The sequence below is a fragment of the Enterococcus sp. C53 genome, assembly GCF_040887425.1.
Lineage (GTDB): Bacteria > Bacillota > Bacilli > Lactobacillales > Enterococcaceae > Enterococcus_B > Enterococcus_B hirae.
In genome coordinates this window covers 1-89,882 of record NZ_JBFOFT010000011.1, presented here as the reverse complement: position 1 = coordinate 89,882, position 89,882 = coordinate 1, and the positions used below count along the sequence as shown (strand labels likewise).

Genomic DNA, 89,882 nt, shown 5'->3' with positions numbered 1-89,882 from the left:
AAGCTCCTTCGTAAATTTAAAAATAGTTTTGTTGTGACCAACGAGGAATACTTTACCACGGGGATATATTTCATAGGTAATAGCTTTATGACAAATCTACCTTTTTTGTAATATTTGAAGTAACATATGTAATCGAAAGCGATTTCTTTGTCGTAAAATCAAGCATAATGTCTCTGAAAAGAGTAGCTGTCTAGTTATTAAGAAAAGGTTAATCTCACGTTTTTTTGTAGAAAAAATCTCTCTTTCGTCTCGGATAACGCTTACATGAATATAAATAAAAACAGTCATGAGCATACAAACTAACGCTCATGACTGCTTTATTTATATTAGGAACAGAGGATAATTAAAAAATTATCGTTCTACTCTATTTGTAATAAGTGGAAAGAATTTCAAACAATAAATAGCACAAATTCCTACAATAATATAGATCGCTTTAGCTAGAATTGTCGTAGATCCACCTGCAATAGTAGCAACTAAATCAAATTCTAATAAACCAACCAATAACCAATTTAATCCACCAACGATCAACAATGTTAAAGCAATAATGTCTAAAGTTTTCATTTGTTATTTCTCCTCTCCATATTTGACATACTCTAATTATAAACTAATTTTTATATTAGTACTAAAATACTGCTTAAGCTTATAAAATAAGGTTATAAGCTGGTAATGTCATCTTTATTTATAAGAATACGAGTTTGATGATGAGAAAAAAATGAAATATATAAGTTAAGAAAGAGAAATGTCCAATGGAAAGCAAAAGGATTCAAGAACTGTAAACAAGCGTTACACTATTTAAAAGAATCGATTGAATAAGAGTTCAATTATGGTTCCTAATATTCATCGTTCTCATAATTCTTTTACAGTATAGGTCATAGGTTGTAAATATAAAAAATGATCAAGATGGGCAAAATAGAAGGCATGCAGATAAAACAATACTGATCTCATTGCTTAATCGTAATAAGGAGAAATAATCAAAAAAGCTATCTTATGAAACATAAGAAGGAACTGTCCATAGTAATCATTAGCAGTAAATTAACAGGAAGAGTAAAATAGAAAGAAGAATTTATGCGTAAAATTATCAGAAGTCAGGTCGTTTAGTATAACGAACAGTAAGTTTATTAATAAGACGTGAATAAGAAAACAAAAAAACGTAGAGCACGGAATGCTCTACGACTAGTCATTGATGCAGACGATGGGATTTGAACCCACACGAGCGTACGCTCACAAGACCCTCAATCTTGCATGTCTGCCGTTCCATCACGTCTGCGTATAATAACAATAAATTAATGATAGCGAGTATTTCCGCAGATGTCAAGATGAAAAGGGAGAGAAAAAGTGGAAAAATATGATGGGGAGTTTTCTATCTTAGGAATGAGTGTTGGGCTAATTCTTGGTATTGTATTGAAAGATTTGTCTGCCGGAATTTTTTTGGGCGTTATTTGCGGAATTGCTATGGACTGGGGTGCGAATTTATTCAATGAATATCGACGGAAATGAGTTTGAAAACTAACTAAAATTTCTTATGGTTTTACTTAAAATTGTGGTAAATTTTAGAGGGATAGAGTATGATATTGAAAATAAGTAAAAAATAAAAAATCAGAAATTTCTGTTTATTTTGAAATGAGGGATTGGATAGCGTTATGAGAGAATTTGAAAAATCCAATAAACTAGAAGGCGTAAGCTACGACGTACGTGGACCTGTGTTAGAAGAAGCCGAACGTATGCAAGAAGAAGGGATCAGTATTTTGAAGTTAAATACTGGAAATCCTGCCCCCTTTGGATTTGAAGCGCCAAATGAAGTGATACGTGATTTGATTATGAATGCACGAGATTCAGAAGGCTATTCTGATTCTAAAGGCATTTTTTCAGCAAGAAAAGCGATTGAACAATATTGTCAAATCAAAAAGTTCCCCAATGTGACGATCAACGACATTTATACAGGGAATGGAGTCAGCGAACTGATCACAATGTGTATGCAAGGTCTACTTGATAATGGGGATGAGGTTTTAGTTCCGATGCCTGATTATCCATTATGGACGGCTTCAGTATCACTGGCTGGTGGAAAACCTGTTCATTATATATGTGACGAACAAGCAGAATGGTATCCTGATATTGATGACATTAAATCAAAAATAACGAGTAGAACAAAAGCAATCGTGATCATCAACCCAAATAATCCAACTGGAGCATTGTATCCAAAAGAGATTTTAGAGCAAATCGTGGAGATTGCTCGTCAAAATCAATTGATTATTTATTCTGATGAAATTTATGATCGTTTAGTCATGGATGGTTTAGAACATATTCCAATCGCTACCTTGGCACCAGATTTATTTGTCGTGACGTTGAATGGTTTATCTAAATCCCATCGTGTTGCAGGATTTCGTGTTGGCTGGATGGTGTTGAGTGGAGATAAATCACATGTTAAAGGCTATATTGAAGGATTGAACATGCTTTCTTCGATGCGTCTTTGTTCCAATGTATTGTCTCAGCAAATCATTCAGACGGCATTAGGTGGTTATCAAAGTGTGGATGAATTATTATTACCTGGTGGGCGTATTTATGAGCAACGAGAATTTATTTACAATGCCATTAATGACATTCCCGGTCTTTCTGCAGTAAAACCTAAAGCAGCGTTTTACATTTTTCCTAAGATTGATACGAAGCGTTTCAATATTTTAGATGACGAAAAGTTTGTTTTAGATTTCCTACATGAACATCATATCTTGCTGGTTCATGGTGGGGGATTTAATTGGCATCAACCGGATCATTTTAGAATCGTTTATTTACCAAAGATGGATGATCTGAAAACGACTGCTGTCAAAATGCGTGAATTTTTATCGACTTACCGACAAAAATAGCCTGTCATGGATGTTTTTACTCAAAAGAGCCGAACTCAAGTTTTGGCTCTTTTTGGTGTGAGAGATGAAATAATCACTAGCTAAATCAAAAATAAGGAAGGAAAAAAGTCGGACAAGTTTTTGATAGGACTTTTCTTGATGTTTCTTCTTCCGTAAAGTAAAATATTGGTATAATGCGAATACGCATATTTTGAAGGAGGATGCTTATGGAAACGTTGGTCGCTTCCTTTGGTACAATCATAAAAGAAATTCGAAAAGAACAGAAGATGACACAAAAAATGCTTTCGCAAGATATTTGTTCACAGAGTGTTTTAAGCAGAATTGAAAATAATGAAGAGCTACCAAATGTTGTTGTAATGGCACAAATTTGCCAACGTTTAGGCGTAACGATCGATCATGTCATGCGTTTATCTCATGGGAAAATTCGAGAGGTCTTAAAGAATTTTGAGTTAACAGACTTGTATTTTCAGCAACGAGATTATCGCAAGCTGGAACAAGTGTTAAAATCGCCAGAGGTTACAGAAAATTTGTACGAAGCTTCGGATTTTCAAAAATATTATTATTATTTAGGCGTCTGTGAATTTACATTACGAAAAAATATTACTCAAGCACTTAGTTATTTAAAAGAAGCGCTCTCCTATTCGACGTTAAAAGATCGAACACAAGTGACGGATGTTGAGATCCAGCTAGTCAGTTGCATTGGCAAAATCTATGGCGTAGCTGGCAAAACTGCGGAAGCGAGGTACTATTTAAGTCGTAGTATCCAACTCTTCCAAGAGACGATCCAAGATCGAACCAAAAGTGAGTTTACTCAAATTTTTTATAACTATGGAAGCTTTTTGTTGCACCAAGGAGAAATTGAACTATCTTTAGAACAAGTAAATCAAGGAATACGGTGGGCGCAAGATAAAAATAGTTATTATTACCTTAACGATTTATTTATTTTAAAGAGTTTGATTTATAAAAAGAAAGGTGAAATCAATAAAGCTCTCTTTTATGAAGAATTGGCACAATCAGTTAAAAAAATAGCAAAAAGTCTCTAAATGGTGTAGACCATTCTTGACTTATCTCCAAAATAAGAGTACCTTTAGGATAGAAAATCAAAGGAGAGAGAAGAATGAGAACTTTTATCTACGCAGACAAATTCTTTTTGTCATCCGGTGTCAAAAATGCAGGTTATCTTGAAATCACTGATGGTCTTTTTGGGGAGTATACCCAAAACACACCTGAAGGAGAAGTCAATATCATTGATCAAAGCGGAAAATGGATCGCTCCTGGTCTAGTTGATACGCATATTCATGGCTATATGAACCATGATGTGATGGATAATGATGCAGAAGGTGTGAAAGCAATGTCAGAAGGATTGCTTTCTTGTGGAGTAACATCGTTTTTACCAACTACTTTAACATCAAGTAAAGAACGTTTAAAAGATGTAGCTGAAACAATTGGAAAAATGTACCAAGAAGCTCCTGGAGCAAAAATTAAAGGAATCTATTTTGAAGGACCATTCTTTACGGAAGAACATAAAGGGGCGCAAAATCCAAGTTATTTTGGAGACCCTGATCTTGATACTTTCCATGAATGGCAAGAAGCTTCTGGCGGACTGATCAAAAAAATTGCCCTAGCCCCAGAACGAAAAGGCGTTGAAGAGTTTGTCAAACAAGTGACAGATGAAGGCGTGGTTGTTTCATTGGGTCATAGTAATGCGACGATCGATGAAGCACAAAAGGCAGTAGAAGCAGGTGCCAGTGTCTTTGTCCATGCGTATAATGGCATGCGTGGATTAAATCATCGTGAACCTGGAATGGTTGGTGCGCTACTATCGCTAGAACATGTTTTTTCAGAATTGATTTGTGATGGGCATCATGTTCATCCAAATGCTGCTCAAATTTTAATGGAAAAAGCAGGTCACGACCATGTGGCATTGATCACTGATTGCATGATGGCTGGTGGAATGCCTGATGGCAATTATAATTTAGGAGAATTTCCAGTGGTCGTGAAAGATGGAACTGCTCGCTTAGAATCAGGTAATTTAGCAGGAAGTATCTTGAAATTAAAAGAAGCAATCAAAAATGTAGTAGACTGGGGATTAGCTACACCTGAACAAGCTGTGATGATGGGAAGCTTAGTACCAGCAATCAGCTGTAAGATCGATGATACTTGTGGCAAGATCGCAAAAGGACGGGACGCTGATTTTATCGTATTGAATCCAGATATGACTTTAGAAGCAACATACCTAGATGGTGTAGAACGTTATCACGCTTAATAAAAAGACTGTTATTAAGTAAGTAAGAGCGAACCATCGCTGAAAGGCTGATTTGAAGAGCTTTGACTTAATGGATCAGGTCATTTTATTTGAACATCATTCGTAAATAAGCAAAAGCCGATGTGGTTGGGACAGAACCTTGTTCCATTCACACCGGCTTTTTTTTAACTGATTTGGATGACTTTCACCCCAACATTTTTGATTTCAGCAATTACTTTTTCAGAACAAAACTTGTCAGTAATCAAATAATCAAAAACAGAAATATCTGCAATTTTAAATTTTGATGTTAAACCAATTTTACGATGATCAGCAACTAGAATTTTACATTTAAACGTTTGACGAATCATCATTTCATTGATCGTTGATTCATTGAGAATTTTAGTTGTTACGCCATTATCGATCGACACACCACTGCAACCAATGATACAGACATCAGCATTCATTGAAGAAATGGTATTTAATGCGATATCACCCACTAATGCTTCTTTTGGAAAGCGCATCTCACCTCCAGTCAAGATATAATTGCAGTTTTCTTTATGAGGGGAGTAAGTGATTTTTACGTTATTTGTGACAATTGTCAGGTGATTGGCACGTACATATTCAACCACTTTAAGTGCAGTAGAACTAGAATTAATGAATACGGTATCATAATCATTGATGTATTTACAAGCTTCACGAGCGATTGATTGTTTTAGTCGTTCTGGTCCAGATTGATCAAAGTCTGTACGATTATCATAATTATAAGAACAGAACCCGTAATGACGAATGATCTCATTTTTTTCTTCTAATAAATTTAGGTCTCTGCGTATTGTACTAATAGAGACTTTTAAAGATTCAGCTAACTCATATGTTGTCATTTGCTCTTTTTGTTGTAATCGCTCCAAAATATCCTTTTGACGCTTCTCAATATTGACAATGGAATTTTTCATTATTTACCCTCCTATTTGTTGCCTATGTATATGATTTTTATCGCTTCAAAGATTCATATAAAGTTTATTAACTATATATATCATACTAAAAAAATCAATTAACTTACAAAAACGATCATATAAATAACAAACAGTCATATAAAAGAGTTTTCATGTTTGTCGTTGCATATTATGATTTAGATATCAACAAAAGAAAGTTCTTGAGAGGAGAATTACAATGAGCAAACATGTCAATGATGTCACAAAAGAAAATTGGGTTTTAGAAACATTTCCTGAATGGGGTACCTACTTGAATGAAGAGATCGAAACAGAAGAAGTAAAAGAAGGAACGGTTGCGATGTGGTGGTTAGGTTGTACCGGGATTTGGTTAAAGACGCATAAAGGGACAAATATTTTGTGTGATTTATGGTGTGGGACAGGTAAACGTAGTCATGGAAATGGGATGATGAAAAAAGGGCATCAGATGATGCGAATGAGTGGGGTTCAAAAAATGCAACCGAACTTGCGGACGCAACCTTTTGTGATTGACCCTTTTGAAATGAAAAGTGTAAACGCTTTAGTTGTAACGCATATCCATTCGGATCATTTGGATATCAATACAGCAGCTGCTGTTCATCAAAATTGTCCGAATGCAAAATTCATTGGTCCTCAAGAAGTAGTAAATACTTGGTTGAACTGGGGAATTCCAAAAGAGAAAACGATAATCGTCAAACCAGGAGATGAAGTCAAAATTGAGGATGTAACTATCGTTGCTTTAGAAGCATTTGACCGTACAGCATTAGTCACTTGTGAAGATCCAGAGGAAACTTTAAAAGGGAAAATACCTCAAGAAATGGATGAGATCGCTGTGAATTATCTATTTGAAACATCGGGTGGAAATATTTATCATGCTGGAGACTCTCATTATTCTAATATGTTTGCGAAACATGGGAACGAACATACTATTGATGTTTGCCTAGGTGCATATGGTGAAAATCCACGAGGTATCACGGATAAAGTGACTTCTGTCGATATGTTGCGAATGGCTGAGTCATTGAAGGCTAAAGTAGTCATCCCTGTTCATTATGATATCTGGGCAAATTTTATGGCTGATCCAAAAGAAATTACCGAAATATGGAAATTTAAAAAGGATCGCTTGAAGTACGATTTTAAACCATATATCTGGCAGGTAGGAGGCAAGTTTACCTATCCAACGAACAAAGACGACCTGGAATTTAATTTCTACCGTGGTTTTGAGGATGTATTTTCTGTAGAAAACGATACACCATTCCCGTCATTCTTATAGAAAAGAGGCTAACAACATGTTGAAATATTTTTTGGATCAAGGCTTGGTGAAATATTCCGATAAAGAAATTACTGATTGGAAGGAAGCTGTTGCTGAAAGCTGTCAACTATTATTAGATAAAAAGTTGATTGATCAAAGTTACGTAGATGAAATCATCCAATGTGTAGAAGAACATGGTCCTTATATCGTGATTGTTCCCAAAGTGGCAATGCCACATTCTTCAGCAGATAGTGAAGGAGTTTATGGAACAGCTATATCATTCACTAAAATGAAAAGGCCCATTCAATTCGACCAAGAAGAAAAATCAGCAAGTTTATTCTTTACTTTAGCAGCCAAAAATGTAGATCAGCATATGGAAAATATTCAAAAATTGTCTGAGTTGTTGATGATAGATGGGCTAATTGATCGTTTGGCAGATACCGATTCGATTGAAGACTATCGAGTGGTGATGCAAGAGTATAACTTATAGGAGGAAAAAAGAATGGCTGATTTTTTATTGAGCATTTGGACTTATTTCGCTACAAACATCTTAACTCAACCAGCTTATCTGATTGGTTTTATTGTACTGCTAGGGTACATTCTCTTGAAACGTCCATTTTATGAGTGTATTGCTGGTTTCTTGAAAGCAACAGTCGGTTACTTCATTTTGACGGTTGGTTCAGGAGGATTAGTAAACAACTTCCGCCCCATTTTAGTAGGTTTAAAAGAACGGTTTAATCTGGATGCGATGGTCACCGATCCATATTTTGGACAAAATGCCGTTGACTCTGGATTAGAGGAAACATTTGGTCGTACATTTGGGGATGTCATGATTTTACTTTTGATTGCTTTTGTTATGAATATCTTACTCGTTCGTTTTCAAAAATATACAAAATTACGTTCGGTTTTTACAACTGGAAATGTTCAGATTCAACAATCTGCAACTGCTTTTTGGATATTATTATTTTGTTTTCCCTCTTTAGGAAGAATTCAAGTTCTGATTTTTATGGGACTGATTTTAGGCTGTTATTGGGCAGTAGCTTCTAATTTAACAGTTGGTATCACCCAGGAGTTAACCGAGGGCGCGGGTTTTTCTGTGGCACATCAGCAAATGTTTGGTATCTATATATTTGCGAAGTTAGCCGAGTTTTTAAAGAAACGTGATCAAAAAAAGAACACTCTAAAAAAGTGGATAAAAAATTGGAAGATATTGAATTACCAGGTTTTTTATCTATATTTAATGAAAATATGGTAGCAACTTCTTTATTAATGCTTTTATTTTTTGGAATTATTTTGTTAGTGCTAGGAAAAGATTATTTGATTCAAGCACAGTTTATGCAAGAAGGACAAAGTTTCTTGTTCTATATTATGACAACATCATTGAATTTTGCTGTCTACCTAGCCATTTTACAATTAGGAGTCCGTACTTTCGTGGATGAGCTAACACAATCTTTTCAAGGGATCTCCAATACAATCCTACCAGGTGCGGTTCCTGGGATTGACGTAGCTGCTACTTTTGGTTTTGGTTCACCTAACGCCGTAACCATTGGCTTCTTGTTTGGTGCCTTAGGTCAATTTTTGATGATTGCCTTACTCATTTTGTTCAAATCACCAACCATCGTGATTGCTGGTTTTATTCCATTGTTCTTTGACAATGCAGTTATCGCAGTTTTTGCCAACAATCGAGGTGGTTTCAAAGCCGCCTGTCTGTTCCCATTTCTTTCTGGAATCATTCAAGTTGGTGGATCGGCCGTTTTTGCAACTTGGATCGGCATGTCAAAATATGGTGGCTATCTCGGTATGTTTGACTGGGCCACTGCTTGGCCATTATTTACTGTGATGATGAAGTTTTTGGGGTATGTTGGTATCGCATTAGTCGTGGTTGGGCTATTGATTATTCCACAATTACAATACCGTAAAAATCCAGACGGGTACTTTTTGATCGTCGATGATTATGAGCAATATGCAGAAAAATATCACAACGAGAATTAAATACAACAATAAAATTAAAATGAACACATAGGAGGAAAACATAATGAGAATTTTAGTATCTTGCGCAAACGGGTCGGGAACAAGTTTGATGATGATGAGAAGCGTCGAAAAGGCAATGAAAGAACTAGGTGTGTCAATTACCAAAATCCATCATTGTGCAATTTCTGAAGGAAAAAGTTCTGCGACTCAGTATGATGTCGTTTTTACACCAGTCAATTTTTTGAATATGTTTATCCAAGCTGAGAAAAAAGGAATTACAGTGATTGGCATTAAAAATGTCATGTCAGCCAAAGAAATTGGTGAAAAATTTGCTAAATCAGCGTTGTATCAAAAATCTAAATAAAAGAGGAAGATAAAATGAGCAGACCAAAATTACAGATTGCTTTGGATCATAATGATTTAGAACAAGCATTAGCAGATGTATTTCAAGTAGGGGATATTGTCGATATTATTGAAATTGGAACCATTTTATGTCTGCAAGAGGGGCGCAAAGCCATCAGCTGTATTCGTAGCATGTTTCCAAGGAAAACAATTGTTGCTGATACAAAATGTGCGGATGCCGGGGGAACGGTAGCCAAAAATGTAACTGATGCCGGTGCGGATTTTATGACTGTTATCTGCTGTGCTACTCTGCCAACCATGGAAGCAGCTCAAAAAGAAGTGAAGGCATTGCAAGTCGAACTGTATGGGGATTGGACCTATGAACAAGCAGCTGAATGGCGGAGGATCGGTATCCAACAGGTGATCTATCATCAAAGTCGAGATGCATTACTTTCTGGTGAAACTTGGGGAGAACGGGATCTGACAAAAGTAAAGAAATTGATAGAAATGGGCTTTGCAGTTTCTGTGACAGGTGGATTAAACGTGGAAACATTGAAATTATTCGCAGGGATTGAAGTGGAAACTTTTATAGCTGGAAGAGGGATTTCTAGTGCGGACGATCCTGCAAAAGCAGCCAATGATTTTAAACAAGAAATGATTCGCATTTGGGGGGAATAGACTTGGCTCAAATCGGAATTTATGAGAAGGCACTACCAAAAGATATCTCTTGGAAAGAGCGCTTTTTATTAGCAAAGGAACTTGGTTTTTCCTTTATTGAGATGTCGATTGACGAGACAGATGAACGCCTAGCTCGACTCAATTGGTCTGACGAGATGATCAATCAAATACGCAAAGACATGAAAGAGACGGGCATTCGGATCAATTCCATTTGTCTGAGTGGTCATCGCAGGTTTCCTTTTGGCTCTTCAAATGAAGCGTATCGGATAAAAGCCAAAGAATTGATGGTCAAAGCGATCCGACTTGCTCAGCGCTTAAGTATCAAAATTATCCAAGTAGCCGGATACGATGTCTATTATGAAAAAAAAACAAGGCTATCACGAAAATTATTTATTGAAGGACTTGAAGAAAGCGTCAAAATAGCTTCTGAATATGGAATCATCTTGTCAATTGAAATTATGGATGATCCATTTATGAATTCAATCACTAAATTTTTAGAAATCAAACGCCAGATTGATTCACCATATCTTCAAGTTTATCCAGATCTTGGTAACCTTTCGGCTTGGCAAGAAAACGATCCAGAACGTGAACTAGAAAAAGGGATCAATTGGATTTCTTCCATCCACTTAAAGGATACCTATCCAGTAACAACTGAATCATCAGGTCAATTTCGTGATGTTCCTTTTGGCGCAGGCTGTGTTGACTTTGAGGGTTTGTTAAAGAAACTCAAACAGATGAATTATAATGGGTCATTTTTAATTGAAATGTGGAGTGAAAAAAATCCGGATTTTAAAAAAGAAATCGTAGCAGCAAAAAGCTATCTTTATCCGAAGCTAAAGGAGGCAGGTTATGAGTTTGCGTAATCCAATCATTAAAGAAATGAAACAACGTGTTTATGAAGCAAATTTGGCACTACCTCAATATGGACTAGTTAAGTTGACTTGGGGCAATGTCAGTGAATTGATCGAGCGCTTGGGGTGATCGTGATCAAGCCAAGTGGTGTAAAGTATGAACAGATGGCTCCCGAACAAATGGTAGTGACTGATCTAGCTGGAAATCCGCTAGAAGAAGATGGGATGAAGCCCTCTTCTGATTTATCGACTCATGTGATTTTGTATCAAGCTTTTGAAAAAATCAATGCTATCGTCCACACGCACTCCACTCATTCAGTCATGCGGGCGCAGGCTGGTCGAGACTTGCCTGCCTATGGAACAACTCATGCGGATGCTTTTTATGGAACGATTCCTTGCACACGGCAATTAACTGAAGAAGAAGTTAAAAGTGCTTATGAAAGAAACACTGGTCATGTGATTGTTGAAACGTTTCAAGAGAGACAATTAGCTCCCACTGAAGTTCCTGGTGTATTCGTTTATGGACATGGCCCATTTACTTGGGGTGAAACCCCTGCAAAGGCGGTAGAGAATAGCTTGATCTTAGACGAAATATGCTTAATGGCTAAAGAAAATGAAAAAATTAATCCTGCTATGCAATCTATTCCACAATATCTTTTAGATAAGCACTACTATCGAAAACATGGGATGCATGCATATTACGGTCAAAAGTGACGAAGCTTGCGGGGGCTTACTTGAAGTCTTCACATTTATTGATTCGTAGCACTTAGTAGCAAATTTTTATTCTTGATTTATAAAAGAGTTACTATGTCTGAGTTTGATGTCTGATGTCAAACTCAGACGTAGTTTTTTCTTGTATAAATATTTAGTTATTCCAAGCTACGATTCAACTAAAATTTCTAAACGCGTCACATATTCTTCTGGCTTATTCGTTTCGTGAAAATCAATTAGATAAGATTCATAAAATGGACTGGCTCTATGAAGCGAATGGGTAGTCAGGTAGTTCATGATGGTAGCAATTCCTTTCTTCCTTTGTTCATAGTCACCTTTAAAACTATAACTAAGATAATTTCCAGCAGGGAGTATCTCAGCATCCTCATTTTTAATCGTAAGGTCAGGACAAAAATAAAATACTTGATAGGTAAAAGGATCTTCCTCTAAATGGATGATACTACCAAAAAGATTTTGATTATTAGTGCTTAATAAAGGTTCGTATTTTTTATGAAGTTCTTTTAACGAAAAGTCGATTTGTTCATCCGTTGCAACCGTAGAAGCTTTAAGAATCAGTCTTTTCGGTTGCTGCACTAATAGCACTTCTTGATAGTCTATGCTTTCTGCTTCTTCAATTAACTGGACACGTTCGATTAATAGTTCGATTTTTTTTTGTGAGTCACTGATGAGTTGATGAAGTGCCTCGATTTCAAAAGCTAATAATTCTTTTGTCTTGCTGATTTCTTTTTGCTTCAAATAATCGGCGATCTCAGTAATGGAGACATCAAAATAACGTAGGTCACGGATGGTATTCAGTTGTTCAATGTGTTCGTAAGAATAATTTCGATAGCCATTTTCATCATAATCCGGTGTAATCAAACCTAATTTTTCATAATAGCGTAAAGTATGGGCTGTAATATCATAGAGCTTTGCTAATTCATTGATTTTCAAATCATCACTTCCATTGATCAGTCATTTTAAGTAAGGTTATTTTACTACGAAACGTGGGGGAAATGTGAATGGAATTGATTTTTTTATTCTACATAGATAGATTTGCTTAAATTTTTCTTGACCTTAGAGTCACTCTAACCTTTATGATTTGATCAGTAAGAATTATTGGAGGAAAAAAATGAAAGAATGGTACACCTTATCAATCATAGAAATCAAAGAAAAATTAATGGTAAAAAAAGCAATGAACGAACAAGAAAGGAACGAACGACAACTTAAGTATGGAAGAAACGTCTTAGAAAATGGTATTAAAGTTCCAGAATGGAAAAAATTTCTTTCTTACTTTCATGATGCACTGATGTACATTTTATTAGGAGCTGCGATCGTTAAGCTTTTTACAGGCGCATATATTGAAGGCAGTATGATTTTTTTAGTTGTTTTCTTAAATGCGCTGATCGGCTATTTACAAGAACGAAAGGCAGCTTCATCTTTAGACAGCATTGCGGAATTACTTAGTGAAAAAGCAGTCATCATCGAAAAGGGACAGCAAAAAGAGATTGCACCAGCTGATTTAGTGGTGGGGGATCAAATCGTATTAGCTGCTGGAGATATCGTTTCTGCAGATGTTCGTTTGAGTGAAACGTTCAACTTACAAATTGATGAAGCAATTCTTACTGGAGAAACCCATGCGATCCAAAAGACGACCGACCCGTTACCGCTAGAGACTCCTTTAGCGGAACAAACGAATATGGCTTTTTCTGGGACTAAAGTGGAATCAGGCAGAGGAATAGGGATCGTAGTCGCTGTCGGAACTGCTACAGAAATTGGAAAAATCAGCACTTCATTAGGGTCGATCACAGAACAAGAAACACCGTTATTGAAGAAAATCAAAGAAATGAATACTAGTATATTTAAAGGAATCGCTGCGTTGATTTTATTGTTAGCTACCGTATCCTACTTTTATTATGGCATGACTTGGGGCTATATAGCGACGGCTGTCATTGCCTTGATCGTGTCTTCTATCCCAGAAGGACTTCCTTCGATCTTAACGATTATTTTATCTTCGGGTGTCAATCGAATGGCAAAGAAACAAGCAATCGTCAAAAATCTACCCACAGTTGAAACGTTAGGGGCAATGACAGTAATTTGTTCAGATAAAACAGGAACACTGACTAAAAATGAAATGACATTGGTTAGCTTAGCGACTAGAGAAGCGAACCATGGGGTGGAAATGCTTGAAGAAAAAAACTGGACCAAAAATGAGACTTGGCTTGTTGAAGCGATGCATAATTGTCAAGAAACCCAACTAACTCAAGGAGTATGTCCAACTTCAGGTAATGCCACGGAATTAGCTTTATTAAAATGGACCAATCAACAACCGATCGAACTTTATCCAGTCGTTGATAAAATCCCTTTCGACTCAGCTTACAAATATATGGCGACCGTCCATGAGATTGCAGGAAAAAGGATCTTATTTGTGAAAGGTGCGCCAGATGTTTTACTGAATAAAGTGCAATATGAACTGGGATCAGATGGAAGACAACAACAGATAGATCATGCTATGTGGTTACAAAAAAACGAACAATTAGCGCAAACAGGCCAACGTGTCTTAGCGTTTGCAATGAAAGAGTTAAAGGATCGTGAATTGTCACATGAAGAATTAACGAATGAGCTGGTGATGATTGGACTTAGTGGCATCATTGATCCACCAAAGGAATCAGCTATTGCTTCAGTCAAGGAAATGCAACAAGCAGGGATCAGAGTAAAAATGATCACTGGCGATCATCAAGCAACAGCAAAAGCGATCGCTGAGGAATTAGGTTTAAAAAATGCTAAATCGGCGATTACGGGAACGGAACTAGTTCAATTGACAGAAGAAGAATGGAAGATCGCTGTCCGTGAGAATGATGTTTTTGCCAGGACGACACCTGAACATAAATTGGCTATTGTGACCTATCTCCAAGAACAAGATGAAATTGTTGGAATGACTGGGGACGGCGTTAATGATGCGCCAGCTTTGAAAAAAGCCGATGTCGGGATCGCTATGGGAATCAAAGGGAGCGATGTTAGCAAACAGGCAGCAGACATGGTGTTGGTAGATGATAATTTTGAGACCATTGCAAAAGCCGTGAAAGAAGGACGACGTATTTTTGATAATTTGAAAAAGACGATTCTCTTTTATTTGCCAACTTGTTTAGCCCAAGGATTACTATTGCTCTTTTCATTGGTAGGAAATTTCCCATTACCTTTAACTACTGTACAAATCTTGTGGTTAAATCTAGTCGCTTCGATCACCCTTTCATACGCATTGGGTTTTGAAAAAGCAGATCAAGATGTTATGAATCGTCCACCGAGACCAATTGACGAAAAAATCCTATCAAAATATGCACTTTTGCGTATTTTATATGTTGGGATCATCATGACTATTTTAGGGTTTGTTGCAATGGATTTTGTTCCTGCTGAAGCGAAACAAACCGTTCTGATCAATGCGATGGTTTTTGGACAAGCCTTCTACATGGTTAATTGTCGAAGAGTGACTGAATTTAGTCTGACAAAAGATCTTTTTGAAAATCGGGCATTACTCTATTCGATTGGAGCGATGATCCTCTTACAAGGATTGATGTTAGTGTTCCCACCATTAAAAATTGCGATTGGGACAGTTTCGTTGACTGTCCAAGAAGCAAGCATCAGTTTACTACCTGGATTGGTTTTATTCCTTCTTGTTGAATTAGAGAAAGCTTTTGTAGGGATGACGGTAAAATCAACTCAAAAACTAGATGCATGAGCCATTTTCTTTTTAAAGAAAAGAAGCGAACAAAAATAATAAACGATCGCATCAAAGTTCTTTTGTTGCCGGTGGGGTGTCCGCCCCACTGGCTAAATCGTCATTGGGAAATTGGTAAAACAAAATTATCGATCAAACTATACAGAAAGTTATTCTATTGGTATGATAGAACAAAACAGAGGAGGAGGCGATTACATGATTGGAGGGGTGGCATTAGAGACGATTTATTGGTATACACTTTTAACTTGTGCGGGGATTGCAGTTTTTCTGCTAGTCTTTGGAGATATTTTTGATTTCGATGGTCCAATTGACCCGATACTCATTGTCCCTTGGCTAACTTTTACCAGCCTGTTTGGGTATTTAGGAGAACGCTTAACAGAATTAGATTCGCTGTTTCTATTGATTTCAAGTGGGGCGATTGCAACTGTTTTAGTGTTTTTGCTCAATTTTTATGTCCGAATGCCGATGAAAAATGCTGAAAGTACGTTGTCGGCATCAGAAAAAACTCTTGAAGGACAGATGGCGATCGTAGTTACACCCATACCATTAAAAGGGATGGGGGAGATCCAATTAAAAAGTGTGACTGGTTCGATTACGCGACCTGCATGCTTTTATGCCCCACAAAGTTCACCAGCTAAGCAAGGAGAACAGGTCTTGATCATTGAAGTAAAAGAAAGAGTTTGTTATGTAACGCCTTATGAAGGCATGCTAAAAATATGAAGGAGTGTATAAGAAATGGAAATATCAGGAGTTTATTTCGCAATTGCTATTGCAGTCTTGATCATTTTAATGTTACTGATCGTCTTTGTAGCAAAATATCAAACTGCCAAACCAGATGAAGCATTAATTATTAGCGGGAGTTATTTAGGCAGTAAAAATGTCCACGCAGATGAAAGTAATAATAAAATCAAAATCGTTCGTGGTGGCGGGGCATTTGTTTTACCAGTTTTCCAACGCTCGAATCGGATCAGTCTCTTGTCAAGCAAGTTAGATGTTTCGACGCCAGAAGTCTATACTGAACAAGGGGTACCAGTGATGTGTGATGGCACCTCGATCATCAAGATTGGTTCTTCAGTGGAAGAAATTGCGACTGCTGCAGAACAGTTTCTAGGTAAAACACGTGAGGAACTTGAAAATGAAGCAAGAGAAGTTTTGGAAGGGCATCTTCGTTCCATTTTGGGTTCCATGACTGTAGAAGAAATTTATCAAAACCGCGACAAATTTAGTCAAAGCGTTCAAGAAGTGGCATCTGTTGATTTAGCGAAAATGGGATTGATCATTGTTTCGTTTACGATCAAAGAAGTTCGTGATAAAAACGGTTACTTAGATTCTTTAGGGAAACCACGGATCGCCCAAGTGAAACGTGACGCAGATATTGCGGAAGCAGAAGCGTTAAAAGAAACACGTATTAAAAAAGCAGAAGCTGAAAAAGATTCTCAAGCAGCGGAACTACAAAGACAGACGGAAATTGCAGAATCAATCAAAGAAAAAGAATTAAAACTAGCTTCTTACAAGCAAGAACAAGATATTGCAAAAGCCAAAGCAGACCAAGCCTATAACTTGGAAAGCGCTCGGGCGCAACAACATGTTGTTGAACAAGAAATGGAAGTAAAAGTCATTGAACGACAAAAACAAATTGAATTAGAAGAAAAAGAAATCATTCGTCGTGAGAAACAATACGATTCAGAAGTGAAGAAAAAAGCCGATGCGGATCGTTATGCCAAAGAACAAGAAGCACAAGCTCAAAAGGTAAAAGAAGTAACTGAAGCCGAAGCTGAACAATTCCGCGTTGAAGCACTGGCACAAGCCGAAGCCAATAAAACCCGGTTAGCTGGTCAAGCGGAAGCGGAAGCGACTTTAGCCAAAGGAGCGGCCGAAGCTGAAGCCAAAGCCAAAATCGCAGATGCGTTCAAAGAATATGGTGAAGCAGCGGTCTTGAGTATGGTAATCGAGATGTTACCACAATTAATGAAAGAAGCAGCACAACCATTAGGAAACATTGAGAAAATCTCAGTGGTTGATACCAGTAACGGGTCAAGCGAAAATGGCGGAGCGAACCGGGTGACTAACTATGCTACCAATCTCTTAGCTTCCACTCAAGAAACGTTGAAAGAAACAACAGGATTAGATATCAAAGACATTATCGAAAATCTCTCTAATCGTGGAACGATGAAACAAGTTAATCTCTATGAAAACGGGGAACAACCCGATCAAGCAGAATAATTATCGCTAAAATTAGTTAGAAAAATAAACAAACCAGTTTCTTTCATGTTGAAGAGACTGGTTTGTTTATTTATGTATTAGCTATTTTTGTGTTTTTTGATCTGTTCTTCGACTTCTGCCAAATTTTCTCTAAGCAACGCTTCTTTTTTTTGCAGCTCAACTAAGTCTTCTACAAGCTCTTCTTTCTTTTCTGTCTCAGGTGGACGGAGAAAGAAATTGATTCCGATGGCGATAAAGGTTCCAATGAATGTGTCTAAGACTCGTTGGATCGCATATAAAGAGGATTCGCCTTGGGGAACGCTCAGGGCAATCAACAACAAAGTGGCGATTGCTGAGATGATCCCAGAATTATTATTGATTCCGTCAGATACCACGATGACGATGACCACTAGAACCGGCAGCAGAAATAATTCCACTAAAAAATCATTGTGAAAATAGTTCTTTACTAAAAAATAGATGATTCCGAGAAAGCCGCCGATTGAATTGCCAATGATTCTTGAACGACCAAAGGAAACAGTAGTGGTTAAATCTTGGCGCAAGGAAAAAACAGCTGACAATGCAGCAATCATCGGTAGTCCTCGATCAGTGACGTGGAAAAATAAAATACATAAAAAAACTGCTAATGCGCTTTTTATTGTTCGCATTCCTAAACGAAAACGGCCAAATTCCATCGCTTATTCTCCTTTTAGTCCTTTTTAATAGGATAACGAACTTTTAAAGAGATTGCTAGTTTTTAGCTAAGTCTTTTAGTATAATTCTAAGAAAAGAGAGGGGTTGCTTATGCGTATCGGAATGAGGACCGTGAAAACAGTGGTTAGTAGTATGTTGTCCATGGTTACCGCTCAAATGTTTTCATTATTGTTTTGGCCTTCAGCAGGAATCATTGCTTTGTTAAGTGTGGGCAACACGAAACGTTCAACTTTAAGAACTGGGATGTTAAGGATTACGGCATTTATTTTAGCAACTGTGATTGCTTTTATTAGTTTTTTTATTTTTGATTATACGATCTTGGGGTTTGGCTTGTTCCTACTACTGTTTATTCCTCTGACTGTTGGGTTAAAATTGACGGATGGAATTGTCGTAAATTCTGTGCTAGTCACACACTATTTAAGTGAAAAAAATATGAGTTGGTCGTTGATCGGTAATGCAGCAAGTTTAATGGCTATCGGTGTCTTTTTTGCATTAGTAGCGAATATCTATATGCCGGATATCAAAAAACAGCTACAAAAAAATCAACAATTGATCGAAGAAGAGTTTCGTATCATTTTAAACAACATGGCTGATTTCCTACTGACTGGAAGAAATACCAACAATCAACTGCTTTGTGATAAATTGTTGGCTTTCGTAAGAGAAAGTCAGAGCGATGCTAGGAAGTACCAAGAGAATTACTGGGTGAAACAAACGCAATACTATGAAACGTATTTTTCCATGCGTCGAACCCAAATCAACGTGATCAAAGATATGCAGGGGAATCTGGATCGAATCCAAGACCCGGTTCCTTATGGCAAGCATATTTACGGCTTGTTGGTTTATACTGCAGAAACTTTTTCCGAAAAAAATGATGGAAAAGAATTATTGAAGCGGATTGAAGAAGTCTACGAACTATATCGGGACATGGCTATGCCCAAAGAACGTTTAGAATTTGAAGATCGAGCAGAATTGTTTCAATTTTTGCAATCCTTTAAGAGCTTTATTGAAATCAAAGCGGAATTTTCGCAACAATCGATTGGTTAAATTATTCAGTTCAATGAATGAAATAAAGAGAAGCTGTTTAAGCATTGGGGATGTCTCCGTTGCTTAAACAGCTTTTCATGTTTTTGAAAAATTCCAGCTTATTTCAAGGAGCTTATTTTTGCCAAAGTTTTTGCATCCCATCAAGGATTTCGATGACATCGTGGGTCAGAAACAACGAACGGTTAGGGAGTTCGCCTTTAATAGTTTTGACCATATTTTCGATTTCATAATTCATGGCTTGCGCGGTGCTGCCGCTTTCGATCCATTCTTTTGTCCCGTCATTGAAGATGATCTCCGCACGATCCGCGCGAGGGTAATCGGTGATGGTGATATAGCCTTCTTTAAAGGCAACGATTCCCACTTTAGGCATTTTGGCTTGGAAAGTCAGACTGATCGTTGCTAACTCATTTTCTTTATTCCTTAAAATAGTCACTGACTGTTCATCCACACCTGTTTCAAATGGTACCATTGTTGATGCAATAACTTCTGGTTGAGAGCTCAAAAAGAAACGAGCAAACGAGACGGCATATGTCCCAATATCTAATAAAGCACCACCAGCTAATTCAGGATTGAAAAAGCGATTGGTTGGGTCGGGATCTTTATAGCTGCCAAATGGTGCTTGAATCATTTTTAATGCCCCAAGCTTGTTTGTATCGATCAAAGAACGTAACTGTTGATACAATGGCATATTGAAAATCGTCATCGCTTCTGCTAACACTAGATTCTTTTCTTCTGCTAATTTCATTGCTTCGGTCAGTTCTTTTTTATTCATGGTGATCGCTTTTTCACATAAAACATGCTTATTCGCTGCTAATGCTTCCATGATATGTTGACTATGTTGACGATTGGGAACGGCAATATAAATAATATCGATTTCTTGGTCATTAAGCATTTCTTGATAACTACCATATGCTTTAGGAATATGATAGCGTTGTGCAAATGCTTCTGCTTTATCTATTGTTCGTGAAGCAACTGCTGCCAACTCGCTTGTTTCTTGGTCAAAATGTTCCGCAAACTCATGTGCAATATTTCCTAAGCCAATGATTCCCCATTGATACTTTTTCATACTTCAAAACTCCTTCTCGTGTTATATTTAATATAGTGAATGAAATGAAAAAATGCCATTGTCCTTGTTTAATTATACCAAATGAATCGTTAAAATTTGTGTTAGAGTACTTTAATAAGAAAAAGTAAAGCCGTAGTGAATTTTTTTGAAATTTAAGTAAAATGAGTAGAGGGGGAAACTTTTATGCATCAAGTTTATGTTGATTTGATTCTTAGTGTATTACTGGAACAGTACGCAACAGAAAAGAATTTTTTAGAGGACTATTTAGTAATTGACGAAGCGCAGTGGGAAGGCTGGAAACGAGGAGAGAAGAACCTTCCATCTGAAACCATGCAGAAAATCAAAAACCTGTTTACTGATTATGAATGGATGCTTACGCAAAAGATTTTACGACAAACGATCATTTTCCCTGAAAAAAGGACGACTGCAGTGGCAGAGTATAAACAAATCAAAACGAGAATCGCTCAAAAATGGTTAACGGATGGTCCTGCCAAAGTCGAATTGATTCCATTAAAAAACGATCAATATCTTACAGGGTTCCTTGACTTGAAGGTAAGTATTAATTATGATGAATGGGGTTATGACGACATCTTGAACTTTCGATTACCTGCAGACGTTCAAAGACAGATCGAAGGCGAGAAATTGGAACTGTTGGATTGGGTAAACGAGAATTTGGAAGAAACCTATGTTCATGAAAAAAATGAACATAAAAAGGAATGAGAGGATTTTTAAGAGTGAATAAAGTTTTAGGGTTTGGAGCAGTTGTGATCATGGTTGCCGCAATGGGGTACATCTTTGTAAGCGAGCAACACATGAAATCTGACGTCCAAGCAGAAAATCAAACAACTGAACAAGTAACCAAACAGACAACAAAGAGTTCCAAAGAAACTAAAGTGAAGGATTCAACCAAAAAAAGTGAAGATCTACCAAAGGTTCAATCGACCGATTGGGATCTTGTCTTGGTAGGACCTGATCATAAAATCGAAAAAGAAATCAATGAAGACACGCAACTGGCATCACTGCCCAATGGTTATTTGATCGATAAACGTATCGAATCCCATTATGAAGATTTTGCGAAAGCAGCACAATCTGCAGGGTTTCCTTTAGTGATGGTCTCCGCATATCGTTCGGTTGCAGCACAGCAACAGGTGTTTACACAAAATGTCCAAGAAGTGATGAGTAGTCAACATGTTTCAGAAGAAGAGGCGACAGCAATCACGAAACAAACAATCACCGTCCCTGGACATAGCGAACATCATACAGGCTTAGCGGTCGATGTAGTGGATGAAAATTGGTATAATAATTATCCTTCACAGCTTTTAGAGGCAAGTTATGGAGATCAACCAGGGGCAAAATGGATTGCTGAAAATGCGCCTAAATATGGATTTATCATACGTTATCCTAAAGATCGTCAAGATATTACAAAAATCACGTATGAACCATGGCACCTACGTTATGTTGGAGAAGAAAGTGCGGCCTATATTTCGAAACATGATATCACATTAGAAGAATACTTAGAACAATTACAAAAGAAATAGGAGTAGTGAATGGCCAAAAAAAAATGGAAGAAACAAAAACGTAATTCATTACGCTTGATTGCTGTGATTTTTGGTGGAATATTGTTGATGATAGCTTTTGTTCTCTCTTTACGAGGCTTGTCAGCGCCTATTGTTGGGCAAGAACAGAATAACAATGAGGCACAAACACATCAACAATTTATTGATCGATTAGCTCCTCATGCGAAAGAATTACAAACCGGCTATGGCGTTCTCCCAAGTATCATTTTAGGTCAGGCAATTCTTGAATCAAACTGGGGCGAGAGTACGTTAGCCAGTCAATACAATAATCTTTTTGGAATTAAAGCATATGGTGATCAAAAAAAGGTCAATTTAGAAACAAAGGAATTTGTGAATGAAGAATGGGTCACGATCCAAGGAGATTTTCGCGTGTATGATTCATGGGAACAATCGATGGACTCTCACACACAACTTTTTGTGAATGGGGTAGATTGGAATCCAGCATTATATGAAAAAGTGATCACGGCTACGAACTATCGTGAAGCTGCCCAAGCACTGCAAGACGCAGGCTACGCAACTGACCCTTCCTACGCACAAAAAATTATCCAAGTCATTGAAACCTATCACTTGGATCAATATGATCAATAACTATGAAAAAGGGAGTGGCAAGATGGCAGAGCAATTTACCCCTGAAATTATGACCGAGTTACGAAAAGATATCGTTAGAGTACCGGAGGTCATTATGGAGGCAAGTGGTATTAAGATTTTTGGAAAACTGATCCGATCGATTATTTTTACTACTGATATAGCAATTGTCCGGAATACAAATGCAAATGCCGTGATTGCTGTGTACCCATTTACTCCGCATCCTGCAATCACTAAAAGTATTATCGAAGCAGCAGACATTCCAGTATTTTCAGGTGTTGGCGGAGGTCTAACGCAAGGCACGCGCTCTTCTTACATGAGCTTATTCGCTGAAGCGCAAGGATCGTTAGGAGTCGTTTTAAATGCACCCACACCACTTGAAACAGTTCAAGAAGTTTGTCGTGCAGTGGATATCCCAGTGATTAGTACAGTGACATCGAAATATACAGAAATCGATGAAAAATTGGCAGCAGGTATTACGATCATCAATATCAGTGCAGGGAAAGAAACAACTGAAACGGTAAAATTTTTCCGAGAAAAGTATCCGGAACTACCGATTATTGCTACTGGTGGTCCAACAGATCAAAGCATCTTGGATACGATCAAAGCTGGAGCGAACGCTATTACCTATACTCCTCCAAGTAACGGGGAATTATTTAGTCGTAAAATGGAAAAGTATCGACAACTTGAAAAGCAAGAGGAATCATAATAATCAAAAACAAGTCAAAAAAGAGAAAAAATCGTGGCACTCACGTAAATTCTCTTTTTTCTCTTTATTTCTGTCATAAATACCGAACAACCTTGCTGAGTGAGATCAAAAATATTAGATTTTAGAAAAAAATAGTGAAAGTTGGTTGTCACTTTCTGAAACAGATGTTAAACTGTTTTCATCGTTTGGAACAAAAGCTAACATTAAAAGTGCCAAACAACGATTATGAATGCTTGAACCAATCAACATATTTTATTAAAGCTACTTCTAGACTACTTGAGCAAAATAGATCACTATTTTGTTTCTTAAGAGGATCGAAGGAACGTAGTGATATAGCCCACTTATATATCGTCATGATAAGGATGACAGTTTCTAGCCAGCACCGTAAATGCTGGACTATAAGTGAAAGAGTGTCTTGCACCCTTTTTACTTATTTAGTAAAAGGGTTTTTTTGTTTAAAAAGCAGGCATTTTTGCGTATTTCGCACGAGCTTGAAACCTTGAAAGGGTGATCCATGAGGTCGAATAGTGGTTAGCTTTGATATCAATAAATGAAAAAGGGGAAAATAAAGTGAAAGAATTAGTGGAACGTATTCAAAAAGATGGCCGTGTGCTAGGTGAAGGCGTCTTAAAAGTAGATAGCTTTGTGACGCATCAAGTGGATCCGGTATTAATGGAACAAATAGGCCAACGATTTGCGGAAGTTTTCAAAGATCAAGGAATCACTAAAGTGGTAACGATTGAAGCTTCTGGAATTGCACCAGCTTTATTTGTGGCACAGACATTAAATGTACCAATGATTTTTGCCAGAAAAGCCAAAAGCTTGACGATGGATGAAGAATTGCTGACTACTTCTGTTTATTCCTTTACAAAACAAGTGACTAGTACGATTTCTATCTCTCGTAAATTTTTATCTGCAGAGGACAAGGTTTTAATCATTGATGATTTCTTAGCGAACGGTCAAGCGGCGAAAGGGTTGGTTGAATTGTGCCGCCAAGCAGGTGCAGGAGTCGAAGGGATCGGCATCCTGATTGAAAAATCGTTCCAAGATGGCCGTCAGCTATTAGAAGAAATGGGCTTGAAAGTTGTTTCATTGGCACGAATTGCGGCATTATCCAACGGACAAGTTGAATTTCTTGAGGAGGATGCATAAAGGTGGAGAAAGAAACAAAAAATGGCCAAGCCGCAGTATTAGGTTTACAACATCTCTTAGCAATGTATGCTGGGGCAGTTGCTGTTCCTTTGCTGATCGGTACGGGACTAGGGTTTAATCAAGAGCAAATGACGTACTTGATCTCGATTGATATTTTTATGTGTGGCTTAGCAACATTATTACAATTGACGGTTAATCGTTTTTTTGGTATTGGGTTGCCAGTTGTTTTAGGTTGTGCCATTCAAGCAGTTGCACCACTGATCCTAATTGGGAGCGACCAAGGTGTTGGGGCAATTTATGGTTCGATTATCGCTTCTGGTATTTTTGTTGTTTTAGTGTCTGGATTTTTCTCAAAGATCAAACGATTATTTCCGCCGATCGTGACTGGGACGGTCATTACCGTGATTGGGTTGACGTTGATTCCAGTTGCAATCGAAAAAATGGGCGGTGGCGATTCATCTGCGACTAATTTTGGAAATCAAACCAATTTATTGCTAGCTTTCGTTACAATTGCACTGATCGTCGGAGTACAAATGTTAGCTAAAGGGTTTGTTCGCTCAATTGCTGTACTGATCGGTTTAGTTGGCGGGAGTATTTTAGCTGCTGTACTGGGAATGGTGGATTTAAGTGCGATTGGTCAAGCACCTGTTTTTCACGTGCCTCAACCTTTTTATTTTGGAAAACCAACTTTTGATGTCTGGTCGATCTTGTTGATGATCATTATTTCTATTGTGAGTATGGTAGAGTCAACAGGTGTTTACTTTGCGCTAGGGGATATCACTGGACAAAAAGTGGGCGAAGAAGAATTGAAAAAAGGCTATCGTGCCGAAGGTCTGGCGGTTATTTTAGGTGGGATTTTCAATACTTTCCCTTACACTGGTTTTTCTCAAAATGTTGGGCTAGTCCAACTTTCTGGTATCAAGACAAGAAAACCAATTTATTTCTCTGCAATTTTTTTGATTATTCTTGGATTATTTCCTAAAATAGGTGCTTTAGCACAAATCATTCCAGAGCCAGTTCTAGGTGGCGGTATGTTAGTCATGTTTGGGATGGTTGCTGTTCAAGGTATTCGGATGTTGATGGAAGTTGATTTTACGAATGACAAAAATCTCTTGATTACTGCTGTTTCGATTGGTTTTGGCTTAGGATTCAATATTATGCCGACTTTATTTAGCCAATTACCCCCAACAGTTCAAATGTTTACGGGGAATGGGATCGTCATGAGTAGCGTGACAGCGATCGTTTTGAATCTTGTTTTTAACGGGTTGAAAAAAGATGAAGAGATTATTGAAGAAGCATTAGCAAAAAAATAACTTGAATCGTCCTAAAAATGAGACTGAGACAAAAGTAATATCTTCGAAAAATAAGCAGGGATTGACCAAAAAGTTGAAAAGCAAATTTTGGAAATTCCTGCTTATTTCTTGACGCTAAATACCTTTGTCTCAACCTCGTTCTAGTTTATTTCTTTATGTATACGCTAAAATCAATATTCTATACTTATTATATGCTATTTATGCTATGCAAAAGAGGAACCCCGCTCTGATTTATCTGGTTGTTTACTTTTTTCAGGTTGTTTCCCTTGACTTACAATTTCACTTTGTTTTTCCTTCGCATTTTCTTTTAGATCAATAAATGTACTTTGACCCCTCATTGTTGCAAATTCCTTTTTTTGGTCAGCTAAATTTTGAACTATTTTTATTGAATTCTTAATTTTTTCCGAAAGTATTTTATTCGAATTTTCTAAGTTTGTCAAATCATCCTTGAATTTGGGATCAATTTGTTGGGTTACTTGTGTATTTTTAGATAAATGATTCACCTCATTCATCAAAGTTTTGAGATTCGTTTTTAAAGCATTAAGCTCAGCCTGTTTTTCTTGACTTATGGGTAACATTTTATCTATTGCTGCTTCACTCTCCATTATATATGCTGCTTTATCTACAGATATCGTACTCAATTCTTTATTATAAGTTACTATATTTTGATCTTTTGTGTCTAATTTTTTCGTTAAATCTCTCTTCTCTCCTGTAAAATACACTATAATTTTATTGAAAAATGACGAATTATCTATTTCATTTATTTGATTTTTTATGTTCTTTCGGCTCTCTTTTTCATTACTTAATTTATCTTGGATTCTAGACTCTTTTTTATCTAGCAGGGACATTTTATGTTTATTATCTTTAACATACTGCACAGTGTTTGTGATTTCCTCAAATTGGTTTTCTTTGAGTTTTCCATTTTTATCAGGACTGTTAGTCGTTAAGTTATTGTATTTTGCTTCTAACTGGTTGTTTGACTTTTTAAAATTGTCCATATACACCTTAATTTTTTTATCATCAGGTTCTTCTCTTTGTTCTCTCAGTGCTTGTAACGTGCCCAAATTAGCCGCTGCTTGTTCTGTCTCTTTCGCTTTTTGCTGTCGTTGTACTTTGGGTTTATTTATGTTTTCCATATGATTGTATCTGTTTTTGGCATATTTAAGTTTTTCTGATATTTTTAATGCTTCATTGCCAAAAGGATCGGATATCCGAGCATGCTGCATTTCCAATTTATACACTTGTACTTTTGCTTCATCTATTTCTTTTGCGCTAAATGCTGATTGATCCTTTTCTTCTTGATGATGACTTTTCATATATTCCAAGCATTTATTTTCTTTTTCGTAGTTTTCTTTCGCCACTTTGCTCGCTGATGAATATTCATGTTTCACATTAAGGGCTTGTTTTGCTTTTTCAGTTATTTTTCTTTGACTGTTAATCTCATCTTTTGTAAAGTGAAACCCTTCATACCATTCTTTCATCTCTTCACTCCTCTATTTTTATTCATAGTTCAATCTTAACACGTTAAGATTATAGTTATATTCTAATAATTTCTTTTGTTAGGAAAAGATGAAAAACTACTCTTTTCTTCTACTTGTATAATGGATAATTACATAAATCTATACAAAGGATATGATAGTTCCCACGAAATTTATTGTTTCCATTTACAAAAACATACTAAGATTAGAGAGTGGGACAATAGTCAGAAAAAATCTGATTATTGTCCCATTTTTTTTTGATTTTAAGGCACACAAAAAGCACACAACCTTGTATGATTCAAGTGCTTAAACAAAAATCAAAGGAGTGTGCTTTATGTTTAAAAATAATACCATCAACCAAACAACTTTACCACTAGATGTAGAACATTTACTGATGCCGCCTTTATGCGGATGAAAGACGATTATATGCGAAATGGACAGCTCAAACCAGGTTATCATTTACAAATCACCACCGAAAATCAGTATGTTTTGAGCTATGAATTATTTCCGAATCCCACAGACACCAAAATATTGAAGCCATTTTTAGATAGTTTTTTAGACCAACATAAGGAGTTGCCGGAGTACATTGTGGCAGATGCAGGGTATGGTAGCGAAGAAATTTACATGTATATCAACGATGTTCTACATATAACTCCCTTGATTACCTATGGCAGTTATTACAAAGAAAATAAAAAGAAGGACAAGGAGAATCCGTTTAACGTGGAGAATTGGCGTTATCTTGAAGAACAAGACCCCGGCGAATCGTCCGGTACCGTTCAAAAATTATAGTCGCAGAAAAGAGAAAGGCGGCTTTATTCGAGATTTCAAAATCTATGAATGTGAGGATTGTCGGAACTGTCCAGTTCGTCGTCAATGTACGCGTGTGAAAAGTGAACAAAAGCGAAAAATTCAAGTAAATAATAATTGGCGCTATTTCAAAGCAGAATGCAGAAAAAAGCTTCTAGAGGAGAAAACTGGTTCGATTTATCGGAAACGAAAAATGGATGTCGAACCCGCATTCGGATATCTGAAGGCTCACTTGGCGTTCCATCGTTTCCATTTGCGTGGGAAACAAGGAGCAACGATAGATATTGGTTTGGCACTGATGGCATTAAATTTAAGGAAATAAGGAAAATATATGGAGAGGAAAGTGCGCATAACAGAAAAAATAAGTTCGATTTTGACAATAAACATCAAAATCGAACTTATTTTCTTTTTGAGAAAGAACGATTGTCTCACTCTCGTTTTTTTGCTGATATAAATACCGAACATTAAAGCTGAAAATCTTTATAATATTCGAAAATTCTTTGACATCAAAAAAATCGATTGCTAAAATATGAATGTGAAAGTAGAGAAAGGAGAAATGTATGACAATCAAGGTTGCGGTAATTATGGGGAGTACATCTGATTGGGAAACGATGAAAAATACTTGCGAGATTCTAGAAGAGTTTGAGGTGGCTTATGAAAAGAAAGTCGTCTCTGCGCATCGTACACCTGATCTGATGTTTCAGTATGCCAAAGAAGCACGAGCAAGGGGAATCAAAGTAATCATTGCTGGAGCAGGTGGAGCCGCTCATCTGCCAGGAATGATGGCTTCTCAAACAACCTTACCAGTAATTGGCGTTCCGGTACAAACACGAACATTGAACGGATTAGATTCGCTATTATCTATTGTCCAGATGCCTGGTGGTGTTCCTGTGGCAACGACGGCGATTGGAAAAGCGGGGGCAATTAACGCTGGACTACTTGCGGTTGAGATGCTTTCAATGTATGATTTAAAGTTGGAGGCTAAGTTAGCGAAAAGACGGTTAATGTTAGCTGAAACTGTGATAGAAAGTAGTGATCAACTTGGTTAAACCTTTGTTGCCTGGATCAACGATCGGAATTGTCGGTGGCGGACAATTAGGACTGATGATGGCGATCAGTGCAAAAGAAATGGGCTTTAAAGTCGGGGTTCTTGATCCTGTAACGAATTGTCCAGCAGCTCAAGTAGCTGATTGGTATATTCAAGGAACATACGATGATACTTTTGCATTGGAAGAACTTGCTAGACGAACAGATGTTATCACGTATGAATTTGAAAACGTCAGTGTGGAAGCATTAAATGCCATTTCCTCTATGTCGTTTATTCCTCAAGGAACTGATTTATTAGCGATCACCCAAGATCGTCTTTTAGAAAAATCTTTTTTAGAAACGAATAATATCGTTATTGCCCCTTATGCGACAATTGTAAGTCCAACCGATATTCAAGATGCCATTGATGGTATTGGTTATCCTTGTGTGTTGAAAACGACACGAGGTGGATATGACGGCAAGGGACAATACGTCTTGAAAAGTCGGGCAGACCTTGCGCCAGCAATGGATTTACTAAGGGAAGGGACCTGTGTATTGGAAGCATGGATTCCCTTTGAAAAAGAAATCTCGATCTTAGTTGCTGGAAACGGACAAGGGGATTATAGTACATTTCCAGTGGTCGAAAATATCCACCGTAACAACATTTTACATGAAACGATTGCACCAGCAGCAATCGCTGATGAGGTTGTTGAAGAAGCAGAGCGGATTGCTCGAGTCATCGCTGAAGGAATGAGCTTATCTGGCGTACTTTGCATTGAAATGTTTTTAACAAAAACTGGTGGTTTATATGTGAATGAATTAGCACCACGACCTCACAACTCGGGACATTACTCCATTGAAGCATGCTCGATGAGTCAATTTGATGCCCATATTCGGGGAATATGTGGTTGGCCATTAAGTAAAAAAGTCCGTTTATTGAGTGAGGCAGTGATGGTCAATGTATTGGGCGAGCAGTTATTAGAAAGCTATCATTTGATCGATAAAAAACCAGATTGGCAATTTCATTTTTATGGGAAAGCACAAGCGAAAAAGGGTCGTAAAATGGGGCATATTACTATCGTAACTGAAGACATTCAACAAACTTTGGATGAAATAAAGAAAACCAATATTTGGGATTAAAGGAGAAAAATTGATGTTAGAACGTTATACACGACCTGAAATGGGCAATATCTGGACAGAACAAAACAAATACCAAGCTTGGCTGGAGGTAGAAATTTTAGCTGACGAAGCATGGGCAGAATTAGGAGAAATTCCTAAAGAAGATGTCAAAAAAATTCGTGAACATGCATCTTTTGATATTGAACGTATTTTGGAAATTGAAAAGGAAACACGTCACGACGTTGTTGCCTTTACTCGAGCAGTTTCTGAAACATTAGGCGAAGAACGTAAGTGGGTCCACTACGGCTTAACGAGTACTGATGTCGTGGATACAGCTTATGGCTATCAAATCAAACAAGCAAATGATCTTTTACGAGATGATTTGAAACGTTTTACGGCAATTATTGGTGAAAAAGCTAAAGAACATAAGTACACAGTGATGATGGGAAGAACGCATGGCGTTCATGCTGAACCAACGACATTTGGCTTGAAATTAGCTACTTGGTATTCAGAAATGAAACGAAATATTGAACGTTTTGAGCATGCAGCCAAAGGTGTTGAAGCAGGTAAGATATCAGGAGCGGTAGGAACATTTGCGAACATTCCGCCATTTATTGAAGAATATGTGTGTGAAAAATTAGGGATTCGTCCGCAAGAGATATCTACGCAAGTGCTCCCACGTGATCTCCACGCAGAGTACTTTGCGACTATGGCATTGATTGCTACCAGCATCGAACGTTTTGCAACAGAAATCCGTGGTTTGCAAAAATCAGAAACGAGAGAAGTAGAAGAGTTCTTCGCTAAAGGACAAAAAGGGTCTTCAGCAATGCCTCATAAACGAAACCCAATCGGTTCAGAAAACATGGCTGGACTTGCTCGAGTGATTCGTGGTCATATGGTCACAGCCTATGAAAATGTTTCGTTGTGGCATGAAAGAGATATCTCTCATTCGTCAGCAGAACGAATCATTTTACCTGATACAACAATTTTATTGGACTATATGTTGAATCGTTTTGGAAATATCGTAAAAAATCTGACGGTCTTTCCTGAGAATATGAAACGTAACATGGAAGCTACTTTTGGCTTGATCTATAGTCAACGTGTGATGTTGAAACTGATTGACAAAGGTATGACAAGAGAAGAAGCTTACGACTTGGTTCAACCTAAAACAGCTTATGCATGGGATCATCAAGTTCAATTTAGACCTTTACTTGAAGAGGATCCAACGGTTACTTCTGTTTTAACAAAAGAAGAGATCGATGACGCATTTGACTACCATCATCACTTGAAAAATGTGGATGTGATCTTTGACCGTGTTGGTTTAGGAGAAAAAGACAAATAATCAAAATGAGTGGCTTGCTTCGGATTGCTAGAAGCAGCCACTCTTTTACTGAAATGTAATAAAAAAGAACCTTGACACAAATAACTCAACTGGTCGGGGTTCTTTTTAGCTATTTTGATTCATTTCATGATGTTGCTTGATAATAGCATGAGAAAACTATCCGTAAAGGGCTTGAGCGGAATAGTTAAAATGTTTAGTATGAAGCAAACTCAATAATTCTTCGATAAAAGTATAATCGAATTCTTGCTGATCATAAGTGACTTGGATACGATAATGATTTTTGAATAATTTTTGTTCGTGTATCTGACTGATCACGAGTTGATGTTCAGAAAATGTTTGATATTCAAATGTGCGCTTTCGACACTCAGTATGGCGCTTTGCCGCACGACGGATTTTTCTGAAGGTATAAAAACTCGTATCTTTATTACATAAGTAGACATCTTTGATAGACAACAGGTCATTATATAAACGTGACGTTTCCTCGGGCGATAAATCCATTAAAAAACATTGGGCACAAACTGCGGCCTCTTCCATTTCGCTACCTCCTTGAATTCCTTGAATAAATATCCAGAATCATTCTAATCCTACTATAGCATCAATTATTATAGGTGTAAACGCTTATTATTTTTCCAGGGAAGAATTTTTTGATTAAACACGAACATTAGACAATTTTAATGCTATAAATGTACATGTTTTTATTGAACAGGATAAAAACACTTGTTAAAATTTAAAGTGAAAAGACGAACGAAAAAATAATATTTGTTGTGATCGTCAAGAATTTAAGGAGATGCCGAAATGGAACAGAAAGATTTGCTGTATGAAGGAAAAGCCAAAAAAATGTACCATACTTCAGATGAACAGGTGATTTGGGTGGAATACTTGGACCAAGCTACCGCTTTAAATGGCTTGATGAAAGACCAAGTAAATGGAAAAGGGGAACTGAACAATCAAATCACAAGTAAAGTCTTCCATTATTTATCCGAACAAGGGATTGCCAATCACTTTATTCAACAAATCGGAAAAAACGAACAATTAGTGAAAAAATTAAATATTCTTCCCTTAGAAGTGGTAGTCAGAAATAGTGCAGCTGGTAGTTTTTCAAAACGGTTGGCGATTCCTGAAGGACAAAAATTACCCACACCAATTGTCGAATTTTATTACAAAGACGATCAATTAGATGATCCATTTATCAATGATGAACATGTGCTGTTTTTACAAATTGCAGATGAAGCTGAAATTACTGAATTAAAGACACAGGCTAGAAAAATCAATCATTTGTTAATCCAACTATTTGAGAAAATCGATTTACAGTTAATTGATTTCAAACTGGAATTTGGGAAAACAGCTACGGGCGAAATCGTATTAGGAGATGAAATTTCGCCTGACACTTGTCGATTATGGGATCTGAAAACAAACGAACACATGGACAAAGATGTTTATCGACGAAAAATTGGGGAGATTGTCCCAGTATATCAAGAAGTTTTGACACGTTTAACACAAGTTGGTTTATGAGAGGGGAAAATGAAATGTATTTTGTAAAAGTTTATGTCACCTATAAAGATTCTGTATTAGATCCTCAAGGAGAAGCAGTGAAAAATGCGGTCCATCGTTTGGGATATGAAACTGTTGAAGATATCCGAATCGGTAAATATTTTGAGATCCAAGTTTCAGCAGAAGCTAGCGCAGTAGAGGAAACGATTGAAGGAATTTGTGACAAACTATTAGCTAACGTCAACATGGAAACGTATCGTTATGAAATCGAACAATTGGAGGGAATCTAGCATGAAATTTGCCGTGATTGTCTTTCCTGGTTCGAACTGTGATGCGGATATGCTGTGGGCAATTCGTGACATTGTGGGAGTAGAAGCTGAGTATGTTCGTTACGATGAAACCTCTCTACAAGGCTATGACGGCGTATTGCTCCCTGGTGGTTTTTCTTATGGCGATTACTTACGCTGTGGAGCTATTGCGCGTTTTTCAGCTATCATGAAAGAAGTTGTTCGTTTTGCGGAGGAAGGAAAACCAGTCTTTGGTACATGTAATGGGTTTCAAATCCTTACAGAAGCGGGTCTTCTTCCAGGCGTGTTAAAAAAAAATGATTCTTTGCGCTTCATTTGCAAAACTGTTCCTTTGAAAGTTAACAACCAGACAGCCTTTACTTCGGAGTATGAAACCGATGAGATCATTCAGCTGCCTGTCGCTCATGGCGAAGGAAATTATTTTTGCGATGATCAAACGTTGCAAGAGTTAAAAGCCAATAATCAAATCGTTTTTACTTACGCTGAGAATATCAATGGTAGTGTCGCAAATATTGCAGGGATCACCAATAAAGCAGGAAATGTGTTGGGAATGATGCCTCATCCAGAACGGGCAATGGAGGCGTTACTAGGATCAGAAGACGGAAAACGATTTTTTGCATCGATGTTAAAAAATTTTGGAAAGGTGACTGTCTAAGATGAAAACACGTAATGAACCAAGTCCCTTAGAGATCAAAGAAAAGAAAATTTATGCTGAATGGGGATTGACAGATGAAGAATATCGAATGATCGAAGAAGATATATTGGGGAGAATGCCTAACTACACCGAAACAGGTTTGTTTTCAGTCATGTGGAGTGAACATTGTTCTTACAAAAATTCTAAACCGATTTTACGAAAATTCCCAACAAGTGGACCGCATGTTCTTCAAGGTCCAGGAGAAGGAGCTGGTATCGTGGATATCGGTGATGGTCAAGCAGTTGTGTTTAAAGCGGAAAGTCATAATCACCCTTCAGCAGTAGAACCTTATGAAGGAGCGGCAACCGGTGTTGGTGGGATCATCCGTGATATTTTCAGTATGGGTGCACGTCCGATTGCTTTACTTGACTCCTTACGTTTTGGCGAGTTAGACCAACCACGAACCAAGTACTTATTGGAAGAAGTAGTCGCAGGGATTTCTGGGTATGGTAATTGTATCGGAATACCGACGGTTGGAGGAGAAGTAGCGTTTGATCCTTGTTATGAAGGGAATCCGTTAGTTAATGCCATGTGTGTAGGATTGATCGATCACAAAGACATTCAAAAAGGGCAAGCTTCTGGTGTGGGTAATTCGATCATGTATGTCGGTGCGAAAACAGGACGCGACGGCATTCACGGTGCGACTTTTGCTTCAGAAGAGTTCAGTCAAGAAGAAGAACAGCAACGTTCCGCAGTTCAAGTAGGCGATCCTTTTATGGAAAAACTATTACTTGAAGCTTGCTTAGAATTGATCCTGGAACATGCGGACATTTTAGTAGGGATCCAAGACATGGGCGCTGCTGGATTGGTTTCTTCAAGTTCGGAAATGGCATCAAAAGCTGGATCTGGTTTGATTTTGACATTAGACGATGTGCCACAACGAGAAACAAATATGACTCCTTACGAAATGATGCTTTCAGAATCACAGGAACGAATGTTGATTTGTGTAAAAGCTGGGGCAGAGGAAAGAGTCAAAGAATTGTTTAAAAAATATGATTTGGATGCTGTTACGATTGGAGAAGTCACCGATGATGGCTTGTATCGCTTGTACCATCATGGGGAAGAAGTGGCTAACTTACCAGTTGATGCCTTAGCCGAAGATGCACCTGTTTATGAAAAGGCAGTGCAAGAACCCGCTCGAATCGAAAAATTTAAACAGTTAGGGCAATATCAACCAGTCATTGAAGATGCGAATCAATTATTGCTAGATTTATTGAAACAACCGACAATAGCTTCAAAACATGCGATTTATGAAACCTATGATTCTCAAGTACAAACCAATACAGTAGTTTCCCCTGGAAGTGATGCTGCCGTATTGCGTATTCGTGGAACTGAAAAAGCAATTGCTATGACGACTGACTGTAATGCCCGCTACCTTTACTTAAACCCCGAGATAGGTGGCCAAATTGCTGTTGCAGAGGCTGCCAGAAACATTGTAGCTAGTGGCGGACGTCCATTGGCGATCACAGACTGCTTGAATTATGGTTCTCCTGATAAGCCAGAAGTATTTTGGGAACTGGTCAAATCAGCAGACGGGATTGCCAAAGCATGTGAAGTCTTTGCGACACCTGTGATCTCCGGGAATGTTTCTTTATACAATGAAACGGATGGCAAAGCGATTTATCCTACCCCGATGATCGGCATGGTCGGGTTGATCAAAGACCACCAACACATCACCACTCAATCTTTCAAAATGGCGGATGATTTGATTTATCTTGTTGGTGAAACTTATGACGATTTCAATGGTAGTGAATTGCAAAAAATGCAATTAGGAAAAATTGAAGGGGACATCGAGCATTTTGATCTATTGACGGAACAACAAAACCAAGAAAGTCTACTGGCGGCTATTCAAGCAGGAGTGGTAACCAGTGCGCATGATTGTTCGGAAGGCGGTTTGGCTGTGGCGTTGGCTGAAGCAGCTTTTGGTACCCAATTGGGATTAGATGTCACAGTAAATCTGACGACAGCACAACTTTTTTCAGAGACACAATCAAGATTTGTGGTCACCATCCTTCCAGAAGATCGTGAGGAATTTGAACGTTTGATGGGCGAAAAAGCAAGTTGTATCGGTAAAGTGACTGAGTCAAGTAATATCGTGATCCAAGCAATTGATGGGGAAATCCATCTAGCTGTTACAACAGCTAAAAAATGCTGGGAGGACGCAATCGAATGTCTTATGAAGTAAAAAGTTTAAATGAAGAATGTGGGGTGTTTGGTGTCTGGGGACATCAAGAAGCATCTAGCGTAACGTATTTTGGGCTTCATAGTCTTCAGCACCGTGGTCAAGAAGGTGCTGGGATCGTTTCAAATGATCAAGGGAAACTAGTAGGACACCGGGATCTAGGTTTACTCTCAGAAGTTTTCAAAGATCAAAGAAAGCTAGCTGCACTCTCTGGACAAGCAGCGATTGGACATGTGCGTTATGCTACAGCAGGTAATGGTAGTGTGGACAATATCCAACCCTTTTTATTTAAATTTTATGACCAGTCAATCGGTCTAGCTCACAATGGTAATCTTACGAATGCCCGTTCGTTGAGAACGTCGTTAGAAAAAGACGGTGCGATTTTCCATTCCAATTCAGATACAGAGATTTTGATGCATTTGATTCGTCGAAGTAAAAAAACAACATTGCTCGATCGTTTAAAAGAAGCATTAAATGAAGTGAAAGGCGGATTTGCCTATTTGCTTTTAACAGAAGATGCCATGATCGCCGCTCTTGATCCGAATGGTTTTCGACCTTTGGCAATCGGTCAAATGAAAAATGGTGCATATGTGATTGCTTCTGAAACTTGTGCACTGGAAGTCATCGGTGCGCGGTTTATTCGAGATGTTCGTCCAGGGGAAGTAGTGATCATTGATGACTCAGGCTACACGATCGATACTTATACGACCGAAACCCAGTTAGCGATTTGTTCCATGGAATATATCTACTTTGCACGACCAGATTCAAATATCGCTGGTGTCAATGTACACACTGCTCGTAAAAATATGGGGAGAAATTTAGCACAGGAAGCGCCAATTGATGCTGACATGGTTGTAGGTGTTCCAAATTCTTCGCTATCAGCAGCCAGTGGCTATGCCGAAGCTAGTGGCATCCCTTATGAGATTGGACTAGTAAAAAATCAATACATTGCCAGAACCTTTATTCAACCTACACCAGCGTTAAGGGAACAGGGTGTCAGGATGAAACTTTCGGCTGTCAGTGGAGTTGTTAAAGGCAAACGAATCGTGATGGTGGATGATTCGATCGTTAGAGGAACAACGAGCCGGCGAATCGTACGTCTATTAAAAGAAGCAGGAGCAAAAGAGGTTCATGTACGAATTGCTTCACCACCGTTAAAATATCCTTGTTTTTACGGCATCGATATTCAAACGAGAAAAGAACTAATTGCAGCGAATCATAGTATCGAAGAAATCAGACAATGTATCGAAGCAGATTCATTGGAATTTTTGAGTGAGGATGGATTGATCCAAGCAATCGGATTAAAAGAAGCAGCTCCTTATTCTGGGTTATGTATGGCTTATTTTAATGGTGATTATCCGACGCCTTTATACGACTATGAAGAAAAATACCGTGAATCATTGAAAGAAAAAGTATCTTTTTTTTAAATAAAGGAGGAAGTAACATGAGCAATGCCTATGCGAATGCTGGTGTGGATGTAGAAGCTGGCTATGAAGTAGTAGAACGAATCAAGAAACACGTGAAAAAAACAGAGCGACTAGGGGTAATGGGTGCTTTAGGCGGTTTTGGTGGCTGTTTTGATTTAAGTTCTTACCAATTAAAAGAACCAGTTTTGGTATCAGGGACAGATGGGGTAGGAACAAAATTGTTAGTAGCCATCGAAGCGGATCAACATGAAACGATCGGAATCGATTGTGTGGCGATGTGTGTCAATGATATTTTAGCTCAAGGTGCGGAACCTTTATATTTCTTAGACTATTTAGCTACTGGAAAAAATGATCCACGAAAATTAGAAAAAGTCGTCGCTGGCGTGGCGGATGGTTGTGTAGCAGGTAATCTTGCGTTGATCGGTGGCGAAACCGCAGAGATGCCAGGGATGTACGCGGAAAATGAGTATGATCTTGCTGGTTTTGCAGTTGGGGTTGCAGAAAAGTCGCAATTGATCACAGGAAGTGAAATCGAAGTTGGTGATGTTCTGTTAGGCTTACCTTCTAGCGGGATTCATTCAAACGGCTATTCATTGGTTCGGAAAGTGTTTTTTGAACAAAATAGTTACACATTAACCGATCAGATAGAGGGTCTGTCTGAAACACTGGACCGAGAATTGTTAAAGCCGACAAAAATCTATGTATCAGCTTTGCTGCCAATCATAAAAGAACAAAAGATCAAAGGTGCGGCACATATCACTGGTGGTGGATTCGTAGAAAATATTCCTCGGATGTTGCCGGAAGGGACGGCCGCGCAAATTCAATTAGGTTCATGGCCTAGCTTGCCGATTTTTGATTGTCTCCAACGTTTAGGTGAAATCCCTGAACAAGAGATGTTTGAGATTTTTAATATGGGTATTGGAATGGTTGTAGCAGTAGAAGCTTCTCAAGTCGATGAAGTCATTGAAAAAATCAATGAGCAAGGAGAAGCAGCTTATCGAATCGGTGAAGTAATTCCCTTAAAAAATAAAACAGTGTTGTTTGATGAGGAAGAAAAATGAAGATTGCCGTATTTGCTTCAGGAAATGGCAGCAACTTTCAAGCTTTAGTTGACTATTTTCGGGAAAATAAGTTGCCAGATACCTTTGAATGGCTTTTTTGTGACCAGCCGAATGCTTTTGTCTTAGAACGGGCAGAAAAGTTACATGTACCATTTCATTTTTTTTCACCAAAAGAATTTTCATCTAAAAGAGAATATGAAGAAAAAATTTTAGAGATCCTAGTGGAAAAAGAAATTGAACTCATTGTATTAGCAGGATACATGCGGATTATTGGTCCGACTTTATTGAATGCTTATGAGTCAAGGATCATTAATATCCACCCCTCTCTTTTACCTGATTTTCCTGGCTTACATGGGATTCGTGATGCGTTTGCTGCGGAAGTCAAAGAAACAGGTATAACGATTCATTACATTGATAAAGGGATAGATACAGGACCCATCATTCACCAAGAAACCATAGAGATCACGAAAGAAGACACATTGGATAGCTTAGAAGCAAAGATTCATCAAATCGAACATCAGACCTATCCTAAAATAATCGAAGCAGTCATCAAAGAAATGCAAAAAGTGGAGGAAGAAAAAAATGACTAGAGCATTGTTAAGTGTATCGGATAAAAAAGGAATTGTTGAATTTGCCAAGGGATTACAAGCTTTGGAAATTGAGATCATTTCAACTGGGGGCACCAAAAAAACACTTGATGAAGCGGGAATCTTAACCATCGCAATCGAAGATGTCACTGGCTTTCCTGAGATGATGGACGGACGTGTCAAAACTTTGCATCCTAAGATTCATGGGGGATTATTAGCACGTCGTGATCTTGCTAGTCACAGAGATGCAATGGCAGCTTCTGAGATTTTGCCGATTGATTTTGTTTGCGTCAATTTGTATCCTTTCAAAGAAACAATCATGAAACCGGATGTTAGTGAAAAAGAAGCCATTGAAAATATTGATATTGGTGGACCAAGTATGTTGCGTAGTGCTGCCAAAAACCATGAATTTGTTACGGCGATCGTTGATCCGAACGATTATCCAATTGTTTTAGATGAACTGAGAAATCAAGGGACTACTTCTCTAGCGACACGTCAGAAACTGGCAGCGAAAGTATTTCGTCACACAGCAGCCTATGATGCATTGATTGCTCAATATTTAACGGAGCAAGTGAAGGAAGAAAAGACGGAAAAATTGACTCTTACTTTTGAACGCAAGCAAGACCTCCGCTATGGCGAGAATAGTCATCAGCAAGCTGTCTTTTATCAATCTGCTCTACCAGAACGTTATTCGATTGCTCAAGCAAAACAGCTTCATGGAAAAGAACTATCTTTTAATAATATTCGTGATGCAGATGCTGCTTTGCGGATCATGAGTGAATACCAAGAACCAACAGTCGTAGCACTCAAACACATGAATCCTTGTGGTATTGGCTCAGCTCACACGATTTTCGATGCTTGGCTAGCAGCTTATGAAGCAGATCCTGTTTCGATTTTTGGTGGGATTGTGGTATTGAATCGGGAAGTCGATTTAGCAACAGCTCAAGAAATGTATAAACTCTTTTTAGAAATTATCATTGCACCGTCTTATACACCAGAAAGTTTAGAAGTTTTAAAAGCCAAGAAGAATTTACGATTATTAACGGTTGACTTTAACTCGCAATTAACAAAAGCATCTAATGAAATTGTTTCAGTCCTTGGAGGGTTACTCGTCCAAGAAAAAGATACAGCAATGGAAAAACCAACTACGTGGCAAGTAGTAACCGATCGTCAGCCAACATCTGATGAAATGGCTGCATTAGCATTTGCTTGGAAAGCTGTTAAGCACGTCAAATCAAATGCGATCGTTGTAAGTAATCGGTATCAGACGCTAGGGATTGGTGCAGGACAAATGAATCGTGTCGGTTCTGTCAAACTTGCGATTGAACAAGCTGGAGAAAAAGCACAAGCAGCTGTTTTGGCAAGCGATGCTTATTTCCCAATGGATGATTCGGTGGAATATGCAGCTAAACACGGAATCAATGCGATCATTCAGCCTGGTGGAAGTATCAAGGACCAAGCGTCGATTGATATGGCTAATAAACATGGAATTGCCATGGTCTTTACGAACGTCCGTCACTTTAGACATTAAGATAGAAGGAGTAAGAAATGAATGTATTGATCATAGGAACTGGTGGGCGTGAACATGCGATTGCGAGTAAAATCTTACAAAGTCCGCTAGTCGAAAACGTTTATTGTGCACCGGGGAATCCTGGCATGACACGTGATGGGGTCAAAATCGTTGATATTAAAGAAACTGATCATCAAGGATTGATTGAGTTTGCTAAGAAAGCGTCAATTACTTGGAGTTTTGTTGGCCCAGAAATTCCATTACTAAATGGGATCGTAGATGATTTTAAAAAAGCAGAATTAAAAATATTTGGCCCAACGAAAGCTGCCGCATTGATCGAAGGATCTAAGAGTTTCGCCAAAGAATTGATGGAGCGTTGTCAGATTCCAACTGCTGAATCTAAAACTTTTACCAGCTATCTTGAAGCCAAACGATATATCGAAGAGAAGGGCACCCCAATTGTGATCAAAGCGGACGGTTTAGCTGCTGGCAAAGGCGTGGTCGTAGCGATGACAAAAGCCGAAGCGTTACAGGCAGCCAGCGATATGCTGGAAAAACATCGCTTTGGACAAAGTGGACATCAAATCGTTGTGGAAGAATTTTTAGAAGGAGAAGAGTTCTCTTTATTAGCGTTTGTGGATGGCGAAGCAGTTTATCCAATGGAAATCTCACAAGATCATAAACGAACGTATGATGGAGATCAAGGGCCGAATACTGGGGGGATGGGTGCCTATTCTCCAGTACCTCATATTTCTGAAGCGATCATTGAAGCGGGAATCGAAAAAGTAATAAAACCTGCAGCTAAAGGGATGAGCGAAATTGGTCGTCCGTTTATCGGTGTATTGTATGCAGGATTGATCGCCACTTCAGATGGACCGAAAGTGATTGAATTTAATGCGAGATTTGGCGATCCTGAGACACAAGTCATTTTACCTCGATTGAAGAGTGACTTGGCGCAAGTGATCACCGATTTGTTAGACCATAAGCCGGTTCATTTAATTTGGGAGGAAACTGGATATCGTTTAGGGGTTGTAGTTGCAGCAGAAGGTTATCCTAATCAGTATTTAACTGCTATGGATTTGCCCGATTTTCCTGAAGAGGAGGCAACTGTCTATTATGCGGGTGTTCAAGAGGAAAAAGGAATTTTAAAAGGTTCAGGTGGTCGAATCTACTTAGTGGAGTCCTATGGGGAAACAATTGAAGAAGCGAGGGAAAAAATATACAACGTGTTAGAATCAAAAGATACAAAGGGGACATTTTATCGGAAAGATATTGGAATGAAAGCAATCAACGTTTTTTCTAAGAATCACTAGCACAACAAAAAGGGGGATAACATTTTTTTCTTTTTTGAGAAAAAAGTGGCATGCCTCTTTTTGCCCCCTTTTTGAAGTAAATGTGTTAAAATCTAATGGGAAAGAAAGGAATGATTTTAATGAAACAGATTCAATTGGGAACTTCAAATCAAAAGGTGTCGTCGGTCATTCTCGGATGTATGAGGATTAATGGCGCTGAGCATCCAGAACGTATTATTGAAACTGCTTTTGATAACGGTATCAATTTTTTTGACCATGCGGATATCTATGGTGGTGGAGAATGTGAAAACATCTTTGCTAGTGCGTTAGCAAAAACTTCAATAAAGAGAGAAGAGCTATTTATTCAAACAAAATGTGGGATTGTTCCCGGTGTGATGTTTGACTTTTCCAAAAAGCACATCACTGAATCAGTAGAAGGTAGCCTCAAACGGTTAAAAATGGATTATGTTGATGCGTTGCTATTACATCGTCCTGATACCTTAGTTGAACCTGAGGAAGTGGCAGAGGCATTCGATGAATTAGAAAAGTCAGGTAAAGTACGTTATTTCGGTGTAAGTAATCAGAAACCAATGCAAGTCGAATTGCTAAAGAAATACGTCAAACAACCTTTGTTGATCAACCAATTGCAATTTGGATTGAAACATTCTGGAATGATTGATCAAGGGATCCATGTGAATATGACAGATGAAGCTAGCGTTGACCACGATGGTAGTGTCTTGGATTATTCACGTTTGAATGAAATGACGATCCAAGCATGGTCGCCTTATCAATATGGTTTTTTTGAAGGGGTATTTATCGGTAACGAAAAGTTTCCTAAATTGAATCAAAAATTAGCAGAACTTGCTGAAAAATATCATACAACGCCAACAGGTTTAGCTTCAGCTTGGATTTTACGCCATCCTGCGAATATCCAAGTGATTGCAGGAACGATGAATGTAGGGCGAATCAAGGAAATTGCACAAGCATCAGACGTTGAACTGAGTCGTGAAGACTGGTATGCGCTGTATCGCGAAGCTGGCAATATCCTACCATAGACATGAAAAAACATTGAATGAAACAGTCATTAGTTGCTTGTTCGCTAATGACTTCTACATATATTGATGCGAGGAACGTCACTAAGAATCTACGAAAAGGGGAGTAAAATGGGATATCTAAATAAATGGGACAATAATTCGTCAATGCCAGAAAGTGAGCTAAACGCTCATAGAGCAGCGTATGAAAATGTCAGTGATGGTAAAGAAGCGAAAGGCAATCTAAAACTAGACCCCCAACGCTATAGTCTTGGAGTAATGACACACGCAATAAATAAAACGAAATCTGCAAAATCAAATAAACCTAATAGTGCTCTACTTGGAATGATCCAAGAAATAGCGCAAAGCTATTTTAGCCCTAAAGTACTTGCTGGTATGGAGAAATTCAAAAAGGATAGAGAAAAAGAGCTAGAAAAAAGTTCGAACATTTCGCAAACAAAGTTATCTAAAGATAAAGAAAACCCTAACGGTCAAAAACGGGTTTATAACAGATTGACTAATATTATTTCTGACGCTAAAAAAGCAATCGTTCAACCCGGAACTCTGAATGAAAACAATCAAGAGAAAACAAACCAATCAAAAGAAGCTGGAAATCAACAAAAGAATGAACCACCTGGTAGAGATTGAGTAGCTATAAGCGACAAACAGCTGATTGTTTATTTGTCGAAAAGTTTGATGGCTAGACAGTGTTATTTCAGATTAAGGAGTTTTTATTTTTTTGTTTATATTCCCCTTGATTTTTTAGTTTAAATACGGTAAATTACATAAGGTGCTAAAAATAAACACCCAAAAAGCAAATAATGTTCGTGTTTTACTGAATTCGAACATCAGGAGGATCATGTCCATGAAAGTGTTTGATTACGAAGATATACAACTCATTCCTAATAAATGTATTGTAAGTAGCCGTTCAGAATGTAACACGACAGTGACACTAGGAAAGCATACTTTTAAAATGCCTGTTGTCCCTGCGAATATGCAAACGATCATCGATGAGTCAATTGCACAATTTTTAGCAGAAAATGGTTACTTCTATATTATGCATCGATTTGATGAAGCAGCAAGAATCCCCTTTGTGCAAAAAATGAAGGAGCAACAATTGATTACTTCAATCAGTGTTGGCGTAAAACAAGAAGAATATTCATTTGTTGAAGAATTAGCACAGTTAAATTTAGTTCCTGATTATATCACGATTGATATTGCGCACGGTCATTCAAATGCGGTGATTGAAATGATCCAACATATCAAAAAACATTTACCAGAAACGTTCGTTATTGCAGGAAACGTTGGTACACCAGAAGCTGTTCGGGAATTAGAAAATGCCGGAGTTGATGCAACAAAGGTTGGAATTGGACCTGGTAAAGTTTGTATCACAAAAATCAAAACCGGTTTTGGTACCGGTGGTTGGCAACTTGCTGCCTTAAGATGGTGTGCGAAAGCTGCCAGAAAACCGATTATTGCTGATGGGGGTATTCGTACCCATGGTGATATTGCAAAATCCGTTCGTTTTGGCGCAACAATGGTTATGATCGGTTCGCTATTTGCCGGACATGAAGAATCGCCTGGTGAGACAATGGTGGAAAATGGCGTAGTGTACAAAGAATACTTCGGCTCTGCCTCCGAGTTTCAAAAAGGTGAAAAGAAAAATGTAGAAGGTAAGAAAATTTGGATCCAACATAAAGGGTCTTTGAAAGACACGTTGGTTGAAATGCAACAAGATTTACAATCTTCTATTTCTTACGCGGGTGGGAAAGATATTGAAGCTATTCGCAAAGTTGATTATGTGATTGTTAAAAACTCCATTTTTAACGGAGATACCATTTAATAAGCTATTAAAAAGCAAAGTAGATGCTCTCGCATCATACTTTGCTTTTTCTTTGCTTTTCGATCCCTTTTTTATAAGATAAAATAGGCAGTAGAAGAAAGAGGAATGGAGAAGAACATGTGGGAAGTCATAGATAAGAAACAAAGACCAATTTATCGACAAATTATGGATCAGGTGATGAAAAATATTGAAAATGGGAATTTAGATCCCAACGTACCCTTGCCCTCTGAAAGGAAATTGGCAGTTATTTTTCAAACAAATCGCACAACTGTGGTTCGAGCGTTGGATGAATTACGAGATCTTGGCGTTCTTATCAGTCGCCGAGGTAGTGGACGTTTTGTGAATCAAACCGAATGGGGGCGGTATTCTGTCCCGAGAGTGAATTGGCGCGAATTATTTTCCCAACGCTATGAACAAATCGATGATAGTTATGAAAAAATGATCGAAGTAGGAAAACTGAACCCTTATTTTCTCGATTTATTTTCGAGCGAGATGCCTACAGACTTATTACCAAACGTTCAATTTCCAGCATACTCAATGAATGAGATTATTGAAAAAGAGCAACAAATCACCTGTCTAGGTTATCTTCCATTAGTAGCAAAAATAAAAAATTACTTGATCGAAAAATTTTATTTTGATTTTACTAAAACGCAATTATTAGTTATGAGTGGGGGTCAACAGGCTATTTTTCTAATTTTACAGACGATTTTATCTAGTGGTGATGCTATTGCGGTAGAAGCGCCTTCGTTTTTTTATCGTTTGTCCTTATTTAAAGCGACAGGGATTCGTCTATTTGGTGTACCCATGGATAGAGAAGGTATTGAGCTGGATAAGCTAGAAGTGTTGATCAAGAAAAATAAATTGAAAGCTGTCTTAGTTAATCCAAACTTTCAAAATCCAACAGGGAAAGTGATGTCCCAAAAACGTCGCGAAGCATTAGTGACCCTTTGTCGCAACTATCAATTACCGATCATTGAAGACGACGTTTTTAGTGACTTATCCTTTCATGATAGTGAAAAGCATAAACCAACTGCGATTCATTCGATTGATCCGGAAAACGTCTTATATGTCGGATCATTATCTAGGGTATTAGGACAAACGACCAAGATAGGTTGGATCGTTGGGCTGCGTTCCTTTATCGACCGCTTAGCGAAAGCGCAGGAAATGATGGAATTTTCGATGAGCATCTTTCCCCAAAATGTGGCGATGACTGTATTTGAAGAAAGTTATAGCACAAAGATCGCCATTGTGAGGGAAGAATTATACAAAAGAAGTTTGACACTGGTTGAATGGGAAAAAACGCAAAACTTTTTTGAAGTCTGGCCCATTTATGGTGGGTACTATGCGTGGATTACGTGGAAAGGACAGCAATTGACAAGAGATATTGCGGAAGAATTGATCCGCTCAGGGTTAGGCATTGCACCAAGTTTTTTGTTTGGAGAAGAGACCAACGGGTTACGTATCAATTTTAGTCGTTTAACTGAAGAAAGGCTGCCATTTTTTCAAGCGGAAATGGCAAAATTAGCAAAACGTTTATCCGTTTAATTCATGATCAAAAGAACAGGTTCATGTGCAACAGTTAAGGAGATTCCTTGCTGTTGCTTTTTAATTGAAAAAAATACACATATAGTAGAAAATTAAAAGAGGGATGATTGTAAAGAAAATCACTAATTAATAAAAAATTTTTTCTGTTTGTTGGAATAAGGTATAACAATGTGCGGATTCAATGATAACAGTAGAGAGGAGTAGATAGAAAATAAGGACTAATTTTGTACAAATGATGTAAACCGCTTTCTTGATTGTGAGGTTGTTCACTATTTGCGTGGTTAAGCGGATTATTACAAATTTTTAAAAACGTGAATTTTTTTGCTTTTAGCTTGTATTTCTTAATGATCCATGATAATTTATAAAAGAAGACGGTTGGATATTGATACAGTTTATATATCTGTTTCAATCGCAGAAAGATGAGATTTTCTTATATGATGAGAGAGGAATGTGTACAAATGGCAAAAAAGAAATTACCACTAGACTTTAATGCGTTATTAGATGAAGTCAATTCAGATTTTCCAGTATACCAAGCGCTTGACCAAAATGGTAAAGTAGTAAACCCTGATCTTGTTCCTGATTTATCAGATGAACAATTAGTAGAATTAATGACTAGCATGGTTTGGTCTCGTGTATTAGACCAACGTTCAACAGCTTTAAACCGTCAAGGACGTTTAGGATTCTTTGCACCGACAGCTGGTCAAGAAGCTAGCCAACTTGCAAGTGCATTTGCTTTTGAAAAAGAAGACGTATTACTTCCTGGTTACCGTGATGTTCCCCAATTAGTAAAACATGGATTGCCTTTAGCACAAGCTTTCTTATGGTCACGAGGACATGCGGCAGGGAATTTTTATCCAGAAGAATTGAAAGCTCTACCACCACAAATCATTATTGGTGCGCAGTACATCCAAGCGGCTGGTGTGGCTTTAGGTTTGAAAAAACGAAACAAAAAAAATGTGGTCTTCACTTATACTGGTGACGGCGGCTCTTCTCAAGGTGATTTTTATGAAGCAATCAACTTTGCTGGAGCTTATCATGCAAATGCTGTATTTTATATCCAAAACAATGGCTTTGCGATCTCAACACCTCGTGAAAAACAAACAGCTGCTAAAACATTAGCGCAAAAAGCTGTGGCAGCCGGGATTCCAGGGATCCAAGTAGATGGTATGGATCCATTAGCAGTTTATACAGTATCTAAAATGGCACGTGATTGGGCAATCAACGGGAATGGTCCAGTCTTGATTGAGACATTGACTTACCGTTATGGTCCGCATACTTTATCAGGAGATGACCCAACTCGTTACCGTTCTAAAGAAACAGATGACGAATGGCAGAAAAAAGATCCATTGATCCGTTTCCGTAACTACCTAACAGAAAAAGGTCTATGGTCAGAAGAAAAAGAAGAACAAGTAATTGAACAAACAAAAGAGGAAATCAAAGCAGCGATTGCTGAAGCAGATAAGATTCCAAAACAAAAAGTTTCTGATTTCTTAAAAAATATGTTTGAAGTGGCACCACAATCAATTAAAGAACAAATTGCAATCTATGAAGCGAAGGAGTCGAAATAATCATGGCACAAAAAACAATGATTCAAGCAATCACAGATGCCCTAGCACTTGAACTTGAAAATGATGAGAACGTAATCGTTTTTGGTGAAGATGTTGGGAAAAACGGTGGAGTTTTCCGTGCAACGGAAGGATTGCAAGAAAAATTTGGCGAAGAACGCGTTTTCGATACCCCATTAGCTGAATCAGGGATTGCTGGTATGAGTTTTGGGTTAGCTTTAGAAGGTTTTCGTCCAGTACCTGAAATTCAGTTCTTTGGATTTATTTTTGAAGCCATGGATGAAGTAGTCGCACAAATGGCACGTACAAGATATCGAATGGGTGGGACTAGAAATCTACCGATCACGATTCGTTCACCATTTGGTGGTGGGGTTCACACACCAGAACTTCATTCAGATAACTTAGAAGGATTGATTGCTCAATCTCCAGGAATTCGCGTAGTCATTCCATCAAATCCTTATGATGCAAAAGGATTATTGATCTCTTCTATCCGCAGCAATGACCCAGTTGTATTTTTGGAACATATGAAACTTTATCGTTCATTCCGTGAAGAAGTTCCAGATGAAGCTTATGAAGTACCATTGGACAAAGCGGCAATTACTCGTGAAGGAACAGACGTTTCAATCATCACCTATGGCGCAATGGTTCGTGAAGCGATCAAAGCAGCTGACAATCTTGCGAAAGAGGATATTTCAGTAGAAGTCGTTGACCTAAGAACAGTCGCACCGCTAGATATTGACACAATCATTCAATCAGTTGAGAAAACTGGTCGTGTGGTAGTCGTTCAAGAAGCGCAACGACAAGCAGGTGTAAGTGCCCAAGTGATTGCTGAAATCTCAGAACGTGCGATCCTTTCATTAGAAGCACCAATTGGACGTGTAGCAGCACCAGATACTGTTTTTCCATTTGGACAAGCTGAAAACATCTGGTTACCAAATGCGGCTGATATTGAAGCAAAAGTCAAAGAAATTGCAGAATTCTAAGAAATAAGAAGGGACGTAAGTAAATCATGGCATACCAATTTAAATTACCTGACATTGGTGAAGGAATCGCAGAAGGCGAAATCGTCAAATGGTTTGTCAAGCCAGGCGATACCATCAATGAGGATGATACGTTATTAGAAGTTCAAAATGATAAATCAGTAGAAGAAATTCCATCCCCAGTTACTGGGACAGTGAAAAACGTCATCGTACCTGAAGGAACAGTCGCGAATGTTGGCGATGTACTGGTAGAAATCGATGCACCAGGACATGAAGACAATGAAACAAGTGGCGATGCTGGAGTAGCAGCGAAAGAGCAAACACCTGAACATCCAGCTGCTGAACCAACTGAAGCTAGTGCCGATGGTGGGGTCTTTGAATTTAAATTACCCGATATTGGTGAAGGAATCGCAGAAGGTGAAATCGTTAAATGGTTTGTGAAACCAGGCGATACCATCAATGAAGATGACACATTGTTAGAAGTACAAAACGATAAATCGGTAGAAGAAATCCCGTCACCAGTGACTGGAACGGTTAAAAACATCTTGGTATCAGAAGGAACAGTTGCAACTGTTGGTGATGTATTAGTAGAAATCGATGCACCAGGACATAATAGTGCGCCTTCTACTACATCAGAAAAAACAGCTGAATCAACTGATGCTAAAGTAGAAACTTTTGGTTCAGCATCAGTAGCTGAGGCAGCTGATCCTAACAAACGTGTTTTGGCTATGCCATCAGTTCGACAATTTGCTCGTGAAAAAGATGTGGATATCACACAAGTCACTGCAACTGGTAAAGGCGGACGTGTGACAAAAGAAGATATTGAAAGTTATCTATCAGGTGGGCATGCGAGTCAAACAGCATCAGCTGAACCAGCTGCACCTGCGTCAGAAAAAGCGGTTGAAGCGAAAGTTGAAAGCAAGCCAGCAGCACCAGCAAAAGCGTTCAAATCTAATTTAGGTGAATTGGAAGAACGTGTAGCGATGACACCGACACGTAAAGCGATTGCTAAAGCAATGGTCAATAGCAAGCAAACAGCGCCACATGTTACTTTACATGATGAAGTAGAGGTTTCTAAACTTTGGGATAATCGTAAGAGATTTAAAGAAGTGGCAGCTGCGAATGGGACAAAATTGACTTTCTTGCCATACGTGGTAAAAGCATTAACTGCTACTGTGAAGAAATTCCCTATTTTGAATGCGTCAATTGATGATGCGAACCAAGAAATCGTTTATAAAAATTACTATAACATCGGAATTGCAACTGATACAGATCATGGCTTGTATGTACCAAATGTAAAAGATGCAGACCGTAAAGGCATGTTTGCGATTGCGGATGAAATCAATGAAAAAGCAAAACTAGCTCATGAAGGTAAATTAGCAGCTGAAGATATGCGAAATGGCACTATTACGATCAGTAACATTGGTTCTGTAGGTGGCGGTTGGTTTACACCAGTAATCAACTACCCTGAAGTAGCAATTTTAGGTGTGGGAACAATTGCACAACAACCGATCGTTAATGGTGAAGGTGAAATCGTTGTTGGACGAGTGATGAAACTTTCCTTAAGCTTTGATCACCGTATCGTAGACGGAGCAACAGCTCAACAAGCAATGAACAATATCAAACGACTTTTAGCTGATCCTGAGTTATTGATGATGGAAGGATGATAAACAAATGGTAGTTGGAGATTTTGCTGTAGAATTAGACACAGTTGTAATCGGTGCGGGACCTGGTGGCTATGTTGCTGCCATCCGTGCTGCTGAAATGGGACAAAAAGTGGCAATCATTGAAAGAGAATACATCGGTGGTGTTTGTTTAAACGTTGGTTGTATTCCTTCAAAAGCGCTGATTGCTGCAGGACATCATTATCAAGAATCTCTTGATTCAACTTTATTCGGTGTCACGAGTGAAAATGTCACACTTGATTTTGCAAAAACACAAGACTGGAAAGAAAATAAAGTAGTGAAAACACTGACTTCTGGTGTTGGTTTCTTATTGAAAAAACACAAGGTAGAAACAATCGAAGGTGAAGCATTCTTCGTCGATGATCATACATTACGTGTGATCCATCCTGATTCTGCTCAAACGTATTCTTTCAATAATGCAATCATTGCTACTGGTTCCCGTCCGATCGAAATCCCAGGCTTCAAGTTTGGCGGACGTGTACTTGACTCAACAGGCGGCTTAGCTTTAAAAGAAGTACCAAAAAAATTCGTCATCATTGGTGGCGGAGTTATTGGAGCAGAATTAGGTGGAGCCTATGCTAACTTAGGTGCTGAGGTAATGATTCTTGAAGGTTCTCCTCAAATTTTACCTACCTATGAAAAAGATATGGTGAAATTAGTGGAAGACGACTTCAAGAAAAAAGGTGTGACAATCGTAACCAATGCAATGGCGAAAGAAGCTGTTGATAATGGGGACAGTGTGACAGTCAAATATACTGTTGACGGTAAAGAAGAAACAGTGACAGCAGATTATGTTATGGTAACAGTTGGCCGTCGTCCAAATACTGACGATATGGGATTAGAACAAGCGGGTGTCGAAGTCGGTGAACGTGGATTGATTCCAGTGGATCAACAAGGGCGTACGAATGTGCCAAACATTTTTGCAATTGGGGATATCGTACCAGGTGCTGCTTTAGCGCATAAAGCAAGTTATGAAGCAAAAATTGCTGCAGAAGCTATCTCAGGTAAGAAAGTAGCAGTTGACTATAAAGCAATGCCTGCGGTTGCCTTTACAGATCCAGAATTAGCTTCTGTTGGGATGACGATCAAAGAAGCAAAAGAAGCTGGTATTGAAGCTACTGCATATAAATTTCCGTTTTCAGGAAATGGACGGGCGTTATCGCTTGCAAAAACAGAAGGTTTTATCCGTTTAGTGACGACCAATGAAGACAACGTCATCATTGGAGCGCAAATCGGTGGTGTAGGTGCTAGTGATATGGTTTCTGAGCTTGCTTTAGCCATTGAATCAGGAATGAATGCCGAAGACATTGCATTAACGATCCATCCGCATCCATCGCTAGGTGAAATTACGATGGATGCTGCTGAACTCGCTTTAGGTTTACCAATCCATATTTAATTTAGCAATTGGGATATTTTATCCGAGCTGTTTCAAAAAAAGTATGGATGCTGGCGATAGTTACCAGGTTAAAAACATCTTTTTGACAAATTGAATTGATACATGATCGATCAAACATCAAAGTTAGCAAAAATGCTAGCTTTGATGTTTTTTTGTGGTCTTTTCAAAACCTCTTTTTCTGAAAAACAAAAAAGAAAGTCAAGCTTTTTGAAAGAGGGTGTTAGAATAAATGTGGTAAAAGCAATCAGATCAGCATATTTCTATATCAATGATTTGACTAGCGGAACTAGTTGTTTACTAACTAAATTTTAATCACTTTAAAGGAGATTCACTTTATGAGAAAAGAAACGATTAAAACACTTCAAGGAGACTGTCATGAGAATGAAAAGAATAATGAAATTGGCGGTCCTAATAATTCAATTAAAAAGAGAAATGAAAGGATTATAGAAGCATACCAAACAAAAAATACACCGATAGCAGGACTTGCTGAGCGATTTGGAGTATCAAAGAGAACCATTGGAAATGTAACACATAGTCTAAAAGAGCAAAATCTGCAACAGCAAAGCTTAACGAATGAGACAACTAAAGAAAAGGAAGACAGCAATAATCAAAATATCGAAGCATATTTAGCAGGAGAGTTGTGGTTAAGTAAACTTGTTAATAGATTTAACGGATCAGCGAGAACCATTTTGATGAAAATAAAGAAAGTAAGAGAACAGAAGGAAGAGATGCAATATAAAACATCGTCAGAAAATGAAATTTTACAGTTAGATAGAAATAGTTTTGAGGAAAGGGAAGAGTTAGTGAAGCAACAAGAGCTGGTTTCAAAAGTTCTTCTAAAAGATGAGCTGGAACAGGTACATCCTGCTCAGCCAAGGCCTTTAGAGGACAAAGTCACTTCATTAAGAAAACAAAAAAGTGTTGATCATGACAGCCAGTCAAAAAAATACAATCTCAATGACAGTTCAAGCAGAAAAAGAAAGATGCAAGAAAATAAGGACCCAGAAAAGTTTTCACTATCGGCGTTCCCAATTGATAAAGATAGATTGAAAACATCGAGTGTGAAACCTAAGAAGCCAAAGAAATCTCATGTACTTCATGAAGTAGAAGAATATTCACCCAAACTATCACAAATAAGCAAACAAATACATACAACAGAGAATGAGCATTTAATTGATGAGAACCAACAGGATATACTTCAAGGGATCGGTCCTCAACAAAATAAAAACTTTTCTTCATCACTTCCTTTACCAAATAAAGTAGAGGAAGCAACAAGTAGTGAGAACCATATCTTCAATAGCAAACAAGTGCAAGTAACTGGAAGTCATCTAAGAGAAAATCAAGAGGAACACCCAATTTTATCAGAGACAGAAGGTGAATTTGAAAATAGCTTGCTCGATAGTTTATCTGATTTTGACTATTCAAATGAGTCCAATGAAGAACGTTTGTTTTTTCAAAAGTCAGCAAATTTATCCGATGAATTGTCAAATCATAATCTCACGACAGACGAAATAGTGGAAGCATTAATGGAATTTGACGAGACGTTAGACTCAGCAAAAAATCTAGTGGACTATGTGAACGGATCGAATGAACTTCCAAAACAATCTAATAATGATTTATTCGAAGATTTATCAAATGATAGTCTCATGACAGAAGAAATACTGGAAATATTAATGAGATTTGATGAGACATTAAACTCAGGAAAAAAACCAATGAAGTATGTAATGGGATTAAGTGAACGTCAAGAATCGGACAATTTATCCGATGAATTGTCAAATCATAATTTCACGACAGAGAATGAAGCGTCTATGAGCTCGTTAAACATACCTGAACATGAAGGACGTTAGTTTCATATGAAATCCCTTAGGAAAAGTAAAAATGTTAGATCTTTTTCTCTTATCTTAATAAATAAACCTACGTCACCGACAGAATTTATTTTCTCTATTTTGTTAGTGACGGTTCTTTGTATGAACATGTGAATTTTTATAGACTATTACTTATTTTTCTTAGCTAGCGATAAAACATAGTTATTAAACTATAAATTAATTATGTAAACTAGAAAATCGAAACTATTTGGTTATGTACTTATTCTTATGATACACTGATTTTGACTATAGGAAATAGGAGAATGAAGTATGCAAGATTATCAATACCCGCTTGATTTAGATTGGACCACCGAAGAAATGGTCATTGTGATGAAGATGTGGGAGGATTTAGAGTTAGCGAATGAAAAGGGCATCGATAATGCTCGGTTTTTAAAATCATACCAACAATTCAAAACAGTCATTCCATCTATCGGGGAAGAAAAAAAATTAGGAAAAGAATTTGAAAAAGTATCAGGTTATTCATTGTATCGAACAGTTCAAGCAGCAAAAAAGAATCAGAAAAAAATCCTAAAAATGAATGGGTGAGAACATGAATAAACAAGAACTGATCCATCAGATCAAAATTTGGCTTAAAGAAGCAGCTGAGAAAATTCGTGCGGTACAAATCAAGACGCTTAAAGTTGATCAAAAAACCAATCGAAAAGATCTGGTTACCAATATGGATCGTGAAGTCCAAGCTTTTTTGATTGAAAAGATTCAGGCGTATAATCCAGAAGCAAAGATTCTCGCAGAAGAAGAAGGTTACAGTGAGTTAGAAAGCTTTGAAGGGCAAGTATTTGTTATTGATCCAATTGATGGAACCATGAACTTCGTACTTGAACAAGAGAATTTTTGTATTATGTTAGGCGTTTATCAAGATGGTGTTGGACAACTTGGTTTTATTTATGACGTGATGAAAGAAGCGCTGTATTGGGGTGGAAAAGATTTAGGTGTTTATATGAATGACCATCCGTTAACTAAGCCAGAAGACCTTCGTTTAAAAGATGGACTTATTGGTTTGAACGGTTATCTTTTTAGTCATAATCGGTGGAATGTCCGAACGATTGGTGAACAAAGTATGGGTGTTCGTATTTATGGATGTGCAGGACTAGAAATGATTGCACTTTTAAAAGGGAAACATATTGGTTATATTGCAAATTTGAGCCCGTGGGACTATGGCGCAGGGAATGTTTTACTCGCTGAATTTGGAATGAAATATAGCGGTATCTCAGGAGAAAAGCTAAAATTTCGAGGAAGAGAATATTATATTGCGGCTACACCTCAAGCCTATGATGAAATTCGGGCACTTATTGCTGCGGCTGATTCGCTAAATAAGTAAAAAAACCGCAAAATTAAGAAAAATATGGCTAAAATATTAATTTTCTCGAAAAAATGAAAACATTTTACTATATTTCATGAAAAAAGTTTGCTATAATAAACAGTCGAGTAAAATTGCACTGTCATAAAGAACCGAGAAGGAGTTAGTTACATTGAACTATAGAAATGATATCCGTAACGTAGCGATCATCGCCCACGTTGACCACGGAAAAACCACATTGGTTGATGAATTATTGAAACAATCAGATACATTAGACGCACACACACAATTACAAGAACGTGCGATGGATTCAAATGCTTTAGAAAAAGAACGTGGAATCACGATTTTAGCAAAAAATACCGCAGTTGATTATAAAGGGATTCGTGTCAATATCATGGATACACCTGGGCATGCGGACTTTGGTGGCGAAGTTGAACGAATCATGAAAATGGTTGACGGCGTTGTCTTAGTAGTTGATGCTTATGAAGGAACGATGCCACAAACTCGTTTTGTTTTGAAAAAAGCGCTAGAACAACATATTACACCGATCGTAGTTGTGAATAAAATTGATAAACCTTCTGCACGACCTGAGTTTGTTGTTGATGAAGTATTAGAATTATTTATTGAACTAGGTGCAGATGATGATCAATTAGATTTCCCAGTTATCTATGCTTCAGCATTAAACGGAACATCTAGCTTGTCTGATGATCCAGCTGATCAAGAACCAACAATGGCACCGATCTTTGATACAATTGTTGAAAAAATTCCTGCGCCAGTAGACAATAGCGATGAACCATTACAATTCCAAGTATCATTGCTTGATTATAACGACTATGTTGGACGTATCGGGATTGGTCGTGTCTTCCGTGGAACGATCAAAGTAGGGGACCAAGTTGCCTTACTAAAATTAGACGGTTCAGTTAAAAAATTCCGTGTAACTAAATTATTTGGTTTCTTCGGCTTGAAACGTTTAGAAATTGACGAAGCAAAAGCTGGAGATCTAATTGCCGTATCAGGAATGGAAGATATTTTCGTTGGGGAAACAGTGACACCTGTGGACCACCAAGATGCTCTGCCAATTCTACACATTGACGAACCAACACTGCAAATGACTTTCTTAGTGAATAATTCACCATTTGCTGGCCGTGAAGGGAAATATGTCACTGCTCGTAAAATTGAAGAACGCTTGATGGCTGAGTTGCAAACGGATGTTTCATTGCGTGTTGAACCAACAAATTCTCCAGATGCTTGGACTGTTTCTGGTCGTGGAGAACTTCATTTGTCAATCTTGATCGAAAACATGCGTCGTGAAGGTTATGAACTACAAGTATCGCGTCCTGAAGTTATCGAAAAAGAAATTGATGGCGTGAAATGTGAACCTTTTGAACGTGTTCAAATCGACACACCTGAAGAATATATGGGTAGCGTAATCGAATCATTAAGCTTACGTAAAGGTGAAATGCAAGACATGATCCATACTGGTAATGGACAAATCCGTCTAACATTTTTAACACCAGCTCGTGGCTTGATTGGTTATTCAACTGAATTCCTTTCAATGACTCGTGGCTACGGAATCATGAACCACACATTTGATCAATACCTACCAATGTTACCAGGTCAAATCGGTGGACGACACCAAGGTGCGTTAGTATCAATCGATACTGGAAAAGCAACGACTTATTCCATCATGAGTATCGAAGAACGTGGAACTGTTTTTGTTGAACCAGGTACAGAAGTTTATGAAGGTATGATCATTGGTGAAAATAGTCGTGACAATGACTTGACTGTTAACATTACGAAAGCAAAACAAATGACTAACGTTCGTTCTGCTACCAAGGACCAAACATCTGTTATCAAAAAACCAAAACAATTGACGTTAGAAGAATCGTTAGAATTCTTGAATGACGATGAATATTGTGAAGTAACACCGGAAAGTATCCGTTTAAGAAAACAAATCTTAAACAAAAATGCACGTGAAAAAGCTTCTAAAAAGAAAAAATAATCATCTGTTCAACTTGTTGATACAGTGATGTTTAGCTTTGAGAAATAAACCGAAGAAGTCCAAAAATAGGAGTAACTATTTTCGGGCATCTTCGGTTTATTTTTTGTTCAGATGACTGGTAAATCAGCATTAAAGTGGATGAAAAGAAAAATACTGTCGGCAAATTTTGCTTCTCAATTTTTTAGAACGTATTCAATTGTTTGAAATTAAAAGGAGAGAATTGTTTTTCCTTTTTCTAAAATTGTTATCTGTGGAGAAGTTAATAAAAATCAAAAGAAAAATTCAATAAGTACGCTAAAAGTTTATTAAAAGTCTTTTTAAAATCTTTAATCACCTCGGTTTTTGTTTCACGAAAAGCAAAAGTTTCACAAAAAGAATGTTGTACTTGATTGCTTGGAGAAGTAAAATATAATTGACGTATTATAGTTATAGAGGGGCGATAGAAGAGTCAATAATAAAAGATTGCTCTAGGCTTTTTATAAATAAAAAAAACTAAACCGTGGACGAGCGACAGTTTTTTGACATAAAGCTGAATTTCGTAAAACATGGGGAGCTGTTTCAAGATTATCATCCTTAATGCTCCTGCGATTACTCGTCGCAGTTTTTACTTGGTGAGCGCTCAGGTCAAAGCGCTCTTTTCACAACCTCTTATTCACGGTGTTCAAGCATCAGCTCCTTGAAATAAGCCTGAATTTTTCAAAACATGAGAAGCTGTTTTAAAAAATTCTTTCTTATTGTCATCGGAGCTTCCCGATGCTTTCACAACCTCTTATTCACGGTGTTCAAGAAGCAACTCCTTAGTAATAAGCGATGATTTTCTAAAATATGAGAAGCTATTTTAAAAAATCCTCTCTTATTCGCTCGGAGCTGATCGCTTCTTTCACAACCTCTTAAATCAACTAAAAAGTAGGGATAAAATGAATGATATATTAAAACAATACTTTGGTTATGAAGTATTTCGCCCTGGACAAAAAGAAATTATCCGAAAGGTACTTGGTCATGAAGACGTCCTAGGGATCATGCCTACAGGAAGTGGGAAGTCCATTTGTTATCAATTGCCAGCGTTGATGCTGGATGGCTTGACTGTGGTCATTTCTCCCTTGATCTCTCTGATGAAAGATCAAGTAGATGCTGCCAATCAGTTAGGCATTTCAGCGACATTTATCAATAGTTCATTGGATAGTTATGAGACTGCTTCTCGGTTTCGATTACTCGAACAGCAACAAATCCAATTATTATATGTTGCGCCAGAACGGTTTATCATGCCAGATTTTATCCAATCAATGAAACGTTGGCACGTGCAACTGATAGCGATTGATGAAGCGCATTGTATTTCACAATGGGGACATGATTTTCGTCCAAGCTATCTTCATATGGCAGAAACATTAAACACGTTTGATCAACGACCGGTCATTGTGGCATTGACTGCTACTGCAACAAAGCAAGTAGCAGAAGATATTAAAAGACTTTTAAAGATACCAATGGATAATCATATTCAAACGGGTTTTGCACGAGAAAATCTACGTTTACAAGTAGTAAAAGATCAAAAAAAAGAGCAGTACTTAATTGAGTATCTACGTATCAATAAAAAGCAATCAGGGATCATTTATGCCGCTACCCGCAAAGAAGTTGATCGAATCTATCATTTGTTAAAGAAATTTGATTTCAGTATTGGCAGATATCATGGTGGGATGAGTGAAAGCCAACGAACAGAAATCCAAGAAGACTTTTTATATGACCGTACAGAATTATTAGTTGCAACGAATGCTTTTGGCATGGGGATCAATAAGAGTAACATCCGCTTCGTCATTCACTATCAGATTCCTGGTTCTTTAGAAGCTTACTATCAGGAGGCGGGACGAGCAGGTCGTGATGGGCTCTTAAGTGAGGCTGTCTTGTTGTTTGCTCCCCAAGATATACAGGTCCAAAAATTTTTTATCCAACAATCTCAACGAGAAGAGTCACAAAAACAAAAAGAATACGAAAAATTAAAAGCAATGACGGAATACGTCTACATCGAATCCTGTCTGCAACAATATATTCTTACTTATTTTGGCGAAAAAAGTATCCCATGTGGAAGATGTGGTAACTGTTTAGATGAACGTGAACTAGTCGATGTAACGACTGAAACACAGATGGTGTTGTCTTGCTTGAAACGCATGGGTGAAAATTATGGGAAACAATTGTTGATGAAGGTATTAGCTGGTTCGAAAGAACAAAAAGTCAAGATGCTAGGTTTTCAAGCGTTATCAACTTACGGCTTATTAAAAAAATGGGCACAAAAAGATATTCTTCAGTTGATCGAGTATCTTATTTCTGGTGGTTATCTGTATTCAATGAACGGTGAATACCCCACGTTGAAAGTAACGGAACTAGGAATCGAAGTGTTAAAAGGGAAACAAAAAGTATTTAAAAAAGAAGCTGAAAAAGTCCAACAACTTTCTGATGAAGAAGCTGACACCTTATTTGAAACGCTAAGAGAGTTACGCACTGACTTAGCTTCTGAAGCAGGCGTGCCGCCTTATGTGGTTTTTTCAGATGCGACTTTAAAAGAAATGAGTCGACAACGTCCAAAAGATCGACTTTCTTTATTGCAGATAAAAGGGGTAGGACAAAGCAAGTTAGACAAATACGGGGACGCTTTTTTAGCACTGATACTTTCTAGTTAAGTAGTGTATCGTTTGTAAAATTAGTACATCTATTGTTTTTGCTCATGATAGGCTAGCAAATAGTAAAAAAAGAAGAAAATCCCTGAGCGAAAACTGGGATTTTTCCCCGTTAGAATTTTAAGTATGTTATAATAAATAAACTTAGAATGGGGGTAGGCTTAGATGGATTCTCTATCAAATGAATTTGCAGTTCAAGTGCTTAAAGATGAATCAGAACGAATCAAACGCTTGATCAAAAATCAAAAAAATAGCCTGTGTATCTCACAATGTAAGGCATTTGAAGAAGTAGTAGATACGCAAATGTATGGCTTCTCACAACAAGTCGGATTTGCCGTTCGTGTAGGCATCATCGATAAAACGGAAGGACAATTGTTGCTGAGTGAGCTAGAGCGTGAATTGAACCGATTATATAGTGAGGTTTACCAAGAAAATTACGATAAAAAAGAAATTGGCAAGGAGGAGTAAACTTGCCTAAGAAAGTAAAAAAAAGGCATTTATTAAACTATAGTATTTTGATTCCTTACTTGATTCTATGTATTTTAGGTTTAATCATGGTCTATAGTTCATCATCTTATTTATTGCTAGAAAATGGAAGCAGTCCTTCCGCCTCTTTTTTTAACCAAAGTTTGTTTTGGGGCGTTAGCTTAGTAGCTATTGGACTTTTATATAAAATGAAAACATCCGTATTAAAAAATCAACGACTGATTATGGCAGCTATTGCTGTACTGACGATCTTGCTATTGATCGTTTTATTCTTCGGGAAAGAGATCAATGGAGCGAAAGGATGGCTTCAAATCGCTGGATTCTCTCTCCAGCCAGCTGAATACTTAAAGATCATTGTAATTTGGTACTTAGCATTAACGTTATCTAAAAGACAAAGAAGCGTTCAAAAAGATTTTGTTTCTACTGTTAAAAGACCGTTACTGTTAGTGTTGGCGCTAACAGCGCTAGTTGCTATTTTACCCGATTTTGGTAATGCAACTGTCATTTTTTTAATTATCTTAGTCTTACTTTTGGCTAGTGGTATCAACTACGTTTATACGTTGATCGTTGGGGTCGGTGGAGTTGGCTTGAGTGCTTTAGCAATCTGGTTGATCAATATCACCCACGGGAAAATATTTCCCGGACGTTTACAATATATCTATAACCGATTTGCCATTTATCAAAATCCTTTTTCTGATGAGTTGAACAAAGGGCATCAATTAGCTAATGGTTATTATGCGATGTTCAATGGAGGGCTTTTTGGCCGAGGTCTTGGAAATAGTATCCAGAAAAAAGGTTTTTTAAATGAAGCGCAGACGGACTTTATTTATGCCATTGTGGTAGAAGAGTTAGGCGTGATCATGGGGATCTTGATTCTTGCTTTACTGTTTTTCATGATTGTTCGGATCTTTTTGGTGGGGATTCGCTCAAAAGATCCATTTAATTCTCTATTATGTATTGGGATTGGTGCCATGTTCATGATCCAAATATTTATCAATTTGGGAGGGATAACCGGCGTTATTCCATTAACTGGGATCACTTTCCCATTTTTGAGTCAGGGAGGATCTAGTTTATTGATGTTATCCATTTGTGTTGGCTTCGTCTTGAATATCAGTGCAGATGAAAAACGAAAAAGTTTAGGTTTATACTAAAAAGATGTAGGAGTGGTTTGATGGAAAAAGTTTTAGTTGCTAACAGAGGAGAAATTGCTGTACGAGTGTTTCGAGCATGTACAGAATTAGGAATTAAAACTGTAGGTATCTACGCAAAAGAAGATGAGTATTCCGTGCACCGGTTTAAAGCAGATGAAGCATATCTAGTTGGCGAAGGGAAAAAACCGATTGATGCTTACTTAGATATTGAAGGGATTATTGCCATTGCGAAAGCCTGTGGAGCGGATGCGATCCATCCAGGCTATGGGTTGTTATCTGAAAATCTAAGTTTTGCAAAACGATGCAAGGAAGAAGGCATCACTTTTGTAGGACCAGACTTACATCATTTGGATATCTTTGGTGACAAGATCAAAGCAAAAGCAGCAGCTATCGCAGCTGGAATTGCTTCGATTCCTGGGACTGATGGACCGATTGAAAAGGTCGAAGATGCTTTGTCTTTTGCTGAAACGTACGGTTATCCGATCATGATCAAAGCCGCTCTAGGTGGTGGGGGACGAGGAATGCGTGTCGCCCATGATGAAAAAAGCGCTCGAGAAGGCTATGATCGCGCGAAAAGTGAAGCAAAAGCGGCTTTTGGCAGCGATGAAGTGTATGTTGAAAAATATATTGCAAATCCTAAACACATCGAAGTCCAAATTTTGGGCGATAAACATGGAAATGTGATCCATTTATTTGAAAGAGACTGCTCTGTACAAAGACGTCACCAAAAGGTAGTAGAGGTAGCACCTTGTGTCTCCATGTCGACTGAACAACGAGAACGCATCTGTCAAGCAGCCGTTCAATTAATGAAACACGTTGGTTATGTCAATGCTGGGACGGTTGAATTTTTAGTTGAAGGAAATGACTTTTATTTTATCGAAGTCAACCCTCGAGTCCAAGTGGAACATACGATTACAGAGATGATTACCGATGTGGACATCGTGACTACTCAATTATTGATTGCCCAAGGGAAAGATTTACACAGTGAAATTGGTCTGCCGCAACAAGCAGATATCAAACTAAATGGTTCTGCGATTCAATGTCGGATCACTACAGAAGACCCGTTGAATCATTTTCTTCCTGATACAGGGAAAATCGATACTTACCGTTCACCTGGTGGTTTCGGAGTGCGTTTAGATGTCGGTAATGCTTATGCAGGATATGTGGTTACCCCATACTTTGATTCACTTTTAGTCAAAGTTTGTACACATGCAGCAGATTTTGATACGGCAATCCAAAAAATGGAACGTTGCTTAAAAGAATTTCGGATTCGTGGAGTCAAAACCAATATTCCATTTATGTTGAATGTGATTTCCCATCCTGAATTTCAATCAGGAAACGCTAAAACGACATTTATCGATAATACAAAAGAATTGTTTGAGTTCCCTCGTTTACGCGACCGTGGGAATAAAACAATGAAATACATCGGTGAAATTACCGTGAATGGCTTCCCGGGAATCAAAAATGGTGAAAAACCATTTTATGAATCTCCTCGGGTACCGAAAGATTTGATTAAACGCCCAGATTATCTGACAGCAAAAAATGTTTTAGATTCTGATGGTTCGGATGCGTTAGTCCAATGGATCAAATCGCAAGAAAACTTGTTATTGACTGATACGACATTTAGAGATGCTCATCAAAGTTTATTAGCAACTCGTGTTCGTACGAAAGACTTTAAAGAGATTGCTCAATTGACCGGTGAAGGATTACCTGAACTATTCTCAAGTGAGATGTGGGGAGGAGCAACCTTTGACGTCGCTTATCGCTTCTTGAATGAAGATCCTTGGCAAAGATTAAGAAAGATCCGAGCATTGATGCCAAATACGCTGTTACAAATGTTGTTCAGAGGTTCAAATGCAGTCGGTTATTCCAATTATCCGGATAACGTCTTAGTAGAATTTGTGAAAGAAGCAGCGGCTCAAGGAATTGATGTGTTTCGAATCTTTGACAGTTTGAACTGGGTACCGCAAATGGAAAAAAGTATCCAAGCGGTTCGAGACACAGGTAAGATTGCAGAAGCTGCGATCTGCTATACCGGAGATATCAATGATCCTAGTCGTGCAAAATATAATGTCCAATATTACAAGGACATGGCGAAAGAACTAGAACAACTTGGGGCGCATATCATTGCGATCAAAGATATGGCTGGCTTGCTGAAACCACAAGCTGCTTATCGCTTGATCAGTGAATTGAAAGAGACTACTGATCTGCCAATCCACCTTCATACACATGATACGAGTGGAAATGGAATCATTACCTATTCTGCAGCTTCAAAGGCTGGGGTAGATATCGTTGATGTGGCGATGAGTGCGATGAGTGGGAATACAAGTCAACCAAGTATGAGCAGTTTGTATTATGCTTTGGTCAACGGTCCACGGTTGCCAGAGATCAATATTCAAAATGCACAACAATTGAATCATTACTGGGAAGATGTCCGTATGTATTACAAACCATTTGAGAACGGTTTGAATGCACCAGAAACAGAAGTATATATGCATGAAATGCCTGGTGGACAATACTCTAATCTCCAACAACAAGCCAAAGCAGTTGGTTTAGGAAATAAATGGGATGACATCAAACAGATGTACCATACAGTGAACCTGATGTTTGGTGATATCGTGAAAGTTACCCCTTCATCAAAAGTTGTAGGAGACATGGCCTTGTTCATGGTTCAAAATGATTTAACGGAGGAAGATATCTATGAAAAAGGTGAAACACTGAGTTTCCCTGAATCTGTCATTACTTTCTTCCAAGGAGAGCTAGGACAACCGGTTGGAGGATTCCCGGAAAAATTACAAAAGATCATCCTTAAAGGACGAGAAGCGATTACTGAACGTCCTGGAGCTTTAGCTAAACCAGTTGATTTCCAACAAGTCAAAGCAGAATTAGCTGAAAAAATCGGCTATGAACCTAAACAAGAAGAAGTGCTGAGCTATTTGATGTATCCGCAAGTCTTTCTAGATTATCAAGCAGCCTATAATCAATTTGGTGATGTGACATTACTTGATACACCAACATTCTTCCAAGGGATTCGCTTAGGAGAAACGGTGAATGTTCAAATTGAAAAAGGCAAGATTTTGATTATTCGCTTGGATGAAATCGGCGAACCAGATATTGAAGGAAATCGTGTCTTATTCTTTAACTTGAATGGGCAACGTCGTGAAATCACAGTGAACGACCATTCGATCATCAGTACTGTACAAACACGTGTGAAAGCTGAACCAACAAATCGTGAACATATCGGTGCAACGATGTTTGGTTCTGTATTAGATGTATTAGTCAAAAAAGGAGATCATGTCAAAAAAGGCGATACATTGATGATCACGGAAGCAATGAAAATGGAAACGGCAATTGAAGCTCGTTTTGATGGTGAAATTGCGCATGTCTATGTAACAGATGGCGATGCGATCGCTTCTGGTGACTTATTGATTGAAGTAACTGAAAAATAAAGGTGGGAAAAAGATGAAACGGCTAGGGTTATTTGGTGCGATATTGTTATCAGTGATCATTGCATTTTACATGCAGCCGGTGTTGTTTCCTCCTAAACTTGAAGTAAAAAAAAGCTCAGAGCAAATCACTCAAAATCAAATGACTACGTGGAAATACCAGAAGTTGGAAACATCTGGCTTTTCCACGTATGTTGGTCAATCAGTTGATGAATTAGAGCAACGTTTTGGTGATCCCTATGAACGCTTGACGAGTGGGTTTGGTTTTGAAACAAGATATTACCATGATCAAATCAATCACTTATCCTTTGAAGCGAATATCACAAAAGATAAAGTTTCCACGATTAAAGTATTAAATACGGACAACTCAACGATTGCTCCTTTTTACTTAGGGATGACAATGCAAGATCTAACAGAGATCACCACGATCTATACGAATTTTAATTTTCAATACAATGGAACAGATGTCGGGATCGAATTGATGGAAGAAGATATGAATTATCGACCGTTGATTGCGTTTGATAATGATACGTTTGCTATTTTATTCTTCGACCAAAGTAGTAATGGACTGTTTTCGATCGTTTATTTGGATAAAGCTAGTTTGTTGAAACTTCATCCCTATCAAGTATTTGGTTCAGACTTACCGCAATATAAAATAGACGATCAAGTAGATTGGGCTGAAATCAATCAAGCAAAAGAAGGTCATAGTGTTCGATTGTTGAATCAGTTAAGGCAATTGGATCGCTTACCACTTTATAAGCAGACGACCGGTTTTTCTACTCAAACGAAATTGCTTTTAAGTGATTATCTTAATAGACCAGAAGATATTTTGACGAAAGAACGATTAGCAGAATGGCAACAAATAGCGGGTAGTACAAACGCAACTGCTAAGTTTTCATTGACTACTGATGAAATTGATTCGTTAGTCGCAAAAAGAAAGCTTCCCCATTCGACCGGTGTCTTTACACATCCAGTGATTGATCCAACGTTTACATTTTTATTTTTGTATAGTGATCCGTACTATCACGACCGCTTTTTAGTTAACACTTCCGATCTATTAGGAATTGCTTTTTCAAAAGAAAATATGTTAGTCTTAATGCAAGAAGAAGTTAAGGAGAGTACCGATAGCAGTGATAATCAATGAGGAATTATTTGCCTTAGAAGATCAATGTCAGAGCTTATCCGATTGTATCAAAAAAAGCGAGACGATGAAAAAATATTTAAAAGCTAAAAAAGTGATGGAACAATCAGCGGATGTCAATTTATTGATTAATGATTTCTCAATAAAAAAAGAACAGTTTGAAAAAGTTGTTCCTTATCAAAAATATGCACCAGAATTTCGAGAGAAGCAAAGAGCTGTTCGGTTAGCCAAACGTCAACTTGATTTGCATGAAAAAGTAGCGGATTTTCGTTGTATGGAAACACAATTGCAAGATCTATTGGATAAAATTAGCCAACAGTTAGCAGAAACGGTATCGTTGACGATTAAAATTGATGCGGGAAATCCTTTTTTTGAACAAAAGGGGCGTAGTGGATGTGGAGGTAACTGTCATGAATGATGAAAAAAATGAATTTCAACTAACGAAACGACGTGGGTTGATTGTCTGGGTATACAGTTTGAAACAATTAAAAAATTTGAAGAAATTTGGATTGCTTCATTACGTTTCGCGTAAAATGAAATATGTCGTATTGTATTTGAATGAAGACACTTTTGAGCAAACTGCAGAACGAATCAACAAACTTCATTTTGTTCGCAAAGTTGAACGCTCTTATCGTCCAGACGTCGAAATGAACTTTGCTGATAAGATTGGTACGAAGCAACCAGTCAAAGAAGAAGGTTTTGAGATTGAGGAGATCAATACTAAGATTCGTTTAGCAGACCATGTCTTTTAAACCTGTTTTGTGTAAATCATTCATCTCTTAAATAAAAAAGATAAAAATAACTTGAGAAAGCATGAAATTAATGGCGATCCAAGTTTTTTTATCTTTTTTTTTGGTATACTAGTAACAGCACGATTTTTAAAAGGAGTGAGTCAATGCGAGTCATATCAGGAACATATGGTGGACGACGCTTAAAGAGTTTAGCAGGGGCTAATACACGTCCCACCACAGATAAAGTGAAAGAATCGATCTTCAATATGATCGGTCCTTACTTCGACGGAGAAACAGTCTTAGACCTATTTTCTGGTAGTGGCGGGTTAGCTATCGAAGCAGTTTCTCGTGGCTGTGGGCATGCCTTTTGTGTAGACAAAAATTACCAAGCGCTAAAAATAATCCAAGAAAACATTAAAGTAACGAAAGAGCCAGAAAAATTCACCACATTAAAACTTGATGCGGACAAAGCCATCGAAAAGCTGGCAAATGATCAGCAAAAATTTGATTATTTATTTCTTGACCCACCATATGCCAAACAAAAAATTCTTGACCAAATAATCAAAATGACGGAGCTGGACCTTTTTAATGATTCGGCAGTTATTGTATGTGAAACTGATAAAACAGTGGAATTACCAGAAAAGATTGCTGATTTTACGCAAATCAGAAAACAAACGTATGGTATTTCAACTGTGACTATCTACAGAAAAGAGGAAGACCTATGAAAAAAGCCTTGTTTCCAGGCAGCTTTGATCCGTTCACGAATGGGCATTTAGATATGGTCGAACGAGCAGCAAAAATGTTTGATGAGGTCATCATTGGGGTATTTGTGAATACGTCAAAAAAACATCTATTTACCGTTGATGAAAAAGTTACATTGATTACTCAAGCTGTTCGTCATCTTCCGAATGTTAAAGTGTACCATCAGGAAAATCAATTAACAGTCGAGATTGCGAATGAATTAGCTGTTCAAACCATCATTCGTGGTATCCGTAGCGTAAAGGATTTTGAATATGAACGGGATATTGCTCAAATGAATCATCATTTAAATCAAGAAATCGAGACGGTCTTTTTATTGGCTAAACAAGAATATAGTCACGTTAGTTCTAGTTTATTAAAAGAAGTCTTACACTTTGGGGGAGATGTCAGTGACTATCTTCCAATAGTAATCAACGAAGCGTTAGCTGGAAAGCGTGAAAATGATGGACTTTAAAAGATGGTTAAAGACGATTCTTGTCATTTTTTTAGGGATATTTATTATTGGGTTCGTGGTAATTCCACTTCCTTTTTATGTGGAAGCACCAGGAGCAACCATCAATTTGAAAGAGCTGATTACCGTCAATGGGAAAAAGGACAAAGATTCAGGTTCCTTTTCATTAACTTCAGTGGGCATCCGTCGAGCAACTGGTTTTACAGCAGTCAAAGCCAAGCTAGCACCGTTTGAAGATTTGATTAGCGCTGAGGAGTTGACTGGCGGGGCGACTAGCGAAGAATACAATCAAATCCAACAATATTATATGGAGTCTTCCCAAAATGCAGCGATTGAGCAAGCGCTAAAATTGGCAGGGCGCTCTTACCAGATGGAATTTAAAGGTGTTTATGTCATGAGTGTCGAGAAGAATTCCAATTTCTATGGAAAATTAGCAGTTGGTGATACAGTCACAAAAGTTGATGGACAAACCTTTAAAAGTGCAGAAGCATTTATGAAGTATGTCAAAAGTAAAAAAGTCGGCGATACGGTCACGATCACCTATCTCCGAGATGGCAAAGAAAACGAAACTTCAGGTAAATTGATCGAACTGCCAACGGATAATAAAGCAGGGATTGGGATTACTTTAACCGATCATACGAGTATCAAGTCGGATACAGATGTAATGATTAATTCAGGATCAATCGGAGGGCCGTCTGCTGGTTTGATGTTTACCCTGGAAATTTATGAACAATTGACCGGTAAAAATCTTCGTCAAGGGAAAGAAATTGCTGGTACTGGAACGATCAATAGCGACGGTGAAGTTGGGCGAATTGGTGGTATTGATAAAAAAGTGGCTAGTGCAGACAAAGCTGGCGTTGAAATATTCTTTGCACCGGATGATCCAATCTCAGATGAAATCAAGAAGAAACATCCAGAAATCAAAACCAATTACGAAGAAGCCAAAGCTGCTGCGAAAGAATTGAACTCTTCAATGAAAATTGTACCAGTGAAAACCGTACAAGATGCCCTTGATTATTTAGAAAAGATGAACTAAAGATTCATTAGAAATCGTTTTGTTTCAACAACATTTTTTTATCGTTGTTCATGAAACGGTTTTTGAACGAATAAATAGACAGACAAAATTTCCTTTAAGATTGATGTTTTCAATGACTCAGCCTTAACGGAAAGCATGTCTGTCTCTTTTTTATAGAGAAACTAAAATGAATAGAAACTAGCCATGAGGGGATCTATGTGTATGAGGTAAGCTTTTTATATTCGTTGGATCAGTAAAGGTAAAGTTATTTTTAATTGCGTCAGTTGATAAAGAGTTTAAACTTATTATGGAAAAATTTTCGGTGAAATGAAAAAATAGGAAATAAAGTGAAGATGTATGTTATAATCGAAGGACAGAAAAATGAATACAGTAAGATGATCAGATCGTTCTAAGTCAGTGTTTTTTTACTGATTCCCTAGTAAAACTACGTTGGCACACAGCTTTTGATTTTTACATTTATCCGATTCATTGGGTATTCTGAAAATAGAGGAAAGAGCTGGAGAATTTTATTCTTGAAATCTATTAAAACCAACTACCACTTTTATTTTGTGATCAAGTCCTGTTTGTTTTTCTAAATTTACTTGGAGAGGATTAATGATGAGAAAAAAAGCGATTGTAATTATAATGATTCAAATGGTGATTTATGTTAGCTCAATCATAGGTGCGTTTATGAATAGAGGAGTTATTACAAATTGGCCTTCTTTACTTTTGTTATTCGGAATATGTATCGGTAATTTTGTGCCAATCGAGTATCGGACTAGTTTCAATTCTACTGATCCTGGGATTATTCTAAAAAATCATACAAGACGGTTAGAAAACATCATTTACATGATCATCACATGTCTCGTAATCGTACTAGTTATCTATCTGGATATGGTATAACGACTAGTTTAGACAATGGAATATTTTGTCCGTAAAAAAATATCTTATAAAATCTATGTAAACTAGCTCACGATTATTCATGAGGAAAAGCGAGTCTTTGACTTATTTAGGATAGTTGAACACTGGGAAAGTTGATATAATCGAGGCGTTGCGTTTTAGTATAGTGAGAATAATTGTACATAGCCGCTAGAGAGACAGTGGCAAAGATGTCGGATTTAGGATTACTTAGGTAAGTCGGGTACATGCTCAAAAAAATCAAGGAAGAGCTTCGCTAAGAGTGTGAACTTGAAACTATTTTTAAAAAACGAATAGAAAAATAGATAAACATCAAAGTCAGTAAAAGTGATTTTGATGGTTTTTGCTAGGTAATGAAAAGAGAAATATAGACCCTAGGTCAACGCCTATTCCTGAAATGTTTAAAGGTATGAAAGATTCATTCTTCATAAAATAATTGTCCCAAAAGTAGGTTTATTTTCATGTAGAAAAATGGTTTGACGTATTTAATCATGAAGAGAAAAAACTTCTTCATAATTTAATGAAAGGAAGCCAATCGGAAAATAGTCACAATGAGCGAAGAATGGAAGAACAAACGAAAGCGTTTCTATACTACCAACTTTTCTTCACCAAAATTTGTGATCGGAGGGATCTTTGGCATCATAGGGGTCATCATCCTTGGTGGAATGGTGGTTCATTTTTTCAGTCAATCAAGTAAAAAGGATCAACTATTTTTGACAAACCAATCGATTGAAGCTCCGGAAAAGAACAGTTCTGAAACGAAACCAATTGATGAAACGGTGAGTACATCGACTAGGTCAGTGATTTATGTCGATGTGAAAGGAGCGGTGAAACAACCTGGAATGTACGCTTTTGTGGCAGAAGATCGGGTCTTTGATGTTATTCAAAAAGCAGGTGGGCTGACGGAATCAGCTGACGAGAAACAGATCAACTTTGCAGCAAAAATAACGGATCAACAAATGCTGTACGTTCCTGAAGTAGGAGAAGAAATTCCAGAAAGCTCAAATGCTAGTCTAGCGACGCTAGATTCAGTGGACACAAACCCAGATCGAGTGCATCTTAATACTGCTGATCTTTCGCAATTGCAACAAATACCGGGGATCGGTGAAAAAAAAGCCCGAGAAATTATTCAGTATAGACAAGATAATGGATCGTTCAAAAGTATTGACGAGCTTCAAGAAATAGACGGAATTGGTCAGAAGACAGTTGAAAAAATCAAAAACTTCGTTACAATTACTATAGAATAAACGATAGAGGTGGCTAATATGAGCAATGAACGGATTCCTTGGGACCAATATTTTATGGCTCAAGCAGTATTATTATCATTGAGAAGTACTTGTACACGATTAGAAGTCGGCGCAACTTTAGTAAGAGAAAAACGGATCATTGCTGGAGGCTACAATGGCGCTGTTAGCGGGGATGTTCATTGCATTGATGAAGGCTGTTATATCGTCGATGGTCATTGCTTGCGAACGATCCATGCGGAAATGAATGCTTTATTACAATGTGCAAAACTAGGCATACCTACGGAGGGCGCAGAGATTTACGTGACTCATTTCCCTTGTTTAGCTTGTACAAAAGCCTTATTACAAGCAGGAATCAAAAAAATCAACTATTTACATGATTATCGAAATGATCCGTATGCACAATCATTGATCGAACAATTAGGTGCAACTGTTCATCAAGTATCATTGGATTCTACTCACTTTTCTAAACTCCAAAAAGAATTATCAGGAGAACATGTTTAGTAGATTTTGTGATCAAGCACAGAATCGATTCATTTTTCCAGCGATTTCTTCGATTTTTATTTGTTTGTTTTATTATACAGACAGATGGCATTATCGTTTGATTTTCGCTGGATTTTTTTTGTTTTTTTTACGGAAAGAAAATAAACAAATTATTGGTTTAAGTCTCATTTGTAGTACGCTGGTTTTATTTTCTTGCTGGCTTAAAGAAACAAAACCAATCGATGATCAAAGGACGTTGGAACGTATCATGGTCGCCTCAGACACAGTGAAAATGAATGGAGATTTAGTGACTTTTATTGGGCACACAACGGACAAGCAAAAGATTTCTTGCAGCTATTATGCCAAATCTGAACAAGAAAGAAATTCTTTTCTTGTTCTTAGACATGAAGCGATTGAATTAATTGTAGTCGGGGATTACCAAGAAACTTCCAAACAAAGGAATCCTTATGGGTTTGATCAAAAAAAGTATGACCAAATACATCGGATCAAAGGACGATTTCAGATACGCCAGATCAAAGAACATTTGAATCGTAATGCTTGGCAGAATATGCTGAGCAGAACACGAGGAAGGTCTATTACGTTTATTCAAGAACACTTTAGTCACAAGGTGAGTGTCTATATGAATGCTTTGATCTTTGGCTATAAAGATAGTCAGTTTTTAGCATCAGAAGACACATATAAAGAAACTGGCTTACTTCATTTATTCAGTTTGTCAGGCATGCACATCCAAACTTACTTAGATTGGCTCTATTATCTGTTTCGCAGAGGAGGGATGACATTAACTGCTAGTTATCTCCCACTAGTTGGGGGGACTTTGGGGTATTTTAGCTTATCTGGGGGCTCTGTGTCAGTGAAAAGAGCGGGGCTGTCATTCTTATTGAAATTAGGGCTAAAACTCCTCAATGTCAAATTTTCTTCTTTCGATCATTATTCGATTATTTTATGGATACTTTTGCTGATCGAGCCGCTTTGTCTTTTCCAAGTAGAGGGCCAGCTAAGTTTAGGAATGAGCTTCTTCTTTCTTTTGTTGTCTCGCCCAACCACTAAGTTTCAAAAGTTCACTACTATCGTGTTATTTAGTATCGGCATCATGCCACTGACAGCTTGGCATTTTTATGAGTGGCCACTATTAGGTAGTATGTTGACTCTTCTTTTTGCTCCTGTTTTTAAGAAAGTATTTCTTCCTTGTTTGACGTTTTTATTTGTTTTTGGCAGGGTATTACCTCCAAGTGTTAGCGAGTTGCTTGATTCTTATTTAGTCCATTTCGAGAGATTACTAGATTCGTTGAGATTTGCCAATCTAGTGATTGGGCGACCGAATGGCTGGTTGTTAATATTTAGTTTAGGCTTTCTTTTATGGCTTATAGAGAAAAAACAACATAAACCTTGTCAATGCGTGACCGCTGCACTCCTTGTGCCCATTATTCTCATTTTTGGTCGTTTTCTTCAATTCGGAAGTAGTATCACTTTCAACGACGTAGGGCAAGGAGACAGTATTCTTTTTAAAGCGCCGTTTTTAAAAGAAATCGTTATGATTGATACTGGTGGAAAATTGAGTTTTCAAAAAGAAGTTTGGCAAGAGCGAAGGGTTAGACCACCTGCAGAGTTCAATCTTGTCCCATTTTTAAAAGGAAATGGCATCCGACACATCAATAAACTGATATTAACGCATGACGATATCGATCATGTGGGAGAAATCACGACATTAGCAAAACATTTCAAGATCGATACGATTTATATTGGTTGGGGAGCTGGCAAAAGCACCTGGCTCCATACGCAGTTGCAGAAATTGGAAAAAGCAGGAACTACTATTTGTGAAGTCAGGCAGGGTGATTGGATCAAAGGTTATTTTGATTTTTTTGTGTTGTCTCCGATTACCCAGGGGAAGGGGGAGAATGAAGATTCAATTGGCTTGTCAGTGACTCATCAATCCTGTCGTTTTCTCTTTTTAGGTGATTTAGATCAGCATGCAGAAGAAAAGATCGGAAACGCTTATCCAGATTTAAAAGCGGATGTGATCAAATTAGGACATCATGGCAGCCGCACATCTAGTCATCCACAGTTCATTTCGCAATTAGAAGCAACCTATGGTGTTTTATCCTGTGGCGTGAATAATTTATTTGGTCATCCTCATGAAGACGTACTAGCGACGTTAAAGCAGAATAAAGTCACTCCTTTGCGTACCGACCGTCAAGGCGCAATTACTTTTAAATGGCATCCCTTTTGGTATCCAAACGGAAAGATCCACACAATGATAGACTAGCAATTCCCAGCTACTCATGGTAGGATAAATTTGAAAGTGGTGAACGAAATGAGTATTCAAGCAGATTTACAAAAAATCCATAAAGAAAAGCTTGCGCCTTGCTATTTGATTCTAGGTACTGAAAAATATTTACAGGATCAGGTAAGAGCAGAAATCCAGAAAAAAATTCAAATCGATAGTCAAGATGACTTGAATTTCTTAAGTTTTGATATGGGGAATGCTAGTATTGATGAGGTGGTTGCTGAGGCAGAGACTTTGCCATTTTTTGGTGATCAACGCCTAGTATTTGTAGAAAATCCCTACTTTTTAACAGCTGAAAAAGTGAATAATGGGATTGAACAAAATACGGATCTACTGATTGATTATTTAAAAGAACCTTTAGAATCAACAGTTTTAGTGTTTTTTGCTCCCTATGAGAAATTAGATGAGCGGAAAAAAATAACGAAACAATTAAAAAAAACTGCTGTGACCATCAATGTTCAGCAATTGAATGAAAAAGAAGTACGTCAGTATTTATTGAATATACTGGAAAATGCACCGATTCAAATGGACCGTAAAGCGATTGATCTGTTTTTAAGGTTAACGGATCTCGATCTATCAAAAATGATGAGGGAATTGAATAAATTACTATTGTATGGGCAACAACAAGAACTGATCACTGTTAAAGAAGTGGAACAGTTAGTCCCTAAAACCTTGGAACATAATCTTTTTGATATGACACAATATATTCTTTCCGGGAAAACAGAACAAGCGCTGCGGTTGTTTGAAGACTTAATTACCCAAGGAGAAGAAACCATTAAGATCAATGCCATCTTGCTTTCACAAATACGTTTGTTTTTACAGACCAAGTTTTTGATGAAAATCGGTTATCAGCAGGCTAATATTGCTGAGACTTTAAAGATACATCCTTACCGTGTAAAATTGGCGATGCAAGAGGTACGTAAATTTGATGAAAAGATCCTAAGGCGTTTATTTGACGATCTGGTTGAAATGGATTACCAAATCAAAAGTGGTAAAATCGAAAAAGAATTAAGCTTTCAATTATTTGTCTTACGAACAGGTCAGCTTTTGAAGAGTTAAAAAGAAGAGAAAAACAATCGAAATAAATCCAAAAAGAACGCTTGAAACGATGATGTTTGAGCGTTTTTTAGACATCAATTGTTTTAGAGTAGGAAGTGCTGAGTCAGCCGCAGCTGGTTTACTAATAAAAAGAATGGAAAGAAACCCAACAGAAGGGTGATCGAATAGACTGTTTGAGACAAAATAAAAAAACCGGCCGTAGCCGATTTCCTTATTTAGCGATTTTTTTGCTTAAACGAGATTTGTCGCGGTTAGCTTTGTTTTTATGAATTAGACCTTTTGTTTCAGCCATATCAATAGCTTTAACAGCTTCTTTATATAACGCATCTACGTTTTCAGCACCTGAAGCTACAGCATCTTCAAATTTTTTGATTGCAGTACGCATAGCGCTTGTTTGAGATGAATTTTTAACGTTCGCATTTTCGCTTGTACGAACACGTTTGATTGCAGATTCAATGTTTGGCATTAGTTTCACCTCCGATAAATTAAGTTCTTACGCGTGTTACCGCATAATTCAACATTCATTATTATACCTAAATGAAGTAATCTTTGCAATATGAACATGACAAGTTTTTTTCCTTAACACTAAAAGAAACTTAATTCTAGGCTCTACTAGCATTGAAAGAGAAGGAAAATGGGCAAATAAAAAACGCTATTGTGGGAGACAATAGCGTTCAACCAAAGCAGATAAATTTATCTTTTTAAACAAAATTTGAATGGGACTGTTTGGTACTCGAACATTATATAACAAAGCGAACCGTTTGCAAAGCTTTTTTTGAAAAGGGATACGTTCCTTGTAGACTAAGCAATCATAACGATACCATTCTTTAGTTATTTTATAACCGTTAACCGTTGGTGTGTCTAAATTTATTCCGGAGTCCCAATAATTTTAATGTATTCATCAATATTTTTGATCATCATTTTTTTGATGACTAATTGATTGCGGCGGTTCCATTTTCCACTGACTTCTAATACATATTTATTTAAAGGGAGCCGAAGAATATATTTTGCCAAGTAACGATCTTTCAACAGACCGTTAATGACACGATCTTCCAGTTGAAGATTTAAGCCAGTCAACATCATAGGTTGTTCTTGTAAGACATACGTATCAATTAAAAGACCTTCAAAGGTTTCCATGAGCGTTTTCCTTTCTATATATAAAGCATAATAGCGAATGATTAAAAATATAAATGATGCTATCTTGTGTTCTAGTATAACAAAAAATGAAAGGAGGAGCCAAAAAGAAATGAGGATTATTTAATAATATTTTAGGAAACATAAAAGGGGGTAAGTGGTGTAGGGGTAAGAGGAAGAGGTAGGAACATTAAAAACATACTTGATGAAACTCACGCAACTTTTATCAAGTAGATTCCATAAGTAAAGATAAATGAAAAAACAATAAACCCGATAGATAAAGTTTGTTTACTCCATCTATCGGGTTTACTTTTTTCACGATCAATTAAAGTAGGTATTGAACACATTTTGGATCAGATCTGGAAATAAAAGATAAGCTAGTCCTAAAATCAATACGATCGCTAATAAAAACCAACCAACCGTGCCGATAAAGTATTTTAATTTTTCTAACATGTGATCACCTCGGAATAAGTATATCACGAACGATTCTATTCAGAGGACTCAAAACACTTTATCTGTGATCGATTTTTTCATTTACTTAAAGAAAATAATTGCAAGAGACAATAGGTAATACCAGAAGCAATGACTGGACCAGCCGCGATCCCTTTTAAGAAAACGACTCCGAGAATTGTTCCAAAAACCAATGCAACAGTAATCTGCGGGTCTGAAGCAATCAAACCGACTCCTTTGGAAGAAAGTACGGCTACTAGACCACCACAAAACACAGCAATCCAACCGATGGGTGATTTAAAGGCATCCAGTAAATCTTTTAAACCAATCTCGCCAGTAGCGATTGGAACTAAAATAGCAGCTGTGATGATGGTGACTCCTAGATTAATTCCTTTGCCTTGAAGCCAAGTAAGAAACACTTTCGATGTCGGTATCAATTTGACTAGTAATATAAAACCTGTAGCGATGATCAAGCTTTGATTTTTAGCAAGCAGGGCAACAAGCATGATCAATCCAAGAAAAATCCAACTTTCCATAAAAAAAGAACCTCACTTTCCTGCCATCAATCATATCATTTTTTCAACGGTTACAAAAGTGAGGTTCATCAGAGTGGAAAAACTAGATAGAATGGTGATTTGGCTGTAAGGGACAGCCAGTGCAACGTGATTTTTTGGAAGTATCTTCAGGTAAGGGTTTCAATAAACGTAACCCATTTAAGATAACCAAGATCGTGCTTCCTTCATGACCAATCACGCCAAGAGGTAAATTTAAAAATTGCAGAAAGTTAGAAAGGATCAGTAAACAAATCACTGTAAGAGAAAAAATAATATTTTGCTTAATGATTTTCTTCATTCTTAGTGAAAGACGGTGGGCATAACTTAATTTTTGCAAGTCATTTTTTACCAAGACGATATCAGCGATTTCCATAGCGACATCCGTTCCTTGTCCCATGGCAACTCCTAGTGAAGCAGTTGCAAGAGCTGGGGCATCATTGACACCATCACCAACCATTGCTGTGACAGTATACTTTTCTTTTTGCTGTTGTGCATAGTGTGTTTTATCCGATGGTGTGCAGTTAGCCAGTAAGTGTTGAACACCAATTTTCTCTGCAATAGCTGCAGCAGTCCCTTGGTTATCTCCAGTGATCATGCTGGTATCAATTTGCTGGTTATTGAAATAGTCAATGACTTGTTGGGCATTTTCTTTCGGCACATCTAATAAGCCGATGAGTGCTATCAATTGATTGTCTTTGGTTAAAACAATCACTGTCTTTCCCTGTTGTTCGAGTAAATGAATTTTATCAAGAAGTTCTTTTTCAGCTATCGACGTTTTTTCTGGTTCCCATTTACCTACAATCCACTGAGCTTCTTGGTAAACTGTTCGTAAACCAAACCCCGTGATTTCTTCGATTAGTAATTTTTGGATGTCTTTTGGTATAGCAATGTCAAAATGTGTTACGATTGCTTGAGCTAAGGGGTGCGTTGTTTTTTGTTCCATTGAAACTAAGATTTGTTGCGCCAGATTCTGATCTTTTACAAAATAGCTATCAGTTACTATCGGTTTACCTTTCGTTAAAGTTCCGGTTTTATCAAAGGCAATTGCTTTTAAATCAGCTAATTGTTCTAAATGGAGTCCACCTTTGATCAGCACACCGTTGCGGGCAGCGTTAGAAAGGGCTGCTAGTGTTGCAGGTGTCGCAGAGGCAACCAACGCACAAGGAGAGGCGACAACCAGTAAAACCATTCCCCGATAAAAACTTTCTTGAAAACTCCAGCCAAAAATGAAATATGAAACAAGAATCATTAATGGAACAACGACTAACACACCTTTAACGTAGGTATTTTCAATACGAGAGATAAAAGAAGCGGTCTTTGTAGGGGTGCTTTGTGCTTTTTCAACCAGCTGGATGATTTTAGCAAAAACGGTCTCATCACTTTTTTTAGTCACCTGTAGGATCAAAGGATTCCCTCGATTGATCGTTCCTGCAAATAACTCATCATGAGGGACTTTTTCAACTGGTACAGATTCACCACTCAATGTTGCTTCATCAACCGTTGCTTGTTGACTTTCTAAATAGCCGTCAATTGGGATCGTTCCACCTTTTGGGACAAATACCCGATCATTGATCTTAAGATCAGTTACAGCTATTTCTTCTAATTCTTCGTTTGCAGTTAAACGTTGTGCTTTTCGTGGCTGTAGATTCATTAAAGCGGTAATTTCTTGCTGACTTTTACTGGTCGTATATTCTTCGAGAGCGCCACTTAAACAGAAAATAAACGTAAGCATCGCACCTTCTAAAAAATCACCGATCAAACAAGCGCCAATTGCTGCCAAGGCCATCAATAAGTCAACATTCAATGTGTTTTCCTGCCAGAGTTCGGTCAACCCTTCACGAGTCTGCTTGAAACCACCGAATGAGATGGCTCCTAAATAAAAGATGATACTTAGAAAAGGCACAAAAGATTGAGTAGCCAAACCTAAGATTATAAGTAATAAACAACCGATTGTCGGGATAAATGTCTGTATTAAACGAGTCATATTTGTTTCCTCCTTTACAAAATTAATATACCACACCAAAATTCTAATTGATAATAAAAATCGCTAAATGAGAACGATAATAGTTATCATTTAGAATAACGCGTTTTTGGAAAGGGGATAATTAGAATATATATAAAAAAACACCGTAATCATACGGTGCTTTGACTTCGTTTTATTCAGTTACATTGCGATAAACCAGTAACCAATCAAAATGATTCCTAAAATAATCCGATACCAACCAAAAATTGTAAAGTCGTTTTTCTTCAAATAACTTAACAAGAATTTGATGGCTAAAACGGAGACAATAAATGATACGAGGGTTCCAACGAGTAAAATAATTGTTTCTTCCATTTTAAAGGAGTTTCCTTCAGCTAGATACTTCACGATTTTTAAACCACTGGCACCAAACATCACTGGGATACCAAGGAAAAATGAAAATTCTGTTGCTACAAATCGAGAAGCACCAATCAAAATGGCTCCGAGGATCGTAGCTCCTGAACGAGAAGTTCCAGGAACTAACGCTAATACTTGGAATAATCCAACCAGTAACGCCGCTTGATAAGTAAAATCGTTTAAGGTTGTCCAACGTGGTGTTTTTGTCTTGTTTCTTTTTTCCACAACAATGAATGCAATCCCATAAACGATTAAGACGATCGCAACTGGTAGAAATTTATGAAAATGTTCTTCTAACCAATCATCTAAAGGTAATCCAATAATAATTGCTGGAATACAAGCGACTACGACTTTGAACCATAATGTCCAAGTATCTTTTTTCTCAATAGTGGTTTTGCTTGGAGAAAAGGGATTTAATTTATGAAAATATAAAACGACGACTGCTAAAATAGCACCTAATTGAATAACGACGTTGAACATCGACATAAACTGTGTGCTAGCGTCTAGCTTGATGAACTGATCTGCTAGGATCAAGTGACCAGTGCTACTGATCGGCAACCACTCGGTAATCCCTTCGATAATTCCTAAGATAGCTGCTTTGATGATATTTGCAAAAAACATACGGACCTTCCTTCCCAAATAAAATACAGTATTAAGTATACCGTTCTTTCTAATGAAAACCAAATGCTTTCTTGATGTTAAGAAAAACTTGAGAAATAGCAAGAGGGCATAAGAAAGCGAGTACTCAAGTGAGTACTCGCAAACCAGTGTTTGATAACAGAACGATTATAAGAAAGAATCCCGCGAGTGTTTTTTTCCCTGCTCTATATAACTAATATCGTTGATTCCTTCAATTGAAAAATTGCCTTTTTCATACGTCACTTTTGTCACGCTGCCATTTAATAAGCCTGCTCGAACAGGTTGATGTACGTCAATTAGGCTGAGTAAAAAGCCAATCGTCAATCCATGAGAAACGACTAGGACGTTGCCACCACCATTTTTTTCGCAATGATGCGCAATGTCTTCAAATCCTGACCATACACGATTTTTTAAAGTATCGTAGGTCTCAGCCCAGCCAGCAGTATCCAAGTTATAAATAGCATTAGCAATTTGTTCAAAAGTTACGTCCGTCGTGAACATCTCATCATAAGTTTTGAAGTTTAATACTCGGGGGATAACTCCCCACATTTCCATGTCATAGCCACCTTCTAAGGAGCCAAAACACCATTCACGAATCCTTTGATCGATAAAGTAAGGGATATCTTTTCCTTTGGCATGTTCACTGAGGATGATACGTGCCGTTTCAATAGCACGACCACTATCGCTAGAATAAGCAAAAGAAAAATCAACGTCTTTCAATCCTTTTCCAAGATAGTGGATTCCTTCTTGGCCTTGTTTGGTAAGTGGTGTGTCACACCAACCTTGGACACGTTCAATCGTATTGAACATCGTTTTTCCGTGTCTGACGATGTAAAGAGTTGTTTTAGTCATATTTACAGCCTCCAATCGATTTGTTAGTTAAGCATTAAAGAAAGGGTTGGTTCTTTTTTCATGTTCAATGGTCGTAGCATCTCCATGCCCAGGATAAACGGCAAATTCATCTGGCAACACAAACAACTGGGTTTGAATACTGTGTAGCAGCTGTTCCAGATTCCCAGTATATAGATCGGTTCGACCGATACTGCCTTTAAACAGTGCATCACCTGATACGACAAAATCATCAAAGATAAAGCTGACACTTCCAATCGAATGACCAGGTGTAGGGACGACCCGAAATGTCATATTCCCTAGACGATAGGGTTTCATTTCAAATTCATATTCAGCAGGTGAAACAATGATATTCGCAATGTCATCATGTCTTCCCAAACCAGAAAGATTCAATATCGGATCGCCTAACCAACTTTGTTCTAATGGACTAACATATACAGGGATCTGATAAAACTGACGAAGTTCTTCGACGGCTCCGATATGGTCATAGTGGGTATGTGTTAGTAAAATCGCTACGGGTTGTTGTTGCGTTTTTTCGATTTGCGTTTTGATTTTTGCTGCATCTTCACCAGGATCAATAATCAGTAAAGCTTCATCGTTATAAACCAAATAACAATTTTCTTCGATCATCCCAGTTTTGATTTGTTCAATATGCATAAAGAGTTCCTCCTGATCGCTTACTTAATTCTAGTATAACTCAATTGATAAGATGAAACAAAAGACCCTACTTGAGGAATGGTCCACGGTGAATCTAAATCGAATTGAATGAATAATAAATGAATTAATTGAATATAGTAGAGCTGAGTCATGTTTTTTTGTAGCCGAGTTTTCTTGCTTCCTAAATGAACCACTTATTTCAATGACAAGGTGTAAAATAAAAGTATTGAGAGATTTTAAACAAGAGAACAGAAAATTCTCACTTCTTTTTAATAAGTTGGTGTTAGAGTGAGCTCATCCAAAAATCCTAATTCTATATCCTATTCGAGCTTGCGACAGTGATGTCCAACTCTGAAAAACAAAGGGAAGCATCCGAAAATGCAAAAAGCTATTTTCGGATGTTTTACTTTACTTTCAAGTGAACGATGATGAATGTAAAGGGAGAGAGATATCTGAATAATGTAAACAAATCTATAGCTTTGTGATCCTACTTGTGAAAGGAAGAAGTGACTAAATAGCTGTAATACTTTCATCTGTTTAGGCGTATAAATCGGCAAATTGATAAGCTTGATTTTAGTATTTTGCGATTCTTTTCTTTTTCAGGTAAGCTTATAGTCAAAGGAGTGGGAGTGGTGAAGCAATCAAAAATATCGGTACGTAACCTTGTTGAATTTATCTTAAGGCGTGGCAGTATCGACAATCGTAAAAAAAGTAACCATACCGCACTGGAAGGTGCCAAGATCCATCGGAAGCTTCAAAAAGATGCTGGAGAAGACTATGAAAAAGAAGTCTTTTTAAAGACGACTGTCCACTTCGAGGAATACCAGCTAATCATAGAAGGGCGAGCAGATGGCGTGTTCCAAAAAGAAGGCATCTATTATATTGATGAAATAAAAACTTCGGAACCGAGGTATGAAGACTTAGAAAAAGAACAAATTGAATTATTTTTCCATCAAGCAAGAACCTATGCTTATATTTATTGTCATGAACATGATTTAAAAGAAATTAATTTGCAACTAACTTATTATCAAACTACTGAAGGAATCATTACCCGAAAAGTTGAGCATCAAACCATCGAACAATTAAATGAGTTTTTTAAAAAACTTACAGATGACTATAAGGAATGGCTGATTTTTCAAGAGAATTGGCGTACCGTTCGAAATGCTTCTTTGATGGCTTTGAAATTCCCCTATGACAACTACCGTAAAGGTCAAAGAGAGTTAGCAGTCGCTGCCTATAAAACGATTCGTACAAAACAAAAATTATTCGTCGAAGCACCGACAGGAACTGGGAAAACAGTTTCTACACTGTTCCCCGCTTTGAAAGCAATAGGGGAAGAAGAGGGAGAACGCATTTTTTATTTAACGGCTAAAACAATCACGAGACAAGTCGCTGAAGATGCTTTGGAGGCGTTAAAAGATGTGGGTGCTGAGACCAAAAGTGTAACTTTGACAGCCAAAGATAAGATTTGTTTTTTAGACGAAACAACATGTAATCCAGATCAATGTCCATATGCCAACGGTTATTACAACCGGATCAATGAAGGATTATGGGATTTATTGAATCATGAAAATCAAATCACCAGAGAAGTTATTGAAACCTATGCGAAGAAACATACGTTATGTCCTTTTGAGTTGTCGCTAGATGTGAGTTTATGGTGTGATGTGATTATCGGGGATTATAATTATTTGTTTGATCCGACTGTTTATTTACGACGTTTTTTTGAAGGCGAAAAAAATGAGGATCATCTTTTTCTGATTGATGAAGCCCATAATTTGGTCAGTCGTTCCCGAGAGATGTACTCCGCAAAACTTTCATATCGAAGCGCTAGAAACGTCTATGCACTCATTCCAAAAGAATTTAAAAAGCTAAGACGACGTTTTAATAAATTACTCAAAGCGTTCGATCAGATCCAGGAAATTTCAAATGAAGATGGGTGGACCTACCACCATCAAAAAGCACCCGCGGACACATTGGTTAATGCTGGTTATCAATTGAGTGAGCACATCCAAGAGTGGTTGGCAGAGTATCCTGAACATGCCATTCAAGAGACGTTACTCCCCTTTTATTTTGACTTACTTCACTTTTTGAAAATCAGTGAATTTTACGATGATCATTATGAAACAACTGTAGAGAAAACTTATCAAGATTTCGTCATCAAAGCATTTTGCATCGATCCTAGTGATTTTTTAGAACAATCGTTAGCTAAGGGGAGAAGTAGTATCTTATTTTCCGCTAGTTTTTCGCCATTGTCTTATTACCAAGAAACGCTAGGAGGAAAAGAGAGCTTAGCTTATCGCTTGCCAAGTCCTTTTCCAGAAGAAAACCAAAAAGTGCTGATCACAAATTATTTAGAAACAACCTATCGTAAACGAGAAGAGAACATGCCTCGATTGATTGAAACGATCCAACATTTTACAAAAGAAAAGATCGGAAATTACTTGATATTTTTCCCCTCTTACCAATATTTGGATCAGGCAGTGACAGCCTTTCAAGAAAAACATCCAGATGTTAAGGTGCTGATTCAAGATACCACGATGAGTGAAATTGAGAGAGAAACATTTTTGAAGCAGTTTCAAATTGATCCAGACGAAACCTTACTAGCTTTTTGTGTGTTAGGCGGAATCTTTTCAGAAGGGATCGATTTAAAAGGAACCCGATTAATTGGCAGTATGATCGTTGGCGTTGGATTACCACAAATGAACCATGAGCAGGAGTTGATCAAAGAATATTATGACGAAAAAGATCAGCTGGGATTTGCTTATGCGTACCAATTACCTGGTATGAATAAAGTCTTACAAGCAGCGGGACGTGTCATTAGAGATGCCAGTGATCAGGGAATCGTTTTGTTAGCAGATCAGCGTTTTAATCGGTTGGATTATCGCCAATTGTTTCCAAGACATTGGCAGTCAGCGACCACTGTCAGAAACCTATCTGAACTCACAACAGAAATCACCGATTTTTGGCACAAAAGTAAATAATTGGAGATGTGAAATTACTCTAGCGCTAGTAGTTTAAAATTAAAAACACCTGAATCAACCACAAACGACTGGTAGATTCAGGTGTCTTATCTATTCAAGCGCGTATTTGATCAATTGTTTCATTGTCTGACAAGTAAAGCTATCTGTTAACGATAGTTAGTAAACTGAAGTTCGATCGGCAGATCTAATTTTCGCAATAAAGCAATCACCGCTTGAAGGTCATCACGGTTTTTTCCAGTTACACGAATTTGATCTTCTTGAATCTGGGTTTTTACTTTAATCTTTGAATTTTTGATCTCGGTTGTGATTTTCTTGGCATTTTCCCGATCAATGCCATTGATAAGTTCAGCGGATTGACGTGCTTTTCCTCCAAGGGCATGCTCTGATTCAGAGAAATGAATATTTTTGATTGGAACATTTCGTTTGTTTAATTTACTGAACAAGACATCTTTGATTTGTTCAATCTTGAAATCGTCGTCACTAAGAATGATTAATTTATTGTTATCAAATTTGATATCAATAGTCGAATCTTTAAAATCAAAACGGTTGGTTAATTCTTTTATTGTTTGCTGGATCGCATTTCTGACTTCTTCGATTGTGACCTCTGAAACAATGTCAAAACTTGCATCTTTTGCCATAGTGATCCTCCTGATTTGTTTTTATTTTATTGTATCATAGTCAAATGATTGTGTTGAAGCTTTACTAAAATTATTCTCATTTATGATTCAAGTATTTTAATTTAATTCATAACCTGTTATTCTTACAATTGGAATAACTTTGAAAGGAAGAGGTGCTTGTGAGTAAGATTATGACAGTGTATCAAAGAAATGAAATATTAAAAAAGATTGTGGTTATCTTAGTCACCGGATTGACCGCAGCGGTTGCCTTAAATTATTTTTTGATTCCAGCAAACGTCTTTTCCGCAGGGATGAATGGGATTGCCCAAATCATTGCCTCGTTATTATCTGACTGGCTCCACGTAAAAGTGGACACAGGTGCCTTTATCTTTATTTTGAATATCCCTATCTTTATTCTAGGGTTCTTGAAAGTAGGCAGACGAGCAACGATTTTAAGTTTTGTCAATGTAGTAGCCGTATCGGTAGCAACTACCTTACTTCCCACTGGGCAAGTGACGGACAATATTTTAATGAATGCCTTAGTCGGCGGTGTTTTGTTAGGTGTTGGTGTAGGGATCTCACTTAAAATGGGGTTTACAACTGGAGGAATGGATATTATTTCTTTAGTCCTTTCACAAACTACAGGGAAAACCGTTGGAAATTATATGTTGATGTTAAATGGTTTGATCGTGGTGATTGCGGGCTTTCTTTTTAACTGGGAGAGTGCGCTCTATACGATTATCTCTATCTATGCCATGACCCAAGTGATTGATGCGATTCATACGAGTCATCAAAAAGTGACCGCCATGATTGTGACGGTTAAACCAGATGAAGTGACCGCAGCGATCGCTCAAAATATGGTTCGAGGAATGACCCTCTTACCATCAATCGGTGGCTATTCTAAAAAAGAAGGTAAAACGATCATGATGGTGATCACTCGTTATGAAATGTATGATTTAGATCAAATCGTCCATGAAATCGACGAAGATGCTTTTATCAATATTTTACCAACGCATTCGGTATTTGGCCGTTTTGCGAATGAAAGCGAACAAAATCTTTACCGTTCTACGGGTGTCTTTCCCGAAATAAAGAAAACTCCTTCAAAAACTAAAAAACAATAATTGATTTAAATAAGTCAGAAGAATTTTCTGTTTTCAACCTGCTAAATGAGAATAGAACCTCTCGATTCTCATTTACAAATGAGCAAAAAAAGAGTATGATAAATGAAAATTGCATGAAGGAGTGCTGCAAGATGAGCGAAGCAAACCAAAAATGGTCTGCAGAAGAAGTCAATGAAATCAAGGAACGAATCTTAGCTGCCTTAGAAATGGTCATCGACCCTGAACTAGGGATCGATATCGTCAACCTAGGCTTGATCTATGAAATCGAATTTGATCCAGAAAACGGAGAAACAGTCATTAAAATGACCTTAACAACCATGGGTTGCCCGTTAGCTGATATCCTAACTGAATCAATCCACGATGCCTTAAAAGAAGTGCCAGAAGTAACTAAGGCAGAAGTCAAACTAGTTTGGTATCCAGCCTGGACGACGGATAAGATGAGTCGCTATGCACGAATTGCACTTGGTATTAGATAATTTTGACACGGGTTTCATATTCAACGAGTAAACAACTTTTAAACTCCTTTATCAACTTTTAGAAAAAGTTGGTGAGGGAGTTTTTGTTTTGTAAAAATTGATGCTTGATGAAGTAAAATTGTCAAAATATGAATAAATGATAACGACTTTTATCCCTTTCTCTTTTTCTATTCAAATCGCATCTCGAAATGCTTTATAAATTATACTTAATAAATTAAGTTGTGTTTTGTTTTTAATAATGTTAAACTTTGTTTAATTATATTTATATTTTGTTGGGAGGTTAATGAATGGAATGGTTTTTTAATTTAGAACCTGAGGAACAAGTATTTATTAAGAAATTTTTGTTGGCATCAGGTTCCTTAAAGCAGTTAGCAAAAGAGTATGAAGTTAGTTATCCAACAGTAAGAATAAGGTTAGATAGATTAATTGAAAAAATAAAACTTTTTGATGGAAAGCAAGAAGATTCTTTTGAAGTATCAATGATGCAACTCGTGATTAACGAAAAAATAAGTTTAGACGTAGCAAAAGAAATTATAAAAAAACATAGGGAGAGTATAGATGAATAATATAATACAATTTTTATTTATTGCAGGTATTATTGGGTTTCAAACCCTAAGTGGTTATATAGGGAATAAATATATGGGAGCGATCTTACCAGTGATTTTCAGTGGTTTAGTTGTTTTTATCGTTTTGACAGGTCATTTAAATCTAACATTTAGAAATATATTAATGCCTATTGTTGGTTTGATTACATTGATCTGTATTTATGAAGGCGGAAAAGAATCAAAGAAAAAAAAGACAATAAAAGAAATGGAAAAAATGAAAGCAAAGGATATCTTGAATCAATAATGAGTTATTGGCTGATACACTAACTTAAACTCTTTTAACAGCTTTTAGTAAAAGCTGATAGAAGAGTTTTTTTCTATGTAAAATATTCAGATAGCTGATGTACTAAAAGGTTGTTCAGTATAGGAAAATAATTGCGAAAGAGGTCGTTGAAACTCAAAAAAATTATAGCTTCCAAATTATCTAACAATCTAAGCAAACGCATAAGACAAGTTTTTTAGTAAGCGTTTTCTAGTCCTGATTTTCATGATATACTGTTTTTAAGTCAATCAAAAGGAGAATGAACATGAGAAAACAACGAGGTAGCTACTCGATATAGTGGAATGGATAGACCTATATCGAGTATGCTTTATCCAATCGACTATATCGCCGTCAACGATTATAAAATCATAATGACTGGAGCGATAAAAGATGATGGACCAATTAAAAAAAGAGTGGCTTAAAAGTGAGGAACAACAGAAAAATTTTACTGGCTGGGATTTTTCCTATTTAGATGGGAAATGGTCGTGTGAAGAGCCTCCGTGGGATTACCGAGAGCTTGTTTTAAATTATTTAACTCCAACTATGTTTCTACTAGATATGGGAACAGGTGGAGGTGAATTGTTACAAACATTTAACCATCCTTATGAGCAGACAGCAGTAACGGAAGGGTATCCGCCTAATTACCAGCTATTATTACAAACACTTGACCCTCAAGGCGTAACAGTAAAATTTGTGGGGGAAGAGGACGTATTGGATTTTCCAGATGATTCATTTGATCTAGTGATCAATTCTCATGAATCTTTTGCAGTAGCTGAAGTGAAGCGTGTCTTGAAACCAGATGGGTTATTTATTTCTCAACAAGTAGGAGATTTCAACGGGTTGAATTTGGCTTCTCGTTTGATGCCAGAAGTAAGGAAAGAATGTTTTGATTTTCATCTTTCCTTAGTGAAAGCAGAACTAGAACAGCACCATTTTGATCTTTTGTTTTGTGACGAAGCCTATTTGAATCAACAATTCTTTGATATGGATAGTTTGATCTTTTATGTACGGACGATTGAATGGGAATACCCAGGATTTACAGTTGAGAAAAATTTCAAAGAGTTATTGGGACTTTATGAAGAGTTGAAACGACATGGTACGATTTATAATTTGCAACATCATTTTGCTTTTGTTGCTCGTAATACAAAATAATGAACACATAAAAGTTACTACAAATCATTTTGAAATTCCTTATGGTGAGCAAGTGATTTAGCAAAAAAGAGTGGGGTGTCATATGCGACCAAAATCAAAAGATGAATTGCTTGAAAAAGCAAACAGCCAATTCGATGATTTATGGAAATTAATTAACGGTATGGGTGAGGAAGATCGCAAGCAATCCTTTCAATTTAGTGAAGAGTTTTTGGCGAAAAAAAAGGAAGCACATTGGCGACGAGACAAAGACTTAAAAGATGTATTGATCCATTTGTACGAATGGCATTTACTATTGTTACGATGGCTTGAAAGCAACTTTAACGGAGAAGAAAGAAATTTCTTGCCTGAACCGTATAATTGGCGAACCTACGGAAAGATGAATGAAGAGTTTGTAGAAAAGCATCAAACAACTTCTTTAGTGGAAGCTGAAAACTATTTGAAAAAAAGCCATGAGCAAGTAATGAAAAAATTAGACGCCTTGAGTAATGAAGAGTTATTCCAGAAAAAGCAATTTGCATGGGTGGGGAATACCACATTAGGTAGTTATTTCATTTCTGCAACTTCCAGTCACTACGAATGGGCAATCAAGAAGTTAAAACAATCTCAAAAAAATAAATGAATAAAATCAATAAAAAAG

General features: G+C 37.5%; 81 protein-coding genes, 1 tRNA gene, 3 pseudogenes and 1 riboswitch. Of the genes and pseudogenes, 68 read left to right on the top strand and 17 right to left on the bottom strand.

Annotation, left to right across the window (positions count from 1 at the left end; translation table 11 throughout):
• Window positions 1-351: 351 nt before the first annotated feature.
• Both AB3I42_RS12670 and AB3I42_RS12665 read right to left on the bottom strand, forming a co-directional pair.
• A complete protein-coding gene (locus tag AB3I42_RS12670; RefSeq protein WP_010719419.1) occupies window positions 352-561 on the bottom strand; it encodes a DUF378 domain-containing protein in 210 nt (69 codons plus the stop codon).
• A gap of 623 nt (window positions 562-1,184) precedes the next feature.
• Window positions 1,185-1,267: transfer RNA gene (locus AB3I42_RS12665), tRNA-Leu, on the bottom strand.
• A 68-nt stretch (window positions 1,268-1,335) separates the two neighbouring features.
• Between AB3I42_RS12665 and AB3I42_RS12660 the strand changes: the two genes are divergently transcribed.
• From AB3I42_RS12660 to nagA, 4 genes are all read left to right on the top strand, one after another.
• A complete protein-coding gene (locus AB3I42_RS12660) occupies window positions 1,336-1,497 on the top strand; it encodes a hypothetical protein (protein ID WP_010719418.1) in 162 nt (53 codons plus the stop codon).
• Window positions 1,498-1,640: 143 nt separating this feature from the next.
• A complete protein-coding gene (locus tag AB3I42_RS12655; RefSeq protein ID WP_010719417.1) occupies window positions 1,641-2,858 on the top strand; it encodes a pyridoxal phosphate-dependent aminotransferase in 1,218 nt (405 codons plus the stop codon).
• Between the two features lie 206 nt (window positions 2,859-3,064).
• Window positions 3,065-3,901 carry a helix-turn-helix transcriptional regulator gene (locus AB3I42_RS12650; RefSeq protein WP_181914555.1) on the top strand — a complete coding sequence of 279 codons (837 nt, stop codon included), beginning with the start codon at window positions 3,065-3,067 and terminating at the stop codon, window positions 3,899-3,901.
• A 74-nt stretch (window positions 3,902-3,975) separates the two neighbouring features.
• Window positions 3,976-5,124, top strand: coding sequence for an N-acetylglucosamine-6-phosphate deacetylase (gene nagA, locus AB3I42_RS12645; protein WP_010719415.1), 1,149 nt, complete (start codon window positions 3,976-3,978; stop codon window positions 5,122-5,124).
• A gap of 164 nt (window positions 5,125-5,288) precedes the next feature.
• Here the strand turns inward: nagA and AB3I42_RS12640 are convergent, their stop codons facing one another.
• Window positions 5,289-6,053: a DeoR/GlpR family DNA-binding transcription regulator gene (locus tag AB3I42_RS12640; RefSeq protein ID WP_034700348.1), complete on the bottom strand. Its 765-nt coding sequence runs from the start codon at window positions 6,051-6,053 to the stop codon at window positions 5,289-5,291.
• Between the two features lie 217 nt (window positions 6,054-6,270).
• On the opposite strand from AB3I42_RS12640, the gene ulaG reads away from it, so the two are divergent.
• From ulaG to araD, 7 genes and pseudogenes are all read left to right on the top strand, one after another.
• Window positions 6,271-7,338 (top strand): L-ascorbate 6-phosphate lactonase, encoded by a 1,068-nt coding sequence (gene ulaG / locus AB3I42_RS12635; RefSeq protein ID WP_010737415.1) that lies wholly within the window; start codon window positions 6,271-6,273, stop codon window positions 7,336-7,338.
• A gap of 16 nt (window positions 7,339-7,354) precedes the next feature.
• Window positions 7,355-7,807, top strand: coding sequence for a PTS sugar transporter subunit IIA (locus tag AB3I42_RS12630; RefSeq protein ID WP_034866766.1), 453 nt, complete (start codon window positions 7,355-7,357; stop codon window positions 7,805-7,807).
• A gap of 12 nt (window positions 7,808-7,819) precedes the next feature.
• Window positions 7,820-9,309: pseudogene (locus AB3I42_RS12625) on the top strand (PTS ascorbate transporter subunit IIC).
• 43 nt (window positions 9,310-9,352) lie between these two features.
• On the top strand, window positions 9,353-9,652 hold the full coding sequence (locus AB3I42_RS12620) for a PTS sugar transporter subunit IIB (RefSeq protein ID WP_181914554.1): 300 nt from the start codon (window positions 9,353-9,355) through the stop codon (window positions 9,650-9,652).
• A gap of 14 nt (window positions 9,653-9,666) precedes the next feature.
• Complete coding sequence (locus AB3I42_RS12615) at window positions 9,667-10,308, top strand: 3-keto-L-gulonate-6-phosphate decarboxylase UlaD (RefSeq protein WP_010719407.1); 642 nt, start codon at window positions 9,667-9,669, stop codon at window positions 10,306-10,308.
• 2 nt (window positions 10,309-10,310) lie between these two features.
• Window positions 10,311-11,171, top strand: a complete 861-nt coding sequence (locus tag AB3I42_RS12610; RefSeq protein ID WP_010719406.1) for an L-ribulose-5-phosphate 3-epimerase — start codon at window positions 10,311-10,313, stop codon at window positions 11,169-11,171.
• Window positions 11,158-11,873: pseudogene (gene araD / locus AB3I42_RS12605) on the top strand (L-ribulose-5-phosphate 4-epimerase AraD). Before AB3I42_RS12610 ends, araD begins: the two are co-directional and overlap by 14 nt.
• 165 nt (window positions 11,874-12,038) lie before the next feature.
• Here araD and AB3I42_RS12600 read toward each other — a convergent pair.
• Window positions 12,039-12,821 carry a MerR family transcriptional regulator gene (locus AB3I42_RS12600; protein WP_010719404.1) on the bottom strand — a complete coding sequence of 261 codons (783 nt, stop codon included), beginning with the start codon at window positions 12,819-12,821 and terminating at the stop codon, window positions 12,039-12,041.
• 178 nt (window positions 12,822-12,999) lie between these two features.
• On the opposite strand from AB3I42_RS12600, the gene AB3I42_RS12595 reads away from it, so the two are divergent.
• The 3 genes from AB3I42_RS12595 to AB3I42_RS12585 all read left to right on the top strand — a co-directional run bounded on the left by AB3I42_RS12595 (window position 13,000) and on the right by AB3I42_RS12585 (window position 17,826).
• Window positions 13,000-15,603, top strand: coding sequence for an HAD-IC family P-type ATPase (locus AB3I42_RS12595; RefSeq protein ID WP_368022535.1), 2,604 nt, complete (start codon window positions 13,000-13,002; stop codon window positions 15,601-15,603).
• A 195-nt stretch (window positions 15,604-15,798) separates the two neighbouring features.
• Entirely contained in the window at window positions 15,799-16,323 is a 525-nt protein-coding gene (locus AB3I42_RS12590) for an NfeD family protein (protein ID WP_010719402.1), read from the top strand.
• Between the two features lie 15 nt (window positions 16,324-16,338).
• Entirely contained in the window at window positions 16,339-17,826 is a 1,488-nt protein-coding gene (locus AB3I42_RS12585; RefSeq protein ID WP_131773170.1) for a flotillin family protein, read from the top strand.
• 77 nt (window positions 17,827-17,903) lie between these two features.
• On the opposite strand, the gene AB3I42_RS12580 is transcribed toward AB3I42_RS12585, so the two are convergent.
• Window positions 17,904-18,497 carry an aromatic acid exporter family protein gene (locus AB3I42_RS12580; protein WP_010719400.1) on the bottom strand — a complete coding sequence of 198 codons (594 nt, stop codon included), beginning with the start codon at window positions 18,495-18,497 and terminating at the stop codon, window positions 17,904-17,906.
• Window positions 18,498-18,606: 109 nt separating this feature from the next.
• Here AB3I42_RS12580 and AB3I42_RS12575 point away from each other — a divergent pair, with 109 nt between their 5' ends.
• Window positions 18,607-19,560, top strand: a complete 954-nt coding sequence (locus AB3I42_RS12575; protein WP_010737423.1) for an aromatic acid exporter family protein — start codon at window positions 18,607-18,609, stop codon at window positions 19,558-19,560.
• Between the two features lie 112 nt (window positions 19,561-19,672).
• Here the strand turns inward: AB3I42_RS12575 and AB3I42_RS12570 are convergent, their stop codons facing one another.
• Window positions 19,673-20,626, bottom strand: coding sequence for a Gfo/Idh/MocA family protein (locus tag AB3I42_RS12570; protein WP_131773169.1), 954 nt, complete (start codon window positions 20,624-20,626; stop codon window positions 19,673-19,675).
• A 183-nt stretch (window positions 20,627-20,809) separates the two neighbouring features.
• Between AB3I42_RS12570 and AB3I42_RS12565 the strand changes: the two genes are divergently transcribed.
• From AB3I42_RS12565 to AB3I42_RS12540, 6 genes are all read left to right on the top strand, one after another.
• The gene (locus AB3I42_RS12565; RefSeq protein WP_014834723.1) at window positions 20,810-21,346 is read left to right on the top strand and encodes a hypothetical protein; all 537 of its coding nucleotides are present in this window, start codon (window positions 20,810-20,812) and stop codon (window positions 21,344-21,346) included.
• Window positions 21,347-21,360: 14 nt separating this feature from the next.
• Window positions 21,361-22,164, top strand: a complete 804-nt coding sequence (locus AB3I42_RS12560) for a D-alanyl-D-alanine carboxypeptidase family protein (RefSeq protein ID WP_010737426.1) — start codon at window positions 21,361-21,363, stop codon at window positions 22,162-22,164.
• A 9-nt stretch (window positions 22,165-22,173) separates the two neighbouring features.
• Entirely contained in the window at window positions 22,174-22,791 is a 618-nt protein-coding gene (locus AB3I42_RS12555; RefSeq protein ID WP_081123448.1) for a glycoside hydrolase family 73 protein, read from the top strand.
• A gap of 22 nt (window positions 22,792-22,813) precedes the next feature.
• A complete protein-coding gene (locus AB3I42_RS12550) occupies window positions 22,814-23,497 on the top strand; it encodes a hypothetical protein (RefSeq protein ID WP_010737428.1) in 684 nt (227 codons plus the stop codon).
• 321 nt (window positions 23,498-23,818) lie between these two features.
• A riboswitch (purine riboswitch) is annotated at window positions 23,819-23,916 on the top strand.
• A 151-nt stretch (window positions 23,917-24,067) separates the two neighbouring features.
• Window positions 24,068-24,649: a xanthine phosphoribosyltransferase gene (locus AB3I42_RS12545; protein WP_010719393.1), complete on the top strand. Its 582-nt coding sequence runs from the start codon at window positions 24,068-24,070 to the stop codon at window positions 24,647-24,649.
• A 2-nt stretch (window positions 24,650-24,651) separates the two neighbouring features.
• Complete coding sequence (locus AB3I42_RS12540) at window positions 24,652-25,962, top strand: nucleobase:cation symporter-2 family protein (RefSeq protein WP_010737429.1); 1,311 nt, start codon at window positions 24,652-24,654, stop codon at window positions 25,960-25,962.
• A gap of 203 nt (window positions 25,963-26,165) precedes the next feature.
• Here AB3I42_RS12540 and AB3I42_RS12535 read toward each other — a convergent pair whose 3' ends face one another.
• A complete protein-coding gene (locus tag AB3I42_RS12535; RefSeq protein WP_081125630.1) occupies window positions 26,166-27,443 on the bottom strand; it encodes a hypothetical protein in 1,278 nt (425 codons plus the stop codon).
• Between the two features lie 339 nt (window positions 27,444-27,782).
• On the opposite strand from AB3I42_RS12535, the pseudogene AB3I42_RS12530 reads away from it, so the two are divergent.
• From AB3I42_RS12530 to purB, 4 genes and pseudogenes are all read left to right on the top strand, one after another.
• Window positions 27,783-28,701, top strand: a pseudogene (locus tag AB3I42_RS12530) (transposase); the annotation flags it as partial.
• A 106-nt stretch (window positions 28,702-28,807) separates the two neighbouring features.
• Window positions 28,808-29,296, top strand: a complete 489-nt coding sequence (purE, locus tag AB3I42_RS12525; RefSeq protein WP_368022534.1) for a 5-(carboxyamino)imidazole ribonucleotide mutase — start codon at window positions 28,808-28,810, stop codon at window positions 29,294-29,296.
• On the top strand, window positions 29,289-30,413 hold the full coding sequence (purK, locus tag AB3I42_RS12520) for a 5-(carboxyamino)imidazole ribonucleotide synthase (protein ID WP_010737433.1): 1,125 nt from the start codon (window positions 29,289-29,291) through the stop codon (window positions 30,411-30,413). The genes purE and purK overlap by 8 nt, the downstream gene beginning before the upstream one ends.
• A gap of 13 nt (window positions 30,414-30,426) precedes the next feature.
• Window positions 30,427-31,734: an adenylosuccinate lyase gene (purB, locus tag AB3I42_RS12515; RefSeq protein WP_010737434.1), complete on the top strand. Its 1,308-nt coding sequence runs from the start codon at window positions 30,427-30,429 to the stop codon at window positions 31,732-31,734.
• A 156-nt stretch (window positions 31,735-31,890) separates the two neighbouring features.
• On the opposite strand, the gene AB3I42_RS12510 is transcribed toward purB, so the two are convergent.
• The gene (locus AB3I42_RS12510) at window positions 31,891-32,268 is read right to left on the bottom strand and encodes a hypothetical protein (protein ID WP_010737435.1); all 378 of its coding nucleotides are present in this window, start codon (window positions 32,266-32,268) and stop codon (window positions 31,891-31,893) included.
• Window positions 32,269-32,529: 261 nt separating this feature from the next.
• On the opposite strand from AB3I42_RS12510, the gene purC reads away from it, so the two are divergent.
• The 36 genes from purC (at window position 32,530) to holA (ending at window position 75,371) form a co-directional block, all read left to right on the top strand.
• Entirely contained in the window at window positions 32,530-33,246 is a 717-nt protein-coding gene (gene purC, locus AB3I42_RS12505) for a phosphoribosylaminoimidazolesuccinocarboxamide synthase (protein WP_181933684.1), read from the top strand.
• 14 nt (window positions 33,247-33,260) lie between these two features.
• The gene (purS, locus tag AB3I42_RS12500) at window positions 33,261-33,515 is read left to right on the top strand and encodes a phosphoribosylformylglycinamidine synthase subunit PurS (RefSeq protein WP_010737437.1); all 255 of its coding nucleotides are present in this window, start codon (window positions 33,261-33,263) and stop codon (window positions 33,513-33,515) included.
• 1 nt (window position 33,516) lies between these two features.
• The gene (gene purQ / locus AB3I42_RS12495; protein WP_131773168.1) at window positions 33,517-34,188 is read left to right on the top strand and encodes a phosphoribosylformylglycinamidine synthase subunit PurQ; all 672 of its coding nucleotides are present in this window, start codon (window positions 33,517-33,519) and stop codon (window positions 34,186-34,188) included.
• 1 nt (window position 34,189) lies between these two features.
• Window positions 34,190-36,412 carry a phosphoribosylformylglycinamidine synthase subunit PurL gene (gene purL, locus AB3I42_RS12490; protein ID WP_181914550.1) on the top strand — a complete coding sequence of 741 codons (2,223 nt, stop codon included), beginning with the start codon at window positions 34,190-34,192 and terminating at the stop codon, window positions 36,410-36,412.
• A complete protein-coding gene (purF, locus tag AB3I42_RS12485) occupies window positions 36,397-37,836 on the top strand; it encodes an amidophosphoribosyltransferase (RefSeq protein WP_368022533.1) in 1,440 nt (479 codons plus the stop codon). The genes purL and purF overlap by 16 nt, the downstream gene beginning before the upstream one ends.
• Window positions 37,837-37,853: 17 nt before the next feature.
• Window positions 37,854-38,897, top strand: coding sequence for a phosphoribosylformylglycinamidine cyclo-ligase (gene purM / locus AB3I42_RS12480; RefSeq protein WP_306690570.1), 1,044 nt, complete (start codon window positions 37,854-37,856; stop codon window positions 38,895-38,897).
• Entirely contained in the window at window positions 38,894-39,487 is a 594-nt protein-coding gene (gene purN, locus AB3I42_RS12475; RefSeq protein WP_010737442.1) for a phosphoribosylglycinamide formyltransferase, read from the top strand. The genes purM and purN overlap by 4 nt, the downstream gene beginning before the upstream one ends.
• Window positions 39,480-41,015: a bifunctional phosphoribosylaminoimidazolecarboxamide formyltransferase/IMP cyclohydrolase gene (gene purH, locus AB3I42_RS12470; RefSeq protein WP_010737443.1), complete on the top strand. Its 1,536-nt coding sequence runs from the start codon at window positions 39,480-39,482 to the stop codon at window positions 41,013-41,015. The genes purN and purH overlap by 8 nt, the downstream gene beginning before the upstream one ends.
• 17 nt (window positions 41,016-41,032) lie before the next feature.
• Window positions 41,033-42,307 (top strand): phosphoribosylamine--glycine ligase, encoded by a 1,275-nt coding sequence (purD, locus tag AB3I42_RS12465; RefSeq protein ID WP_081125632.1) that lies wholly within the window; start codon window positions 41,033-41,035, stop codon window positions 42,305-42,307.
• A 119-nt stretch (window positions 42,308-42,426) separates the two neighbouring features.
• Window positions 42,427-43,341: an aldo/keto reductase family oxidoreductase gene (locus AB3I42_RS12460; RefSeq protein WP_010737445.1), complete on the top strand. Its 915-nt coding sequence runs from the start codon at window positions 42,427-42,429 to the stop codon at window positions 43,339-43,341.
• 108 nt (window positions 43,342-43,449) lie between these two features.
• Window positions 43,450-43,965, top strand: coding sequence for a hypothetical protein (locus AB3I42_RS12455; RefSeq protein WP_181914545.1), 516 nt, complete (start codon window positions 43,450-43,452; stop codon window positions 43,963-43,965).
• Window positions 43,966-44,182: 217 nt separating this feature from the next.
• On the top strand, window positions 44,183-45,160 hold the full coding sequence (gene guaC / locus AB3I42_RS12450) for a GMP reductase (RefSeq protein ID WP_368022532.1): 978 nt from the start codon (window positions 44,183-44,185) through the stop codon (window positions 45,158-45,160).
• Window positions 45,161-45,277: 117 nt separating this feature from the next.
• The gene (locus tag AB3I42_RS12445) at window positions 45,278-46,705 is read left to right on the top strand and encodes a PLP-dependent aminotransferase family protein (protein WP_368022536.1); all 1,428 of its coding nucleotides are present in this window, start codon (window positions 45,278-45,280) and stop codon (window positions 46,703-46,705) included.
• 458 nt (window positions 46,706-47,163) lie between these two features.
• Window positions 47,164-48,273 (top strand): pyruvate dehydrogenase (acetyl-transferring) E1 component subunit alpha, encoded by a 1,110-nt coding sequence (pdhA, locus tag AB3I42_RS12440; protein WP_010719372.1) that lies wholly within the window; start codon window positions 47,164-47,166, stop codon window positions 48,271-48,273.
• 2 nt (window positions 48,274-48,275) lie between these two features.
• A complete protein-coding gene (locus AB3I42_RS12435) occupies window positions 48,276-49,253 on the top strand; it encodes an alpha-ketoacid dehydrogenase subunit beta (RefSeq protein WP_010737448.1) in 978 nt (325 codons plus the stop codon).
• A 26-nt stretch (window positions 49,254-49,279) separates the two neighbouring features.
• On the top strand, window positions 49,280-50,917 hold the full coding sequence (locus AB3I42_RS12430; protein WP_081125636.1) for a dihydrolipoyllysine-residue acetyltransferase: 1,638 nt from the start codon (window positions 49,280-49,282) through the stop codon (window positions 50,915-50,917).
• Window positions 50,918-50,924: 7 nt separating this feature from the next.
• Window positions 50,925-52,331 carry a dihydrolipoyl dehydrogenase gene (lpdA, locus tag AB3I42_RS12425; RefSeq protein ID WP_181914544.1) on the top strand — a complete coding sequence of 469 codons (1,407 nt, stop codon included), beginning with the start codon at window positions 50,925-50,927 and terminating at the stop codon, window positions 52,329-52,331.
• A gap of 335 nt (window positions 52,332-52,666) precedes the next feature.
• Window positions 52,667-54,178 carry a hypothetical protein gene (locus AB3I42_RS12420; RefSeq protein ID WP_368022531.1) on the top strand — a complete coding sequence of 504 codons (1,512 nt, stop codon included), beginning with the start codon at window positions 52,667-52,669 and terminating at the stop codon, window positions 54,176-54,178.
• Window positions 54,179-54,466: 288 nt separating this feature from the next.
• On the top strand, window positions 54,467-54,742 hold the full coding sequence (locus AB3I42_RS12415; protein ID WP_010719359.1) for a UPF0223 family protein: 276 nt from the start codon (window positions 54,467-54,469) through the stop codon (window positions 54,740-54,742).
• Window positions 54,743-54,746: 4 nt separating this feature from the next.
• Complete coding sequence (locus tag AB3I42_RS12410) at window positions 54,747-55,535, top strand: inositol monophosphatase family protein (RefSeq protein WP_014834711.1); 789 nt, start codon at window positions 54,747-54,749, stop codon at window positions 55,533-55,535.
• Window positions 55,536-55,686: 151 nt separating this feature from the next.
• The gene (gene typA / locus AB3I42_RS12405; RefSeq protein WP_010737451.1) at window positions 55,687-57,516 is read left to right on the top strand and encodes a translational GTPase TypA; all 1,830 of its coding nucleotides are present in this window, start codon (window positions 55,687-55,689) and stop codon (window positions 57,514-57,516) included.
• Window positions 57,517-58,433: 917 nt separating this feature from the next.
• Complete coding sequence (gene recQ, locus AB3I42_RS12400) at window positions 58,434-60,185, top strand: DNA helicase RecQ (RefSeq protein ID WP_131773164.1); 1,752 nt, start codon at window positions 58,434-58,436, stop codon at window positions 60,183-60,185.
• 162 nt (window positions 60,186-60,347) lie between these two features.
• Window positions 60,348-60,650: a DUF1507 family protein gene (locus AB3I42_RS12395; protein ID WP_010719354.1), complete on the top strand. Its 303-nt coding sequence runs from the start codon at window positions 60,348-60,350 to the stop codon at window positions 60,648-60,650.
• Window positions 60,651-60,652: 2 nt separating this feature from the next.
• Window positions 60,653-61,819 carry an FtsW/RodA/SpoVE family cell cycle protein gene (locus AB3I42_RS12390; protein ID WP_010719353.1) on the top strand — a complete coding sequence of 389 codons (1,167 nt, stop codon included), beginning with the start codon at window positions 60,653-60,655 and terminating at the stop codon, window positions 61,817-61,819.
• 20 nt (window positions 61,820-61,839) lie between these two features.
• Window positions 61,840-65,268, top strand: coding sequence for a pyruvate carboxylase (locus AB3I42_RS12385; protein WP_368022530.1), 3,429 nt, complete (start codon window positions 61,840-61,842; stop codon window positions 65,266-65,268).
• Between the two features lie 13 nt (window positions 65,269-65,281).
• Window positions 65,282-66,409, top strand: a complete 1,128-nt coding sequence (locus AB3I42_RS12380; protein WP_010737455.1) for a CAP-associated domain-containing protein — start codon at window positions 65,282-65,284, stop codon at window positions 66,407-66,409.
• A complete protein-coding gene (locus AB3I42_RS12375) occupies window positions 66,396-66,824 on the top strand; it encodes a YlbF family regulator (protein ID WP_010737456.1) in 429 nt (142 codons plus the stop codon). The genes AB3I42_RS12380 and AB3I42_RS12375 overlap by 14 nt, the downstream gene beginning before the upstream one ends.
• Window positions 66,817-67,158 carry a YlbG family protein gene (locus tag AB3I42_RS12370; RefSeq protein ID WP_010719349.1) on the top strand — a complete coding sequence of 114 codons (342 nt, stop codon included), beginning with the start codon at window positions 66,817-66,819 and terminating at the stop codon, window positions 67,156-67,158. The genes AB3I42_RS12375 and AB3I42_RS12370 overlap by 8 nt, the downstream gene beginning before the upstream one ends.
• 122 nt (window positions 67,159-67,280) lie before the next feature.
• Entirely contained in the window at window positions 67,281-67,862 is a 582-nt protein-coding gene (gene rsmD / locus AB3I42_RS12365) for a 16S rRNA (guanine(966)-N(2))-methyltransferase RsmD (protein ID WP_223603477.1), read from the top strand.
• The gene (gene coaD / locus AB3I42_RS12360; RefSeq protein ID WP_368022529.1) at window positions 67,859-68,350 is read left to right on the top strand and encodes a pantetheine-phosphate adenylyltransferase; all 492 of its coding nucleotides are present in this window, start codon (window positions 67,859-67,861) and stop codon (window positions 68,348-68,350) included. The genes rsmD and coaD overlap by 4 nt, the downstream gene beginning before the upstream one ends.
• Window positions 68,340-69,383, top strand: a complete 1,044-nt coding sequence (locus AB3I42_RS12355) for a SepM family pheromone-processing serine protease (RefSeq protein ID WP_025480486.1) — start codon at window positions 68,340-68,342, stop codon at window positions 69,381-69,383. Before coaD ends, AB3I42_RS12355 begins: the two co-directional genes overlap by 11 nt.
• A 594-nt stretch (window positions 69,384-69,977) precedes the next feature.
• Window positions 69,978-70,265 carry a hypothetical protein gene (locus AB3I42_RS12350; protein ID WP_010737459.1) on the top strand — a complete coding sequence of 96 codons (288 nt, stop codon included), beginning with the start codon at window positions 69,978-69,980 and terminating at the stop codon, window positions 70,263-70,265.
• A gap of 566 nt (window positions 70,266-70,831) precedes the next feature.
• Window positions 70,832-71,527, top strand: a complete 696-nt coding sequence (locus AB3I42_RS12345) for a helix-hairpin-helix domain-containing protein (RefSeq protein ID WP_081125640.1) — start codon at window positions 70,832-70,834, stop codon at window positions 71,525-71,527.
• 18 nt (window positions 71,528-71,545) lie between these two features.
• The gene (locus AB3I42_RS12340; protein ID WP_010719343.1) at window positions 71,546-72,028 is read left to right on the top strand and encodes a ComE operon protein 2; all 483 of its coding nucleotides are present in this window, start codon (window positions 71,546-71,548) and stop codon (window positions 72,026-72,028) included.
• Complete coding sequence (locus AB3I42_RS12335; RefSeq protein WP_368022528.1) at window positions 72,021-74,291, top strand: DNA internalization-related competence protein ComEC/Rec2; 2,271 nt, start codon at window positions 72,021-72,023, stop codon at window positions 74,289-74,291. Before AB3I42_RS12340 ends, AB3I42_RS12335 begins: the two co-directional genes overlap by 8 nt.
• Window positions 74,292-74,327: 36 nt before the next feature.
• Window positions 74,328-75,371 carry a DNA polymerase III subunit delta gene (gene holA, locus AB3I42_RS12330; RefSeq protein WP_368022527.1) on the top strand — a complete coding sequence of 348 codons (1,044 nt, stop codon included), beginning with the start codon at window positions 74,328-74,330 and terminating at the stop codon, window positions 75,369-75,371.
• Between the two features lie 211 nt (window positions 75,372-75,582).
• Here the strand turns inward: holA and rpsT are convergent, their stop codons facing one another.
• The 8 genes from rpsT to AB3I42_RS12290 all read right to left on the bottom strand — a co-directional run bounded on the left by rpsT (window position 75,583) and on the right by AB3I42_RS12290 (window position 82,031).
• A complete protein-coding gene (gene rpsT / locus AB3I42_RS12325) occupies window positions 75,583-75,837 on the bottom strand; it encodes a 30S ribosomal protein S20 (RefSeq protein WP_010719340.1) in 255 nt (84 codons plus the stop codon).
• A 401-nt stretch (window positions 75,838-76,238) separates the two neighbouring features.
• Window positions 76,239-76,508 carry a hypothetical protein gene (locus AB3I42_RS12320; protein ID WP_005878685.1) on the bottom strand — a complete coding sequence of 90 codons (270 nt, stop codon included), beginning with the start codon at window positions 76,506-76,508 and terminating at the stop codon, window positions 76,239-76,241.
• A 318-nt stretch (window positions 76,509-76,826) separates the two neighbouring features.
• Window positions 76,827-76,958, bottom strand: coding sequence for a hypothetical protein (locus AB3I42_RS12315; RefSeq protein WP_010719339.1), 132 nt, complete (start codon window positions 76,956-76,958; stop codon window positions 76,827-76,829).
• A gap of 77 nt (window positions 76,959-77,035) precedes the next feature.
• Window positions 77,036-77,491 carry a DUF441 domain-containing protein gene (locus AB3I42_RS12310; RefSeq protein ID WP_010719338.1) on the bottom strand — a complete coding sequence of 152 codons (456 nt, stop codon included), beginning with the start codon at window positions 77,489-77,491 and terminating at the stop codon, window positions 77,036-77,038.
• 82 nt (window positions 77,492-77,573) lie between these two features.
• A complete protein-coding gene (locus AB3I42_RS12305; RefSeq protein ID WP_081123436.1) occupies window positions 77,574-79,493 on the bottom strand; it encodes a heavy metal translocating P-type ATPase in 1,920 nt (639 codons plus the stop codon).
• 180 nt (window positions 79,494-79,673) lie between these two features.
• A complete protein-coding gene (locus tag AB3I42_RS12300; RefSeq protein WP_010737464.1) occupies window positions 79,674-80,507 on the bottom strand; it encodes an undecaprenyl-diphosphate phosphatase in 834 nt (277 codons plus the stop codon).
• A 165-nt stretch (window positions 80,508-80,672) separates the two neighbouring features.
• The gene (locus AB3I42_RS12295) at window positions 80,673-81,377 is read right to left on the bottom strand and encodes a histidine phosphatase family protein (protein ID WP_034700670.1); all 705 of its coding nucleotides are present in this window, start codon (window positions 81,375-81,377) and stop codon (window positions 80,673-80,675) included.
• A gap of 27 nt (window positions 81,378-81,404) precedes the next feature.
• A complete protein-coding gene (locus AB3I42_RS12290; RefSeq protein WP_010719334.1) occupies window positions 81,405-82,031 on the bottom strand; it encodes an MBL fold metallo-hydrolase in 627 nt (208 codons plus the stop codon).
• A 629-nt stretch (window positions 82,032-82,660) separates the two neighbouring features.
• Here AB3I42_RS12290 and AB3I42_RS12285 point away from each other — a divergent pair.
• Complete coding sequence (locus AB3I42_RS12285; RefSeq protein ID WP_181933687.1) at window positions 82,661-85,012, top strand: ATP-dependent DNA helicase; 2,352 nt, start codon at window positions 82,661-82,663, stop codon at window positions 85,010-85,012.
• A gap of 146 nt (window positions 85,013-85,158) precedes the next feature.
• On the opposite strand, the gene AB3I42_RS12280 is transcribed toward AB3I42_RS12285, so the two are convergent.
• On the bottom strand, window positions 85,159-85,650 hold the full coding sequence (locus AB3I42_RS12280; protein WP_010737468.1) for a YajQ family cyclic di-GMP-binding protein: 492 nt from the start codon (window positions 85,648-85,650) through the stop codon (window positions 85,159-85,161).
• Window positions 85,651-85,808: 158 nt separating this feature from the next.
• Between AB3I42_RS12280 and AB3I42_RS12275 the strand changes: the two genes are divergently transcribed.
• From AB3I42_RS12275 to AB3I42_RS12250, 6 genes are all read left to right on the top strand, one after another.
• Window positions 85,809-86,750 carry a YitT family protein gene (locus tag AB3I42_RS12275; protein WP_368022526.1) on the top strand — a complete coding sequence of 314 codons (942 nt, stop codon included), beginning with the start codon at window positions 85,809-85,811 and terminating at the stop codon, window positions 86,748-86,750.
• A gap of 131 nt (window positions 86,751-86,881) precedes the next feature.
• The gene (locus tag AB3I42_RS12270) at window positions 86,882-87,226 is read left to right on the top strand and encodes a metal-sulfur cluster assembly factor (protein ID WP_010719329.1); all 345 of its coding nucleotides are present in this window, start codon (window positions 86,882-86,884) and stop codon (window positions 87,224-87,226) included.
• A 287-nt stretch (window positions 87,227-87,513) separates the two neighbouring features.
• A complete protein-coding gene (locus tag AB3I42_RS12265; RefSeq protein WP_010737470.1) occupies window positions 87,514-87,792 on the top strand; it encodes a DUF2089 family protein in 279 nt (92 codons plus the stop codon).
• On the top strand, window positions 87,785-88,075 hold the full coding sequence (locus tag AB3I42_RS12260) for a hypothetical protein (RefSeq protein WP_034700666.1): 291 nt from the start codon (window positions 87,785-87,787) through the stop codon (window positions 88,073-88,075). The genes AB3I42_RS12265 and AB3I42_RS12260 overlap by 8 nt, the downstream gene beginning before the upstream one ends.
• Window positions 88,076-88,483: 408 nt before the next feature.
• The gene (locus AB3I42_RS12255; protein WP_368022525.1) at window positions 88,484-89,245 is read left to right on the top strand and encodes a class I SAM-dependent methyltransferase; all 762 of its coding nucleotides are present in this window, start codon (window positions 88,484-88,486) and stop codon (window positions 89,243-89,245) included.
• Window positions 89,246-89,327: 82 nt separating this feature from the next.
• The gene (locus tag AB3I42_RS12250; protein ID WP_010737473.1) at window positions 89,328-89,864 is read left to right on the top strand and encodes a ClbS/DfsB family four-helix bundle protein; all 537 of its coding nucleotides are present in this window, start codon (window positions 89,328-89,330) and stop codon (window positions 89,862-89,864) included.
• The last annotated feature ends 18 nt before the right edge of the window (window positions 89,865-89,882 follow it).

What these genes read in the sequence shown, in the direction of transcription:
- purH (WP_010737443.1), top strand. Translation starts at nt 39,480, where the DNA reads ATGACTAGAGCATTGTTAAGTGTATCGGATAAAAAAGGAATTGTTGAA.
- AB3I42_RS12355 (WP_025480486.1), top strand. Translation starts at nt 68,340, where the DNA reads ATGGACTTTAAAAGATGGTTAAAGACGATTCTTGTCATTTTTTTAGGG.
- AB3I42_RS12550 (WP_010737428.1), top strand. Translation starts at nt 22,814, where the DNA reads ATGGCAGAGCAATTTACCCCTGAAATTATGACCGAGTTACGAAAAGAT.
- guaC (WP_368022532.1), top strand. Translation starts at nt 44,183, where the DNA reads ATGAAAGTGTTTGATTACGAAGATATACAACTCATTCCTAATAAATGT.
- AB3I42_RS12295 (WP_034700670.1), bottom strand. Translation starts at nt 81,377, where the DNA reads ATGACTAAAACAACTCTTTACATCGTCAGACACGGAAAAACGATGTTC.
- AB3I42_RS12270 (WP_010719329.1), top strand. Translation starts at nt 86,882, where the DNA reads ATGAGCGAAGCAAACCAAAAATGGTCTGCAGAAGAAGTCAATGAAATC.
- AB3I42_RS12340 (WP_010719343.1), top strand. Translation starts at nt 71,546, where the DNA reads ATGAGCAATGAACGGATTCCTTGGGACCAATATTTTATGGCTCAAGCA.
- AB3I42_RS12370 (WP_010719349.1), top strand. Translation starts at nt 66,817, where the DNA reads ATGAATGATGAAAAAAATGAATTTCAACTAACGAAACGACGTGGGTTG.
- AB3I42_RS12555 (WP_081123448.1), top strand. Translation starts at nt 22,174, where the DNA reads ATGGCCAAAAAAAAATGGAAGAAACAAAAACGTAATTCATTACGCTTG.
- AB3I42_RS12350 (WP_010737459.1), top strand. Translation starts at nt 69,978, where the DNA reads ATGATGAGAAAAAAAGCGATTGTAATTATAATGATTCAAATGGTGATT.
- AB3I42_RS12650 (WP_181914555.1), top strand. Translation starts at nt 3,065, where the DNA reads ATGGAAACGTTGGTCGCTTCCTTTGGTACAATCATAAAAGAAATTCGA.
- AB3I42_RS12395 (WP_010719354.1), top strand. Translation starts at nt 60,348, where the DNA reads ATGGATTCTCTATCAAATGAATTTGCAGTTCAAGTGCTTAAAGATGAA.
- AB3I42_RS12265 (WP_010737470.1), top strand. Translation starts at nt 87,514, where the DNA reads ATGGAATGGTTTTTTAATTTAGAACCTGAGGAACAAGTATTTATTAAG.
- AB3I42_RS12430 (WP_081125636.1), top strand. Translation starts at nt 49,280, where the DNA reads ATGGCATACCAATTTAAATTACCTGACATTGGTGAAGGAATCGCAGAA.
- AB3I42_RS12410 (WP_014834711.1), top strand. Translation starts at nt 54,747, where the DNA reads ATGAATAAACAAGAACTGATCCATCAGATCAAAATTTGGCTTAAAGAA.
- lpdA (WP_181914544.1), top strand. Translation starts at nt 50,925, where the DNA reads ATGGTAGTTGGAGATTTTGCTGTAGAATTAGACACAGTTGTAATCGGT.
- recQ (WP_131773164.1), top strand. Translation starts at nt 58,434, where the DNA reads ATGAATGATATATTAAAACAATACTTTGGTTATGAAGTATTTCGCCCT.
- AB3I42_RS12595 (WP_368022535.1), top strand. Translation starts at nt 13,000, where the DNA reads ATGAAAGAATGGTACACCTTATCAATCATAGAAATCAAAGAAAAATTA.
- AB3I42_RS12255 (WP_368022525.1), top strand. Translation starts at nt 88,484, where the DNA reads ATGATGGACCAATTAAAAAAAGAGTGGCTTAAAAGTGAGGAACAACAG.
- AB3I42_RS12460 (WP_010737445.1), top strand. Translation starts at nt 42,427, where the DNA reads ATGAAACAGATTCAATTGGGAACTTCAAATCAAAAGGTGTCGTCGGTC.
- purC (WP_181933684.1), top strand. Translation starts at nt 32,530, where the DNA reads ATGGAACAGAAAGATTTGCTGTATGAAGGAAAAGCCAAAAAAATGTAC.
- AB3I42_RS12415 (WP_010719359.1), top strand. Translation starts at nt 54,467, where the DNA reads ATGCAAGATTATCAATACCCGCTTGATTTAGATTGGACCACCGAAGAA.
- ulaG (WP_010737415.1), top strand. Translation starts at nt 6,271, where the DNA reads ATGAGCAAACATGTCAATGATGTCACAAAAGAAAATTGGGTTTTAGAA.
- AB3I42_RS12380 (WP_010737455.1), top strand. Translation starts at nt 65,282, where the DNA reads ATGAAACGGCTAGGGTTATTTGGTGCGATATTGTTATCAGTGATCATT.
- purD (WP_081125632.1), top strand. Translation starts at nt 41,033, where the DNA reads ATGAATGTATTGATCATAGGAACTGGTGGGCGTGAACATGCGATTGCG.
- purQ (WP_131773168.1), top strand. Translation starts at nt 33,517, where the DNA reads ATGAAATTTGCCGTGATTGTCTTTCCTGGTTCGAACTGTGATGCGGAT.
- nagA (WP_010719415.1), top strand. Translation starts at nt 3,976, where the DNA reads ATGAGAACTTTTATCTACGCAGACAAATTCTTTTTGTCATCCGGTGTC.
- purE (WP_368022534.1), top strand. Translation starts at nt 28,808, where the DNA reads ATGACAATCAAGGTTGCGGTAATTATGGGGAGTACATCTGATTGGGAA.
- AB3I42_RS12345 (WP_081125640.1), top strand. Translation starts at nt 70,832, where the DNA reads ATGAGCGAAGAATGGAAGAACAAACGAAAGCGTTTCTATACTACCAAC.
- AB3I42_RS12250 (WP_010737473.1), top strand. Translation starts at nt 89,328, where the DNA reads ATGCGACCAAAATCAAAAGATGAATTGCTTGAAAAAGCAAACAGCCAA.
- pdhA (WP_010719372.1), top strand. Translation starts at nt 47,164, where the DNA reads ATGGCAAAAAAGAAATTACCACTAGACTTTAATGCGTTATTAGATGAA.
- AB3I42_RS12575 (WP_010737423.1), top strand. Translation starts at nt 18,607, where the DNA reads ATGCGTATCGGAATGAGGACCGTGAAAACAGTGGTTAGTAGTATGTTG.
- AB3I42_RS12615 (WP_010719407.1), top strand. Translation starts at nt 9,667, where the DNA reads ATGAGCAGACCAAAATTACAGATTGCTTTGGATCATAATGATTTAGAA.
- AB3I42_RS12335 (WP_368022528.1), top strand. Translation starts at nt 72,021, where the DNA reads ATGTTTAGTAGATTTTGTGATCAAGCACAGAATCGATTCATTTTTCCA.
- AB3I42_RS12655 (WP_010719417.1), top strand. Translation starts at nt 1,641, where the DNA reads ATGAGAGAATTTGAAAAATCCAATAAACTAGAAGGCGTAAGCTACGAC.
- AB3I42_RS12630 (WP_034866766.1), top strand. Translation starts at nt 7,355, where the DNA reads ATGTTGAAATATTTTTTGGATCAAGGCTTGGTGAAATATTCCGATAAA.
- AB3I42_RS12445 (WP_368022536.1), top strand. Translation starts at nt 45,278, where the DNA reads ATGTGGGAAGTCATAGATAAGAAACAAAGACCAATTTATCGACAAATT.
- AB3I42_RS12670 (WP_010719419.1), bottom strand. Translation starts at nt 561, where the DNA reads ATGAAAACTTTAGACATTATTGCTTTAACATTGTTGATCGTTGGTGGA.
- AB3I42_RS12435 (WP_010737448.1), top strand. Translation starts at nt 48,276, where the DNA reads ATGGCACAAAAAACAATGATTCAAGCAATCACAGATGCCCTAGCACTT.
- AB3I42_RS12420 (WP_368022531.1), top strand. Translation starts at nt 52,667, where the DNA reads ATGAGAAAAGAAACGATTAAAACACTTCAAGGAGACTGTCATGAGAAT.
- AB3I42_RS12455 (WP_181914545.1), top strand. Translation starts at nt 43,450, where the DNA reads ATGGGATATCTAAATAAATGGGACAATAATTCGTCAATGCCAGAAAGT.
- AB3I42_RS12535 (WP_081125630.1), bottom strand. Translation starts at nt 27,443, where the DNA reads ATGAAAGAATGGTATGAAGGGTTTCACTTTACAAAAGATGAGATTAAC.
- purL (WP_181914550.1), top strand. Translation starts at nt 34,190, where the DNA reads ATGAAAACACGTAATGAACCAAGTCCCTTAGAGATCAAAGAAAAGAAA.
- AB3I42_RS12260 (WP_034700666.1), top strand. Translation starts at nt 87,785, where the DNA reads ATGAATAATATAATACAATTTTTATTTATTGCAGGTATTATTGGGTTT.
- coaD (WP_368022529.1), top strand. Translation starts at nt 67,859, where the DNA reads ATGAAAAAAGCCTTGTTTCCAGGCAGCTTTGATCCGTTCACGAATGGG.
- AB3I42_RS12640 (WP_034700348.1), bottom strand. Translation starts at nt 6,053, where the DNA reads ATGAAAAATTCCATTGTCAATATTGAGAAGCGTCAAAAGGATATTTTG.
- AB3I42_RS12510 (WP_010737435.1), bottom strand. Translation starts at nt 32,268, where the DNA reads ATGGAAGAGGCCGCAGTTTGTGCCCAATGTTTTTTAATGGATTTATCG.
- AB3I42_RS12580 (WP_010719400.1), bottom strand. Translation starts at nt 18,497, where the DNA reads ATGGAATTTGGCCGTTTTCGTTTAGGAATGCGAACAATAAAAAGCGCA.
- purS (WP_010737437.1), top strand. Translation starts at nt 33,261, where the DNA reads ATGTATTTTGTAAAAGTTTATGTCACCTATAAAGATTCTGTATTAGAT.
- AB3I42_RS12570 (WP_131773169.1), bottom strand. Translation starts at nt 20,626, where the DNA reads ATGAAAAAGTATCAATGGGGAATCATTGGCTTAGGAAATATTGCACAT.
- AB3I42_RS12590 (WP_010719402.1), top strand. Translation starts at nt 15,799, where the DNA reads ATGATTGGAGGGGTGGCATTAGAGACGATTTATTGGTATACACTTTTA.
- AB3I42_RS12385 (WP_368022530.1), top strand. Translation starts at nt 61,840, where the DNA reads ATGGAAAAAGTTTTAGTTGCTAACAGAGGAGAAATTGCTGTACGAGTG.
- AB3I42_RS12585 (WP_131773170.1), top strand. Translation starts at nt 16,339, where the DNA reads ATGGAAATATCAGGAGTTTATTTCGCAATTGCTATTGCAGTCTTGATC.
- AB3I42_RS12310 (WP_010719338.1), bottom strand. Translation starts at nt 77,491, where the DNA reads ATGGAAAGTTGGATTTTTCTTGGATTGATCATGCTTGTTGCCCTGCTT.
- AB3I42_RS12300 (WP_010737464.1), bottom strand. Translation starts at nt 80,507, where the DNA reads ATGTTTTTTGCAAATATCATCAAAGCAGCTATCTTAGGAATTATCGAA.
- AB3I42_RS12280 (WP_010737468.1), bottom strand. Translation starts at nt 85,650, where the DNA reads ATGGCAAAAGATGCAAGTTTTGACATTGTTTCAGAGGTCACAATCGAA.
- AB3I42_RS12565 (WP_014834723.1), top strand. Translation starts at nt 20,810, where the DNA reads ATGCATCAAGTTTATGTTGATTTGATTCTTAGTGTATTACTGGAACAG.
- purB (WP_010737434.1), top strand. Translation starts at nt 30,427, where the DNA reads ATGTTAGAACGTTATACACGACCTGAAATGGGCAATATCTGGACAGAA.
- purM (WP_306690570.1), top strand. Translation starts at nt 37,854, where the DNA reads ATGAGCAATGCCTATGCGAATGCTGGTGTGGATGTAGAAGCTGGCTAT.
- rpsT (WP_010719340.1), bottom strand. Translation starts at nt 75,837, where the DNA reads ATGCCAAACATTGAATCTGCAATCAAACGTGTTCGTACAAGCGAAAAT.
- AB3I42_RS12290 (WP_010719334.1), bottom strand. Translation starts at nt 82,031, where the DNA reads ATGCATATTGAACAAATCAAAACTGGGATGATCGAAGAAAATTGTTAT.
- AB3I42_RS12320 (WP_005878685.1), bottom strand. Translation starts at nt 76,508, where the DNA reads ATGGAAACCTTTGAAGGTCTTTTAATTGATACGTATGTCTTACAAGAA.
- AB3I42_RS12315 (WP_010719339.1), bottom strand. Translation starts at nt 76,958, where the DNA reads ATGTTAGAAAAATTAAAATACTTTATCGGCACGGTTGGTTGGTTTTTA.
- AB3I42_RS12305 (WP_081123436.1), bottom strand. Translation starts at nt 79,493, where the DNA reads ATGACTCGTTTAATACAGACATTTATCCCGACAATCGGTTGTTTATTA.
- purN (WP_010737442.1), top strand. Translation starts at nt 38,894, where the DNA reads ATGAAGATTGCCGTATTTGCTTCAGGAAATGGCAGCAACTTTCAAGCT.
- purF (WP_368022533.1), top strand. Translation starts at nt 36,397, where the DNA reads ATGTCTTATGAAGTAAAAAGTTTAAATGAAGAATGTGGGGTGTTTGGT.
- AB3I42_RS12620 (WP_181914554.1), top strand. Translation starts at nt 9,353, where the DNA reads ATGAGAATTTTAGTATCTTGCGCAAACGGGTCGGGAACAAGTTTGATG.